Source organism: Actinomadura sp. GTD37 (assembly GCF_041951365.1).
Taxonomy (GTDB): domain Bacteria; phylum Actinomycetota; class Actinomycetes; order Streptosporangiales; family Streptosporangiaceae; genus Spirillospora.
In genome coordinates this window covers 1-115,343 of the sequence record NZ_JBGNUS010000001.1, presented here as the reverse complement: position 1 = coordinate 115,343, position 115,343 = coordinate 1, and the positions used below count along the sequence as shown (strand labels likewise).

Below are 115,343 nucleotides of genomic sequence, written 5' to 3'. Positions count from 1 at the left end.
GGGATGCCGTCGGCGTCGGTGTCGAAGACGTCGGTCGGGCACACCTCGACGCAGCGGTCGCAGGAGATGCAGCGCTCCGCGCTGACGACCTCGATCACGACGCCATCACCGCGAACGGGCGGACCGGCTCCGGCGCCACCCAGATCTCGTCCAGCCCGCCGGTCAGCAGCCGGTGGTGCTGGGCCGGGTCGAGCTTCGGGAAGTCCTCCCGCTTGTGCATCCCGCGCGTCTCGGTGCGGGCGAGCGCCGAGGAGTACATCCAGCGGGCGAACGCCGTCATCGCCGCCGCCTCCCGCGCCCGGCGCGCCTCCGCGCCCGGCGCCGCCAGGGACGAGCGCAGCTCCGCCCAGCCGTCGTCGAGGGCGCCGAGCGACGCCGTCATGCGCGCCCCGGTGCGGAACCAGTTCTTCTCGTACGGCAGCGCCTCGCCCTGGACCAGCTCGATGACCTCCTTGTACTGCTCCGGGGAGCCCTGCGCGCCGGTCGGGCGCAGCCCGGCCTCGCCCGTCGCGTGGACGGCCCGCCGGCCCGCGTCCCCGCCGATCGCGCGGGCGTGCCGCGCGGCGCCGCGTCCCGCCCACGTCCCGGACGAGACGGCCCACGCCGCGTTGTGCGACCCGCCCCCGGTGAAGCCCCCGCAGACCAGCTCGCGGGTGGCCGAGTCGCCCGCCGCGTACAGGCCGGGGACGGACGTGGCGCAGTCGTCGCCGACGATCCGCACCCCGCCGGTGCCCCGCACGCTGCCCTCCAGCAGGCACGTCACCGGGAACCTCTGCGTGAACGGGTCGATGCCCCGCCGGTCGAACGGCAGGAAGAAGTTCGGCTGCGCGTTGCGCATGAACCGCTGCGTCGCCTCGTCCACCCAGTGGAGCTGGCAGAACACCTTCTCCTTCAGCAGCGTCCGCCCGATGACCGAACGGCCGCGGGTGCTGCCCGCGCCCTCCAGGACGGTGCCGTCCTCGTGGAAGAACGTGGACTGCGAGAAGAACCGGCCCTTGGTGACCGACGCGAACTCCGCGGCGATCGAGTAGTGGTTGGAGAACTCCATGCCGGACAGCTCGGCGCCCACCTCGGCCGCGAAGAGCGCGCCGTCCCCGGTGACGACGTTCGTGCCGAGCGCCCGGCTCAGGAACGCGCAGCCGCCGGCGGCGAGGACGACCGCGCCCGCGCGCACCCGCCACGTCACGTCCTCCTGGCGGCGGTGCCCGGCGGCGCCCGCGACCGCGCCGTCCGCGTCGACGAGCAGTTCGAGCGCCGGGCTGTGGTCGAGGACGCGCACCCCCGCCTGCTGGACGCGGATCCGCTGCCGCCGCATGTACTCGGGGCCGTGGACGCCGCGCCGCACGATCCGGCCGTCCGGCGCGGACGGCCACGGGTAGCGGCCCCGCTCGCCCAGCTCGATCATGCTCCGGTACGTCTGGTCGAGGACGCGGTGCGCCCAGCGGCGGTCGTGCAGGTGGCCGCCGAGCGCCTCGCGGTGCGCGACGGCCTTCTCCCGCGCCTCGGGATCCGGCGGCACGAACCACACGCCGGTGCCGGACGACGCGGTCGGGCCGCTCGTCCCGCAGTAGCCCTTGTCGGCGAGGACGACGCGGGCGCCGTCCTCCGCCGCCTTCAGCGCGGCCCACGTCCCCGCCGGGCCGCCGCCGATCACCAGGACGTCGGCGGAGAGGTCCAGGTCGGCGGGCGGCGCGACCGCGCGGCGTCGCACGCGGTGCCTCTCGATGGGAACGGGCCGGTTCCCGTCGAGGGGCGCGGCCCCGTCGACGGACACGGGCTTGGCCTCGATACCGGCCGGGTCGTTCATGCGTCCTCCTGTGCAGTGGTGGTGGCCGGGCCGGGCTCGGCGCCCAGGCCGCGGAGAATTTCGTGCCGGTGCGCGCGGAATCGGGGATGGTCGATCGACCGGGGCCGCGGGACGTCCACGGGGATCTCCCGCACGATCCGCCCGTGGCCGAGCATCAGGATCCGGTCGGCGAGTTGCAGCGCCTCGTCCACGTCGTGGGTGACCAGCAGCACGGCCGGGCGCCGCCGCGCGCACAGCTCCGCGACGAGCGACTGGGCCTTGAGGCGGGTCAGGGCGTCCAGCGCCCCGAACGGCTCGTCGAGCAGCAGCAGCTCCGGGTCCCGGACGAGGGACCGCGCCAGCGCGACGCGCTGCGCCTCGCCGCCGGACAGGGTGCCCGGCCAGGCGTCGGCCCGGTCGCGGAGCCCGACCTCCGACAGCGCCCGGACGGCGCGCTCGCGCAGCTTCCGGGCGGGACCGCCGCCGAGCCCCAGCGCCACGTTCCGCCAGACCCGCTCCCACGGCAGCAGCCGGTGCTCCTGGAACACGATCGACCGGGACGCGGGCACCCGGAACTCGCCCTCCGCGCCCGAGTCGAGCCCGCCGATCGCCTTCAGCAGCGTGCTCTTCCCGCATCCGGAGGGGCCGAGCAGCGCGACGAACTCGCCGGCGGCGATCTCCACGTCCACGCCGTCGAGGACGGTCCGGCCGTCGAAGACGCGCCGCACCCCGCGGGCTCCCGCGCCCGCCGTCCGCGCCTCGCCGCTCATGTGTCGGTGAAGGCGCGCCGCCACCGCAGCGTCCGCCGTTCGAGGAACCGGATCAGCGCGTCGGTGCCGAGGCCGAGCAGCGCGTAGACGACGAGGACGACGAAGATGTCGTCCATCCGCATGAACTCGCGGGCGTCGTTCAGCATGAACCCGAGGCCGCGGTAGGTGGCGGTCTGCTCGGCGACGACCAGGGACAGCCAGGCCGAGCCGAGCGCGAGCCGCAGCCCGACGAAGATCTGCGGCAGCGCCCCGGGCAGCACGACCCGGCGGACCATCTCCCAGCGGCTCGCCCCGCACGACCGCGCGGACTCCACGAGCCGCGCGTCCACGCCGCGCAGCCCGTGGAACACGTTCAGGTACAGCGGGAAGATCGGACCGCTGGCGATCAGCGCGGTCTTGTACGACTCGTCCACCCCGAACCAGATGATGAACACCGGCGCGAGCGCCAGGTGGGGCAGCAGCCGGACGGCCTGGATCGGCGCGTCGACGAGGTCCTCGGCGAGCCGGGTGCCGCCCGCGAGCAGCCCGAGGACGAGCCCGGCGGGCAGCGCGATGGCGAGCCCGCGGCCGACGCGCTCCAGCGACGCGAGCAGGTTGCCGGGCAGCTCACCGGAGGCGATCAGCCCGCCCGCCGCCGCGGCGATCCCGAGCGGCGCGGGCACCGTCCGGCCGAGCAGGCCGACCGCGTCCAGGGCCTGCCAGCCGGCCACGATCAGCACGATCCCGCTCCACCGGCGGAGCCCGGCCAGCCGCCGCAGCAGCAGGGCCGCGGGCGGCCGGTCGGGGGCACGGGGGTCTCCGCGTGCGGGCAGTGCGGCGATCTTGTCCGGACGGGTGACGGTGACCGTCATGGTCTCTCCTACGGGAAGGCGGCCCCCGCGGCGACGCGCGAGCGGGCATGGCGAAACAGCCCGGAACGTGAACAGGCGGCCGGGACGGGCGGAAGTGGGGAAGGCGCTCCCGGGCCGGGCGGCCCGCGGTCCGGCGCTCACGGCCGGTGATCACGGGGCGGTCCGTGTGCATCGCGGCTCGGGTCGTGGACCGATGTCAGGGACAGGTGGCGCTGCAGGTGCGCTTGAAGTCGACGTGACGGCGAACCGTCAGCCCTGACCTACTTTCCATACCAAAATAATAGGAAATAGCGGTGCCGCCGTCAACCCGCAGGTCTCAGGCAGTTCGGACGGCTTGGTCGGCGGCGGGCGCCGGGGCGGCGGAGGCGCGGCGCATCAGCAGCGGGACGCACAGGAAGACGAACGTGCCCATGACGAGGAAGTACGGCGCCGTCCCGGCGTCCAGCAGGAGGCCGCCGGTGAAGGGGCCGAGGAAGAAGCCGAGCTGCCGCACCTCCGACAGGCCGAAGTACGCGCCCTTGTGCTCGTCGGACGCCATCTCGTGGACGGCCATGTCGGGCATCGGCAGCAGGATGCCCTCGCCGATCGTCCAGAAGACGATCCCGGCGTACAGCCAGGCCAGGCCGGACGGGCTCGCCCAGAAGCACGCGAACGCGAGCGTGAAGTTCGCCGCGCCGAGCACGATCATCGCGGTGCGGCCGATCCGTCCCGACACCCGGTCGATCGGGAGCTGCAGCGCCAGGGCGAGGACGGCGTTGGTGATGAACAGGGCCGCGAAGTAGCCCTCCGTCCGGTCGCCGTACTGCTCCTTCATGTAGAGCGGGATCATCGACTCCAGCTGGGAGAAGACGAAGAAGACCACGATGCCGCCGGTGACGATCGCGAGGAGCCGCCGGTCGCGCAGCGTGGCCGCGACCGAGGAGCGCGCGGACGGCGCGGCTCCCCCGCCGCGCGGCGGCTGCAACGCCACCAGGTCGCGGTTCCGCACGAGCACGAGGACCAGGTAGGACGCGTAGAAGAACGCGGGCACGGCGAAGAACGCCACCGGATCGACGTGGTAGAGCGCGCCGCCGATCGCGGGCCCGCCGATGGCCCCCGCGCACAGCGTCATGTACCGCACGCGGAACACGCGGCCCTCCGCATGCTCGGGGGACTCGTCGGCCGCGTGCGACAGCAGCTTCTTCGCGCCCGGCTCCACCATCAGCCGCGCCCCGCCGAGCAGCAGGAACAGCACCACGATCGCCGGCGCCTCGCGGACGGAGGCCAGCAGCCCGTACACGGCGACGTAGCAGACCAGCCCGGCCCGCATCAGCGGCACCGCGCCGAGCCGGTCGACGATCATGCCGCCGAGCAGCCCGCCGAACGCGGCGATGAGCGCGACCGCCCCGACGACCGCGCCCACGGCGGGCTTGCCGAGACCCGTGTGCTCGCTCAGGTACAGCGGCGCGAACGGCATCGCCGCGAAGAACGCGAGCGAGTTCAGCAGCGCCCCGCCCTCCAGCAGCCGCTGCGCCGGAGTGAGCCGCCATAACGGCGTCCGGCGCGCGGTCTCCGGCTCCCCGGCGCGCGGCTCTCCGGTCTCCGGCATGCGGCCTCCCCGACGGTCGGACGGCCCGAGCGTACGACCCGGCACCGACAGAACCCGCGCACCGACAGAACCCGCGCATCGACCCGGCGGGCCGGGTATAGGTGAGGCTGGGAGGAAGCATGGACGTCAAGCTGCGCAGGGTGTACGACCCGGTCTCGTCCGACGACGGGAAGCGGGTGCTGGTCGACCGCGTGTGGCCGCGCGGCCTGTCCAAGGACAAGGCCCACCTCGACGAGTGGGCCAAGGACGTCGCCCCGTCGACCGAGCTGCGCAAGTGGTACGGCCACGACGTGGACAAGTTCGGCGAGTTCACCGACCGCTACGACGCCGAACTGCGCGACCCCGACCGCGCCGCCGCCCTCGACCGGCTCCGCGAACTCGCCGCAGGCGGCACGATCACCCTCCTCACCGCGACCAAGGACATCGACCACAGCCAGGCCGCCGTCCTCGCCACCCGCCTCCGCGCCCGCTCCACCTGACCGGCCTCCGCGACGGTCGTCCGCGCGGGATTTCTCCGCGGCCCAGGGCTCTTCCGGGATGCTTGTCAGCCGTGGACGGGTTCCGACCTGCGGTCACCCCGTCTCAGGCGGTGAAACGCAGGTTTTAGAGTGGAGGGGACTGAAGGAAGGAACCTCACCATGCCACTGGCCCCCCGTCTGCCGGCGCCACCCGAGACACTGGCCGCCCTGGAAGAGTCCTACGACAGGGTTCTCAGGCGGGACCCGGGCGAGCCGGAGTTCCACCAGGCCGTCCACGAGGTACTCGAGTCCCTCGGCCCGGTGCTGGCGGCGCGGCCGGGGCTGGCCACCGCCAAGCTGGTCGAGCGGGTGATCGAGCCGGAGCGGCAGATCATGTTCCGGGTGCCCTGGCAGGACGACAAGGGTGAGATCCACGTCAACCGCGGCTTCCGCGTCGAGTTCAACGGGGCGCTCGGGCCGTACAAGGGCGGGCTCCGCTTTCATCCGACGGTGAACCTCGGCATCGTCAAGTTCCTCGGCTTCGAGCAGATCTTCAAGAACGCGCTCACCGGGCTCGGCATCGGCGGCGGCAAGGGCGGCAGCGACTTCGACCCGCACGGCCGCTCCGACGAGGAGGTCATGCGGTTCTGCCAGTCGTTCATGACCGAGCTGTACCGGCACGTCGGCGAGCACACCGACGTCCCGGCCGGGGACATCGGCGTCGGCAGCCGCGAGGTCGGCTACCTGTTCGGCCAGTACCGCCGCGTCACGAACCGCTGGGAGGCGGGGATGCTGACCGGCAAGGGCGCGCTGTGGGGCGGCTCCGCCTGCCGGACGGAGGCGACCGGGTACGGCAACGTCATGTTCACGTCCGAGATGCTCCGCCGCCGCGACGAGGACCTGGACGGCCAGCAGATCGTCGTGTCCGGCTCCGGGAACGTCGCGATCTACACGATCGAGAAGGCCCAGCAGCTCGGCGCCAACGTGATCACCGTGTCCGACTCCGGCGGCTACGTGGTGGACGAGAAGGGCATCGACCTCGACCTGCTCAAGCACGTCAAGGAGGTCGACCGGGGCCGCGTCTCCGACTACGCCGAGCTGCGCGGGGCGTCCGCCCGGTTCGTCCCCGGCGGCCGCGTGTGGGACGTCCCGGCCGACATCGCGCTGCCGTCCGCGACGCAGAACGAACTGGACGCGGAGGCGGCGCGCGTCCTCGTCCGCAACGGCGTCAAGGCGGTGTCCGAGGGCGCCAACATGCCGACCACGCCGGAGGCCGTGCACATCTTCCAGGACGCGGGCGTCGCGTTCGGCCCCGGCAAGGCCGCCAACGCGGGCGGCGTCGCCGTCAGCGCGCTGGAGATGCGGCAGAACGCGAGCCGCGCCGCCTGGTCCTTCTCCCGCGTGGAGGAGGAGCTGCACTCGATCATGACGAACATCCACGAGACCTGCTACGAGACGGCCGAACGCTACGGCGCCCCCGGCGACTACGTGGTCGGCGCCAACATCGCGGGCTTCGAACGCGTCGCCGAGGCCATGCTCGCCCAGGGCCTCATCTAGCAGGGCCTCATCTAGCCGGGCCTCCGCTAGGTCGGACGGACGCCGGTCGCGAGCAGATGCGGGCCGATCCCGAGCAGTCCGGGGACGCGCTCGATCGCCCGCGCCGTCTCCAGGACGACCGTCCGGCCGAGCGGGTCGGCCATCCGCTCGGCGACGTCCTGTAGCAGGTAGGCGGGCCCTTCGACGCTGCCGAGGTCGGCGACCCGCAGGCCCGCCGACCGCAGTTCGGCGCGGAGCTGCGCGGGCCGGTGGCGGTCGGCGGCCTCGCGCAGCCGCTGGACGTGCGGCGGCATCAGGTCGCGGTGCTCGACGCGGTGGCCCCGTCCGGCCGGGCACGGCGCATAGGGTCCGGCGCGGCCGGCAGGTGCCGCAGCACGATCTCTTAGGTGCGCTCAAACTCGATCTCTCCGCGCGCGGTCGTGAGCCGCTCGCGCTCGCCGCCCTGGGCGGAGCACCTCGTCACCAGATCGCTCATACACCGACGTAAGACGTCATCTCGCGATGCGACCCGTCAACCGCACCCCGGTAGACCCTTGACTGGTGGCTTTCTTTTATAAGATAGTCCCTACCAGTGCCGGATGTGTGCTGGGAGGCGCGGATGCGGGTGGCCGAGGCGGTGGCGGGAACGCTCGCCGAGCACGGGGTGTCATGCCTGTTCGGGGTGCTCGGGGACGGGAACCTCCCGATCCTGGACGTGCTGGTCCGCGAGCACGGCGCGGACTACGTGGCGGCGGCCCGCGAGGACGGCGCCGTGCTCATGGCCGACGGGTACGCGCGGGCCGGCGGACGGCTCGGGGTCGCGACCGTCACGCACGGGCCGGCGCTCACCAACGCGGTGACCGCGCTCACCGAGGCCGCACGGGCCGGGACGCCGATGCTGCTCATCGCCGCCGACACGCCGCCGGGCGACCGGCGCAACCCGCAGGCGATCGACCAAGAGGACGTGGTCCGGCCGACCGGCGCGGGCTTCCAGCAGGTGCATTCGGCGGAGTCGGCGGTCGCGGACGTGGTGCGCGCGGTCCGGCGGGCGTTCACCGAGCGGCGGCCGATCGTCCTGAACGTCCCGACGCCGCTGCTGGGCCTGGCGGCAGGGGACGGGCCTGGAACGTTCCGCGAGGATCGGACGCCGGCGCCGGCGCCGCGGCCCGAAGAGGTCGCGAAGGTCGCGGCGGCGCTCGGGAAGGCGGAGCGGCCCGTGATCGTCGCGGGGCGCGGCGCCGCCCGCGCGCGGGACGAGCTGGTGGCGCTGGCCGGGCGGACGGGCGCGCTGCTGGCCACCACGCTGAAGGCCAAGGGCTTCTTCGCCGGTGAGCCGTTCGACGTCGGCGTGTGCGGTGGGTTCGCGACCGGGGTCGGGCGGGAGCTGATCAGGCGGTCCGATCTGCTGCTGGCGGTGGGCGCCTCGCTCAACTCGTTCACGGTGGACGGCGGCCGGATGCTCGCCGGGAACCCCGTGATCGTGCACAACGACGTCCGGCCCGAGGTCTTCGGCGAGTGGACGCCCGCCGACCACCGGATCCTCGGCGACGCGCGGGCGTTCGCCGCGATGCTCGCCGAAGCGGCCGCGGCGAAGCCCGGATGGCGGACGGACGAGACCGCCCGCCGCCTGGCCGAGTACGACTACGAGGCCGAGTACCCGGACGGCAGCGACGAGACCGGGCTCGATCCGCACACCGTGGTGGCGGCGCTGGAGCGGATGGTTCCGCGCGAGCGGACGCTGGTGGTCGAGGGCGGGCACGCGGCGCTGTCGGAGCCGTGCCGGGGCCTGTCGGTGCCCGATCCGTCCGGGTTCGTGTTCCCGGTGAACTTCGGCTCGATCGGCCTCGGGCTGGCGTCGGCGATCGGCGCGGCGACCGCCCGGCCCGAGCGGGTGACGCTCGCCGTCACCGGGGACGGCGCGCTGATGATGAACCTCGCCGAACTGGACACGGCGGTGCGGCGCGGGCTCCGGCTCGTGGTCGTCGTCATGAACGACGGCGCGTTCGGCTACGAGTACCACAACATGCTGCACCGGGGCATGGACGTCGGGCTGTCGCTGATCCCGCGGCCCGACTTCGCGGCGGTGGCCCGCGCGTTCGGCGCGCGGGCGGTGACCGTCCGGACGCCCGGTGAGCTCGACGACCTCAAGGAACTGATCGCCGATCCGTCCGGCCCGGTGCTCGTCGACGCCCGGCTCACCCGGGCGGTGCGGACGCGCTGGTTCGCCGAGCACGAGAACGGGCTCGACCCCGCGGATCCGGACTTCCGGCCGCGCTACCGGTAAGGAGGCACATGTTCACCCGAATGGACCAGGGCACCCGCGAGGAGTGGCTGTACATCCGCGGCGAGACCCTCAAGACGCAGGAGGACGCGCCCGGACGGGTGCTGCCGATGCTGTCGGCGCTGTCGGCGTTCAGCGACGGCTTCGCGGTGGACCAGTTGCGGCATTCGCTGCAGACGGCCGCGCACGCGGAGGCGGCGGGCGCGGACGACGAGATGGTCGTCGCGGCGCTCTGCCACGACATGGGCAAGGTGATCTCGACGGCGAACCACGCGGCGGTCGCGGCGGAGATCCTGCGGCCGTACGTGTGCGAGGAGGTCTACCAGGTCATCCACGCGCACCAGACGTTCGAGGCGGCGCACTACGGCCACCATTTCGGCTGGGATCCGGCCGAGCGGGAGATGTTCGAGGACGAGCCCTGGTACGCCGACGCGATCCGGTTCGCGGACGAATGGGACCAGGTCGCCTTCGACCCCGGTTTCGACACGCCGCCGCTGGAGCATTTCGCGCCCCGCGTCCGCCGGGTGTTCGGCGGCGTCCGGACCATCACCAAATGAGGCGGGCCGCCGGATGAGAAGGGCCGCCGAATGAGGACGGCGGGGACGGCCCGCGCCGTGCTCCAGCGCGCTCCGCGCAACCTCGACGTCGTGGAGCTGCCGCTCCCGGACGTCGGCCCCGACGACGCGCTGCTCGCCGTCGAGGCGTGCGGCATCTGCGGCACGGACGTGGAGCAGTACAGCGGTGCGCTGTTCGACTCCATCGGCCCCACCTCGCCGTTCGTCCCGGGGCACGAGCCCGTGGGACGGATCGCGGCGATCGGCGGCAGGGCGGCCCGGCGCTGGGGCCTCGCCGAGGGCGACCGGGTCGCGGTGGAGCCGGCGCTTCCGTGCGGCGCGTGCCGCGAGTGCCGGACGGGCCGGTACACGCTGTGCGCCGGATGGGACCACTATCCGATGAGCTACGGGTTCATCCCCGCGAAGATCCCGCCCGCGCTGTGGGGCGGGTTCGCCGACCGCATGTACCTGCACCCGAACAGCGTCGTCCACCGGCTGTCGGACGCCGTGGACCCGACGACCGCCGCGACGTTCAACGCGCTCGCGGCGGGCGTCGAGTGGGCGGTCGAGGTGCCCGGCACCCGCGCGGGCGACTGCGTGGTCGTCCTCGGCGCGGGGCAGCGCGGCCTGGCCTGCGTGCTGGCGGCGCGGGCGGCCGGCGCCGCCCAGGTGATCGTCACCGGGCTGGCGTCCGACCGGCACAAGCTCGACCTCGCGCTGGAACTGGGCGCGACGGCGACCGTGGAGGCCGATGGGGGCGGCGTCCCGGAGAAGGTCCTCGCGGCGGCCGGGGGAGTCCCGGCCGACGTGGTGATCGACGTCGCGTCCTACGACACCACGACCGTGCTGGACGCGATGGCGATCGCCCGGCGCGGCGGGACGGTCGTGCTCGCCGGGCTCAAGGGCGGCAGACCCGTGCCCGGCTGGGTCAGCGACGACGTGGTCGTGAAGGGGCTGCGCGTCCAGGGCGTCCGGGCGGTCGGGCACACGTCGTTCCGCCGGGCCGTCGCGCTGATCGAGGCGGGCGACCGGCCGCTGCACCGCCTCGTCACCCACACGTTCGCGCTCCCGGACGCGGCCGAGGCCGTCGAGACCCTCGCCGGGGACCGGCCCGGCGCCAGACCGGTGAGCGTCGTGATCACCCCCGATCCCGTCCCCCCGCCTCCAACCCACCCCTAGGAGGGCCCCCATGGCAGGAATCTTCCCGAGGCAGCGCGGTAGAGCGGGCAAGGCCGTCGCGCTGGCGGCGGCGGCGCTGCCCGCCCTCGCGCTGACCGCGTGCGCGTCCGGGTCCGGCTCCGTCAAGGCCGACGACGGCACGATCGTCATCGGCATGGACCAGGACCTGTCCGGCGGCGCCGCCGCGTACGCCTCGATCGTCGGCAAGACGATCAAGGACGCGGTCGCCGAGGTCAACGACGGCGGCGGCATCGGCGGCAAGAAGCTGAAACTGATCGTCAAGAGCGACGACAACGACGCGACGAAGGCGCCGACCGTCGTCCGGCAGCTGCTCAGCCAGGGCGCGCAGGCGCTCATCATGAACTCCGGCGGGCAGTCCGTCCTCCAGGTGCAGGCGCTGCTCAAGCAGCAGAAGGTGCCCGCGATCGCGCCGGTGAACATCACGCCCGGCATCGGCGACGGCCCGAACTCGGCGTACACGTACTCGCTCGCGAACCCGACCGCCGACTTCGGCAGGGTCTACGCGGAGGCGTTCAAGAAGGCCGGGTACAAGCGGCTCGCCCTGTTCAAGGACGACAGCGCGTCCATCGCCGGGATGGAGAAGGCGCTGATGACCCCGATCAAGGACGCCGGGATCGAGATCGTCGCGACGGAGACGGCGCCGGTGGACGCCAGCGACGTCACCGCGCAGGTCACCCGGATCAAGCGGGCGAAGCCGGACGCGATGCTCGTCGCGGCGCTGGGCGGGCAGATGGAGGTGCTCGTCCACAACACCACGCACCAGCTCATCCCGGACGCGGACCGCTTCTCGCTCGCGTCCATCGGCAACCAGCCGGACCTGTGGAACCAGGCGAAGCCGGGCGCGCTCGACAAGCTCGTCTTCGTCGGGTCCATCACGAAGGACAACGAGAAGACGGCCGCGCTGGAGAAGTTCCTGTCCGGCAAGCGCGGCGGGACGGCGAGCGCGACCGCCTACGACGCGCAGGCGTACGACGCGGTCGGGATGCTCGCGAAGGCCATCGAGAAGGCCGGGACGAAGGTGGACGGCGAGTCCATCAACAAGGGCCTTGAGCAGGTGTCGGGCTACCCGTCGTCCTTCGGGCAGAAGGGCTACACCCTGTCGTTCAAGCCGGGCAAGCACAGCGGCACCGACGGGCTCTGCGGCCTGATCCTCATGCAGTTCGAGAACAGCAAGCCGGGTCGGCAGTGGCCGGTGTACCAGCCGGCGTGCGGCTGACAGATGGGAGGAACCGTGACATTGGATGTCGGGCCTCGGTCCGCGCCGGCGCCGGTCGCCGGGGGCGCCGCCGAATGGACGCCCCGGGTGATGCCGCCGATCGGCAGGGACCTCGACGACCGGCAGAAGCTGGCGTGCGCGTTCCGGATCCTCGGGCGGACCGGGTTCAGCGAGAACATCGCGGGCCACATCACCGTCCGGGTGGACGGCGCCGAGGACCTGCTGATCAACCCGTGGGGCCTGTGGTGGGAGGAGATCACCGCGTCCGACATCTGCCGGGTGTCGCCCGACGCCGAGGTCGTGGACGGCAAGTGGGACGTCACCCCGGCCATCCACATCCACACCGAGTTGCACCGCCGCCGCCCCGACGTGGGGGCCGTGGTGCACAACCACCCGTACTACGCGACGGTGCTCGCGGCGCTCGGCGTGCTGCCGGAGTTCCTGCACCAGACCGGGTCGATGTTCGACGGCGACCTCGCCTTCGTGGACGAGTACACCGGCGAGGTCGCCACCGCCGACCTCGGCGCCGACCTCGCCGACCGGATCGGCGACAAGTCGGTGGTGCTGCTCGCCAACCACGGCGTGATCGTGACCGGCCCGTCGGTGGAGGAGGCGACGTACCGGGCCGCGACCCTCGACCGGCAGTGCCGCCTCATGTACGACGTCCTGGTCTCCGGACGGGACCACACCCTCGTGGCGCCTAGCCTGCGACGGAGCATGAAGGCGTCGCTCCTCGAACGCGGAACCGACTTCTTCTGGAACGGCGCGGTGCGCGCGCTGCTCCGCGACCACCCGGAGGTGGTGGACCCATGAGCATCAACATCGACGACCTCGCGTCCAACACGAGCTTCACCACCGGCGGCAAGGGCGCCGAGGGCCCCACCTGGCTGCCGGAGCCCGAGCGCCAGGACCGCAAGTACACGGTGATCTCCGTGGACGACCACATCGTGGAGCCGCCCGACACGTTCGAGGGGCGGCTGCCGGCGAAGTTCGCCGACCGCGCCCCGAAGGTCGTGGAGCGCGACGACGGCGCCGAGGTGTGGGTGTACGACGGCCAGGAGTTCCCGAACGTCGGGTTCAACGCCGTCGTCGGACGTCCCGTGTCGGAGTACAGCTTCGAGCCGTCCCGGTTCGACGAGATGCGGCGCGGCGCGTGGGACATCCACCACCGGATCAAGGACATGGACCTCGCCGGGATCTACGCGTCGCTGAACTTCCCGTCGTTCCTGCCGGGGTTCGCGGGGCAGCGGCTCCAGCTCACGACGTCCGACACCGATCTGGCGCTCGCGTCCGTGCGGGCGTGGAACGACTGGCATCTGGAGGAGTGGGCCGGTTCGTACCCGGACCGGATCATCCCCTGCCAGATCCCGTGGCTGCTCGACCCGGAACTCGGCGCGCAGGAGATCCGCCGCAACGCCGAGCGCGGGTTCAAGGCGGTGACGTTCTCGGAGGCGCCGCAGAAGCTCGGGCTGCCGTCCCTGCACACCGGGTACTGGGACCCGATCATGCGGGCCTGCGCGGAGACGGGCACGGTCGTCAACCTGCACATCGGGTCGTCCGGGACGTCCCCGGCGACCGCCGACGACGCCCCGCCGGACACGGTCGGCGTGCTGTTCTTCGGGTACGCGATGTTCGCCGCCGTCGACTGGCTGTACTCGCTGCTGCCCGTCCGCTACCCGGACCTGAAGATCTGCCTGAGCGAGGGCGGCATCGGCTGGGTCGCCGGGCTGATGGACCGGCTCGACCACATGCTCAGCTACCACGACATGTACGGGACGTGGACGAAGGACATCGGCCTCACCCCGGCCGAGGTCCTCAAGCGCAACTTCTGGTTCTGCGCCGTGGAGGACCAGTCGTCGTTCGTGCTCCGCGACCGCATCGGCGTGGAGAACATCCTGCTGGAGAGCGACTACCCGCACTGCGACTCGACATGGCCGAACACGCAGGCGGTCATCGAGTCGGAGATCGGCGGGCTGCCCGAGGCGGACGTGCGCCGCTTCACCTGGCAGAACGCGGCGGAGCTGTACCGGTTCCCGGTCCCGGCCGAAGTCCAGGCCGACCCGAACGCGTTCTGATGACGATCATGCGTTCGTCGGGTTCCGGCGCCTCCGGGGAGTACGACCCGTTCTCCCCGGAGGTGCTGGAGGCCCCGGCCGCCGCGCACCGCGCGCTGCGGGATAAGTGCCCGGTGCATTACCACGCGGGGTTCGGCGACAACGGGTTCTACACGCTGTCGCGGCACGCCGACGTCACCGCGTTCTTCGACGACTGGGGCCTCTGGTCGTCGGAGTGGGGCCAGGGCCCGATCTACCTGCGGGAGGGCGGGCTGAAGTCCGACCCGCCGGAGCACACCGTCTACCGGAAGCTGGTGACGTCGGCGTTCACGGCCCGCCGCACCGCCGCGCTGGAGGACTGGATCACCGCGACGGCCGGCGGGCTGATCGACGGTTTCGCCGCGGACGGCCGCGCCGACCTGTGCGAGGCGTTCGCGATCCCGCTGCCCGTCCAGGTGATCGCGAAGATCCTGGGCGTGCCGTCCTCCGACCAGGCCGACTTCAAGGAGTGGTCGGACCAGTTCATGGCCGGGCAGAACGCGGCCGACCCGGCGGTGCAGGGCGCGGCCCGAGCCAAGATCGACGGCTACTTCGCCGGGATCCTGGCGCGGCGCCGCGAGGTGCTGGCCGCCGACGGCGCGGAGGCGCTGCCGGACGACCTGCTCACCGCCCTCCTCACCGCCGACAACGACGGCCGCCCGTTCACCGACGACGAACTGCTGCCGCTGATCCTGCTGATTCTGGTCGGCGGCAACGAGACCACGACGTCCCTCATCGCCAACGCGGTGTGGCGTCTCCTGGACCTCGGCCTCTGGGAGGACGTCACTTCGCGGCCCGAACTGGTGGACGTGGCGGTGGAAGAGAGCCTCCGCTACGACCCGCCCGTCCTCGGCCTGTACCGCACCAACACCCGTCCGGTCGTCCTGCACGGCGTCGAGATCCCGGAGAACTCCAAGGTGCAGGGGCTTTACGCGTCCGCCAACCGGGACCCGGAGGCATGGGACGACCCCGACACGTTCCGGCTGGACCGAGATTTGAACGACCTGCGCCGCCGGCACCTGTCGTTCGGCGTGGGCCAGTACTTCTGCCCCGGCGCGGCCCTGGCCCGGCTGGAGGCGCGGATCGCCCTGCGCCTCCTGGGCGAACGACTCCCCGACCTGCACCTGGACGGCGACCCGCGCCGAGCCGACTCGTTCATGATGTGGGGCCCGTCCGCTCTACCGCTCACCTGGTCGGCGCCACCCCAGTCCCCCCGTTGACCTGCGGCGTGTTGTTGTTATGGCACGGCCGATAACAACAACACGCCGCAGGTCAACGCAAGCGGGGACGAGCGGGCTAGTTGAGGACGTGGCACTGGGCGGCGGTCAGGTGGCGCCGCGCGGCGCGTTCGGCGCCCGCGGCGTCACCGGCCGCGATCAGCTTGATCAGCCGGTGGTGCGCCCGCACGCCGTCCGAGCGCTGGTCGAGGCCGGGGAACTCGCCGCGGCCGGCGGCGGCGCCCGCCCATTCCTGCTCGGCGGTGGTCCAGAGCCGTTCGAGCGCGCCGACGGCCACCGCCATCGCGGCGTTGCCGCAGCCGAACACGAGCTGGGCGTGGAACTCGCGGGCGGTGCGCACGAAGCCGATCAGATCGTCCAGGTTGGCCTCGACGTCCCTTTGCGCCGCCTCCAGCGCGGGAATGACGCTGCTCGCCCGGTCGGGACGTTCGGCGCACAGCCCGGCGCACACCGGTTCGAGCCGCACCAGCGCGACCGCGATGTCGTCGGGCGCCGACTGCTGGGACCGCAGCACCAGGTCGATGGCCTGCGCTGCCGTCTCCGTGCGCGGGACGTGCACGACGGCGCCGCCCTTGTTGCCGCGCAGCACGGTGATGAGCCCCTCGGACTCCAGGATGCGCAGCGCCTCCCGCATGGACGGCTTGCTGACGCCGAACTCGGCGAGCAGGTCGTCCTGCGGGCCGATGAGCTCCCCGTCGGCCAGCTCGCCGCTGACGATCCGCTCGCGCAGGACGGAGGCGACCATGTCGGCGAGGCGGGGCTGGCGAATGCGCGCGGGGCGCGTACCCTCCACCGATCCCCCGTCATGAGTGCGATGGGCCGGACGGCCCTTAACATCTAAATCTTAGCATCTGCAAGAGGAGCGACATTGCCGGACGAGCCAGTGCACAGTGTGACGTTCCGCCTGTCGTACGGCGACTGCGATCCCGCCGGGATCGTCTACTACGCCAACTACCAGCGCTGGATGGAACGCACCCACACCGAATGGTGGTTCCTGCACGGCCTCCGCTTCGACGACCTCCCGTCCAGCCTGGGCGTGGCGGTCGTCACCCGCGCGGCGACGGCCGAATACGAGCGCACCATCACCCTCTTCGACCAGGTCGAATGCCGCCTCTACGCGACCCGCGTAGGCCGCACCAGCTTCGAAATGCGCGCCGACTTCATCCGCGAGGACGCCACCCGAGCCAGCACCGCCACCCTGACCCTCGTCTGCGTAGACCCGTCCACCCCGGAAAAGGCAGTCCCCGTCCCCGCCCCCATGCGCGACCTCCTCACGGAGGGCGGTGCGCAACTCAGCGGGTAAGGGCCGACCCGTCGGATTCCACCACGAACGCGAGCAACTGATCCGCGCCAGCGGCATACCGGCCACGCTCCTGCGGGCATCGCCGCGGTCGCCGCCCTCACCCGAGGTCCGGACGGCGGCGACCCCGGCCGAGGCGGTCCGCTTCCGCTACCGCGGCAGCGCTACCAAGATGTGACGTTGCGGCAGCTCCCACTCGTTTACGATCTTGGCCCGGTATGCACTGTTTCGGAGAGGGCGGGATCGTGAATCGTTTAGGAAGATGGAGGGTGGCCCTGGTCGCGCTGGCGGCCGTCATGCTCGGATTCTCGGGCCTGGCATCACCGGCCGTCGCCGACGTGGCGCCCACTGTTTGCGGCCCCTGGCTCAAAGCGCTCGACCTGCCGAGCGAGAAGATCCATTCGGGGGGAGAGGCGCAAGGCGTCGTGAGGGTGAGCTGCCCGTCGCCGGTTCCGCTCGTCGTGGCGATGACGTCCGCGGACACGTCCTGGGTGAGCGTGCCGGACAGCGTCGTGGTGCCCGCCGGAGCGACCGAGGCGCCCTTCCCGATCCGGACGCACCAGCCGGACTACATGAACGGTGACCTCACCGTCGAGCTGACGGCGAAGCTGCGCGGCGGGACGTTGACGCAGCCGGTCACCCTGCAACCCGGGCTGAGGTTCCTCGCCTTCGGCGGCTCTCCGTCGGCCTACAGCGGCGACAGCGTATTCCTCGATATCGGTCTCAACGGCACGGCGCCCAAGGGCGGGATGGTCATCTCGATGGAGAGCGACAACCCGGCCCTGAAGTTGCCGGCCAGCATCACGATTCCCAGCGGCACTCTCGGTATAGCCGGGTCGCTGGCGCAGAGCACGCGCATTCCCGCGGATGCGGACGTCACCGTGACCGCCAAGCTCCCAGGCCAGAGTCTCAGTGCCACCATCAAACTTCTGGCCTGGAATTATGACCCAGGCGACTGGGGCTTCACCGGACCTCCCGAGACGTTCGGCGGGACCTACTACAACATGAGTCTGAACCTGCCGAACCCCGTGCCGCACGGTGGAATCACGGTCACTTTCAGTTCGGATAACCCGAAACTCCAGTCCCCGCCCAGTCCTCGGCAATACATGGAAGGCGACGCCGGAACATCTCAGGTCCAGGTCTCGATGCCGTCCGATATCGACGGCGACGTCACCATCACGGCGAACATCGAGGGAGTGGGAACGCGGAGCCACACCGTCCGGGTGCACCCCGGGCTCGTCGGGTTCGACGTTGAGCCGTGGCTTGTCACCGGCGGGCAGCCGTTCGTGGCCACGGTCCGCCTCGGGACGGCCACGAGCGTGCCGATCACGGTGCAGCTCGAAAGCAGCGACCCGGTCGTTCAGCTCCCCGCAGAGGTGACCATCCCGGCGGGCCAGTCCGAGGCGACCTTCCAGGGAACAACCTCAGAGGTGAGCGACTTCGCGGCCCCCACCCTCACGGCGCGACTCCCGGACGGCAGCATCTGGGAGACCACCATGTTCCTAGATGTCGCGTCCTGACCGTTCCCCGGCCCTCGGGCCTCCCGCCAGTCCAGGAGGCCCGAGGGCCGGACACGCCGAACGCATCGCGTACGACCTCCGAGGCCGTCACCAGATCCTCCTGGTGGGCGGCGGGGCGTTCACCATCGCGGAGCGGGCCGGGATCGTGGCCGCGGTGATCGGCCGTGCCATCGAGGTCCGGACGGCGGCCAGACCGGCCGGAGGCGTCAGCGCTTCAAGGTCGCGCCGAGGGGATGCGAACTTCACGATGCGCGCCGACTTCATCCGCGCGGACGACACCCGAGCCAGCACCGCGACCTGACCCTGGTCTGCGGGACCCGTCCACCCAGGAGAAGGCGATCACAGTCCCGGCTCCCACGCGCGACCTTCTCGTGGAAGGCGGCGTCCTCCGCTGTCAACACCTTCACGTCTGAGCCGGTGCCGGGCCAGATAGCTGCGCAGAGCGGCATCGCCGGGCGGTCGTGCCGGCCTTAGGTCCCTCGCCGGGGCATCTGCACGAGTCCCCGAACAGCCCTTCCCGCCGGCGGCCATCGCGCAGCGGGTCGGGTACGCGTTCGCCAACGCGTTCAAGCGCCTGCCGTCCTACGCAGTCATCGGCGACCCGATCCCCGTGATGGGCCGCTGGCGCCACGCAGGACAACGTCCGCACCTCAGCCGAGCACGCGGTAGCGCAGGTGCGTGACCCCCGGGGCGTCGATGACGCGGACGAGGTCGAGCCGATGGGGTGAGCCCAGCGCGCCGAAGAGCGACCGGCCGCCCCCGAGTAGGACGGGGACCTGGTGGATCTCAAGCTCGTCCAACATCCCGGCCCGCAGCGCCAACTGCGCGGTCGTCGCGCCGTGGACCATCACGTCGCGCTCGCCTGCGGCCTCCTTGGCCCGCGCCATGGCCGCCGCTATTCCGTCGGTGGCGTAGTGGACGTTGGGGGCCTGCACGGCGTCGTCGCCGGGCTCGGAGCGGGTGAACACCTCGATGTGGACGCCGTCGTGGTGGTCGCCGCCCCAGCCGCCGGCCGCCTCGAACGTGCGCCGTCCCGTCAGCACGGCGCCGGTGGCCAGCATCTCCTCGATCACCGGAACGCTGTCCGCGTGGGTCCGAAGGGCCGGTAGGCCGACTCCACCGCGGGCTTCGTGGTCGCCGTCGAACAGCCACGCGTGCAGCCGCTCGCCGCCGGTGCCGAGGCCGTTCTCCGGCCCGTCGCCGGGACCGGTGATGAAGCCGTCGAGCGACATGGACATGTAGAGCACGGAGCGCGACACGATCGGAACCTCCTGCTGCGACGGGGTGCGGCTTGCTGCTCCTCTTACCGACCGCCCACGTGCCCCGAACTCATCGCGAGGTCACCCTTCAAATCGTGTCCACCGACTGCGCGACGGAGAACGCGAGTCCGGGGCCTCGATGCCGGGCGGGGCGCGTCAACGCTTCAGGGCTGCCACCAGCGCCGCGAAGTCGTCACGTCCCATCAGCGGCGTTGCTCCGTCCGGGTCCTTCGAGTCGCGGACGCCTACCGCGTCACCGAGGTCGGCCAACTCGACGCAGTGGCCGCCGTCGTTGCCGGAATGGCTGGACTTCCGCCAGACGATCATGCCTGCTTTCACGTCGTCGCCTCCGAGCTGAGCAGCGTTGCCGTTGGGGTGTCAGCGCTTCAGGCTTGCCACCATGGCTGCGAACTCGTCGCGGCTGATCAGCAGCTTCGGCCCGTTCGGGGCCTCGGAGTCGCGGACGGCGATGACACCGGGAGCCACGAACGTCGGCCGGGTCGTTCCTGCGTTGACCTGCGGCGTGTTGTTGTTATGGGCCTTGCCAAAGCAACAACACGCCGCAGCTGAACTTGGTGTGCTGGCGGGGCGGTATCCGAGTGATCGGGTGCCGCCCCGTTGACGTGCGGGGATGCGGGTTGACCTGCGGTTTCGGGTGCGGGCGTTGATCTTGTCTCACTGGTGCGCGCTGGTTGCCGCTGGTGCTGGCTGTTCACGGGCCATATGCGGGCCATGGCCCGTAACGGTTGTCGCTGGTTACGGGCCGTCTAGGGCGTGGTCTATGGCCTTGTTGGCGCGGGTCTCGCTGAGCTGGCGTTCTAGGGGGTTGGTGCCCCAGTCGTTGACGGCGATGAGGACGGTGCCGTTTTGGTCGGTGTCGCAGCGTGGATGCCGGGCGGTGGTGTCGAACGTACGGACGGGGCGTTCTAGTAGTCGTCCGGCTCGGCGTCCGGCGGCGCGTAGGCGGTCGCGCTCGTCGGGCGAGTGGTAGAGGGTGCGGGTCTGCCCGGATCGCCTGAGCTGTTCGGCGATGACGGCGGCCAAGTCTTCGCTCATCGGGTCGTCCCTCCTGGCGCTCTGGTCCAGGATGGCGCGGTGCGGGGGCGGGTGCCAAGGCGATGGGAGCGGGCCGGCGGCGGCCTGTCGTGCGGGGCGGTAGGTGCACGTGGCGGTAGCGGCTGCCGGTCAGCGGCAGGGGTGCGGGGGGCATGCCGCGCGGGGTTCATTCCGTGCGCTGGCCCTGTGCTGTCGTGGGGAGCCGGATATCGGCCGGGGGTGGCCCGCCGGAGGGTCCCCGCCCAAGCCCGCGCCCGGCGACCCTGCACCGACCTTGGCCCTGTGGGGGTCTGCGTGGGTGCGCACGCCGCCGGGCGGCTGGACTGGTCCAGGGCGGTGATCGACAGCTCGCACGTCAGCGCGCTCAAGGGCGGCCCGAAACCGGGCCGAGCCCGGTCGACCGCGGCCGGCCGGGCTCCAAGCACGTCCCCGCCGCCGGCCCGAGCGGCTGCTGGCCGACCGCGGCTACGACCACGACGAGTACCGCCGCCTGGTCTGGAGCAAGGGCATCGAACCGGTCATCGCCCGCCGCGGCAGCCCGCACGGATCGGGACTGGGCGTCCACCGCTACGTCGTCGAGCGCACCATCGCCCTGCTGCACTGGTTCCGCCGCCTGCGCATCCGCTGGGAGATCCGCGACGACATCCACGAAGCCTTCATGACCCTCGCCGCAGCCATCATCTGCTGGCGACGCCTCGTCCGCTGATTCTGTTACGACCTCTTAGCCCGCAACCTCTACGTAGGCCGCACCCGAACCTGTTGATCACTTGCCGCGACGACGACGGGTCTCGTCCGTCCAGGACAAATCCCCTCCACCGTGCCCTTGCGAGCCCCGGTCCCAAGCACGCATGTCGCGACGGTTCTCACGCATCTCCCGCCTCAACGCCGCACCGCTTTGAAACCGTCGCCCTCGCCGACGGAGACGGTAATCGAAGATCAACGCGAACCCGAACAGCACGACGAAGAACCCAAGCACAAACCACCACATGCACCCACCCTCGCCCGCCCAGCCGGGCCTAACAATGGAGCCTTACACAAACCCCGAGCAGAGTTCCTGCCCCAGCCTCCCGGCGGCCCTGCCGCCGAAATCCAGTCAGATCCTCCTCGCGGGCCGACGCAGGGCGGGTCGGCGGATCGAGCCGGTGCGCCTGGCGCGAGGGGGTATTCCCTCAGGGGTGGGGGTCGGGGTTGGTTGGGAAACGAAGTAGCCGGACCTTGTGCGCCTGCCGGGGCGTTGAGCGGACGGGATGTACTGGGCGCGGATCGACCGCTCATGTCAGATGGTGAGAGTTCTTGGTGAAGACGACGCCGGACCGTTGAGAATCGCGGCTCATCGTGGCCGATGGTCCTTGCACAACAAGAGAGCGGCCACGGCGGACAGGGCCGTGAGGGCGGTGCACGCGTGCAGAGTGGCGGACAGTCCGAGGAAGGTGTGGGCGGGGCCGGCCAGCGCGGCGGCGGGAACAGCGGCGTTGGACCCAAGGGCATCGATGGCGTACAGGTGGGGCAGGTCACGGGCGGGGATGTGGTGCTGGACTGTGATGTTCCAGTTGATGATGAACATTTCATAGCCGACCCCGGCGAGGAAGGCGGCGGCCAAGAGCACCGCAAGTGAGGTGCTGCTTGCGAGGAGGCTGAACAGGGGAGCTAAGAACAGGGTGACGGCCAGTCCGCTTTGGACGGGACGGGCGGGGCGGTGGCGCGCAGCCAAGAGCCCACCGGCGAGGAACCCGGCTCCCTGCACAGCGATGATCTGTCCCCAAGGGGTGACGCCGTCCAAGCGCTGATCGGCGAGGACGGGGCCGAGGGCCTCCACTCCCACAGCCAGGGCGGCGTTTATCAGAGAAGCGTGCAGGATGCACACCCATAGCCAGCGTTGTCCGGCGGCCAGACGGAAACCCTGGGCGGCTGCCGGGATGAACCGTGGTGGTGCGGATTTCGAGTCTGGATCGGTGAGGCGCACGCGGGTGTAGGCAACGGCCGCTAGCAGGAAGGACAGTGCGTCGGCGGCTAGGACTCCTTGCGCACTCAAGAGAGCAACCAGTGCGCCGCTGGCGGCGGCCGCGCCGATGGCGGCGAGGTTGACGCCCAGTCGTATTACCACATTGGCCGGGCGCAAGAGGTTCTTCGGGATGGTGCGGGGCAGTGCGCTGCTCGCGGCGGGGAAGAACACTGCTGCGGTCGCACCGCCGACCAGTTGCACGGCGATCACTGCCCATAACGGACCGCCTCGCCATAGCAGCAGGTATGTGGCGCTCTGGGCCGCAGCGGCGACCAGGGCGGTGCTGACCAGGACCTTGCGAAGCGCGAACCGCTCGATGATCGCGCCCGCGATCAACAGGAAGGTCAGAACCGCCACTGCCCGACTGCCCAGAGCGGCACCTACGGCCCCAGGTCCATGACCGTGTTCCAGCAACGCGAAAGCCAGCGCGAGCGGGGCGGTGGCGCTACCTGCGGCGGAGATGAGTCGCGCGCAGGCCAGCCAGGCGAAAGCCCGGTGGCGCAGAGGTGCCACCAGAGAATAGGAAGTAGGAGACACATCACAAGAAGGCACCCGGAAGAAAACTAGCCCCTGCTGTCAACCCCGGCTGAGGCAGTCGGCGCGGGTGGAAATCTTGCGGCCGCATCAGTCGAAGCTTGATCAGGGACGCAAACACGGCTGCCGGTCGCGGAACCCTCGCCGTTGGTCACCGCTGGGAGCGGACCGTGCTGGGGGCTTGACTTGTGTAGGGAAAATCCTCACACGCTTCGCACTACTGAGGAGGCGTGAACTCAATAGCGCGTCCGCCATTCCAGAGTGCAGCGGCGTGGTAGGCGAAGCGGTCGTAAAGTCCGTCCTCCTGCTGCCGCTGGACGTGAAGCATCGGGGAGTCGTGTCCCACGAGATTTGCTAGATGCGGAGTGACCAGCATCTCGTCATCAAAGATGAAGAGGCTCATAGCGATGTGGTCGTCGCCGTAGCGGGCTTCGACACCGGGAACCGTGATGATCTTGGAGAGTTCGTCGAGCGTGATCCTGATCCGGGTGCCAACGGTGAGCGGCACGCCTTCGAGTTCCTCACGGTGCCGCGTGACCTCGCTATCAGGGTCTCCGACCAGGAACCGTACTCGGCAGCCACGTTCGGCCTTGCGTCGCAGCACGTCCCGAAGGTTGGGTATCTCCAGCCACAGGAAGTAGTTCGTATAGCCGGCGAAGGTCAGTTCCTTGTTCGCCTCACTGATGAGGCGACGCCACACCGACTTAGGGCAGGCGGAACGATAGGGGTAAACCGCGATTACTTCGCGGTCAGGTCCGGTCTTCATGTTCTTGCGAACGGCTTCAGGCCACAACATGCCCTCATCAACTCCCAATGCGCCCGAGGCTGCCCAGCGGTGACGCGGGTGGGGTCGGCGATCTTCCTCGGCTACCCACCGAGCGACGGTCTTAACGTCCACTCGACACGCTTCGGCGAGGTCTTGCTCTGTCAGTCTCGCACTCGTCATGGCGTGTCGTAGTGCGTCGTTCGCCACAGCTGCATCGCTCTCGTCAGGACGGATGGGACGTTCTCGACGGTAACTCAAGAACGTCCTAGACGTCCCAGAAACGCTGTACAGGTGTCCGCGCAGAAGGAGGAGCGTCGTTGCTCCAACACAAGTCGGGCCCGGACGCAGCGATTGCCCCGCTGGCCGAGCCCTTGACCGGAAGGTGGTTCCGGCCCATGGCGGATCTTAAGGGCAAACCGCTTGAGATCTTGAGAGCGGCTCTGTTGGAGCGGCGTTGCCGGGCGAAGGTGCACGGGGAGACGCTGTCGGCTCACCCGCCCGCGTCAGTGCGGGGTGAGCAGGTGATCGCCTGCGATGGGGAGTTGTTCCGGTGGGGCGGTGAGGGCGGGCGGGTCTTCGGCTCGGTCTCGGACGTGGGTGCGGCGGCCGACGCGGCCGTGAAGGTGCTCAAGCGGATTGCGCGGTGGTCGTGATGAGCGGCTACGCGGCGCGGGGCTGTGTCAGCACGGCCGGCGCGTTCGACGTGGAGTTCCTGGCGGCGCGGACGGCCGTGGGGCAGGTTCGGACGCTGGTGGGCCTGCGGCTGGCGTCGTGGGGGCTGTCGCGGTCGTGCGATGACGTGAAGCTGATCGCCAGCGAGTTGGTGACCAACGCGGTCGTGCACCCCGATGAGGGTGAGGGCGGGCAGATCCGGGTGCGGTTCACGCGTGAGGCGTGCGGGGTCCTGCTGGAGGTGTGGGACTCCTCGGACTCGATGCCGGTCCGCAAGGAGGACGCCGAGGGGCCGGGTGGCCGTGGGCTGGCGATCGTGGAGGCGATGGCCTCCGAGTGCGGCGTCTGGCGGACCGAGCCGCACGGGAAATGGGTGTGGGCGAGATACCGGGTCGTGTGACGGGCGCGCGTCGGGACGGGCGGCGAACCAGATCAGGGACAGGCGAGTCAAGGACGGAAGGGGCGCGTGTGGTGGTGCGGAACCTGGTTCGGGCGGTGGGCCGGTGGGGGCCGGTCCTGGAGGTTCGGACGCTGGGGAGCCATGAGGCGGCGAAGTGGCGTCTGGAGGGTGAAGCACCGCATGTTCGCCCTCCGGGAGTGGGCCTGAGCAGGGGGACGGGAGTGCTCTTACGGGTCTACGGACCATGGCTGGATTCCGATGTGCTCGGAGTCCCGGGTCAGGTTGTGAAGCGGGTGCGGATGTCTTCGCGGAGCGTGCCCTTGGCGACCTTGCCGCCGGACGAGCGGGGTAGCTCGTCCAGGACGATCAGGTGCTCGGGGTGCCATTCGCGGGAGACGCCTCGGGCGGTGAGGTGCGCGGTCAGGGCGTCCAGGGTGAGTTCGGCTCCGTCGTGCAGCTCGGCGTAGACGCAGACGCGTTCGCCGAAGATCTCGTCCGGCATCGCGACCGCTGCGGCCAGGGCGACCGATGGGTGGGTGCCGACCTCCTCCTCGACGGCGGCGGCGCTGATGTTCTTGCCGCCTCGGATGATCAGGTCGGTGAGCCGGCCGACGACGCGGAGGTAGCCGTCGGCGTCGATCTCGACGATGTCGGCCATGAGCATCCAGCCGTCTGGGGTGTAGAGCGCCTTGTTCGCTTCGGGGTCGTCGTAGTAGCCGGGGCAGGTCGCGGGGCCGCGGCAGCCGGGCTGGCCGGGGCGGCCGGAACCGGTGATGTCGGAGCCGTCGGACGGGTCGAACAGCCGCACCTCCATCTCCGGGATGATCCGGCCGGCGGTGCGGAGGCGATGCTCGCGGGTGTCGTCCAGGCTGGTGTGGCTGAGGGCGCCTGTTTCGTTCGAGCCGTAGAACTGGAGGACCTTCGCGCCCGTCGCCTCCTCGAACCGGGCCGCGCGGTCGTAGGGGACGGCTTCGCCGCCGGTGAACATGCAGCGCAGCGACGACAGGTCGCGTTCGCGCTCGGCCTGCGCGTTGAGCAGCATGATGAACTGCGTGCTCACGCAGTGCAGGACGGTCACCCGGTGCCGTTCGATCAGGTCGAGCGCGGCGTGCGCGTCGAACCGCTCCATCAGGACGGTCGGGACGCCGAGCGCGGCGGGGGAGAAGTGCGCCGTCCACAGCCCGAACCCGAACGGGGACGGGACGGCTCCCATGAACACGTCGGACGGGTTCAGCGCCCCCGCGCGGCGGGCCAGCTCGTGGAAGTAGAACCAGCGGTTCTGCGTGTGGGACACGCACTTCGGCAGCCCGGTCGTGCCGGACGTCGAGTTCAGCATGGAGAAGTCGTCCGGGCCGAGGGCGCGGCCGGTGATGTCGGCGTCGCGCGGGTCGTCCGGGACGCCGAGGCGGTCGACGACGACGTGGTGGGTGAGGTCGAGGTCGTCCGCGCGGAGTTCGTCCACCAGGGCGGCGGAGGGGGCGCCGCGGTGCTCGGCGAGCGTGATGAGCGCGCGTGAGCCGGTGCGTCCGAGCAGGAACCGCAGCTCGCGGCGGCCCGCCCGCGCGCCCACGCCGACCAGGACCAGCCCGGCCTTCTCGGCGGCCACGGCCGCGACGTGCCAGGCGGGGCCGTCCGGCAGGAGCGTCGCGACGCGGTCGCCGGGGGCGAGGCCGAGCGCGGCGAGATGGCGGGCGAGGACGGTCGAGCCCTCCTCGTAGCCCGCCCACGTGAGCGTCTCGTCCGGGGTCGTGTAGGCGGTGCCGCCGGGGCGCTCCGCCGCGTGCCGCCGGACGTGGTCGGCCACGGTCTCGGCGCCCCACCATCCGGCGCTCCGGTACTCCGCGACGGTCGTCGCGTCGAAAGGACTGGTCACAGCTGCCTCCCCGGTCTCCCAACCTGCCCCGAAGTTAGCATTGTCATAGCTTTCTTTTAAACATAAGATCCCACAGAAGCAGCTCAGAAGGAGCGAGATGTCTGCGCAACTGTGGGTCTCGGTCGTCCAGATCGGGTGCTTCTTCGGACTGGTGGCCCTCGGGTACTACCTGGTCCTCGAAGGAGCCGACTTCTTCAACTTCGCACTCGGTCCGTTCGCGATGTTCTCGGGCCTGACGGCGTCCTGGCTGATGGCCGAGCAGGGCTGGCCGCTGGGGTTCGCCGCCGTGCTCGGCATCGCGATCGCCGCGGCCCTCGCGGTCGTCACCGAGATCGCGATCGTCCGGCCGGTCGACGCGCGGTCGAGCGGGGGCGAACTGCCCTCCCTCATCGCGGTCGTCGCGGTGCTGTTCGCGGTCGAGCAGCTCGCCGGCACCCTGTTCGGACGGCAGCTCATGCCGGGCCGGTCATGGCTGCCGGGCGTGTCCCTCGACCTCGGCTTCGTCACCGTGGACGGGCAGACGATCGCGCTCGTCGTGTGCACGCTCGTCTCGTTCACGGGCGTGTGGCTGTGGATGCGGAAGTCCAAGTACGGCCGCATCCTCCGCGCCGTCGGCAGCAACCGGGAGGCGGCGCGCATCCTCGGGATGCCGGTCGGACGCGTCCGGCTGGTCGCGTTCACGCTCGCCGGGCTCGTCGTCGGGCTCGCCGGGCAGCTGTTCTCCGCGAAGGCGGGCGTCAGCTTCCAGTCCGGGTTCGGGTGGGCGCTGTCGGGTTTCCTCGCCCTGGTCATCGGCGGGACGGGCTCGGTGTGGGCGCCGCTGGCAGGCGGGCTGCTGCTCGCGCTCGCCCAGACGTTCGTCCCCTACTACCTGGGCAGCGCCTCGCTGGACTACGCCGTCCTGGCCGTCGCAATTTTGTTCTTCGCGCTGCGACCCAGCGGCCTGTTCACCAGGAAGGTCCGAGTATGAGCGCGGCGAACCGGGGGGCGCGGGGGGTCGTCCCCCCGCAGGAGGAGAGAGCATGAGCGCGGTATCGGTGCAGAAGGAGCCGTCGGCGGGGTCGCTCGGGTGGGTCAGGTCGGCGGAGACGGCGCGGGTCCTCGGCACGCTCGCCCTGACGCTGGGCGTGGTCGCGTGGGCGGGCGGCGACCTGTTCCGGCAGGACCTGGCGCTGCTCGGCGCCACCTACGCGCTGCTCGCGCTCGGCATGTATTTGCCGTTCAACCTCGCGGGCGCGCTGTCGCTCGCCTACAGCGCCTACGTCGCGATCGGCGGGTACGCGGTCGGGCTCGTCGCGACGAAGACCGGCTGGCCGCTGCCCGCCGCCTACCTGCTGGGCGCGCTGGCGTCCGCCGCGCTGGCGGTCGTGCTCGGCTTCGCGACGCGGCGGCTGTCCGGCTTCTACCTGGCGGCGGTGACGCTGCTGTTCGGGATGGCGTTCCAGAGCTTCCTGCTGGACGCCAAGGAGATCACCGGCGGGGCGCTCGGCATCGGCTCCATCCGCCCGCTGACCTTCTTCGGGACGGAACTCGACCGGCGTTCGTTCATCGTGCTCACCCTGCTGATCGTGTGGATCACGGCGGTGGCCGTCGACCGGATCCGCAGGTCCCCGTTCGGGGTGGCGCTGCAGAGCTCGCGGGACGTCCCGGCGGCGGTGGAGGCGGCCGGCATCGGCGTCCCGGCGCTGCGGCTGACCGTCCTCGGCGCGGGCGCGGCCATCGCGTCCGTCGGCGGCGGCCTGTTCACCACCGCCAACCAGACGATCGGGCCGGACACGTTCACGCTCCACCTGGTCATGCTGGCGATCTTCATGCCGCTGCTCGGCGGGCAGGGGTCGGCGTGGGGCGCGGTGCTCGGCGCGGTCCTGGTCGTCGAACTGACCTTCAACCTGCAGATCTTCGAGCGCGCCGGGTCGCTGATCTTCGGGATCGCGGTGCTGGCCGTCCTGCTGGTCGCGCCGCGCGGCATCCTCGGCTACGCCGGGCAGGGCGCCCGGTGGGTGCGCGGCCGCCTCACGCGCACGGGAGGGACGCGATGACCGAGACGTTTCTGCTGGAGGGCGACGGGCTCGGCAAGAGCTACGGCGGCGTCCACGCGGTCGACGGCGTTTCGCTGCGCCTGTCGGCCGGGGAGGTCCTCGGGCTGATCGGCCCGAACGGCGCGGGGAAGACGACGCTGGTCGACCTGCTCGACGGCGCCCAGCCCGCCGACCGGGGGACGCTCGCGATCCGGGGCCGCAAGCTGTCCGGCCCGCCGTCGCGGCGGGCCCGCGCGGGGCTCGCCCGGACGTTCCAGCACCCGCACCTCGCGCACGACCTGACCGTCCGGGAGAACATCCTGCTCGGCGCCGCCGCGCGGAAGCTCGCCGGGGTCGGCGGGCTCATCGCGGGGCTGGCCGCGGGCGCGTTCCGGCCCGCCGGGGCCCGCTTCGAGGGGACGCTGCGCCGCGTCGCCGAGTCGCTCGAACTCGGCGACCTGAGCCGCCGCTGCGGCGACCTCACGCTCGGCGAGCAGCGGCTCGTCGAGGTCGCCCGCGCGCTCGCGCAGGAGCCGTCGGTGCTGCTGCTGGACGAGCCGTTCGCGGGCGCCGACTCGATCGGCATCGCGGCGATCTCCGCGGCGGTCCGGGCCGTCCGCGCCCAGGGCTGCGGGATCATCCTCGTCGACCACAACGTGGACATCGTCGCGTCCCTGGTCGACCGGATCATGCTGCTGCGCTCCGGCACGGTGGTGTTCGACGGGGACCCGGCCGAGTGCCTGGCCAGTCCCGAGATGCAGGACGTCTACTTCGGAACGGGCGGTGAGAGCGTTGCCACATGAGCGCAGCGAACCGAAGGGTGTGGGAGGTCGGCCCTCCGCAGGAAACACGCATGAGCTGGTTCTGAGCGGGGTTTCGGTCCGGTACGGCGAGTCGGTCGCCGTCGCGGGGGCGTCCCTCACCTTCACCGGCGGGGCCGTCACCGGCCTCGTCGGGCCGAACGGCGCCGGGAAGTCGAGCCTGCTCCTCGCCGCGTACGGGTCCGTGGCCGCGACCGGCCGCGTCACCCTCGACGGGGAGGACATCAGCGGGCTGAGCGCCGCGCGGCGGGCCGGGCGCGGGCTCGCGCTCGTCCCGCAGGGGCGGCAGATCTTCCCGCGGCTGACCGTCCGGGAGAACCTCCAGGTCATGGCCGACACGCTCGGCCTGCCCGGCAAGGAGGTCGAGACGGGGCTCGACCGCTTCCCGGTGCTGCGGGACCGCGCCCGCGCGCTCGCCGGGGTGCTCAGCGGCGGCGAGCAGCAGATGCTCGCCGTGTCCCGCGCCCTGATGGGGTCGCCGAAGGCGCTGCTGCTGGACGAGATGTCCACCGGCCTCGCCCCGCTCATCGTCGCGGAGCTGATGGACACCGCCCGCCGGCTCGCGGAGGAGGGCACCGTCGTGGTGGTCGTGGAGCCGTCGATCGGCGCGATCCGCGACCGGCTCGACCGCGGTTACGTGCTGCTTCGCGGCGAGGCGTCCGGACCCGTGGACGGCGGCCGGGAGCTGGACGCCGCCTACCAGCGCGCGATGGGCGTCACCGTCACCGGAACAACCGCCGGAACAACCGCGGAAACGGCCGCGGGAACGGCCGCGGGAACAACCGCGGACGCGGTGCCGCACGCGGTTTCGCCGCCGGGTGGAAGATGAGATACACGTGATGGCCGAAGCCACGACAGCCGAGAGGACACCGACACGGTGGAGGACACCGGTACCCCGGAGCCGCGCGCGCAGATGCGTCAGCCGCGGGTCGCGGACCTGCTCGCCGACACCCTGCGGGCCCGCATCCTGCGCGGCGAGCTGCCCGACGGCAGCCTGCTGCCCAAGCAGTCGGACCTGCTGGAGGAGTTCGGGGTCAGCAAGCTCGCCGCCCGCGAGGCGCTGCGCATCCTGGAGACGGAGGGGCTGATCACGGTCCGGCGCGGCAACACCGGCGGGTCGGTCGTGCACGCGCCCAAACGCGACAGCGTCGCCTACATGCTGGCGCTCGTCCTGGAGTCGCGGCAGGCCGCGCTGCCGGACGTCGGGTTCGCGCTCCAGCAGATCGAGCCGTTCTGCGCCGCGCTGTGCGCGCAGCGGCCGGACCGGCGCACGGCGGTCGTCCCCGAGCTGCGGCGCGCGCACGAGAGCCTGGTGCACGCCGTCGAGACGGGCGACGAGAAGCGCGCGACGCCCGCGTCCCGCGAGTTCCACGAGGCGATCGTCCGGCTCTGCGGCAACGAGACGCTGTTCGTCGTGGCGGGCGCGCTGGAGACGCTGTGGACGGCGCAGGAGCGCGACTGGTCCGAGCACGCGACCCGCGCCGGGTTCTTCCCCGAGCCCGCGCTGCGCCGCCAGGCGCTGGACGAGCACGCCAAGGCGCTCGACCTCATCGAGGACGGCGACGCCGAGGGGGTGGCGAGGCTGCTGCGCGGCCATCTGCGGACCGCGCAGAAGTACCCGATGACGGGTGTCGGCGACGACCAGCGCGTCCAGGCGACCCTGCTGCGCCCTCTGGTCCAGCCCGCCGACCACGCGTGACACTCATTCCTGCTGCGGGGACGGCCGGTCGCTGACATCGTGCGGGTCCAGGGCATCGACCAGCTGGACGAGAACCCGAGGAGTCACATGACCCAGTCGGAGCCGGTATCCGTCGAGGGGCTGACGCTGGAGGAGAAGGCGTCGCTCACGTCCGGGAGCAGCACGTGGCGCACGACCGCCGTCCGCGACGTGGTGCCCGCCGTCACCGTCGCGGACGGGCCGCACGGCGTCCGCCGGCAGGTCAAGGGCTCGGGGGGCGCGCTGGGGCTCACCGACAGCGTCCCCGCCACCTGCTTCCCGCCGGCGGTCGCGCTCGGCTCGTCCTGGGACGCGGCGCTGGCGCGGCGGGTGGGCGCGGCGCTGGCCCGGGAGGCGTCCGCGCTCGGCGTCGACGTGGTGCTCGGGCCGGGGATCAACATCAAGCGGTCCCCGCTGTGCGGCCGGAACTTCGAGTACTTCTCCGAGGACCCGCACGTGGCGGGCGTGCTGGGCGCCGCTCTCGTCGCGGGGATCCAGTCGCGCGGGATCGGCGCCTGCGTCAAGCACTTCGCGGTCAACAACCAGGAGACCGACCGGATGCGGATCAGCGCCGACGTGGACGAGCGGACGCTCCGCGAGATCTACCTGGCCGCGTTCGAGCACATCGTGCGGGAGGCCGCGCCGCATGCGGTCATGTCGTCCTACAACAAGATCAACGGCGTGTCCGCGAGCGAGAACCACTGGCTGCTCACGCGGGTGCTGCGCGACGAGTGGGGCTTCGACGGGCTCGTGGTGTCGGACTGGGGCGCCGTCGACGACCGGGTCGCCGCGCTCGCCGCGGGGCTCGACCTGGAGATGCCGCCTACCCGCACCGACCAGGAGATCGTGGACGCCGTCCGGGCCGGACGCCTGGACGAGGCGGCCGTCACCCGCTCCGCCGCGCGGGTAGCGGAGCTGGCGCGACGCGCCGCGGGGGCGGAACGGTTCGCGGACTGGGACGCCGGCGCTCACCACGACCTCGCCCGGGAGGCCGCGCGCGGGTCGGCCGTCCTGCTGAAGAACGAGCACGGCGTCCTGCCGCTGTCGCCGTCCGCGCGCGTCGCGGTGCTCGGCGAGCCGGCGCGGACGCCGCGCTACCAGGGCTTCGGCAGCTCGCACGTCGTCCCGACACGGCTCGACTCGGCGTGGGACGCGCTGAAGGACGCCGGTCCGGGTTTCGGGTTCGCCGCCGGGTACCGGCTGGACGGCGCGGTGGACGAGCCGCTGGAGCGGGAGGCCGTCGAACTCGCCGCCGGAGCCGACGTCGCGGTGCTGTTCCTCGGGCTGCCGGGCGAAGCGGAGTCGGAGGGCTTCGACCGGACGTCCATCGACCTGCCCGGGACGCAGGTCGCGTTGCTGCGCGCGGTCGCGCGGGTGTGCCCGCGGGTCGTAGTGGTGCTCGCCAACGGCGGTGTCGTGTCGGTCGCGGAATGGGAGTCCGACGCGGACGCGGTCCTGGAGGCGTGGCTGCCGGGCCAGGCGGGCGGCTCGGCGATCGCGGACCTGCTGCTCGGCGTGTGCAGCCCGTCCGGGCGGCTGACCGAGACGATCCCGAAGCGGCTCGCGGACGTCCCGTCCCACCTGCACTTCCCGGGCGGGGACGGCCACGTCGCGTACGGCGAGGGCCGGTACGTCGGCTACCGGTACTACGACACGCTCGACGTGGACGTCGCCTACCCGTTCGGCCACGGCCTGACGTACTCCCGGTTCGAGTACTCCGATCTCGCCGTCACCGAGACGGGCACGAACGAGTGGGCCGTCGAGTGCACCGTGACGAACGCCGGCGAGCGGGCGGCCGCCGAGGTCGTCCAGCTCTACGCGGCCTTCGACGAGGAGCACCCGACCCGGCCCCGGCACGAGCTGCGCGGTTTCGCGAAGGTCGAGCTGGAGCCCGGCGCCGGGACGCGGGTGGCGTTCACGCTGACCGGACGCGACATCGCCTGGTGGTCGGTGTCGCGCGGCGCCTGGCGGATCGACGCGGGCCCTTTCGCGGTCGAGGTGGGCGCCTCGTCCCGCGACATCCGGCTGCGCGCCGGGCTGACCGCCGCCGGGGACGGGTTCGCCGACGCGCTGAGCCGGATGTCCACGCTCGGCGAGTGGCTGGACCACCCGGTCGGCGGGCCGGCGCTCAGAGAGCGGACCGGGACACGGCTGGCGGACCTGCCGCCCGCGCTGTCCGCCCTGGTCCGGGGCATCCCGCTGGCGAAGTTCGGCGCCTTCGGCATCGGGCTGACCCCGGACGTCGTGGACGAACTCGTCGCCGCCGTCTCCGGCTAGCGGGCGGGCCCGGCCGGGGCCCCGCCGGCTGAACCGACCCCATCATTGAACGTGTTCAATTCTCGGTTAGGCTCGGTCGCACACGGCGAAGGGTGCGAGCGATGCGGATCGTCATTCCCGGCGGGACGGGGCAGGTGGGCGCGGTTCTGGACCGCGCCCTGACGGCGGCGGGCCACGAGGTCGCGGTCCTGACCAGGAGCCCGGCGGGCGAGCACCAGGTCGCCTGGGACGGCCGGACGCTCGGCCCGTGGGCGCGGGAGATCGACGGCGCCGACGCCGTGATCAACCTGGCCGGGCGCAGCGTCAGCTGCCGCTACACGCCCGCCAACCTGCGCGAGATGATGGACTCGCGCGTCCACTCCGCCGAGGTCGTGGGCGAGGCGATCGCCGCCGCCGCGCGACCGCCGCGGGTCTGGCTGCAGATGAGCACGGCCACCGTCTACGCCCACCGGTTCGACGCGCCCAACGACGAGGCGACCGGAGTGATCGGCGGCGCCGAGCCGGACGTCCCGAAGTACTGGGCCTACAGCGTCAGGATCGCGCGGAACTGGGAGCGGGCGCAGGAGCGGGCCGCGACGCCGTCCACCCGCAAGGTCGCGCTGCGCTCCGCCATGGTGATGAGCCCCGACCGGGGCGGCGTGTTCGACGTCCTGTCCCGGCTGGCGCGGCTCGGGCTCGGCGGGCCGGTGGCGGGCGGCGCGCAGTACGTGTCGTGGATCCACGACCGCGACTTCGTCCGCGCCGTCGAGCTGCTGATCGAGCGGGACGACCTGTCCGGGCCGGTGAACCTCGCCGCCCCCGAGCCGCTGCCGCAGCGGGAGTTCATGCGCGCGCTGCGCTCGGCGTGGCGGGTCCCGGCGGGCCTGCCCGCGACCGCGTGGATGGCGGAGATCGGGGCGCTCGCGATCCGCTCGGACACCGAGCTGCTGCTGAAGAGCCGCCGCGTCGTCCCCGGCCGCCTCCTCGGCGCGGGCTTCGCCTTCGAGCACGCCCGGTGGCCGGCGGCGGCCCGCGATCTGGTGCGGAGGGCGCGGTCCCGGGCATGAAGGCGGGGTGGACGGCCGCTCGCGGCGGGGACGCCGCAGGCTCGCGCTCCGGACGGTGCTGCGTTCGGGGCTGACCACCGCCTGCCTGCTGGGCGCCTACGCCGTGGTTCCGCTGGACGAGCCGTTCACGGTCGCGAGCGGCCTGGTGCTGATCGGCGCGCTGGTCGCCGTCGCCGTGGTCGTCGCGTGGCAGGCCCGCGCGATCGTGCGGGACCCCGCCCCCCGGCTGCGCGCCGTCGAGGCGCTGGCGACGTCCGCCGTGCTGTTCCTGGTCGCCTTCTCCGCGAGCTACTGCCTGATGGGCAACGGGACGCCGGCCGGGTTCTCCGAGCCCCTCACGCACGTCGACGCCCTGTACTACACGATGACGGTCTTCTCGTCGGTCGGCTTCGGCGACATCGTGCCCGTCTCCCGGGCGGCGCGGGTGCTGACGACCGTGCAGATGGCGGGCGACCTGGTCTTCCTCGGCCTCGCCGCGAGGATCTTCCTGGAGGCGATGCGCAGGGGCGTCGAACGCCGGGGAGAAGGGTGAGACCGTGCGGACGGGCCGGGTTTCCGGAGGCGTCCCATGGGCACGTGTTGACCGTTGTCATGAGGCGTCGTTCGACGACCGGGGGGTTCCGAGATGACCGCGGGGTGGCAGGGGTCCGGGGGCATGGATCCGTTCGAGGAGATGCTCGCCCGCTTCTTCGGCGCGCGGGCGCAGCGCCGGCCGCAGGAGCGGATCAGCATCGCGCGGCTGATGAGCGAGCCCGCGCGGGAGCTGGTCCGGGACGCGGCGGCGCAGGCGGCGCAGTGGGGCAGCGTCGACCTGGACACCGACCACCTGCTGTGGGCGGCGACGCGGCAGCAGGGGACGCGGCACTGGATCGCGCGGGCCGGGGCCGACCCGGACAAGATCAAGGACGAGATCGAGAGCCACGGCAGGCGGGGTGAGCCGCGGGACGTCCCGCCGGAGCTGACGCCGTCCGCCAAGCGCGCCCTGCTGGACTCCCACCAGGTGTCGCGGGCGCTCGGGTCGTCCTACATCGGGCCCGAGCACCTCCTCTTCGCGCTGGCGCTCGATCGCGGGTCGAGCGCCGGGCGCATCCTCGACCACGAGCATGTGACGCCCGACTCTTTGCAGCAGGCCGCGGCGGGCGGCGGTCCCGGGCAGCCGCCGCCGGGCGGGGGCGGCGGGCAGCCGTCCAGCACCCCGACGCTGGACGAGTTCGGCCGCGACCTGACCGCGCTCGCGCGCGAAGGCCGGATCGACCCGGTCATCGGACGGCACGAGGAGATCGAGGAGACCGTCGAGGTGCTGTCGCGGCGCACCAAGAACAACCCGGTCCTCATCGGCGACCCGGGGGTCGGGAAGACCGCGATCGCCGAGGGCCTCGCGCAGCGGATCGTCGACGACGACGTGCCGGAGACGCTGCGGGGGAAGCGGATCGTCCAGCTGGACCTGGGCGGCGTCGTCGCCGGCACCCGGTACCGGGGCGACTTCGAGGAGCGGCTGAAGAAGCTCGTGGACGAGATCCGCGAGCACGGCGACGAGCTTGTCGTGTTCATCGACGAGATCCACACGATCGTGGGCGTGGGCAGCGCCGAGGGCGCGATGTCGGCGGGCAACATGCTGAAGCCCGCGCTCGCGCGCGGCGAACTGCACGTCGTGGGCGCGACGACCATCGACGAGTACCGCCGCAACATCGAGAAGGACGCGGCGCTGGAGCGCCGGTTCCAGCCCATCCTGATCTCGGAGCCGAGCGGCGACGACAGCATCGAGATCCTGCGGGGCCTGCGCGACCGGTACGAGGCCCACCACCAGGTCCGGTACAACGACGAGGCGCTGGTCGCGGCCGTGGACCTGTCCAGCCGCTACCTGACCGACCGGTTCCTGCCGGACAAGGCGATCGACCTCATCGACCAGGCGGGCGCCCGCGTCCGGCTGCGCTCGGGGACGCGGGACGGCTCCCGCCGGGAGCTGGAGCAGCGGCTCGACCGGCGGCGCCGGGAGAAGGACCAGGCCGTCGCCGACGAGGACTACGAGAAGGCGTCCGAGCTGCGGGACGAGATCGGCCGGCTGGAGAAGGACCTCGCGACGGCGCGCGACGACGACGCGCCCGCGATCGTCCCGGAGGTGGCCGCGGAGGACATCGCCGAGGTCGTCTCCCGCATCTCCGGCGTGCCCGTCACGCAGCTCACGCAGGTCGAGCGCGAGCGGCTGAGCCGGCTGGAGGAGCACCTGCACGAGCGGGTGATCGGGCAGGAGGACGCGGTGGCGGCGGTGGCGCGGGCCGTCCGGCGGTCCCGCGCGGGGATGGGCGACCCCGACCGCCCGATCGGCGGGTTCCTGTTCCTCGGCCCGACCGGCGTCGGCAAGACCGAGCTGGCGAAGGCGCTGGCGGAGGCGCTGTTCGGCACCCGGGACCGGATGATCCGGTTCGACATGAGCGAGTTCCAGGAGCGGCACACCGTCAGCCGGCTGATGGGCGCCCCGCCCGGCTACGTCGGGTACGAGGAGGCGGGGCAGCTCACCGACGCGGTCCGCCGGCAGCCGTACTCGGTGATCCTGCTGGACGAGATCGAGAAGGCGCACCAGGACGTGTTCAACGTCCTGCTCCAGCTCCTGGACGACGGCCGGCTGACCGACGCGCAGGGCCGCACGGTCGACTTCCGCAACACCGTGGTGATCATGACGAGCAACCTCGGCTCGGAGCTGATCACGGGCACGACCGAGATCGGCTTCGGCGGGCGCGGCGGCGAGGGCAGCGAGCTCAGCGACCGGATCATGCGGCGGCTGCGCGAGTCGTTCCGGCCCGAGTTCCTCAACCGGATCGACGAGATCATCGTGTTCCGGCGGCTGGAGGCGGGCCAGCTCCGGCAGATCACCGACCTGCTGCTGGACGAGACGCGCCGCCGCCTCCGCGCCCAGGACGTCGGCGTCGACTTCACCGCCGAGGCCGTCGACTGGCTCGCCGAGCGCGGCTACCAGCCGGAGTTCGGCGCCCGGCCGCTGCGCCGCACGATCCAGCGGGAGGTCGACGACCAGCTGTCGGACCTGCTGCTGGCCGGCGACCTGGAGCACGGCACGCATGTGGAGGTCTCCGCCGTCGACGGCGGCCTCCAGTTCGACGTCAGCACCACGTAATGTTTATAATCCTCCTGTAACCCTTACAGGAGGATCTGTGCTGATTCCGATCGCCGACTACGCGCCGGGCGTCGAGGTCGCCAACGGCCTGGTCGGCACCGCGCCGGCCGTGCGGGGCGCCGAGGCGCTCGCCGGGCCGGGCGACCTGGCCGATCTGCTCTCCGGGCACGGCTTCCGGGAGCCCGGCGCCGGGGACGTCGAGTCGGTCCGCCTGCTCCGCGGCGAAGTGCGCGCCGTCATGGAGGCCGGGACCGAGGACGAGTCGGTGGAGCGCGCGGCGCTGCTCGCCGGGCACGCCGGGCTCTCGCCCGTGCTGCGCCGTGACCCGTCCGGCGGCCGGTGGCAGTGGTACGTCCCGACCGCCCGGGACGCGTCCCTCGTCGGCGAACTGGCCGCCGTCGCCGGCGTCGCGCTGCTCGGGCTCGTCCGGGCGCTCGGCCACGGCCGCTTCCGCGCGTGCGCCGCGCCGGGCTGCGCCGGCGTGTTCGCCGACGCCAGCCGCGCCGGGCGCCGCCGCTACTGCGTGCCCGAGCTGTGCGGCAACCGCCTGAACGTCGCCAACCACCGCGCGCGCCGCCGGGCGGTGGCCCCGTGACCGCCGCCCCGCTCACCGGCGCGATCCGGCTGCCGGACGGCGGCTGGATCCGGGGGCGCGGCCTCCGCCGCCCGCTCCCGGACGGCCCGCCGCCCGACGTCGGCCTCTACCTGGGGTCCGCGAGGCTCCGCCGCCGCCACGAGCCCGACCTGCGCTGGGACGCGGCATGGCTCGACTGGCCCGACTTCCTGCTGCCCCGCGACCCGGACGAGGCCGTCCGGCGGATCCGCGCCCTGCACGAACGGGCGAGGTCGGGCGCGGCGGCGGAGGTCGCCTGCGGGGGCGGCGTCGGACGCACCGGCACCGTCATCGCCTGCCTCGCCGTCCTGTCCGGCGTGGACCCGTCCGGCGCGGTCGCCTGGGCGCGCGAGCACCACCACCCGCGCGCCGCCGAGACGCCCTGGCAACGCCGCTGGGTCGCCCACTTCCCGCCCGGCTAGAGCATCCCTCCGTTGACCTGCGGCGTGTTGTTGTTATCCGGCCTGCCATAACAACAACACGCCGCAGGTCAACGGGGCGGGTGGGTGGTTAGTCGCCGAGGATGAGGGTTGCGGCGTGTTCGCCGATCATCATGCTCGGCGCGTTGGTGTTGCCGCCGATGATGCTCGGCATGATCGAGGCGTCCGCGACGCGGAGCCCCTCGATGCCGCGCACCCGCAGCGCCGGGTCGACGACGGCGCGCTCGTCCGCGCCCATCCGGCAGCTGCCGACGGGGTGGTAGACGGTCGTCGCGCGGTTCGGCAGCTCCCGCGCCAGCGCGGCGCGGTCCGGGAAGTCGGGGCCGGGGGACAGCTCGGCCTTGACGTCCCCGGCGACGATCTTGCTGGCCATCGTCTCGCGGACGAGTTCGATGCCGTCCAGCAGCAGCCGGGTGTCGTCGGGGTCGGTCAGGTAGCCGGGGTCGATGACCGGCGCGGCGGCCGGGTCGGCGGACGCCAGCCGGACCGTGCCGCGGCTCTTCGGGTAGATCAGCGTCGGCATGATCGTCAGCGCGGGGCGCTTGTCGACCTTGTGCCGCACCGGGGCGTCCTGGTTGGGGAACGGGTACGACCACGGCAGCGCGTGGATCTGCAGGTCGGGGATCTCGCCGGCCTGCCCGCTGCGGACGAACCCGACCGCCTCGAACACGGTGCGGGCCACCCACGTCCCGCCCTTCGTCCACTCCTTCGCGACGCCCTTGGCGAAGTAGGGCGCGGTGCCCTTGTTCCGGGCGGTGTCGGTGACGAACGTCATCGGGACGAACATGTGGTCGTGCAGGTTGTCCCCGACGGGCAGGTCGGCGTGCACCTCGATGCCGTGCTCGCGCAGGTGCGCGGCCGGGCCGACGCCGGACAGCATCAGCAGATGCGGCGAACCGAACGCCCCCGCCGCGAGGACGACCTCCTTGGACGCCCGGATCGTCCCGGGGCCCTTCTTGGTGGTGATCTCGACGCCCGTGGCGCGGCCCTTGTCGATCAGCACCTTGCCGACCGTCGCGCCCGTCACGACCGTGAGGTTCGCGAGCCCGTGGTCGTCCAGGTAGCCGACGGACGAGCTGTAGCGCAGCCCCTTGTCGACGCTCTGCTGGAAGACGCCCGCGCCCTCCTGCTCCTCGCCGTTGTAGTCGTCGTTGCGCTTCACCCCGGCCGTCTCGATCAGCGCCTCGATGAACGCCTCCGAGGCCGGCGTGAGGTCGCGCTGCCGGGTCACCTGGATCGGCCCGCCCCCGCCGCGCAGCTCGGTGGCGCCGTCCTCCCAGTTCTCCAGCCGCTTGTAGCTGGGCAGGACGTCCTCGAAGCCCCAGCCGGTGCAGCCGTCGGCGGCCCAGTCGTCGTAGTTCTTGCGGTGCCCCCGCACGTACAGCATCCCGTTGATCGACCCGGAGCCGCCGAGGACCTTGCCCCGCACCTGCGGGATCCTCCGGTCGAGCGCGTTCTTCTGCGGCGTGCTGTAGAAGCCCCAGTCCAGCTTCTTCTTCAGCTGCGGGACGTTGTGGAAGACGGCGATCAGGCCCGGCTTGCGGACGAGCGGCGTCCGGTCCGGTCCGCCCGCCTCCAGCAGGACGACGCTCGCCCCGGAATCGGCCAGTCGCCGCGCCAGCACGCACCCCGCGCTCCCGGCGCCCACCACGACGTAGTCAGCGGTCTGGTCCATCTCTTCCTCTCAGCGGCCCCGCGCGCACACGGACGACCCCAGTCGAGGGCCCGCGCCTGGCCCGGTCGGCGCCGCCGCGAGGCGACTACTTGGGTGCGCCGATCGTAGGAGGGCCGGAACCCGCCGCCAACCCGTGTCCCGATGACCGGAACCCGCCTTCGGGTTTGCCCCACCCCGGCTCGGGGTGATCACACCAGTGCGCCGGCGGACGCGCCCGCTTAGCGTCCGGGTACATGACCAGACTGCACCGGATCATCGTGCTGCTGCTGGGGGCCGCCGCCGCGGTGGCCGCCACGGCGGCGGCGCCGGCGCGTGCCGACGGGACGCGCTGCGGGGACCATGACGACCTGCGAACGGCCGTGGAACGCATGACCCGCGTCCACGGCCTGACGGGCGCGGCGGTGCGGGTCGACGACCCGCGCTGCGGGACGTGGACGCACGCGAGCGGCGTCGCCGACCGGCGGACGGGCCGCCCGATGAGCGCCGGGCTGCGCGGGCGGATCGCCAGCATCACCAAGACGTTCACGGCGGTCACCGTCCTCGCGCTCGCGGCGGAGGGCCGCGTCGCGCTGGACGCCCCCGTCGACCGCTACCTCCCCGGCCTGCTCGACCGCGACGGCCGCGACGGCCGGAAGATCACCGTGCGGAGCCTGCTGCGGCACACCAGCGGCCTGCCCGACCACATGGACACGTTCGACAGCACCGACGACTTCCGCTTCCGGCACTTCGAGCCGGAGGAACTGGTGGAGCGTGCGCTGACGCTGCCGGCCCCCGCGCCCGGCTGGCACTACTCGACCACCAACTACGTCGTCGCCGGGCTCATCGTGGAGAAGGCGACCGGGCACACGGTGGAGGACGAGGTCGGGAAGCGGATCATCAGGCCGCTGCGGCTCCGCGACACCTACTGGCCCGGCGACGAGACGCGGATGCGGGGCCCGCACCCGCGCGGCTACGTCCGCGAGGAGGACGGCTCCCGCACCGACTACACCGAGATGAACACGTCGGCCGCGTGGGCCGGCGGCGCGCTCGTCTCCAGCCCGCGCGACGTCGGCGCGTTCTTCGGGGCCCTGCTGGGCGGGCGGCTGCTGCCCCCGGCGATGCTCGCGGAGATGAAGCGGACCGTCCCCGCCGACCCCGATCGCGTGTGGGAGGACGCCGCCTACGGCCTCGGCCTGATCGGGACGCCGCTGCGCTGCGGCGGAACCTGGTGGGGGCACGCGGGCGACATCGACGGCTTCACCTCGGTCTCCGGCGCGGCGCCGTCCGGACGCCGCGTCGCGGTCGCCTTCAACGAGAACCCGTCCACGAAAGAGGCGTTCGACGGCGAGCTGGACCTCGTCCAGACCGCCCTGTGCGAGGAGCGAGCATGAGAACGATCCGATGGGCGGCGGCGCTGACCGGCGCGGCCGCCGCGCTGGCGCTGCTGACCCCGGCCGCCTCGGCGGCCCCGGCGGCGGGGCGCGACGACGGCCTCGGCCGCTTCCACCACCAGCGCCTCGCCTGGAAGGCGTGCACGCTCGGACCGGACGACGAGGTCGGCGCCGAACTCGACAAGGCGGGCGCCCGGTGCGCCGACGTGACCGTCCCGCTCGACTACGCCCGCCCGGACGGCCGCACGATGACCGTCGCGATCTCCCGGCTCAAGGCGTCCGGCGGCGGGCCCCGGATCGGGACGATGATCCTCAACGGGGGCGGCCCGGGACCGGCCCTCGACCTGCCGCCCTACATGCGCGATCTGATGGGCCCGGCCGGACCGCGGTACGACCTCGTCGGCCTGGACCCGCGCTCCCTCGGCCGCAGCGGCGGGGTCGACTGCGGCTGGCCCAGCGGCACCTGGATCAAGGGCGCGGGCGCGACGCGCCGGTCGTTCGACCGCTCCGTCGCCTTCGCGCGGGACCTGGCGCAGCGGTGCGCCCGGACGAACGGCGACGTGCTCCCGTACATCAGCACCCGCAACATCGCCCGTGACATGGACGTCGTCCGACGCGTCCTCGGTGAGCGGAAGGTGTCGTACAACGGCGGGTCCTACGGCACCTACCTCGGCCAGGTCTACGCGGCGATGTTCCCGGGCCGCCTCGACCGGGTCGTCCTGGACAGTTCGCAGGACGCGCCCTCCTGGGGGCCGCGCCTCATCGCCGGCACCAAGCGGGAGAACGGCCGCGCCCTCGGCGACTGGGCGGCGTGGGCGGCGGAGCGGCACGCGACGTACGGGCTCGGGAAGACCCGCGGCGAGGTCACGGCGACCGTCCAGCGGATCTACGCGGCGTCCGCCCGCGCGCCGCTCGCCGTGGGCCGGTACCGCCTGGACGACACGATGCTGCCGGTGGTGCTGTTCGACAACCTCGGCACGGACGAGGACGCCGCGAGGGCGAGCCTCGCCGCGTCGATGCGGGTGCTGGCGGACGCCGCCGCGGGACGGCCCGCGCAGCCCACCCCCGACCTCGACTCGGAACTCGCCTTCCTGCTGACCGGGGCGGACTCCCGGTACGGCAGCGGGCAGAGCGCCATCATCTGCGGGGACGTGGCCGCGCCGCGCGACCCCGAGGTGTACTGGCGCGACGTCCAGCGGCAGCGGGAGGGCAGCCCGCTGTTCGGGCCGCTGGGCGAAGGCATCAGCCCGTGCGCGTTCTGGCCGGTGCGCCCCGCCGAGCCGCCGGTCCTCAGCGGCAGCCCGCTGCCCGCGCTGATGGTGGCGGCGACCGGCGACACCCGCACCACCTACGCCCGCAACGTGGCCACGCACCGGATGCTGCCCGGCAGCCGGATGATCACGCTGCCCGCGAACGTCCACGCCCCGTACCAGCGCGGCTACCCGAACACGTGCGTCCGGGACCGGGTGAACGACTACCTCGCGACCGGCCGCCTGCCCGCCCGCGACCTGGTCTGCGCCCCCGAGTGACCAGCGGGCGCGGGCTCGGCGGTCAGGCGTCGTAGTCGACGGTGAGCCGCGGGGTGGACGGGGTCGACTGGCAGGTCAGGATGTAGCCGGCGTCGACCTCGGCCGGGTCGAGGGCGAAGTTGCGGTGCATCTCGGCCTCGCCCTCGACGACCCTGGCCCGGCAGGTGCCGCAGACGCCGCCCTTGCAGGCGAACGGCAGGTCGGGGCGGACGCGCTGGGCCGAGTCCAGGACCCGCGCGTCGGCGGGCTGGGTCAGGGTCGTCGAGCGGCCGTCCAGGATGACCGTGACCTCGCAGGCCGGGCCGGTGGGCGCGGGCCGCCTCCGGTTCGGCTCGGGCGGGGCCTCGTCCACGTAGAACAGCTCCTGGTGGACGCGGTCGCGGGGCACCCCGAAGCCCTGGAGGACGTCGCGGGCGCCGGTGACCATGCCGAGCGGGCCGCACAGCCACCAGTGGCCGACGTCGGCGACGGGGACGAGGAGGGGGAGGAGCGCGCGGAGCCGGTCCGCGTCCAGGCGGCCGCTGAGCAGCTCGGCCTCGCGGGGCTCCTGGGAGAGGACGTGCACCAGCTCGAAGCGGTCGGGGTGGGCGTCCTTCAGGTCGGCGAGATCGTCGGCGAACATGACCGTGCCGCTCGTCCGGTTGCCGTACAGGACGGTGACGCGGGCGCCCGGGTCGGCCAGGGCGGACGCGGCGATCGACAGCACCGGCGTGATGCCCGAACCGGCGGCGATCAGCACGTGGTGCGCGGCCCCGGCCTCCAGGACGAACGTGCCGGCGGGCGGCAGGACCTCGACGACGTCGCCGGGGCGCACCTCGTGCACGAGCCAGGAGGAGAACAGGCCGTCCGGGATCTCGCGGACGCCGATGCGCGGCGCCGCCCCGGCGGGCGCGCAGATCGAGTAGGAGCGCCGCTCCGCCCCGCGGCGCAGGGTGAGGAACTGGCCCGGCCGGAACGCGTACGCGTCCGCCAGGCCGGGCGGCACGTCGAAGGTGACCGCGACCGCGTCGTCGCACAGCCGCTCGACGCCCGCGACGCGCAGCGCGTGGAAGCCGGCGCGGCGAGGGGCGGCCTCGGTGAGCGTCACTCAGATCTCCTTGAAGTGCTCGAACGGCTCGCGGCAGGCGTCGCAGCGGCGCAGCGACTTGCAGGCGGTCGCGCCGAACCGGGACAGCTCGACCGTGTCGGCGGAGCCGCAGCGCGGGCAGCGGACGCGCCGCGTCGGGCCCAGCGTGAGGGGGACCGGGCCCGCGGGGCGCCGGGGCGCCGGGCCGGGCGGGGCGATCCCCGCCGCCCGCAGCTTGCGGCGCCCGGCCTCGCTGATCCAGTCGGTCGTCCAGGGCGGGTCGAGGACGGTCCGGACCCGGACGTCGGCGTATCCGGCGTCGGCCAGCCGGCCGCGCAGGTCGGCGCGCATCGCGTCCAGGGCCGGGCAGCCGGTGTACGTCGGCGTGATCACCACCTCGACGCGGCCGGTCTCCTCCGTGACGCCGCGCAGGACGCCGAGCTCGGCGAGCGTGAGCATCGGCAGCTCGGGGTCGGTGACCGTCTCGGCGATCGCGCGGGCGCTCACCATGCCGCCCCCGGGTGCTCGCGGGCCAGGCTCTGCATCCCGGCGAGCAGCCGGGTGAGCGCCTCGGAGTGCGCGCCGTCCCGTCCGGCCAGGTAGGGCGGCACGGTCTCGGGACGCCGGAGGGTGGCCCTCGCCAGCACCTCGTCCATGACCGCGTCGAACTCCTCGCGGACGTCGGACGGGTCGACGCCCGCTCCGGCGTCGGCCATCCGGCGCTCGACCTCGTGCGCGGTGAACAGCTCGCCGGCCTGCGGCCAGAGGCCGTCCAGCGCGGCCTGCGCGCGCTCGTGGGAGAGGTCGGTGCCGTCGCCGAGCCTGATCGTCCACATCGCGGCGTGGTCGCGGTGGTAGGCGACCTCCTTGACGCTCTTCGCGGCGATCGCGGCGAGGACGGGGTCGCCGGACGCGGTGAGCCGGTCCAGCAGCGCGAGCCGCCACGTCGCGAACATCAGCAGCCGGACGGTCGAGCACGCGAAGTCGCCGTTCTCCGCCTCGGCCAGGCCGACGTTGCGGAAGTCGGACGCGTCGCGGAAGTAGGCGAAGTCGTCCTCGCCGCGGCCCTTGTCCTCGGCGACGCCGGCGCGCGCGAGCAGCAGCCGGGCCTGGCCGAGGAGGTCGAGCGCGATGTTGGCGAGCGCGACCTCCTCCTCCAGTTCGGGCGCGTGCGTGCACCATTCCTGGAGGCGGTGCGACATGACGAGCGCGTCGTCGCCCAGCATCAGGCAGTACGCGGCCAGCGCGGCGCGGTCGAGGCCCTCGGGGACGGCTGGGTCGATCCCGGCGAGCGGGTCGTCGAACCCGGTGCCGAACGCCCAGCGGGCGTCGCCGTCGTCCTGGGTGAGTGCGTCGAACGCGTTGTCGAACGACATCGGGACCTCACATGTGGGGGACGTTCTCGGGAATGTCGTAGAACGTCGGGTGCCGGTAGACCTTGTCGCCGCTGGGGGCGAAGAACGGGTCCTTCTCGTCCGGGCTGGACGCGGTGACGTCCGCCGACCGCACCACCCAGATGCTGACGCCCTCGTTGCGCCGCGTGTACAGGTCGCGGGCGCTGTGCAGGGCCATCTCGGCGTCGGCGGCGCGCAGCGAGCCGACGTGCACGTGGTTCAGGCCGCGCTTGCCCCGGACGAACACCTCGTACAGCGGCCAGTCCTCCTCCATCACGCCACCTCCCTCCGGGAACGCTTCGCGGCGTGCGCGGCGGCGGCCTCCCGCACCCAGGCGCCGTCCTCGTGCGCCGCGCGGCGCCGCTCGACGCGCTCGGCGTTGCACGGGCCGTCGCCGCTGATCACGCGCTTCAGCTCCGACCAGTCGATCTCGCCGAAGTCGTACCGGCCGCGCTCCTCGTTCCACTTCAGGTCCGGGTCGGGGAGCGTGACGCCGAGCGCCTCGGCCTGCGGGACGGTCATGTCCACGAACCGCTGCCGCAGCTCGTCGTTCGTGTGCCGCTTGATCTTCCAGGCCATGGACTGCGCGGTGTGCGTCGAGTCGGCGTCCGGCGGGCCGAACATCATCAGCGACGGCCACCACCAGCGGTTCACGGAGTCCCGCACCATCTCGCGCTGCGCCTCCGTGCCGCGCATGAGGGTCATCAGCAGCTCGTAGCCCTGCCGCTGGTGGAACGACTCCTCCTTGCAGATGCGGATCATCGCCCGCGCGTACGGGCCGTAGGAGCTGCGGCACAGCGGCACCTGGTTGCAGATCGCGGCGCCGTCCACCAGCCAGCCGATCACGCCGACGTCCGCGAACGTCGGCGTCGGGTAGTTGAAGATCGACGAGTACTTCTGCCCGCCGGAGATCAGCTTGGCGGTGAGGTCGGACCGGTCGGCGCCGAGCGTCTCCGCCGCCGAGTACAGGTACAGGCCGTGGCCCGCCTCGTCCTGCACCTTGGCGAGCAGGATCGCCTTGCGGCGCAGCGACGGCGCGCGGGTGATCCAGGCGCCCTCCGGCTGCATCCCGATGATCTCGGAGTGCGCGTGCTGCGCGATCTGCCGCACCATCGTCGCCCGGTACTTGTCCGGCATCCAGTCGCGCGGCTCGATCCGCTGGTCGCGCTCGATCGTCCGCTCGAAGTGCTCCCGCGTCTCCTGCGTCATGACGCCTCCCGCTTGGCCACCAGGGTCAGGACGTCGTACTGCGCGACCGAGGCGCCCTCCTGGTTGGTGACGTCGGTGTTCCAGCGGACCTCGCCGTAGCCGGCTCCCTCGCGCGGGCTGATCTGCTCGGCGGTGAGGGTGACGGTCAGCTCGTCGCCCGGCTTGACCGGCGTGAGGAAGCGCAGGTTCTCCAGCCCGTAGTTCGCGAGGACGGGGCCGGGCTCGGGCGACACGAACAGGCCCGCCGCGAACGACACCACCAGGTATCCGTGCGCGACCCGGCCGCCGAAGAACGGGTTCGCCTTCGCGGCCTCCTCGTCCATGTGCGCGTAGAACGTGTCGCCGGTGAACTCGGCGAAGTGCTCGATGTCCGCAAGCGTGACGGCCCGGGGCCCGGCGACGACCGTGTCGCCGACCCGCAGCTCTTCGAGGTGCTTGCGGAACGGGTGGACGCCGGTCTCGGCGCGGGGCGCGCCGGGCGTCCAGCGCCCGGTGATCGCGGACAGCATCGACGGCCCGGCCTGCACGGCGGTGCGCTGCATGTGGTGCAGGACGCCGCGCACGCCGCCCATCTCCTCGCCGCCGCCCGCGCGTCCCGGGCCGCCGTGCACGAGGCCCGGCATCGGCGAGCCGTGCCCGGTGGACTCCTTCGCGTCCTCCTCGTTGAGGACGAGCAGCCGCCCGTGCCACGGCGCGGCGCCCAGCACGACGCGGCGCGCGAAGCCGGGGTCGGCGGTGACGACGGAGCCGACGAGGCTGCCGAGGCCGCGCGCCGCCAGCGCGACGGCCTGCTCGGCGCCGTCGTAGGGGAGCAGGGTGCTGACCGGCCCGAACGCCTCCACCTCGTGCGGCTCGGCGCGGCCGGAGTCGTCCGCGCGCAGCAGGATCGGGGACATGAACGCGCCGCGCTCGGCGTCCGCGCCGGCGACCTCGACGCTGTCGGGGTCGCCGAACACGATCCGGCCCGCGTCCAGGAGCTTCTTCAGCCGCCGGCGGACTTCCTCGCGCTGTTCGAGGGTGGCGAGCGCGCCCATCCGGACGTCCGGGTCGGACGGGTCGCCGATCCGCACCCGCGCGAGCCGCTCGCTCGCGGCCCGCGCGACGTCGTCCATCAGGTCGGACGGCACCAGCGCGCGCCGGATGGCCGTGCACTTCTGGCCCGCCTTCACCGTCATCTCGGTGACGAGCTGCTTGACGAACAGGTCGAACTCGGCCGTCCCGGGACGGGCGTCCGGGCCGAGGATCGAGCAGTTCAGCGAGTCGGCCTCGGCGTTGAACCGCACCGACCGCCCGGTGACGACCGGGTGCGCGCGCAGCAGCCGGCCCGTCGCGGCGGACCCGGTGAACGCCAGGACGTCCTGCTCGGTGAGGTGGTCGAGCAGGTCGCGCGGCTCGCCGCAGACGAGCTGGAGCGTCCCCTCCGGAAGGATGCCCGACTCGACGACCAGCTCGACCAGCCGCGCGGACAGGTACGCCGTCTGCGGCGCGGGCTTGACCAAACTCGGCATCCCGGCGAGGAACGCGGGCGCGAGCTTCTCCAGCGGGCCCCACACCGGGAAGTTGAACGCGTTGACCTGCACGGCGACGCCCAGGAGCGGCGTGCAGATGTGCCGTCCGGCGAACGTGCCGCCCTTGCTCAGCGGCTCCACGTCCCCGTCGACCAGGACGGTGTCGTTCGGCAGCTCGCGCTTGCCCTTGCTCGCGTACGCCAGCAGGACGCCGATGCCGCCGTCGATGTCGATCTTCGAGTCGGCGAGGGTCGCGCCGGTGCGGGCCGACAGCGCGTACAGCTCGTCGCGGTGTTCGCGCAGGTGAAGCCCGAGCTTCTTCAGCAGCGCGGCGCGCTGGTGGAAGGTCAGCTCGCGCAGGGCGGGGCCGCCCGTCCGGCGCCCGTACTCCAGCGCCGCGCCGAGGTCGATGCCGGCCGAGGAGATGCGGGCCACCTCCGCGCCGGTCACGGCGTCGGCGAGCGGGGCGCCCCCGTCCGGCGGGGCATGCCAGGCGCCGGACACGTAACTGGGCAGCGGACCCATCTGGCCTCCTCGAATAACCGACCGTCCGTTCAGTCAGATATTAACCCGGCGACGGGGTCCGGGAGAAGAGGTGCGCGGCCCCGGGCGCTGCGATAATGACCGCCGTGAGCAACGTGGGCGGCGGGCGGCCGAACCGGCGGGGACGGCCCGGCTACGACAAGGAGTCCCTGCTGCGCGTCGCCGTCAAGGTGTTCAACGAGCGCGGCTACGACGGCACCAGCATGGACGAGCTGTCCAAGCGGCTCGGCATCAGCAAGTCCGCGATCTACCACCACGTCGCCGGCAAGGACGAGCTGCTGCGACTCGCCGTCGACCGGGCGCTCGACGGGCTGTTCGCCGCCGCCGCCGAGACCGCGGCCGTGGAGGGGCGCGCGATCGACCGGCTGGAGCACCTCGTCCGCGCCAGCGTCGCCGTCCTCGTCGAGCAGCAGCCGTTCGTCACCCTGCTGCTGCGGGTGCGCGGCAACACCGCCGTCGAGAAGCGGGCGCTGGCCCGCCGCCGCGAGTTCGACCACCTGGTGTCCGGGCTGGTCGCGCAGGCCGAGGCGGACGGCGACATCCGCCCCGACATCGACCCCGCGATCGCGGCCCGGCTGCTGTTCGGCCTGGTCAACTCGCTGATCGAGTGGTACCGGCCGCGCGGCGGCGCGAGCGGGGAGCAGATCGCCGACGCGCTCTGCAAGGTCGCGTTCGACGGCCTGCGCCGCCGCGCGCCGGCTAGCGGCGAGTGACCAGCGCTTCCGGGCGCTCCACGCAGTCGGCGACGAACCGCAGGAAACCGCCGGCGACGCCGCCGTCGCAGACCCGGTGGTCGAAGGTGAACGACAGCTGCGCCACCTTGCGCAGCCTGACCTCCCCCTTGTGCGCCCACGGCTTGTCCGCGATCCGGCCGACGCCGAGCATGGCCGCCTCGGGATGGTTGATGATCGGGGTGGAGCCGTCCACGCCGAACACGCCGTAGTTGTTGAGCGTGAACGTGCCGCCGGTGAGGTCGGCGGGCGGCAGCCGTCCCTCGCGGGCCGCCTCGGTGCGCTCCCGCAGGGCGGCGGCGAGCTCGGCCAGCGTCAGCAGATGCGCGTCGCGGACGACCGGCACGACGAGGCCCCGCTCGGTCTGCGCGGCGAACCCGAGGTGGACGCGCGGCACCTGGACGATCTCCTGCCGTCCGGTGTCCACGTAGGCGTTGAGCTCGGGGAAGCGGCGGAGACCGGCCACGCAGATCCCGGCGAACAGGGCGAGCATCCCGACGCCCGCCTCCGGATCGGCCCGTCCGATCCGCTTCTTGAGCTTGACCAGGCGGGTCGCGTCGACGTCGACCCACGTGGTCGCGTCCGGGATCTCGCGGCGGCTGCGGGACAGCTTCTCGGCCATCGTCCGCCGGACGCCCCGGAGCGGGACCCGCACCTCCTCGGCGCCGTCCCGGCGCTCCCCGGGGAGCCGGAGGTCGCTGATCGCCTTCTCGACGTCCCGGCGCAGGACGACGCCGCCGGGGCCGGTCGCGGCGAGCGCCGCGACGTCGACGCCGTTGTCCTTCGCCAGGCGCCGCACGACCGGCGAGATGACGCGCGGCGCCTCGTCGCGGGACGTGGGCGGTGGGGACGCCGGGGGCGGCGGGGCCTGTGCGGGGGCCGCCCGCTTCGCGGCGCGGCGGCGGGAACGGCCCGTCCCGGCCGTCCCGTAGCCGACGAGGACGTTGCCGGAACCCGCCCGCTCCTCTTCCCGGTGCCGCTCGGCCCCCGCGTTCCGCGGGCTGATCGAGATGAGGGGCGAGCCCACGTCCACGACCGTCCCCGCCTCGGCGAACAGCTCGGTGACGGTGCCCGCGACGGGGACGGGGACGTCGACCGCCGCCTTCGCCGTCTCGACCGCGACGATGATCTGGTCGGTCGCCACGGTGTCGCCGACGGCGACCTTCCACTCCAGGATCTCCGCCTCGGTGAGCCCCTCGCCGAGATCGGGCAGCTTGAAGACGGTCATGCCGCGCCGCCCAGGTGGCGGGTGTCGGGCCGGTCGTCGCGCTGGAGGCGGTCGAGCGCGTCCAGGACGCGGTCGACGCTCGGCAGGTGGTGGTGCTCCAGCATGGGCGGCGGATACGGGATGTCGAACCCGGCGACCCGCAGCACCGGCGCCTCCAGGCTGTGGAAGCAGCGCTCCTGGACGCGGGCGGCGATCTCCGCGCCCACGCCCGCGAACCCGGCGGCCTCGCCGACCACGACGCAGCGGCCCGTCTTCCGCACGGACGCGGCCACGGTCGCGTCGTCGAACGGGACGATCGTCCGCAGGTCGACGACCTCCAGGTCCCAGCCCTCGGCCCTGGCCGCGTCCGCCGCCTCCAGCGCGACCGGCACGCTCGGCCCGTACGCGACGACGGTCGCGTCCCGGCCGGGGCGGCGGACGGCGGCGCGGCCGAACGGCTCCGCCCGGTCCAGCCGCTCGATGTCCGACTTCGACCAGTACAGCTTCTTCGGCTCCATGAACACGACCGGGTCGGGGTCGTCGATCGCCTCCCGCAGCAGGGAGTAGGCGTCCTCGACCGTCGACGGCGTGACGACCTTCAGGCCCGGCGTGTGCGCGTAGTACGCCTCGCTGGAATCGCAGTGGTGCTCGACGCCGCCGATCCCGCCCGCGTAGGGGATGCGGATGACGAGCGGCAGCCGGACCCGGCCGCGCGTGCGGTTCCGCATCTTCGCCACATGGGACGCGATCTGCTCGAAGGCCGGATAGGCGAACGCGTCGAACTGCATCTCGACCACGGGCCGGAAACCGCCCATCGCCATTCCGACGGCGAACCCGACGATGCCCGCCTCGGCGAGCGGCGTGTCGAAGCAGCGGTCGTCGCCGAACTTGGCGGCCAGCCCGTCGGTGATGCGGAAGACGCCGCCGAGCGCGCCGACGTCCTCGCCGAACACCAGGACCCGCTCGTCGCCGTCCATCGCCTCCTGGAGCGCGGTGTTGAGCGCCTGCGCCATGGTGATCACGACTGCGCCTCCTCGGCCTCGATCTCGGTCCGCAGCTGGGCCCGCTGCTCGTCCAGTTGCGGGGTCGGGGTGCCGTAGACGTGCTCGAACAGCCCCAGCGGGACGAGTTCGGGGTCGGCGTTCATCCGGTCCCGCAGGCGTGCGGCGAACTCCTCCGCCTCGGCGGACGCGGCCGCGGCGTCCGCGTCCGACAGGTGCCCGCGCCGCCGCAGGTAGCGCTCCAGCCGGACGACCGGGTCGCGTCCGCGCCACTCGTCGGCCTCGGCGTCGGGGCGGTACCGGGACGCGTCGTCGGCGTTCGTGTGCGGTTCGAGCCGGTAGGTGTGCGCCTCGACGAGGAACGGTCCATTCCCCGACCGGGCGTGCTCGACGGCCGCCGCGAGAACGGCCAGCACCGCGACCGGGTCGTTGCCGTCCACCCGTTCGGAGCGCACCCCGTACCCGATGCCCTTGTAGGCGAGGGAGGGCGCCGCGGTCTGCCGTTCCAGCGGCACCGAGATGGCGTACTGGTTGTTCTGGACGAGGAACACGACGGGCGCCTTGAACACGGCGGCGAAGTTGAGCGCCTCGTGGAAGTCGCCCTCGCTGGTCGCGCCGTCGCCCACGCAGGCGAGCGCGACCCGTCCCGTCCCCTTGCGGCGCTCGGCGTACGCGAGGCCGGCCGCGTGGACGGTCTGCGTCGCGAGCGGCGTGCACTGCGGCGCCGTGTGGTGGAGCCCCGGGTCGTATCCGCAGTGCGCGTCGCCGCGGAGCAGCGACAGCACCTCGACGGGGTCGATGCCGCGCGTCACCAGGGCCATCGACTCCCGGTAGGTGGGGAAGAACCAGTCGCCGTCCTCCAGGACGAGCACGGAGCCGACCTGGCACGCCTCCTGCCCGTGGCTGGACGGGTACACGGCCAGCCGGCCCTGCTTGGTCAGCGCGGTCGCCTGCGCGTCGAACCGCCGTCCGACGACCATCGCCCGGTGCGCCCGGCGCAGCAGCTCCGGATCCGGCAGCGCGTACCGCTGTTTGCCGCGTACCGCCGCGCCGCCGTCGGTCAGGAACCGCACGGGCTCCGCCGAGGGGAGCAGCGCCTCAACCAGGCCCGTCGTCATACGCCGCCACCTCCGCATTCGATCGGTGCTAGGAATATGAACCAGATCGGCCATAGGTCTCAATAGACAGCCTAAATCCGGGACGATCGGCTATCCAACGGAGCGAACATGGACCAACTGTCTCCAGAGCCCCCGCCGCCTCCGGGCCCGGACGGACGTTCGGCGGCCCCGCTCGACGACCTCGACCACGCGATCATCCGCGAGCTGCGCGCGGACGGGCGCCTGTCCATGCGGGCCCTCGCCGAACGGGTCAGCGTCTCCCGGTCCAACGCCTACGCGCGGGTGGAGCGCCTCGTCGCCGAGGGCGTCATCACCGGCTTCACCGCGCGGGTGGACCCCGTCCGCGCGGGCCTCGGCACCGCCGCCTACGTGCTGGTCAACATCGAGCAGAACTCGTGGCGCAAGGTGTCGGCGCAGCTCCGGAAGATGGCGCACATCGAGCACCTCGCCTTCGTCGGCGGCGACGTCGACCTGGTCATGCTGGTCCGCACTCCCGACAACGCCTCGCTGCGCGACGTGGTGCTGGCCCGCATCCACGCGGTCGAGGGCGTCCGCGCCACCCGCACCTGGCTCATCTTCGACGAGACCCCGCCGGAGGAGCTCCGGCATGAGGAACGTTCATGATCGCGTAATCTGAGGGGGGCCGGGGCCGGCGCCCGCGGCTGTGAGGAGAAATGGTGGCAGGTGTGCGGCCGCAGCCGAGCGGATTCGATCCGAACGTCCCGAACATCGCGCGAATGTACGATTACTATCTCGGCGGCAAGGACCATTACGCGGCCGACCGCGCACGCGCCGACGAGGCGATCGGGGCCGACCCGACGCTGGTCACGCTGATCAGGGAGAACCGCGCCTTTCTCGGCCGCGCGGTGCGGTACCTGGCCGAGCAGGGAATCGACCAGTTCCTCGACATCGGCACCGGGCTGCCCACGCAGCAGAACGTCCACCAGATCGCGCAGGCGGTGAACCCGGACGCGCGGGTCGCCTACGTCGACTACGACGGGCAGGTCGTCGCGCACGGGCGGGCGCTGCTCGCCGACTCCCCGGGCACCCGGATGGTCGAGGCCGACGTCCGCGACCCCCGCGCGATCCTCGGCAACACCGAGATACGGCGGCTGCTCGACTTCGACCGGCCGGTCGCGCTGCTGCTCGTCGCGACCCTGCACTTCATCCCGGACGCGGACGACCCGCAGGGCATCATGGCCGAGCTGCGCGACGCGCTGCCCCCGGGCAGCCACCTGGTGCTGACGCACGCCTCGGCCGACGGCGTCCCCGACGTGGTCGCCAAGGTCGTGGAGGTCTACAAGCGGACGAACGCGCCCGGCACCCCGCGCACCCGGGAGCAGGTGACGGCCCTGTTCGGCGACTTCGAACTGCTCGAACCCGGTCTCGTGTGGGCGCCGCTGTGGCGGCCGGAACGGTCCATCACCCTCGACGAGGCCCTCCCGATCTGGTTCTACGCCGGCGTCGGCCGCAAGCCCTGAGGTATTGGCAGAACACCCCCGATACGTGATCGTTGAGGCGGGACGGGGCAAACGGAGGCGCACATGCGGGCGAGGACGGTCGGGGCGGCGCTGGCGGACGCGGCGGCGGGCGGCGGGGCGTTCCTGCACGACGGCGGCGGCACCATCGCGTTCACCGGGTTCGACGAGCTGACCGACCGGGTCGCGGCCGGGCTGCTGGCGCGCGGGATCCGGCGCGGCGACCGGATCGGCCTGCTCGGCCTCAACACGCCGCAATGGCTCGCCGCCTTCTTCGGCGCCGCGCGGATAGGCGCCGTCATCGTCCCGCTCAACGTCCGCTACCGGGAGCGGGAACTGTCCTACATGCTGGGGCAGAGCGGCGCGCGAATGGTCATCAGCGTCGACGCCGTTCCGGATTTCGACTTCGCCGGATTCTTCGAGGAGTTCCGGCCGCGGGTTCCCGGTGTGACCGATCTCCTGTTCTTCGGCGCGGGATTCGACGAGCTGGCCGCCGCGCCCGCCGACCGGGCCGGGCTGGAGGCCGCGCGCGCCGCCGTCGACCCGGACGACCCGCTGATGATCCTCTACACCTCGGGGACGACCGGCCGCCCCAAGGGCGCAGTGATCACGCACGGGAGCATCCTGGCCTCGGCCCGCGCGCAGGCGGACCACTTCTCGATCACCGGCGCCGACGTCCTGCTCGGGCACCTGCCGTTCAACCACGTCGGCGGCATCACCTGCACGATCATGGCGGCGCTGGTCGGCGGCGCGTCGGTGGCGCTGCTGCCCGCCTTCTCCCCGGACGGCGCGCTGACCGCGATCGAACGTCACCGGGTGACGTTCCTCGGCGCCGTCCCCACGATGTACGTGCTGATGCTCGGCCGCCCGGACTTCGCCGCGCACGACGTCTCGTCCGTGCGGCTGTGCATGGCGGGCGGCTCCAACGTGGAGCCGGCGCTGGCCGAGTCGATCCGCCGCGGCTTCCCCGGCGCCCCGCTCTACGGCCTGTACGGCCTGTCGGAGTCCTCGGGCGCCTGCGTGCTGTCGCCGGTGGACGACGCCCCGGAGACCGTCGCCCGCACCCTCGGCGCGATCATCGGCGACTTCGAGGCCCGGGTGACGGGCCCGGACGGCGCGGTCCTCCCGCCCGGCGAGGCCGGCGAGCTCCAGATCCGCGGCGGCTGCGTGGCCGCCGGCTACTGGGACATGCCCGCCGAGACCGCCGAGGTGTTCCTGCCGGACGGCTGGCTCGCCACGGGCGACATGGTGGAGATGGAGCCCGACGGGCACCTCGTCCTGCGCGGCCGCAAGAAGGAGATGTACATCCAGGGCGGCTTCAACGTGTACCCGGTCGAGATCGAGAACGTCCTGACCGCCCACCCCAAGGTCGCGATGGCCGCCGGGATCGGCGTCCCCGACGAGGTCCTCGGCGAGGTCGGCCGCTTCTACGTCGTCCCCCGCCCCGGCGCCGAGCCGCCCACGGCGGAGGAGCTCACCGCCTACTGCCGGGACCGCCTGGCCGACTACAAGGTCCCCCGCCAATTCGCGATCACCGCCGAAGTCCCCCTCACCCCCGTCGGCAAGATCCACAAGGCCCGGTTGCGGTCCGAGTATCTGGCGGGCCCCCAGGGCGGCCGGTAGGCGCGGCCCGTCAGTGGCCGCGCGGGGCGTACATGATGACGGCCATGCCGGCGAGGCAGATCAGGGCGCCGGCGACGTCGAAGCGGTCCGGGCGGTAGCCGTCGGCGACCGCGCCCCACAGGATCGACCCGGCGACGAAGACGCCGCCGTAGGCGGCCAGGACGCGGCCGAAGTCGGCGTCCGGCTGGAGCGTGGCGACGAAGCCGTACAGGCCGAGCGCGATGACGCCCGCGCCGATCCAGACCCATCCCCGGTGCTCGCGCACGCCCTGCCAGACCAGCCACGCGCCGCCGATCTCCAGCACGGCGGCGGCGGCGAACAGCGCGATGGAGCGGGCGATCAGCACGGCGGCGTCCTCCTGTGCCCCGCTCAGGGGCCGAACAATTCGGTGACCAGGCCCGCGGCGTCGGCCGGAGCCCGCACCTCCAACTCGATCACCGCGCCGGCGAAGCGGAGCCGGAAGTCGAAGAACGGGCAGCACCGCTGCTCGGCCGCGGCCAGCTCGGCGACGGCCGCGGCGCTGCCCACCGGCAGCGTAATCCGCACCCCGCCCGCGATCTCCACCGGCCTCGCACCCTGCACGACCGCCCGCCATTCGGCGGCCCGCTCGGCCATGCCCGCCCCGGTGAGCGAGCAGGCGATCGCGCCGGACGGGGCGGCGGCCGCCGGGTCCCCGGCGTCGGGCGGCCCGTCCGGGAAGCCGCATTCGGCGTCGCAGGGGCCGGTCCGGTCGGGCAGGGCGTCCAGGCGGTGGAGGACGTCGTGCAGGGTGCGGGTGAACGCCGCCAGCTCGGCGAGGCGGTGCTCGCCCTCGGCCAGGCGGGCGGCGACCCGGGGACGCAGGTCGGCCTGCACGTCCGCGCACGCGCCCGACTCCCACACGGTGAGCAGTTCTCCGATCTCCTCCAGCGGGAGGCCCAGGTGCTTGGCGGACCCGATGAACGCGAGCCGCGTGACCGCGTCCTCCCCGTACATCCGGTAGCCGGACGGGGCGCGGTCCGCCGTCAGCAGGCCGGCGCCCTCGTAGAACCGCAGCGTCGTCGCGGGGACGCCGCTGCGCTCGGCCAGCTGGGAGATCCGCATCGTCGTCATACCGGCGACGGTAATCCTTCGACCCGGCTCGAAGGTCAAGCCTCCAGCAGCGCCCGCCGTGCCCCCTGGAGGTTCAATAAACTAACTACTGCGCGGGGGACGTAAAGTCGGGTCGGCGCGGTGGGAGACGGACAGGGGACGCGGTTGAGCGGCGGGACGGGCACGACGGAGGACGGGGCGGCGCGCGACGTCGCGGCCGAGGCGGCGCGGCGCCGGACGTTCGCGATGATCAGCCATCCGGACGCGGGGAAGTCGACGCTGACCGAGGCCCTCGCGCTGCACGCGGCGGCGATCGAGCAGGCGGGCGCGGTGCACGGCAAGGCCGGGCGCGGCGGCGTCCGGTCGGACTGGATGGACATCGAGCGCTCGCGCGGCATCTCGATCACCTCCTCGGTGCTGCGGTTCGAGTTCGGCGGCGCGCTGCTGAACCTGCTCGACACCCCCGGCCACGCCGACTTCTCCGAGGACACCTACCGAGTGCTGGCCGCCGTGGACGGCGCGGTCATGCTGCTCGACTCGGCCAAGGGCCTGGAGGCCCAGACGCTGAAGCTGTTCGACGTGTGCCGGCACCGCCGCATCCCGGTGATCACGTTCGTCAACAAGTGGGACCGTCCCGGGCGCGAGCCGCTGGAGCTGCTGGACGAGGTCGAGCAGCGCATCGGGCTGCGTCCGGCCCCGCTGACCTGGCCGGTCGGCGCGGCGGGCGACTTCCGCGGGCTGATCGACCGCGCCGACGGCTCGTTCACCCGGTTCCGCCGCACGCCCGGCGGCGCGAAGCGCGCGATCGAGGAGCGGATGCCCGCCGAGCAGGCGGCCCGCGAGGAGGGCGACGCCTGGCGGGCCGCGGTCGAGGAGCTGGAGCTGCTGGACGAGATCGGCGCCGTCCTCGACCTGGACGCGTTCCGCGCCGGGGTCTGCACGCCGGTCCTGTTCGGGGCGGCGCTGCCGAACTTCGGCGTCGGCGCGCTGCTGGAGACGGTGCGGCGGCTGGCCCCGGCCCCCGCGCCGCGCGCCGACGCGGGCGGGACGGAGCGTCCGGTGTCGGCGCCGTTCTCCGGCCAGGTCTTCAAGGTGCAGGCGGGGATGGACAAGGCGCACCGCGACCGGCTCGCGTTCATCCGGGTGTGCTCCGGCCGGTTCGAGCGCGGCATGACGATCACGCACGCCTCGACGGGGCGTCCGCTGGCCACCAAGTACGCGCAGACGATGTTCGGCCGCGACCGCTCCACGCTGGACGCCGCCTACCCGGGCGACGTGATCGGGCTGCCCAACGCGTCCGGCCTGACCGTCGGCGACACCCTCTACAGCAGGAACCCGGTGGAGTTCCCGCCGATCCCGGCGTTCGCGCCGGAGCACTTCATGGTGATCCGGGCCAAGGACAACGGGCGCGCCAAGCAGTTCCGCCGCGGCATCGAGCAGCTCGGCGGCGAGGGCGTCGTGCAGGTGCTGCGCAGCGACCTGCGCGGCGACCAGGCGCCGGTGCTCGCCGCGGTCGGGCCGCTCCAGTTCGAGGTGGTCACCGCCCGGATGGCGGACGAGTTCGGCGCCCCCGCCGAGCTGACCCGGCTCGACTACTCGACCGCGCGGATCACCGACAAGGAGTCGGCCGAGACGCTGACCGGGCGGCGCGGCGTCGAGATCCTGGAGCGGGCGCTGGACGGCTCCCTGGTCGCGGTGTTCACCGACAAGTGGCGGCTGCGCGCCCTCCACCGCGAACACCCCGAGCTGACCCTCACCCCGATGCTCGCCGCCGGAGTCGACGGCGACACCGGCCACTAGCCCGCGCGGGCCTGGGCAGACAGTGCCGACCACCGGCCCGGACGCCGCGAGATTCTGACGAATCTCCGGACCGGGCGAGCTGGTTCGGCTCCCGGCCTGGGGTGGTCATGCGGCGGCGTGACCGGTGGTGCGTCCGGAGCCTTGAACGCGGTCGGACGGCGGGTTACCGTGCAGCCATCAATAGGAAAGTTTCCTATCTGATGGAGCCCGCATGCCCCGCTCTCCTCCATCGCCGGGTGGCAGCGACGACCCCCAGTCCACCCCGCTCACGCAAGGACCCCCCGCCATGAAGAAACCAGGACGCAGGTTCGCCGCGGTCGCGGCGGGCCTCGGAGCAGCCCCCCTCGTCGCCGTCGTCCTGCCGGCGACCGCCGCCCTCGCCCACGGCTACGTCTCCGCGCCCATGAGCCGGCAGGCCCAGTGCGCGGCGCACGTCGTCGAATGCGGTTCCATCCAGTGGGAGCCGCAGAGCGTCGAAGGCCCGAAGGGCCTGCAGAGCTGCAGCGGCGGCAACACCAGGTTCCGCGAACTCGACGACGACGGCCTGCCCTGGCAGGCCGCGTCCGTCGGCAACACGGTGACCTTCACCTGGACGTTCACCGCCCGGCACCGCACCCTCGACTACGAGTACTACCTCGGCGGCCGGCGCATCGCGGTCGTCGACGGCAACGACCAGCAGCCGCCGTCCACGGTGTCCCACACCGTCGACCTCGGCGGCGTGACCGGACGCCAGAAGGTGCTCGCGGTCTGGAACATCGCCGACACCGCGAACGCCTTCTACGCCTGCATCGACCTACAGGTGCAGTGACACGGGGCGCCCCGGACGGGACGGCCCGCGCCCGGCAACCCGGACGCGGGCCGTCCCACTTCCGTCACGTCAGCGGCAGTGACCGGCGGGCCTCGGCGTGCGCGCGGTCGTACAGTTCCAGCGCGGGGCCGAGCGCGGCGTCCACGTCCGCGAGTGCGCGTTCGGCCAGGTCGAGGGCGTCGCGGGCGCGCTGCAACCCGGACAGCTTCACCAGCGAGCCCCGCGCGAGCCCCTCGACGAGGGCCTGGTCCGCCTGCCGGTACAGGCGGAGCGCGGGAAGCCGCAGCTCGGAGTCCGCGCGCAGCGCGGCGAACCCCGCCTCGGCGGTCCGCAGCTCGGCGTCGAGCGCCTCCAGGCGGGCGTGCTCCCCGTCGAGGCGCCGCCTGGTCTCGGTCAGCTCCGCGTCGCCGGCGGCGGCCTCCGCGGCGGCCCGCCGGACCTCCTCGCGCACGTCCTCCAGCCGGCCCGCGACGAGCCCCAGCAGGTCGCCGGCCGCCGCTGCGAGCGCGTCCTCGGCGTCGCGCGCGGTGGACAGCTCGCGTCGCCGGTCCTCGAACGCGGCGGTCCGCGCGCGGAGTTCGTCCAGCTCACCGGCCAGGTTCTGGAGGCGCCGCAGCTCGGCCAGCTCCGCGGCGACGGCGGCGTGCTCGGCGGCGGCGGTCCGCAGGCCGTCGAGGACGGGCCGCAGCCGCGCCAGCGCCGCCGAGTCGTCCCGCAGCCGTTCGCGGAGCCGGGCGAGTCCGGCGGACCGCTCGGTGAAGTGCGATACCAGGTCCGGGCCGAGGTCGGCGCTCGCGAGCAGGCCCGGCATGGCCGCGAGCAGCGCGGGCAGGTCGGCGAGCGCCTCGTCCAGGCCGGTGACGAACCGCATCGCGGCGATGTCGTCGTCCGGTTCGATGGCGCCGGCCTCGGCCAGCGCCTCGGCGAGCGCGGCGCGGAGCGCGGCGAGCGCGGCGGTCATGACGCGGGCCCTTCCAGCGGGACGCGGACGGCGGGTGCGCGCGGGTCGGGCGGGAACAGCGCCACGGCGGGGCCGCGGGTCGACGCCCGGAGCCCGATCCGGTACGCGCCGGGCGGCAGCGCCCCCGTCCGGCAGGACGCCGGCCGGCCGCCGACCTCGACCGGCAGCGTCCCGCCGTCGAGCGTCATGGCGCTGTCGAGGGGCACGGCCCGGTCGTCGAAGGCCCCCGCGTACTGGTGGCAGAGCAGCAGTTCGCGGCCGTTCATCGAGGCGAACCGGCCGGGCTCGCCGGGCAGCCGGACGCGGGCCTGCTGCGGCCTGCCGCCCGCCAGCCGGTGCACCGGCAGCGTGGTCTCGGGCAGCGGCGCCTCCCGGAACAGCCCCGCCGCGAGCCGCGCGGCCCCGTGCACGGCGGCGTGCGGGCCGAGCCGGTCGGCGTCCGGCAGCGCGTCCGCGACCGCCGGGAACTCGGCGAAGCCGCCGGTCAGCACGGTGCGCGGGGACGCGCCCGGCCGCCGGGCCGCCGCCCCGGCCAGTTCTGCCAGCATGCCGGTGAGCAGCGCCGCGACGGGGGCGAACGCGTCCAGCAGCGACCCGGCGGTGAGCTCGGTCCCGGAGAAGGCCAGCACGCGGGCCGCGCGGTAGCGCGGATTGCCCCGCGCCATCGCCATCAGCTCGCGGACGCGGTCGGCGCGCGCTGCGGCGGCCTCGGCGAACGGGGCTCCCCGGCCGGGCGCGACGGCCTCCGCGAACGCGGCGCCGCCGGCCGCGGGCTCGTAGCGCGCGTCGACGAGCCGGATCGACTCGCCCGCCACCTCGCACAGCCCGGCCCCGGCGCCCGCCGCGCCCGCGTCGCAGACCAGGTACGCGCCGGGGCCGTGCCGCATCGCGGCCTCGGCGGCGACGGCGGCGAACCGGCCGACGAGGGCCGCGCTGCCCAGCCGCTGGAGGGTGCCGTGGAGCCGCTCCTGCCTGGCCAGGCCCTCGCCGTCGTCCCGCCAGTGGTCGGGCACGGCGCAGACCACCGGGCCGCGCGCGGCGAGGGCCCCCGCCAGGGCGGCGATCAGCTCGTCCGGCGGCGGCGTCGGGAACACCGTGCGGGACGACCCGGACAGGATCCGCGTCGTGGCCGACCCGACGTCCAGGGCCGCGGTCATGATTTCCGCATCCGGCCGAGCATGCCCCGGCCGGAGGGCTTGGCGAGCTGCTGGGCCCAGTCGGCGATGTCCCGCAGCCGGGCGCGGGAGTCCTCGGCCAGCAGGATCTCCCCGTCCGAGTCGGCGGTCACCCCGATCATGCTCAGCCAGTGCTCGATCTCCGCCGCGGCGGTGACCGCGGTGCGCTCGCGCAGCGTCCGCCGCACGTCCGGGTCGCCCACCCGCATCAGGGACGCCGTGAACTCCACCGTCCCCCTGCCGGGATCGGCCGAGCCGAACTCCGACAGCCAGTACCGGGTCTCGTGCAGGATTTTGACGAGCGTGTTCCCGTCCAGCCGCAGGCGGCTCCGCAGGAGGACGGCCGCGACGTGGTCCCCGGGGACGCCGCGCGCCAGCTCACCTGCGCACAGCCGCCCGACCTGGTCCGGTGACGCGTCGGGCGCGAGTTCGGCCAGCACGGTCATGGTCGTCTCCTCGTCGAGTTTCGGGCACGTCTCGGCGGCCCACCGCCGCCAGTCGCGGTACGGCCGCAGGTGCTCCAGGCCGGGGGCGTGCGCGCGGGCGGCGATCAGCGCGCGGGCCAGGCCGTAGCCCTCGCCGGGCAGGCCGGCGGTGAGCTCCCGGACCAGGAGCAGGACCGGCAGGGCGCTCTCCTCGGAGCCGGCCCAGGCTGCCTGCCGCACCCAGCTCGCGAGCGTCTCGCCGCGCCGGTCGGTGCGGCCTTCGGGCATCGCCCGCCGCCACAGCGGCAGGAACCCCGCCAGGTACTCGGGCAGGCCGGCGCTCCCGGGCAGGTGGTGCGGCGGGAGCCCGAGCCACAGCAGCAACCCGTCCAGCTCGCCCGCGTTGCGCGGGGAGACCGGCCGCAGCCGGGTGAGCCGATCCCCGAGCGCGGTCCGCGGCCGGAAGGCCAACCGGTCCTGCGCGGTCAGCCACGCGGCCAGGCCCGGCAGGACGAGGCCGGGCCTGCCCGCCCGGTACGCGGCGGTGAGCAGCGCCGGGACGCACGCCGGGTCGTGCGCGGCCAGCTCCCCGAACCGCTCCGCCGCGACGGGCCGGCCCGAGTCCCCGAGGACGCCCGCGAACGGGCCGAGGAGCGCGGCGGGCTGGTGGCGGGCCAGGACCGCGAGCCACGACCGCCGCCGGGACAGCCCCGCGACGCAGGTCAGCAGCGCGCAGGTCACCGCCGGGCTCGTGCCGAGCACGTCGAGCGTCGCGGGCCAGTCCGGACGGTCCGGATCGACCAGGCTGAGGACCAACCGCCCCGCCCGCTCCGCGCCGTCGTCGTGCTCGCCCCGCCGGATCGCGGCGGCGAGGACCGCGAGGAGCTCGTCGGCCCGGCCGTGGTCGCCGGCCAGCTCGACGTAGCGGTCCAGCTCGGCGACGGCGTCCTCGCCCCACAGCAGGCGGCGGACGGTCGAGCGCAGTTCGCGCCACGGGGTCGCCGCCGTCCCGGCGGCCCCGGCCCAGCACGCGCGGAGCAGCGGAACGTCGTCGGTGACCCCGGCACGGATCAGCGCGCCCAGCACTTTGCGGCGGCCGTCCGGCGGCAGCTCCCGGAACCGCCCGCCGCGCAGCAGTTCCCGCACCTCGTCCAGGTCGGGCTCGCCGCGCTCGACGCCGTGCAGGACGGTGACCGGCCAGTCCAGCGTGCCGAGGACCCGCACGGCGTCGGCGGGCGCCGCCGACGCGCAGGACTCCGACTGCCGCGCCAGATGGGCGACGACCTCAGCGGGCGACCGCCCCCGCGCTCCGAACAGCTCGGAGAGCATCTCGGCGTACCGCGCCCCCTCCGTCCCGGGGGGCGGCAGCCGCGGTTCCCGCCAGTCCAGCTCTGTCGTGCGCGGACGGACCTGGCGTGCGAACGCCAGCGACACGTTGCGGTTTCCGCTCTGGTCCCAGGTCGCCATGCTGAGCCGGGTCCGCCACCCGAAGGGGAGCAGCGCCGCGACGGCGTCCAGGAACTCCAGCCGCTGCGCGACCGACAGATCCAGCGCGCCGGTCACGGTGACGGGGCCGTCCAGCAGCAGCGCCGCGGCCGCCGCCACGCGACCCGGGCCGATCCTGCTCACCGCCGCCGCGTGCCGGCCGACGTCGAACGGCGGCGCCTCCAGCACCAGCTCCCCGGCGTCCGGGACCGGCTCCAGCGCGCTCAGCCGGTGGCACAGGTCGGTGTAGGACGTCGGCGCCCTGCTCAGCTGCTCGTAGGGAACGCACAGGTAGCGCGTCTCCGCGACGGGACGGCCCGCCGCGTCGGAATGGCCCGTCCAGTCCTCGATCGCGAGCCCGATCCGGGCGGCGCCGTCCGGGCCGCGCACCTCGCTGACCGTGATCCACGGCAGCGCGGCCGGGCCCGTCCGCTCCGGCGGCGGGGTGCCGAGCGCGTAGTGCCGCAGCACGTCCGCGTAGTCGGCGGCGGTGAAGTCCGCGCCGCCGTGCCCGATGATCTCGTAGTCGTGGTAGCTCCCGGGCGGTTTGCCGCGGACGGCCCACCCGGCGCGCAGCCTCATCGCGCGCCCACCCGGTCGAGCAGCCACAGGACGGGCTCCAGCACGTTGATGGGGCAGACGTCGCCGCGGATGAGGTCGCCGGTCTCGCCGTCCGCGTCCTGGTGGGCGATGACGTTGAGGTAGTCCTCGGGCATGAACCGCCGCTCCCGCGGGTCGCGGTAGAACCCGACGGCCGAGGTCACGAAGTAGCCCGTGCGCCGCTCGTGGAAGTGCGTCGTGATGCTGTTCAGCAGGGCGTCCACCGTCTCGTGCGTGTGCGTTCCCCGGTACAGCTCCTTGAGGAACGGCAGCGCCTGCGTCTCGGTGACGCGCGGCATGCCGAAGATGTCCGGCGGGGGAGTGGCGTAGCCGTGCTTGACGGCCTTCTCGTAGACCTCGGGATGGTCGAACTTGGTGACGCAGACGGCCAGGTGCTGCGGCAGCTGGTGATCGGTGCGGCTGCGCGCGGCCCGCTGCGAGATCTCCAGCACGGTGCGCTGGAAGTAGTCGTAGGCGTCGTTCATCTCCCGCTCGCGCGTCGGGTCGAACAGGAACAGCAGCCCGTCGCAGGACGCGAGGTGCTCGACGAGGCGCGCCTCGTCCGACACCGGGGCGCCGCCCGCCGCCGCCTCCTCGGCCTGCGGCTCGGCGGCGCTGCTGAACCGCACCCTGCTCGGGCCCGGCGCGGACTGCTCCGCGCGGCGGCCGCCGTACATGCCGCCGGGGGCGTCGAGCACGTCCAGCCGCACCGTGTAGGGGACGTCGTCCGGCCAGCGGAACGGCAGCCCGGCGAAGCGCCGCCGCGTCCACTCCCGCCGCATGCCGAGCAGCTCCCAGGCCAGGTTCGGCGGCAGCGTCGACGTCGCGGGCAGGAACCGGTGGTCGACCTTCAGCCGCTGGGTGGCGTCGGCGAGGAAGGCGGTCGAGTTGTCGTTGAGGCCGGTCAGCCGCACCCTGTGGGCGCCGTCCTCCACGGCGATCCGCAGCGCCGCGAGGAAGGTGGTCTTCCCGCATCCCGGCGCGCCCCACAGGCCGATCCGCCGGGGCCCGCCGCGGCCCCGCGGCGCGCCCGGCGCCGCCGCGGCCTGGTCTTCTTCTCGTGCGGGGGTCGGAGCGTTCATGGCGCCTCTCAACGAGCCATCGGGAAGGGCAGCGGGGCCGGGGCCCCGCCCGCGGGGGCGGCGAGGGCCTTGGCCAGGGCGGCGGTGTCCGCGGTGGACAGCTCGGCGCGGTAGCACTCGCCGAGCAGCCGCCAGACGGCCTCGCCCGCTCCGTCGGCGGGGCCGCCGCCGGAGCCGGTCACCGCGACGAGCCGGACCCCGCCGTCCGCCAGCCGGCCGGCCGAACGCCGCCAGCTGAGCCGGCGCGGGCACGGCACCACGGGGCGGAGGTCGTCGCCGTGGCCGCGGCACGGATGCGGAGCCCGGTCGGCGACCGTCAGCACCGCGCGGTCCGCGCCGTCCCCGAGGCGGGGGCCGAGCAGCGACACCACCTCGGCGAGGGAGTCCTCCAGCGGCGCGGCGCGCCGGTCGACCGGGCCGGGCGGCGCGGCCGGCAGCGCGTCCAGCGTGCGGGCCGCCTCCGCGGCCGTCTGCAGCGGCCCGCCGAACACGACGTCGTCGTCCTTGCGCCGGGCGAGGACCGGATGGTCCAGGTATCCGACGACGGCGACCCGCAGCCCGTCGCCGTACTCCTCGCCGAGCAGCCCGAGCAGGTCCGCGACGAGCCGCCTGCGCCGGTCCGCGGCCTCGGGCGGGCCGCCGAGTTCCAGCACGCACACCAGTTCGGCGGGGAGCGCGGCGGACGGCAGCCGGCCCGGGACGTCCGCGAGCAGCGCCGGCCACGGGCGCGGCTCCTCCGCCACGTCGGCGGGCTCCAGGAACCGCGGCGCGCCCGGCCCGTCGAACGCCACGCGCACCCGGCCGGACGTGCCGCGCGGCAGCCGCGCCGACACGATCCGCACCGGCTCGGGGGCCGCCCCGTCGGTGGTGACGACGGCGAGCGCGACGCGGTCCTCCATCCGGCCCGGGAGGTGCACCTCCAGCTCGGCCTCGTCCCCGCTGCACGTGCCGGGGGCGAACAGCGGCAGCGCGACGACCTCCGCGGCGCCGTCGCCGGGCCGTGCCCGCAGCACCGCCAGCCCGTACGGGCGGGTCAGCGGCCGCTCGGCGACGAGCCGCGCGAGCAGCGCGGCGGTGTCGCCGTCGCCCGCCACGACGCGGGGGTCCAGCAGGGCGTCGGCGAACAGCCGGACGGCCGTCTCCGGGACGGGCAGTCCGGGCAGCCCGCACACCACCGCGGTGGCGACCGGGGAGCCGAGCGGCGTGCAGTGCCGCCGGACGAGTTCGCCGATCGCCGGGGCGAGCGCCGCCTCCAGCCGCGCCCGCGCGATCCCGGCCGGGCCGCCCGCCAGCTGGAACCGGCGGTGCACCGGGTCCGCCGCGAGCTCGGGCAGCAGGTCGGTCCAGGGCAGCGCCTCGACCAGCCGGAAGCCGCGCGGGCCGGCCGCCGGGCCGCCGCCCGTCGCGAACACCGCCAGGCCGGCCTCCTCGACGGCCGCCACCATCAGCGGCCGGTGCGGCCCGCAGCCGTCCAGCACCGTGGCGAGGGGCGGCCTCCCCGCCGGGACGTGCGCGGCCGCCTTCCGCCGCGCGTCCCGCCAGCCCGCCTCGGTCGGCGCGCCCCGCAGCAGGTGCGCGTACGGAGCCCAGTCGTCCCCGAGCCGGGCCGCCGCGAGCATGTCGCAGGCCAGCCGGGCCCGCGCCAGCCCGGCCTCGAACGCGGCGAGGTCGACCCGGCCGGCCCGCCACGGCGTGCTGAGCGTCCACCCGCAGCCGGCGCAGGCGGGGTCCGTGCCGCCGGGCGCGGGCAGGTCGCAGACGGGGCAGCGGTCGTCAGGCCGGCTCATCGGGCACGTCCTCGGGAAGCAGCAGGCTCAGCGTCCGGTCGTCGGCGTCCGGCAGGTCCACCACCCGCTCGGCCAGCCGCGCCTCCATGCGCTCCAGCAGCCCGCGGACGGTCCGGGCGTTGCCGAAGCCGGGCGCGCGGGCGGCGGCGGCCAGCCACCCGGACGCGGCGGCGACCGTCGCGGGGTCCAGCTCGAAGTCCTGCCCGGCCGCCTTGAGGCACAGGATCTCGCACAGTTCGGGCACGGTGTAGGCGGGGAACTCGACGGTCTCGCCGAACCGGGAGGCGAGGCCGTCGTTGGCGGCGAGGAACCGGCGCATCGGCTCCGGGTAGCCCGCCGCGATCACCGCCAGCCGCCCGCGGTGCCGGTCCATCTCCTCCACCAGCGTATCGATCGCCTCCCGGCCGAAGTCGCGGTCGCCGCCCCCGGCCAGCGCGTACGCCTCGTCGATGAACAGCACGCCGCCCATCGCCCGCTCGACGGCCCTGGCGGTGAGCGGCGCCGTCTGCCCGATGTAGGGCGCGACCAGCGTGGACCGGCCCACGGCGTGGACGTGCCCGCGCTCCAGCAGCCCGAGGTCGCGCAGGATCCGGCCGAAGTGCCCGGCGACCGTGGTCTTCCCGGTGCCCGGCGGGCCGGTGAACAGCAGGTGCGGCGCCACCACGTCCCCGCGTCCGCGCCGCTGCTGCAACCGCAGCCGCTTGACCAGCGAGTCGACGCTGCGCTTCACCGGGGTGAGGCCCACCATGCGGTGCAGGTCGCCGAGCAGCTCGGCGGTCGGGGGCGGCGCGGGACGGGCGTGGGGGCGCAGCCGGTCCGGGACGTCCCGCGGCAGCAGCGGCGCCGTCCGGTCGTCGCGGACCCGCTCCGCCCACGCCGCGGCGATCTCGTGGGTGAGGGCGCGCATGTCGCGCGCGTTGCCGAAGTCCGGCCGCCGCGTGCGGTGCAGTTCCCGGACGGCCTCGGCGAGCGCGTCCGCGAAGCCGTCGCCCCAGGCCAGCTCCATCGACCTCAGCTGCCCGGCGGCGATGGCCGTCAGCTCGCCGGGGCCGTAGTCGGGGAACTCGATGACGTTGCCCGCGGGGAAGCGGCTGCGCAGCCCCGGATTGCCGGACAGGAACTCGCGCATCTTGTCCGGGTAGCCCGCCACGATCACCACCAGTTCGGCGCGGTCGTTCTCCATCCGCACCAGCAGCTCGTTGACCGCCTCCCGGCCGAACCCGTCGCTCTGCTCGCCCAGCTCGTACGCCTCGTCGATGAACAGCACCCCGCCGAGCGCGCCGTCGACGACCGCGCCGGTCTTCTCGGCCGTCTGCCCCACGTAGCCCGCGACGAGATCGGCGGCGCGGACGGCGCGGACCCGGCCGTGCCGCAGGATGCCGAGCTCCCGGTACAGGTCCCCGACGAGGCCCGCGACCGTGGTCTTGCCGGTGCCCGGATTGCCGGTGAACACCAGATGGTGCGAGACCGGCTCGGACCCGGCGGGCGGCCGGTGGCGCAGCCCCGCCAGGTGCCGCTTGACGGGCTCCAGGCCGGTCAGCTCGTCCAGGCGGCGCATGACGTCGCCGTCCGCGACGACGGAGTCGATCCACCGGTAGCGCTGGAGCCCGGCCTGGTCGAGCGGCGTCCCCTCCGCCGCCATCCGGCGGCCGAGGCGCCGCTCCCACGTCTCCAGCCGGACGTCCTGCGCCGCCATCGCGCGCACGGTCCCGGCGAGCCTCGTCCAGTCGGCGACGCGCAGCCCGCGCTCGATCCGCAGCCGGTGCACCAGCCGGGTCAGCTCCGCCTCACCGGGCGGCGGGAGCAGCCCGGGGCGGGCGGGCCGCCGCTCCTCGTCGCGCACCACCCGCGCGAGCCCCGGCAGGTCGCGGCTGGCCTCGGCGAACCGGCGGACGTCGCCGAGCGTGTCCCGGTCGAAGACCAGCAGGCAGACGCCGCGGCCGCCCGGCCGGTACTCCAGCCAGCGCTCCAGCGCGGCGGCGAACGGGGCGCCCGCCTCCTGCCAGCGCTCCAGCACCTCCAGCTGCTCCACGACGACGGCGGTCGGCGTCGACTCGTCCCGCATGAGGCCCTTGAGCATCCGCACCGCGAACGGATCGGTCATCGCGCGGGCCCCGTCGTGCCCGGCCGCCCGCGGCGCGGGGACGGGCGGCGGGGCGGCCCCGTCCGCCGCCGCTTGGGCGGCCGCACCGGGGCGCGGCAGCCTGCGGCGTCCGAGCGGGCCGCTGAACCCCGGCCGCATCCGCGTCCCCGCCGCGTCCGGCCCGCCGGGCGCGGGCCCGTCCGGGCCGGGCGGCGTCCACCGCGACGCCGGATCCCGGACGGTCAGCATCGCGTCCCGCGAGAAGTAGACGACGCGCTCGTAACCGGCGCTGTGCATCGCCTCCCAGATCGCGCTGCCGAGGTCGTGCTGCCGGTAGTCCTCGTCCACGAACGCGTCCTTGACGCCCGGCCCGTACAGCGGCAGCACCGATTCGCCCTCCAGCGCGGCGTCGCGCAGCGGACGCAGCCGTTCGGGCACCGGGTCCACCACCTCAGCGACCATCGGCTCCCTCGGCCCGGGAGGGCGCGCCGGTCACGGCGTCCGCACCGGTCACGGCGTCCGGGCGGGACAGCGCGTCCAGGTCGCGCAGCCGCGGATCGGGCGCGCCCGCCTCCTCGGCCGGATCGCCCACCTGGAGGCCCTCCGCGCGGAGCGCCCGGCTCACCGCCCGCGACCGCTCCCGCCGGGCGGAGTCGTCCGGGTCGTCCTCGTAGGACAGGATCCGCAGGGTCAGCCCCGCGTCGCCGTCCGGTGCGACCTCCACCACGACCTCCCCGCCGTCGGCCAGGTGCCGCAGCTTGCTGAAGAACTCGCGGCGCTCGTCGCCGCCCGCGTAGGCGTTGCCCGTCCACCCGAACCCCTGCGCCTCCAGCACGGCGACGACCTGCTCGGCGACGTTCACCCGGAGCTGCGAGCCGACCATCCGGTCGGCGGCGCTCTCCAGCAGCGCCGCGAGCCGCGCCTCGTAGCCGGGCGCCGCCTCGGCGGCCAGCGCGCGGAGCTCGGCGGCGGTGAGCGGGCAGCCGGGCCCGGAGATCCCGCCGATCCGCGCGGCGACCTCGGCGCGCAGCTCCGCGAGGGCGCCGCCGGTCCAGTGGTCGACGTCCATGACCGTGCCGGGGTCGGCGTCCTCGACGGGCCGCTCGGCGTTCCCGGCGATCACCGCTTCGGCGCCGCGCAGCGCGGCCAGCGCCTCGGCCCGCGCCTCCGCCCAGTCCAGCGCGAGCGATTCGACCTCGACGCGCAACTCGCTCAGATCGAGGTAGAGGTCCTGGGCCTGGCTGAGGGTGTAGGCGGCCGCGTGCGCCTCCAGATTGCCCTCCGCCGTGCGCAGCCGGGCGTCGAGCCGCGCCAGCCGGCCGGGCGCGAACCGCTCGTGCGGCAGCTCGGCGCGGATCGTGTCGTGCATGATCCGGGCGTCGGCCGCGAGCCGCCGCGCGGCGGCCGCCGCGTCGTCGCGGCCGGCGCGCAGCTCGTCCACCCGGGAGCCGAGGGCGGCCAGCCCGGCCCGCCGCTCCTCCCGCTCGCGGGCGATCTCGGCGTCCAGCCGCGCCTCCCGCGCGGCCGCCTCGCGGCGGTGCCGCTCGTCGGACTCGTGCAGCCGCTCGGCCTGCTCCCGCAGCCGCCGCCCCGTCTCCTCCTCCAGCCGCCGCGTCTGCGCGCTGAGCCCGGCCAGCCCCCGGTCGGTCGCGTCCTGCCGCGCCGCCGTCTCGCCGCGCGTCCGGCGGAGCTCGTCCTCCACGCCCTGGCGGACCTGCGCGACGAGGCGCGGCATGTCCCGCCGCACCTGCGCGAGCCTGCGGGCCGACTGCTGCGCCGACCGCCACGCCGCCGCGTCCACGCTGATCATCTTCGCGCCGCTCATGCCGTCTCCTTCGCCAGTGCGCCGAGGCCGTCGGCGAGCGCCCTCGGCGGGACGCCGACGAGCAGCGCCGTCCCGTCCCCGCGCATCCGCAGCTCGGCCCCGCGCGGCCCGGCCTCCAGCGCGGCGGCGGACCCCGCCAGCCGGCCGGTGAGGTGGTGGACGCGCTGGTTGTCGCTGCCGCGCAGCCCCCGGTCGTCGTCGCGGGACCGCACGTAGCGGCCGTCGATCAGGACGTCCAGCTCGGCGAGCAGCCCGGCCGCGCCGGGGCGGCCGCTCAGCTCCGCCAGCCGGTGGCCGGTGAAGCAGATGACCGACAGTTCGCGCTCCGCCCGCGCGGCCCGCACCATCGCCGCGAGCCCGCTCGCCTGCTCCATGGGTTCGCCGCCGGACAGGGTGAGGCCGGTGACGCGCGGGTCGGCGAGCAGTTCGGCGGCCAGCGCGGCGGGCTCGACCCGCCGGGCGGGACGGAACGGGATCCACTGCGGGGCGATGCACCCCCGGCAGTGGAACGGGCAGCCCTGCACCCAGACGACCGAGCGCAGCCCGTCGCCGAGCGCGCGGGTGCCGACGCACGTCTCCGCCACGTTGATCATCGCGGCCTCCGGAAGGGGCGCGTGAACGACGCCCATCGTGCTCTGAGGCCGCTCCTGCGTTCCGCGGCGTTGGCCGGCCCTGGTAGGCGCTGGTCGCGCTCATAGCCGAACCCGTTGCCGTCGAACCCGTTGCCGGGGCGGCCGTTGGTCGTCGGCGGCGGGATCGGGTTCCCCACCGGCCGCACGTTGCTCAGAGGGACGGGACCCTGCGGAACGGGACCCTGCGGAACGGGGCCGCGATGCGGGACGTGGCCACCGGGCGGGCCCGGGGCGCCGGCCGGGGCCACCATGTAGTCCACCCCCGGCTCGGTGCGGACGTAGCGGTCCAGGTCGTCCGGGATGCGGCTCCGCTCGCGCCTCTCCCACTCCTCCAGCGCCGCCTCGCCGACGCGCCGCTCGGCCTCCGCCGTCCGGCCGGCCAGGTCCTCCAGCGCGGCCCGGCGGGCGTCGTAGACGAGACCGGCGTACTTGACGTCGTCGGCGGCGCGGATGCGCCGCACGTTCGCCCGCTGCGCGGCGACCTCCCGGCCGGTGTCGCGCGCGTGCTCCTCCTGGGCGCGCAGGATCGTGTCGTAGACCGTCGGCGGCCCCAGCAGCTGGATCGTCTTGACCAGCACGGGCAGCAGCTCGATCGCGATGAACAGCAGGGACACGAACAGGTGCGCGGTGCCGACCGCGCCGTTCCGGTCCGACAGCCGGTCGAGTGCCTGCAACCGCTGCGCCATGCCGTCGGACTGCTGGACCTCCGTGTTGTGCTCCGCCGCCAGGGCGGCCTGCTGCTTCTTCAGCCGGGCCAGTTCGGCGACCACGCCCTCGGCGCCGCCCTGCCCGCGCAGTTCCGCCTGCGCGTCCTGGACGCCGTGGGTGCGCAGCCCCTGGAGGTAGGAGTTCAGCTGCCGGTCCGCGGTCTCGAAGTCGCGTGTGACGTCGTTGTAGTCGGCGATGCGCTTCCTGGCCTCGGGGCCGAGGCCGGGCCTGCGGGTGCCGCAGTCGCCGGTCTGCTCGCACGTCAGCTTCTTCCGGCGCTCCAGCATCTCCTTCTGCAGCGCGTCGCGCTTGTCCTGGAGGTTCTTCAGCGTGGGGTCGGCGTCCGGGGTGGCGGGCAGGCCGCCCGCGGCGATCTGCCGGTCCAGCTGCTGCTTGCGCGACTCCAGCTCGCTGATCCGCTTGCCGACCGCGTCGTTGGACGTGCTGGCCTGGAAGCGCGCCTCCGCCTCCGCGTGCATGACCTTGACCTCCTGCGAGATCTCCGGCTCGAAGATCTGCAGGACGACCGGCATCGACAGCACGACGCCGAACAGCAGCGCGAGGCCCACCCGGGGGAGCGCGAGCAGCACCGTCCAGTACCACCTGCTGCTGCCCTGCATGGAGGCGACCAGCCAGCGGTCCAGGGACAGGATGCCGAGGAACCAGCCCAGGGTCAGGACCACGATGACCGGCCACGGGGCCTTCAGCGCGATGTGCAGCGCGGCCGCCATGGACACGCCGGCCAGCGTGGCGGTGAACAGCACCACGCTGCCGAGGCCCTGGAACTTCGCCTGGTCCGTCGGGCTCTGCCGGAGGATGTCCCGGTTGACGCCGGACGCCCAGAGCAGCGGGGAGACGCGGCCGGGGTTCGGGGACGGGCTGTGCTCTTCGGTCATGTCCACGGCTCCCGCTGAGCGGTCGTTCGGGCGGATGCGGTACAGGTACGGCGGGTCGAGGGGGGCCGTCACGGCCCGGCGGCGTCCGGGCGCCCGGCGGCGCAGCACCGCGCCGCGCAGCGGCTCGGCGCGCCGGTCGATCTCCTCGACCGGCTCCGGCGGCGCGGCGGCGTCCGGCCGGACGGCCGGCGGCGTGGCACGGGCGCGCGGCACGCTGACGCGCCGCGCCGGCGTGCCCGGCGCGGCGCCGCGATCGCCCGCGTCCTCCCCCGCCATCCAGCCTCCGCCCGTGTCACCCGGTCACCGCAGGAAAGGACGACGTCTCCCTCGGCGTCACTCCTGGCGTTCGGCGGCCGTCGGCGCGCGACCGGCGTGGCGAGGGCCCGGCCGTTCGGCGCGCTGCGGATCAGAGTGCAGTGCCCGGCCGCGCACAGGGAACTTCTGACTCGAATGAGACAGAAGCGGCGCGTGCCTTCAACCCCGGCCGAGTGCGTCCAAGCGGGGCATGTCCACGATCACGATCTCCCGGTTCCGGGTCCGCACGATGCCGCCGTCCCGCAGCTCGCGCAGCAGCCGGCTCATCGTCGCCCGGCTGCTCACCGCCGCCAGCGCGCCGAGCTCCTGCTGGTTGAGCGTCAGGTTCAGGACGTGCACGCGGCCGCCGCGCGCCTCGTGCGTCTGCCCGTACCGGTCGTTCAGCGTGATCAGGACGCGGGCGAGCCGCGCGATCGGCGGCAGCGTCGTCACCTCCGACCCCCGCTGCGTCGCGTCCCGCAGCTTCGCGGAGACGGCGCTGAGCAGCGCGTCCCTGATCCCCGGCCGGCTCCGGGTCCGCTCCTGGAACGACTCGGCCGTGAGCCGCACGGTCAGGCACCCCTTGGGCGTGGCGGTGACGGTCGCGCTGCGCGGCCCGTTGTCCAGCATGGACAGCTCGCCGACCACGTCGCCGCTGCCGCGGATCGCCACGAGCGTGGACGGCCCGGCGTCGCTCCCGCCCGGCCGCGCCGTCGTGGTCACCTTCACCACGGCGGACAGCAGCAGGAACACCGAGCCCGGCGGCTCGCCCTCGCGGACGAGCGGGCGTCCCCTTTCGAAGGACACCAGCTCCCCGCCGGTCAGCAGCGTCCGCAGATCGGCGGGGTCCAGCCAGGCCAGGAACGTGCCGGGCCGCCACCCGCGCGCGTGCTCCCGCACGATGCGGTCGGCTGCCTGCGTGTCGACGATCTCCATGGGCCGTCCTGCTCGCGGTGACGTGGAAGACCCACATCCTTCCCGAGCGTCGTGGCGGAGGAGTCACCGCCCAGCCGAAAGACACCTGTCCTTAATGGGCCACGTTCATATGGCCTGGCCAGACGGCGCCGGCCGTCCGTGACCCGGACGACGGCCGGTGCCGCGGCCCGCGCCGCACCGGCCGGAGCGGCCCGCCGGGTCAGTACTTGATCATGCCGCGGATGTTGTTGCCGTCCCGCATGTCCTGGTAGCCCTTGTTGACCTCGTCGAGGGTGTAGGTGTTGGTGACCAGCTCGTCCAGCTTGAGCTTGCCCTCGTCGTAGAGGCGCAGCAGGCGCGGGATGTCCCGGCGCGGGTTGGCGTTGCCGAAGATGCAGCCGACCAGCTCCTTGCGCTGCATCGCCAGGTCGAACAGGTTGAGCTTGACGTCCTCCTGGGCGACGGGCGCGACGGCGGTGACGACGCCGCGGCCGCCCTTGCCGACCATGCCCATCATCGGGGCGATGAGGTCGCCGGTCGCGACGCCGGTGGTGAGGATGACCTTGTCCGCGTTGGCGCCCCAGGTGAGCTCGGCGAGCTGGGCCGCCGCCTCCTCCATGGACGCGGCGGTGTGGGTCGCGCCGAAGACGGCCGCCTTCTCCCGCTTCCACTCGACCGGGTCGACGGCGAAGATGTGCCGCGCGCCCGACATCGCGGCGCCCTGCACCGCGTTCATGCCGAGGCCGCCGACGCCGATCACCACGACGGTCTCGCCGGGCTGGACGTCGGCGACGTTGACGGCCGCGCCCCACCCGGTGGTGACGCCGCAGCCGACGAGCGCGGCCTTGTCCAGCGGGATCCAGTCGTCGATCTTGATGGCGGACGCCTCGTTGACGACGGTGTAGGGGGAGAAGGTCCCGGTGCAGCACATGATGCCCAGGTCCTTGCCGCTCTTGGAGTGGTGCCGGGCCGTCATGTCGCCGATCTGCTTCCCGGCGAGCAGCACCGCGCCCAGGTCGCAGATGTGCTGGCGGCCCATCGCGCAGGACGGGCAGCGGCCGCACGCGGGGATGAACGACAGGACGACGTGGTCGCCCTCCTGCAGCGTGGTCACGCCCGGACCGACCGCGACCACTTCGCCCGCGCCCTCGTGCCCGCCGATGGTCGGGAACTGCTCCCAGCCCATCAGGGTGGCGATCTCCGGGTCGAGGACCATGTCCCCGGTGACGAGGTGCTCGTCGGAATGGCACAGCCCCGAAGCCGCCAGTTTGACCTTGATCTCACCGGCCTTCGGATCGTCGAGCTCGATGTCCTCGACGCTCCAGTCGGTGTGCGGTTCCCAGAGAATCGCCGCTCGTGTCTGCACTGGTGCCTCCTCGTTGGGACATGGCAGCCGTTGGTGCCTCTTGAATACTAGAACTCGGTTCGGGACACCAGATGCCAGCGCATGTTGATCAAGTTTTCGCGTCCCGCGGAACCCGGTCCCGGCCCTGGCCGGGGCGGAGCCGCTCCAGCGCCGCGGCGGTGAGCGCCGGTGTCGGTGGCGGTCATGGGTCCTTCTCCTTCCGTGGGCGGCGCCGGGTCCTGCTCCGGACGGTCCGCAGCGCGGTGGACGGCTCCAGCGGCAGGCCGACCGGGAGCTGCCAGCCCCGGCGGTGGGCGATCATGCGCAGGACCAGTCCCAGCGGGATCCCGAGGACGATGCCGAGCGTCGGCGCGTCCAGGGACGAGCAGAGGACGAACACGCCCGCCACGGCCACGGCCACGGTCGCGTACAGCGCGTTGCCGCCGAGGACGGCGGGGACGCGGCCGCGCAGCAGGTCGCGGACCGCGCTGCCGCCGACCGCGGTGATGGTGCCCAGCAGCAGCGCGGGCAGCCAGCCGAGCCCGGCGGCGAGGGTCTTCTGCGCGCCGGTCACCGCCCAGAAGCTGATGACGGCCGCGTCCAGCGGCGTGAACAGCCGGTCCCACTGCTCCTCGCTCAGGCTGATCAGGAAGGCGAGGAGGGCGCCGGCGAACGCGGTCGGCAGGTAGGCGGCGTCCGTCAGGGCCACCGGGGTGCCGTGCTGGAGCAGCGTGTCGCGGATGATGCCGCCGCCGAGCCCGGAGATGGTGCCGACCACGAGGTAGCCGAAGAGGTCCAGGCCCTCCGCCCGCGCGACGACGCCGCCCAGCAGCCCGCACGTGAACACGCCCGCCAGGTCGAGGTAGCGGGTGACCGTGGTGATCGTGTCCGGAGACAGCCATTCGGCCACCCCTGCCCTCCCGCCCCCGGGCGAGGTGCGCGCCGCCCGGCCCTGGTGTGCGTCCCCGATCTTCCGCCAGTCCATCATGGCGTGCCCGGAAACGCGCCGGTCAAGGCCGCCGCCCGCACGCGTCCTGGCCCACCGCCTCGTGTGGCGCGGGGTCAGCGTCCCTTGGGCGGCAGCACGCGGAGCAACTCAACGGCGGCGTTCTTCGCCTTGGCGGCGGCGTCCGTCCCCTTGCCGGGCACGCGGTAGGTGACCTGCGTGACGAGCAGGCCGTCGCGCACGACGACGTGGGCCTCCTCGTACCCGGTCCCGTGCCGGACGCTGACGGTGCTCACGTCGCCGATCCCGGCGTGCTCGCCCTCGGCGGAGGGGGCCCGGCTGTAGAAGTCCCGCACCTCGGCGGACTCCTTCTCGGTGGTCAGCGCCCCGGAAGGACGGTAGGCGCTCAAGCTCAACCGGGTGCGCTCGTCGGCGCTGACCCAGTCGCACTGCATCTCTCCGTAGAAGATGGCCTGCGACTGGGGGGCGCGCGGCTCGGGCACCAGCCGTACGACCTCGGGACGCGGGAACCAGATGCACAGGTCGACCAGCGGCGTCCGCTGCGGGACGAGTTCGTCGTCGTCCGATCCGAGGGCCGTCTTGATCGTCAGGAACGGCGCCCACAGGAACGCCGACAGCAGCAGCATGCCCAGGAGCAGGCCGCTCTCGCGTCTGTTCAGCCTCATGCCAGCCCCTCCGTCACGGCGCGCAGGACGTCGCCGGCCTGCCGCTCGGCCTCGCCCGCGGAGCCCGCCCGCCGGCTGTGGAGCGCGACCATCACCAGGTACCCCTTCACGTGCGCTCTTCCTTGAGCGGTGAAGCCCCAGCCGTCCTGCCAGGCCACGGTGTAGGCGTCGCCGTCCCGCAGCAGGTTCGGCGCACGCCCGGCGGCCCGCATCGCCTTCAAGGTCTCCCGGTAGGACCTCTCGGACTCGGAGGGCGTCCGGGAGGCGATGTGGAAGTCGATCCAAGTGCCGCTCTTCCACGTCGGATCGTCGCTCCACCGGCACGCCGCCCGGTTGTCGTAGCCGTGGACGCTCCCCTCCGGCAGCACCCGTGCGGCGACGTCCCGGGGGATCCGGTCGCAGGCGACGGCATCGGCCGGGGACCGCATCCCTCCGGCCGCCGAGGTCATCCACGTCACCAGCCCGACCACGCTGACGGCGGGGAGCGCGACCGCCGTCACCGGCACCCAGCGCCGCAACCGGCGCCAGGGGAGCGGGACCCGGTCGACCGCCGGGAGCGTCCCGCCGCAGGCGGCCAGGTGCAGGCGCTGCATGAGCGCGACCGCCTCGGGCGCCTGCCGGCCGGCGGGGTGCTGGAGGACCATCCGGCCGCCGTCCGTCAGGTGGAGCACGGCGAACGTCCGGCGTCCCCGCTTGCGGACGCCGACGCGCGCGATCGCCGTCCACGGCACGAACATCCGGCGCAACTGGACCGAGAACGCCGTGTGGCAGTGGACGCCGTCCGGGCCCACCACGGTCGGCGGACGCGTCCGCACGGCGATCCCGCCGACCACGTACGGGACGACCGGGGACGCCGACACCAGCACGATCAGGAGGAAGTCCGGCACGAGCAGGGCGTAGGCCACCACGCCTCCGGCCAGCAGCACGGCGGCGACCGCCCACGACCAGCGCTGCGCCGTCCCCGGACCGAACTCGGCACGCTCCGGCCCGGCCACCACTCCGCTCGCATGCATGACCGGCATTATCGGCCTACCGCCGGGGCGTCAGGTCACGAGACCCCGGCGGTAGGCGTAGACGACGGCCTGCACGCGGTCGCGGAGGTCGAGCTTGGTGAGGATGCGCGACACGTAGGTCTTGACGGTCTCCTGGCTGATCACCAGGGTCGCGGCGATCTCGCTGTTGGACAGGCCGTTGGCGATGAGGCGCAGCACCTCCAGCTCGCGCGGCGTCAGCGCGGTGTCGGTCTTCGTCCCCTCGGCGGGCCGGATCCGCGCCGCGAACCGGCCGACGAGCCGCCGCGTCACCTCGGGCGCCAGCAGCGCGGCGCCGGACGCCACGGTGCGGATGCCCTGCAGCAGCTGCGCCGGCGGCGCGTCCTTGAGCAGGAAGCCGCTCGCGCCCGCGCGCAGCGCCTCGTACACGTACTCGTCCAGGTTGAACGTCGTCACGACGAGCACCTTGACGGGGTCGGGCACCCCGGCGCCGGCCAGCAGCCGGGTCGCCTCGATGCCGTCGAGGACGGGCATCCGGACGTCCATCACCACCATGTCCGGCTTCAGCTCGCGGGCGAGGCCGACCGCGGCGCGCCCGTCGCCGCACTCGCCCACCACCGCCAGGTCGGGCTGCGCGTCGATGATCGTCGCGAACCCGGTGCGGATCAGCGCCTGGTCGTCGCAGACCAGCACCCGGACCGGCGCGGTCACGACGGCGTCCCCGCGGGGATGCGCGCCCGCACGACGAAGCCGCCGCCCGTCCGCGGGTCGGCGCTGAACTCGCCGCCGAGGGCGTCCACCCGTTCGCGGAGCCCGGCGAGGCCGCGTCCGCTGCCGCCGGGGGACCCGGCCCGCGAGCCGGAGCCGTCGGTGCACACCTCCACGGTGATCTCTCTTTCGCCATAGCGGACGTCGACGGCGGTGCGGCTGCCGTGCGCGTACTTGAGGGCGTTCGTCAGCGCCTCCTGGACGACCCGGTAGGTCACCAGCTCGGCGCTGCCCGACGACTCCGCCGTCCGGCCCTCCGCGGTGAACCGGACCGGCTGCCCGGCCTGGCGCGTCTGCTCCACGAGCGTGCGGAGGTCGCCCGCGGACGGCGTCCTGGCGTCGGCGTCGTGGTCGGGGTTGAGGAGGTCGAGCAGGTGCCGCAGGTCGCCGATGGCCCGGCGGCCCGTGTCGGTGATGGTGGTCAAGGTCCCGTCCAGGCGATCGGGTGCGGCGGTCAGGTAGCGGGCCGCCTCCGCCTGGACGACCATCGCCGTCACGTGGTGGGTCACGACGTCGTGGAGCTCGCGGGCGATGCGGGTGCGCTCGGTGGTCCGGGTGTCCTCGGCGACGCGGCGGCGGCGCTCGGCCTCGGCGATCCGGGTGGAGCGCAGCCAGCTCCCGATGCCCCAGGCGAGGACCAGCGCCAGGTAGAACAGCAGGTAGCCCCCGGGCCCCTCCGTCGCGCCGAGCCGGTCCAGCGCGACGGCGAACGGCGGGAACGCCGCGGAGAGCAGGACGGCGGCGACCCGCCGGTGGCGTTCCAGGTGCGCGGCCGCGCTCATCAGCGCGATGGGCAGCGCGGGGCCCGCCATCGCGTGGTAGCCGTAGAGCTGGTCGAGGGCGAAGCCGAGCGACACCAGGGCGACGGAAGCGGCCGGCCACCTCCGGCGCGCGGCGAGCGGCAGGCATTCGAGGACGACGACCGCGACGGCCAGTGCGTCGAAGGGGCGGGTCGGCATGCCGTCGAACTGCGTCCCGTGGCCCTGGAACGCCGGCAGGAACGACACGGCGGCCAGCAGCAGCGCGAGCGGGAGGTCCCGGACCGTGACGTCGCACCGCCGCCACAGGTCCGGGACCCGCCCAAAGCTGATCACCGAAAGAGCGTAGCGGTCGCCGCGGGCCGGTCGGCGCGCGGCGCTCGGTCCGCCGCACCACCCAGAAGTACGTCAGGAGCGCCAGCACGGCGCTGACGAGGCCGCCCGCGAGGGTGAGGACCACCGCGCGGTGGACATTCGCCTGTAGCTCGTACGGGGGACGCTGACCGAATCGGGGCAGGATGTGGATAAGTTGACATTGCCACTAAATACTGGCAATGAATTCCCGCCGACCGAGGAGCCACCGTGACCCGATCCGCGCCGAACCCCCTCCCGTCCCGCCGCGCCTTCACCCTCGGCGCCGCCGCACTGCTCGGCGCCGCCGCCGTCCCGGCGCTGCCGGGCGCCGCGCGCGCCGCCGGACCCGGCGGCTGGACGACGCAGCCGATCCCCGGCGCGCAGCAGCCCGACCTCGCGATCAACGCGATCGCCGCACCGGCGCGGCGGAGCGCGTTCGCGGTCGGCGTCGAGAGCGGGCCCGCCGGGCAGGCGCCCGTCGCCCTGCGGTGGGACGGCGGGGCGTGGCAGCGCGTGCCCGTCCCCGCCGGGATGGCGCCGAACCTGGTGGACGTCGCCGCGCGCACGCCCGCGCGCGCCTGGGCGATCGCCCAGTCCACGTCCTCGGCGGGCGCCCCGCTGGTGATGCGCTGGGACGGCCTCGCCTGGCAGGCCGTCGACGCTCCCGTCGGCGAGTGGGTCGCGCTGGACCTCGACGGGTCCGGCCGCCCCTGGATGGTCGGCGGCGAGGTCGACGACCACCTCGGCCCGCTCACCTCGGTCTACCGGCGGGACCAGACGGGGTGGACCCGGCTGCTCCACGAACCGCTCCAGTCCACGTTCACCGCCATCTCGGTGCGGACGGCGTCCGACGTGTGGCTCGGCGGCTACGGAAACCTCCGCCACTTCGACGGGACGACCTGGACCGACCACACCATCAAGGACTCGACGGGGTACCCGCACTGGGTCCTCCAGATCGAGCAGGTCTCCGCCCAGGAGGTCTGGTTCCTCACCGTGTCGACCCACCCGCTGGACATGGCCGCGCGCCTGATGCGCTGGGACGGGACCGGCTTCACCGAGCACCGCCTGCCCGGCCCGTCCAGCGAGGTCGGAACCCGGTCGGCGATCGGCTTCCTCGGCTCGCTCGCCGCGGACGGGCACGGCGGCCTGTGGGTCGGGGACGGCATGTACCGGACGCTGCGCCACTTCGACGGGACGACCTGGACCGTCGCCGACGTCCCGATGCAGGGGTCCAACCAGATCCAGGCGCTCGCGCGCGTCCCGCACGGCCGGACGGTCTGGGCCGGCGGCCGCCTCCCCTACACCCTGCGGTTCGCCTGACGCGGTGACCGGCTCCCCGTCCCTTCGGCTTTAGCGGGGCTTCAGCCGGGGAGCCGAGGATGGCGGCCATCGCCCGGCGGGAGCGCACGAAGGGACGAGCATGGCCGATACGGCTGTCCGCATCATGTCCGTAGGGACGGCTCTGCCCGGGCCACCCGTGAGCAACGCGATGCTGACCAAGGCCCTGGGAATGAGCCCGGTGGTCGAGCAGTGGATTGACGCCTTCATCGGGACCCGGACCCGGCATCTGGCCGTGGACCTGGCGACGGGGCAGGTGAACGAGACGCTGACCGGTCTCGGCGCGGAGGCCGGCGAGCGGGCGCTGGCCGCCGCGGGGATCGGGCCCGGCGACATCGACCTCGTGGTCATGGGCGTGTCGATGCCGGACGCGCTGATGCCCGCGACCGTCAACATGATCGCCGACCGGCTCCGGATCGACGGCGTCCCGACCTACCAGCTCCAGTCGGGCTGCACGGGCGCGATGCAGGCGCTCGACGTGGCCCGGCAGATGCTGCTGGGCGGACGGGCCCGGACGGCGCTGGTGATCGGCGGCGACGTCTGCGCCAAGCACGTCGACCTGACCATCGACTACGCGTCGCTGCCGCCCTCGGAGATGGTCAACACGGTGCTCTTCGGGGACGGCGCGGGCGCGGCGGTGCTGACGACCGTGCCGGGGGCCGGCGCGGTCCGGCTGCACCCCGTCCTCGTGCGGCTGACCGGGCTGGGCGTCCCGCCCGGCCAGACCGTGGAGTGGTTCGGCCTCGGCGACCGGCGCGCGGAGGTGGCGGCCGTGCGGGAGGACTACGCGGCGATCGCGTCCCGGGTGCCGGTCATGGCCGCCGAGACCTTCCGCGAGATCCTCGACGCCCGGGGCTGGGCGCCGCCCGATCTCGGCTTCGTCCTGCCGCCGCAGCTCTCCGTCAAGATGACCCAGAAGATCATGGAGGGCCTGGGCGCGGTCGGCGCGGAGGAGATCAGCTGCGTCGGCGACATCGGCAACACCGGCAACGCGCTGCCGTTCTTCCAGCTCGAACTGCTGCTGCCGCGGATGCGCGGCGGCGACCGGGCGGTGGCGGTGTCGATCGAGTCCAGCAAGTGGATCAAGGCCGGGTTCAGCCTGGAGAAGACGGCATGACGGGCCGCGAGACGCCGATCGCGCCGGTCGCCCGCGAGCGCCGGCACACGCTGCACTTCCTCGACCACGCCCGCACGATGGCGCCGGTGTTCCTGGACACCGAGGTCGACATGACGGCCGTCCGCGAGCACCGGGACCAGGTCCGGGCCGGCGGCGGCCGGCTGTCCTGGGTGACCTACCTGCTGCACGCCGCGGGGCGGGTGCTCGCCGCGCACCCGGAGGCGAACGCCGCGATCACCGGGCGCGTCCGGCCGCGGGTCGCGCGGCCGGGCTTCGTGGACGCCAAGGTCACCCTCGACCGGACCCTGGCCGGGCAGCGGATCGTCCTACCCGCCCTGATCCGCGACGTGGAGGCGGCGACGCTGGAGGAGATCCAGGCGCAGCTCGACCACTACCGCGACGGCGACCCGGCGGTCATGCCCGAGTACGCGCGGATCCGGATGTCGCACCGGATGCCCTGGCCCGTCCGGCGGACGGCGGTCGGCCTGACGATGCGGTCGCTGCGCAAACGGATCGACATGATGGGGACCCTGGCGGTCACGTCCCTCGGCCACAGCGCGGTCGACTCCTTCCACTCGGTCGGCGGCACCACGATCACCCTCGGCGTCGGCCGGGTCGCCGAACGCCCGGTCGCGCGGGCCGGCGAGCTGCGGATCGCGCCGGTGATGCGGCTCAGCCTCGCCTTCGACCACCGGGTCATCGACGGCGCGGAGGCCGCCGACGTCCTCACCGACCTGAAGAACGGGCTGGAGTTCGGCGGCTGGGCGAGCCCGGTGCCGGGCGAGCCCGCGGGGGAGGCGGCGTCCGATGAATGACCTCGCCGAGCTGAAGGAGTTCGTGGGCGCCCACGCGAAGGCGCAGCGGATCGGCCGCTACCAGGAGATCCTCGACCGCGTCCGGACGGACGAGGGCGACGGCGCCGGGACGTGGGCCGGGGAGTGGTCGGCCGCCGCCGAACGCCTCGCGGCGGCCGGGCGTCCGCTGGAGGCCGCCGGGCACTACAACATGGCCCGGTTCCCCTACGTGGACGGCCCGGCCCGGCAGAAGGCGATGGACTCCTGCGTCGGCGCCTTCGAGGAGTGGGCCGCGGGACGCGACCTGCACCGGGTCGACCTCGACCTGCCGGGCGGACGGGTCCGCTGCTGGAGCGCCGGGCTGTCGGACGCCGCGCCCCGCCCGCTCGTCCTCATCTGCGGCGGCATCGTCAGCATCAAGGAGCAGTGGGCGCCCGCCCTCTCGCTCATCGGGCGCCTCGGCATGGCGGGCGTCGTCACCGAGATGCCGGGCGTAGGGGAGAACACGCTCCGCTACGACGCCGGCTCCCACGCGATGTTCCCCGCGATCCTGGACGCCGTGGCCGGGCGCGCCGACGTCGACCGGACCTACGCGCTCGCCCTCAGCTTCAGCGGCCACCTGGCGCTGCGGGCCGCGACCGAGGACCGGCGGATCCGGGGGATCATCACCGGCGGCGCCCCGATCAGCGCGTTCTTCACCGACGCCGCCTGGCAGGCGCAAGTCCCGCGGATCACCATGGACACGATCGCCCACCTGGCGGGGGTGCCGCCCGAGCGGCTGGCCGAGACGCTGCGGCCCTGGGCGCTGGACCCCGCAGCGCTCGCCGCGCTCGACGTCCCGGTGGCCTGCACGGCGAGCCTCCGCGACGAGATCATCCCGGCGGAGGACGTCCGGCTGATGCGGACCCACCTGCGGCGGCTGGACCTGGTCGAGAACGACGACGTGCACGGGTCCCCGCGCTACATCGCGGCCACCCGGGTCTGGGGCGCGCTGTCGGTGCTGCGGATGCACGGCGCCCGCAACCCGCAGCGCCTGGTCCTCGGCACCCTGCTGCGGCTGCTGCGGGCCCGGCAGGCCCTCGCGGGCGGACGGAGCGGCCGATGAGCCGGGTCGTCGTGGTGGGCGCCGGCCCGACCGGGCTCATGCTCGCCGTCGAGCTGCGCCTGGCGGGCGTCGAGACGGTGGTCGTCGAACGGCTGGAGCAGCCGAGCGGCCAGTCGCGGGCGCTGGCGCTCCACGCGCGCTCGGTGGAACTGCTCGCGCAGCGGGGCATCCTCGGCCCCTTCCTGGAGGAGGGGACCAAGGGGGAGCACGTCCACTACGCCGGGGTCCCGCTGGAGATGGCGCGGATCGACGGGCGGCACCGCTACTCCCTGCACATCCACCAATCGCGGGTCGAACGGCTGCTGGAGGACGCGGCGGTGCGGCTCGGGGCCGACGTCCGGCGGGGCCACGAATTGGCGGGGCTCCTCCAGGACGACGACGGCGTCGAGGCGGCCGTCCGCACCTCGTCCGGGACCGTCCGGCTGCGCTGCGACTACCTGGTCGGCTGCGACGGCGGCGGCAGCCTCGTCCGCAAGCTCGCCGGGATCGGGTTCCCCGGCACGGCCTCGGAGCTGTGGGGCATCCTCGGCGACGTCGGCTCGTTCGACGCCTCGGTCGACCTGCGCCGGCCGCTGGCGTACCCGCACGGGATGGTCGGGGTGTCGCCGCTGGGCGACGGGCTGTACCGGGTGATGTGCGTGGAGTCCGGCGCCCCGCCGCCGGGGGACGCCCCCGTCACCGCCGCCGAGCTGCGCGCCACGATCCGCCGGATCACCGGCGCCGACCTGGCGTTCGGCGAGCCGCGCTGGCTGTCGCGGTTCGGGGACGCGACCCGGCAGGCGGACCGCTACCGCTCCGGGCGCGTCCTGCTCGCGGGGGACGCCGCGCACATCCACTTCCCGCTCGGCGCGCAGGGGATGAACCTGGGCATGCAGGACGCCGCCAACCTCGGCTGGAAGCTCGCGGCGGAGATCGGCGGGTGGGCGCCGCCCGGCCTGCTGGACACCTACGAGAGCGAGCGCCGCCCGGTCGGGGCCCGCGTGTGCGCCGACTCCCGCGCGCAGATCGCGCTGACCTTCCCCGCCGAGCGGTCCGCGCCCGCGCGCGACCTGCTGGCGGAACTGCTCCGCTTCGACGACGTGCACCGCCACATGGTCGAGACGGTCGCCGGGGTCGCCACCCGGTACCCCGTCGACGGCGACCCGGAGCTGGGGCGGCGCGTCCCGGACGTCTCCCTCGCGACCCCCGGCGGGGACGTGAACCTCTTCCACCTGCTGCGCCGGGCGCGCGGCGTGCTCCTCGACCTGTCCGACGGCGCCCTGTCGGACGGAGGTACGCCGCCCCTGCCGGACGGCTGGTCCGGCCGCGTGGACGCCGTCACCGCCAAGCCGGTCACCGGCCTGCCGCCCGCCCTGCTCATCAGGCCGGACGGCCATGCGGTCTGGGCCGGCGACGCGGGCCGCCTCCCGGCGGCGCTGCGGTCGTGGTTCGGGGAGCCGGGCCCGCGATGACGTCGGAGGCGGCCGCGATCCCGGCCACCGCTCCGGACGAGCGGCGCCGCTGGTCGATCGTCACGATCCTGTCGGTCTGCGTGCTGACCCCGTTCATGGACGTCACCATGATCAGCGTCGGCCTGGCCGAGATCGCCCGGGACCTGCACGCCGGCCTCGGCGAGCTCCAGTGGGTCATCGTCGCCTACATGGCGACCAGCGCGTGCCTCATGCCCGCGATGTCGGCGGTCGGCGGCCGGTGGGGGCACCGCCGCACCCTGCTGGCCGGGCTCGCCCTGTTCGGCGGCGCGTCCGTCGCGGCGGCGTGGGCGCCCGGCATGGGCGCGCTGATCGCCGCCCGCGTGGTGATGGGCGTGGGCGCGGCGGTCGTGCTGCCGATGCGCGTGGCGATCACCTCCGGGCTGTTCCCGCCCGCCGAGCGGCGGCGCGCGTTCGGGTTCGGCACGGCGATGGTCGCGGTCGCGATGCCGTTCGGCCCGATCCTGGGCGGCGCGCTGCTGGAGGGCTTCTGGTGGGGATCGCTGTTCCTGATCAACGCCGGGCTCGTCGCGGTGGTGCTGCCGCTCATCGTCTGGCTGGTGCCCGAGTCCCGCTCCGCGCACGCCGCGCCCGCCGGCGGCGGGCTGGCCGCCGCGGCGGCGGCCGGGGTCCGCAGCCCGACGTTCGCGTGGGCGCAGCTGACGATCTCGTCGGCGAACCTGGCCTGGACGGGCGCGATGTTCGTCCTGCCGATCTATCTGCAGGTGGTGCTCGGCCTCACCCCCCTGGAGGTCGGGCTGCTGCTGGTCCCGTTCGCCGGGCTGGTCGCCGTGGGGTCGCTCGTCTCCGACCGCCTGTCGGGCCGGCTCGGCCCGCGGCGGGTCGTCGTGCTGGGGCTGCTGCTGCTCGCCGCCGGGATCGGGCTGCTGTCCCGGGTCACCCCGGACACCGGGTACGCGCTGATCGCCGCCGCGATGGCGCTGGGCGGGCTCGGCGGGGGCGTCCCGCAGGCTCCGGCGCTGGCCGCCGCCATGTCGGTGATGCCCCCGGCGGCGGCGGGCGGCGGCGGGCTCATCAACGCGCTGCGGCATCTCGGCGGGGCCGCCGGCGTGCTGGCGGTGGGGCTGATCGTGTCGTCGGTGTACGCGTCCCGCCTGCCGTCGCTGGGGGCGCTGCCGCCGGACTCGGCGGGCGCCGCCCGCGACTCGGTGGTGAACGTCCCGGCGGTGATCGGGGACCCGGCCCTGCGGGACGCGGCGTACACGGCGTTCTCGGACGGGGTCGGCCGCGCCATGCTCTGCGCGGCGCTGCTGCTCGTGGCGGTGGCCGTGCTCGCCGCGGCGCTGCCCGAGCGGCCGCGCCGCGTCGCGGAGGACGCGCGGTGACCGCCCGGGGACGCGTGACGTCCGGACGCGTGCCGTCAGGGAGCGTGCCGTCAGGGGGCGGCGGCCGGGTCCGGGGACAGGGTGCGCAGCGCGGCCCCGAGGAGTTCGCCGCGCTCGGCCGTCGACAGCGTGCCGCCGTTGGCGGTGAGCACCGCGAACGTGCCCTGCTTCGCGACCGTGTAGGCCGCGTGCGCCCGCGCGAGCGCGCCCGCGGACGGGCCGGGCCCGGCCAGCGCCGCGATGATCGTCTCGGTCTGCTCCTGGAAGTGGTGCGCCTGCCGGAGGGCCCGCGCGACGGACGGGTCGTTGCCGAAGACGTTCAGCACGATCTCCGCGTCGGCCGTCATGTCGATCAGCGCGCCGAGGATCTCAGCGGCCGCCGCGCCGGACTCGGCGCGGGCCGCGAGCGCGGCGTACCGGGCGATCGGCTCGGCGAGCAGCTCGCTGAGGATCTCCTCCTTGGACTTGAAGTGGTAGTACAGCGCGGCCTTGCTGGTGCCGAGCTCCTTGGCGATGTCGGCGATCGAGGTGCCGGCGTAGCCCTGCTCGGTGAACAGCTGGCGCGCCACGGTGAAGATGCGGCCCCGCGTCCCGTCGCCGCGCGTCCCGGCGCGCGCTTCGGTCCCTGCCTCGGTCATGGCGTCGTCCCCTCCCAGCCCTGGCGACTTCCCAATCTACTTGACGATCGGTCGGTAAGGTTGGAAGCATGATTCTACCGATCGTTCAGTAATCAGGGAGTGGGAAGCGATGACCAGCGCCCCGAAGGAACAGCGGACGAAACCGTCCCCGCCGGACGCCACGTTCGTCTGGACGTCCCGCCACGTGATCGTGCTGACCGTGCTGTGCCTCGGCCACATCCTCGAGACGATCGACATGACCGTCGTCAACGTGGCGCTGCCCCGCATCAAGTCCGACCTGGCGTTCTCCGAGGGCGACCTGTCCTGGGTGGTCAACGCCTACACCGTGACGTTCGGCGGCTTCCTGCTGCTGTGCGGGCGGGCCGGCGACCTGCTCGGCCGCCGCCGCGTGTTCATCGGCGGACTGGTGCTCTTCACGGTGGCCTCGCTGCTCGCGGGCCTCGCGGGGAACGCCGGGACGCTCGTCGGCGCGCGCGCGTTGCAGGGGCTGGCCGCCGCGTTCATCGGGCCGATGACGCTGGCCATGCTGACCTCGACCTTCCCCGAAGGGCCGCCGCGGAACAAGGCGATCGGGCTCTGGGGGATGCTGAGCGGCGTCAGCGCCGCCGTCGGCCTGCTCGTCGGCGGCGTGTTCGTCGACGGTCCCGGCTGGGAGTGGATCTTCTGGCTGAACATCCCGCTCGGCGTCGTGCTCGTCCTCGCGACGCTGCGCTACCTGGACGCCGACCGCCCGGCGCGCCGCTTCCACCGGTTCGACCTGCCCGGCGCGGTCACCGTCACGGGGGGCATCGGCCTGCTCGCCTACGCGATCGTGCAGACCCACGACCACGGCTGGGGCTCGGGCCGCACGATCGGCCTGTTCGCCGCCGCGCTCGTCCTGATCGGCTACTTCACGGTGCACGAGGCGCGCGTCGCCAAGGAGCCGCTGATGGACCTGTCGCTGCTCAAGATCCGCTCGGTGAGCAGCGCGAACGTCGTGCAGGCGCTGACCAACAGCGGCATGTTCGTCATGTTCTACCTCGCGACGCTCTACCAGCAGAACGTCCTGCACTACTCGCCGATCAAGACCGGCCTGGCCTACGTGCCGATGACGCTGCTGCTGGTCGCGTTCGCCCGGGTCGGGCCGATGCTCATGCCCAAGTTCGGCGTCCGCAACATCGTGTTCGCCGGCGCGATGATCAGCGCGATCGGGCTGCTGCTGTTCAGCCGCGTCTCGCCGGACGGCTCGTTCCTCGTCGACGTCCTGGTGCCGTCGCTGTTCCTCGGCGTGGGCGTGGCGCTCACCTTCATCCCCACCACGGTCGCCGCCGTGTCCGGCGTCCCGAAGACCCAGGCCGGCCTCGTTTCAGGGCTGGTGAACGTGTCCCGGACGGTCGGCGGCGCGCTCGGGCTGGCCGTCGTGTCGACGCTCGCCGCGAACCACAGCGCCGGCCTGCTGAAGTCCGGGGCGGTGAAGGCCGACGCCCTCACCGAGGGATTCCAGCTCGGCTTCCTCATCAGCGCCGGCCTGCTCGCCTTCGCGGGCATCACCGCGCTGGCGCTCTTCCCCAAGCCCGGCGCGAGCGCCGGACCGGGGGCCGCACGCCACTGACCGACAGCAGAAGGAGCAGCGATGACGGAACCGGAACCCACTCCGCCGGCCGCGGGCGGCGGCCCCGCCGCGGCGGAGGACCCGCCCGCCTTCCCGATGCGCCGCTCCGGGTGCCCCTACGATCCGCCGCCGGAGTACGCGGAGCTCCGCGAGCACGCCCCGGTCTCCCGGGCGGCGCTCGCGGACGGACGCCGGGTGTGGCTGATCGCCCGGCACGCCGACGCGGTCGCCGCCCTCAGCGACGCCCGGATCAGCGGCGACCTGCGCAGCCCCGGCTTCCCGCTGCCGGGCGGCGCGGTCGCGCTGCCGCCGGGGGTCCGGCCGTCCTTCGCGCGGATGGACCCGCCCGACCACGCGGTGTTCCGGCGGCTGCTGCTGCCGGACTTCACCGTCCGCAAGGTGCGCGAGCTGCGGCCCCGGATCGAGCGGATCGTCGGCTCCGTGCTGGACGACCTGGCCGGCCGCGGCCGCCCCGCCGACCTGGTCGAGGCGGTCGCGCTGCCGATCCCGTCCCTCGTCGTCTGCGAGCTGCTGGGCATCCCGTACGCCGACCACGAGTTCTTCCAGTCCCTGGCGCTCGTCCTCCTGGACCGTTCGAGCACGCCCGAGCAGCTCAAGGACACCCTGGGGCAGCTCCGCTCGTACATGCACGGCCTCCTGGCGGCCAAGCGGGACGATCCGGGCGACGACATCCTCACCAAGCTCGCGCGGGCGGGCGCCGGAGACGGCGCCGGGCACGAGCTGAGCGACGACGACCTTGCCATCACGGCCCAGACGGTGCTCAGCGCCGGGCACGAGACGACCGCCAACATGATCGCGCTGGGGACGCTCGTCCTGCTGGAGAACCCGGCCGCCCTGGACGACCTGCGCGCCGACCCGGCCCTGTGGCCCGGCGCGGTCGAGGAACTGCTGCGCTACCTCAGCATCAGCGACCTCGTGTCCCCCCGCGCCGCCAGGGAGGACCTGAAGATCGGCGACGCCGCGATCTCCGCGGGCGAGGGGATGTTCGTGCTGACCGGCTCGGCCAACCGCGACCCGGCCGCCTTCACCGACCCCGACGTCCTGGACGTGCGCCGGTCGGCCCGCGGCCATCTCGCCTTCGGGTCGGGGGTCCACCAGTGCCTCGGGCAGAACCTCGCGCGCGCCGAGCTGGAGATCACCTACGAGGCGCTGTTCCGCCGCTTCCCCGGCCTGAGCCTCGCCGTCCCCCTGGAGGACCTCCCGTTCAAGCACCGGGCCGCGCTGTTCGGCCTGAACGCGATGCCGGTCACCTGGTGATGCCGGTGCGGGTCGTGGCGGACCGCCGCGTGTGCGTGGGCGCCGGCCAGTGCGCCCTGTTCGCCCCCGCCCTGTTCACCCAGGACGAGGAAGAGGGGCTGGTGGAGGTACTGAACGAGCTGCCGGTCTCCCGCGCGGACCGCGACGCGGCCGCGTCCGCCGTCCGGTACTGCCCGTCCGGCGCGCTCACGATCGACGAAGGCTGAGCGGCGGCCCGTCCGCCGCGATCGGCACGGCCCGGCTCCCCGCCCTTCCCGATGCCGGGGCGGGGGCCGGGCCGCCGCTATCCGAGCAGGCGGGCCCGCAGGTGGGCGGTCAGGGCCGCTGGCGTCGGCTCCTCGTAGACGGCCGTCGGCTCCACCTGCGCACCGGTCTCCTCGTAGAGGCGGTTGCACAGCTCAAGCGCGGTGAACGAGGAGAACCCGAGTTCGAGGAAACCCGCCTCGGCGTCCACCGCGCCGGGGTCGCTGCCCAGGACGGCGCTCGCGTGGGTGACCACGAGGTCCAGCAGGATGCGCAGCTGCTCTTCCTCGTCCTGGCCCGCGAGTCGCCGCCGCAGCCGTTCGGGGGCCGAGCCGTCCGCCTCCGACGCGGCCGGTTCCCGCCGGGCGTGCGGCAGCGCGGCGAACAGCGAGGACGGGACGGTCGTCCGCGCCGCGAAGGCGTCCCAGTCGACGTCCGCGACCGCGATGGCGGCGTTGCCCGTCCACGGCAGCGACGGGAGGTGGAGGCCGGGCGCCTGCGCGGCGGAGTCTCCGGCGGACGGGCCGTCCGCCCACGCCACCGTCAGCGCGGGCAGGCCGAGCGCGCGCCGGTGGCCGGCGAGCGACTCCGCGAACGCGTGCGCGAGGGCGGCGGCCGGCCGGCCGGGGTCGCCGAGCGCGCCGTCGAGGGACGTGAACACGGCGAAGGCCGAGACGCCCGCCTCGACGCCGAGGTCGTGCAGGGCGAGCAGCGTCCCGGCGGTGTCCGGGCCGGGCTCCGCCGTGTGCACGATCGCCGAGAGCGGCTCGCCGCGCGGCGGGCCGTCCGCGACGGTCACCGCCGCGCCCAGTTCCGCGAGCTCGGCGCGCACGGCCGGGTCGGTGTCGGTGGTGATGACCCGTTCGACCCCGGCGCGGGCCAGCCAGCGGGCCACGGCGCCGGCCGGGCCGTGCACGTAGGCGGTGCCGCCCGGCCGCCACGCGGCGGCGGCGCCGCGCGCGGGGAGCAGGCGGCGGGCGAGGAGACCGCTCGGGCGCAGCGCGAGTTCGCGTTCGCCCGCCGCCCCGGCCGCCGCGAGCGCGGAGACCAGCCGTTCGGCCGTCTTCGCGTCGGGCTCGGGCGGCAGGTCGATCAGGCCGCCCCAGCGCCGTCCCGCCGACCGCGCCAGCACCCGGCCGAGCCCCCACAGCGGGGCGTCCGCGAGGCCGGGCACGGCGTCGGAGTCCCCGGCCGCGACGGCGCCGCGCGTCACCGCCCAGACGGGTGCGGGTATCCCGGCGCCGGCCAGGTCCGCCATGAGACGCTCGACGGCCGCTACGCCGCGCACGTCGTCCGGGGCGCCGGGGCTGAGGGCGAGCAGGGACAGGACGCCGGCGGGCCTGCGTCCGCGCAGCTCGTCCACGGCGGTGATCTCGATGGGGTCGGCGCCGCGCCGGGACAGTTCCGCGACGAGCCGGGGGACGAACCCGGCGGCGTCCGGGGCGGGCGGCACCAGCACGGCCCAGGGGGGCTTCGGCGCCGCGGGCGGCGGCTCGTCCACCGGGACCCAGCCGAAGCGGTGGCGGCTGCGGTCGCGGCGCCGCCACGCGGAGAGCGCCGGGAGCAGCGCGCCGAGGGAGGAGCGCTGCTCGCCGCCGATGTCCAGCGCGGCGGCGAGGGCGTCGACGTCGGCGTCCTCGACGGCGTCCCAGAACCGTGTCTCGGGTGATTCCGCCGGCTCCGGCGTGCCGGCGTCCAGCCAGAACCGCTCCCGCTCGAACGGGTAGGTGGGCGGGACGGCGCGCGGCGCAGGCGGCGGGCCGCCGGTGGCCGGGGCGAGCGCGTCGACGTGCCCGCGGACGTGCAGCCGGGCGAGGGCCGCGTCGACGGCCTGCCCGTCGTCGTGCCGCCGGTCGAGCGTGGTGATCACCACCGGCCGGGCGTCCGGACCCAGGTTGGGCGGGACGAGGGACGCGAGAGTGGGCTGGGGGCCGACCTCCAGGTAGGTGGCGGTGCCGGCCTCGTCGAGCGTCCGGACCATGTCGGCGAACCGCACGGTGTGCCGCAGGTGCCGGGTCCAGTAGCCGGCGTCGATCGTCGTCCCGGCGGCCGGTCCGCCGGTGAGGTTGGTGACGAGCGGGATGCGCGGCGGGTGGTGGGGGATGTCCCGGACGGTCCGGTGGAACCGCTCCAGCAGGTCCGGGGTGAGGTGCGGGGAATGGTAGGCGTGGTCGACGCCCAGCCGCCGCACCCTGGCGCCGTGCGTCGTGGCCACGGCGCTCGCGACCTTCTCCACGTCCGCGGGCTCGCCGGAGACGGTGAGGTCGTTCGGGGTGTTGACGGCGGCGATGTCCACGTCGGGACGGTCGGCGAGGAGCGGCCGGACGTCGTCCGGGGAGGCGTGGACGGCGAACATCGCACCCGGCGGGAGGGACTCCAGCAGATCGGCGCGGGCGATGATGAGCGTGACGGCGTCGTCGAGGGTCAGGATCCCGGCGACGTGCGCGGCGGTGATCTCCCCGAGGCTGTGCCCGGCCAGGTGGTCCGGGGCCAGGCCGCGTGCTTCGAGGACCCGGTACAGCGCGGTCTGGAGGGCGAAGAGGCCCGTCTGCGTGTAGCGGGTGCGTCCGAGGAGCGGATGGTCGTCGGCGAAGACGACGGACTTGAGCGGATGCTCCAGATGCGGGTCGACGCGGTCGCAGACCTCGTCGAAGGCCGCGGCGAACACCGGATCGTCTGCGTGCAGCCGGCGGCCCATGCCGGGACGCTGGCTCCCCTGCCCGGGGAAGAGCACGGCGAGCCCGCCGGTGGTCGCGCGGCCGGTGTGCAGGTGCGGGTGGGACGCGCCCTCGGCCAGCGCCGCCAGCGCGTCGCGGTGGTCGCCCGTGATGACCGCGCGGTGCGCGAAGACCGTCCGCCGTGCCAGGGCGTGGCCGGTGGCCGCGTGCTCGGCCTCGCCCGCGTGCGGGAGGAGCCGGACGGCCTGCCGGCGCAGCGCCTCCGAGGTCTTCGCGGAGATCTGCCAGGGGATCGGCGCGAGGTCCGGCGCGGGCGGCGCCTGCGCCGGCTGCTCGATGATGAGGTGGGCGTTGGTGCCGCTGATGCCGAAGGACGAGACGGCGGCGCGCCGGGGACGGTCGGCGTCCGGCCAGGGCTCGTCTTCCGCGAGCAGGCGGACGGACCCCGCGTCCCATTCGACGTGCGGTGTGGGCTCGTCGAGGTGGAGCGTCTTGGGCAGGCGGCCGTGCTGGAGGGCGAGGATCATCTTGATGACGCCCGCGGCGCCTGCGGCGGCCTGCGTGTGGCCGATGTTGGACTTGATGGAGCCGAGCCAGAGAGGCGTCTCGCGGTCTTGCCCGTAGGTGGCGAGCAGGGCTTGGGCTTCGATGGGGTCGCCGAGGGTGGTTCCGGTGCCGTGGGCTTCGACGGCGTCGATGTCGGCGGGGGTGAGCCGGGCGTTGGCCAGAGCTTGCCGGATGACCTTCTGCTGGGCCGGGCCGTTGGGCGCGGTGAGCCCGTTGCTCGCGCCGTCCTGGTTGATCGCCGACCCCCGGATGACGGCGAGGACGGGATGGCCGTGGCGTTCGGCGTCGGAGAGGCGTTCCAGCAGGAAGAGGCCGGTTCCTTCGGAGAAGGACGTGCCGTCGGCGGCGGCCGCGAACGGTTTGCAGCGTCCGTCGGGGGCGAGGCCGCGCTGCCGGCTGAACTCCACGAACACCTGCGGGGTCGCCATCGTCGTGGCCCCGCCAGCGAGGGCGAGCGTGCATTCGCCGTTGCGGAGCGCTTGGGCGGCCAGGTGCATCGCGACCAGGGAGGACGAGCAGGCGGTGTCGACCGTGACCGCCGGGCCCTCGAACCCGAAGCTGTAGGACACCCGTCCGGTGGCGACGCTCGCGGTCGTCCCCATCGCCAGATGCCCGTCGATCTCGTCCGGTCGATGCTGGAGCCGTGATCCGTAATCGTTGTAGATGACTCCGGCGAAGACGCCGGTCTGGGTACCGCGCAGGGCGGTGGGGTCGATCCCGGCGCGTTCGATGGTCTCCCAGGCGGTTTCGAGGAGGAGGCGTTGCTGGGGGTCGGTGGCGAGGGCTTCGCGGGGGCTCATCCCGAAGAACGCCGGGTCGAAGTGGTCGGCGTCGTAGAGGAATCCGCCGTGCCGGGAGTAGGTCGTCCCGGCGTGGTCGGGATCGGGGTCGTAGATGTCCTCGGTGTTCCAGCCCCGGTCGGCCGGGAAGTCCCCGATCGCGTCGGTGCCGCTGATCAGCAGGTCCCAGAGGTCTTCCGGGGTGCGGACGCCGCCGGGGAAGCGGCAGCCCATGGAGACGATCGCGATCGGCTCGTCCGCCGCCCCGCGCGTCGCCGTCGCGGACGCGGACACGGTGCCGGTGCCGCCGAGGGCCTGGTCGCGCAGGAACGAGACCAGGGCTTCGGGGGTGGGGTGGTCGAAGATGAGGGTGGCGGGCAGGCGCAGTCCGGTGGCGGTGCCGAGGCGGTTGCGCAGTTCGACGGCGGTGAGGGAGTCGAACCCCAGTTCCTTGAACGAGCGGTCGGGGGCGATCGCGTCCGGCTCGTGTCCGAGGACGGTCGACGCGGTGCCGCGGACGAGGTCGAGCAGCAGCCCGGCCTGCTCCTCCGGGCCGAGGTCCGCGAGCCGCGACGCCAGGGCGCCCGGCGTGGCGGACGCGGAGCGCCTGCCGCGGCCGCGGATCAGGCCGCGCAGGATCGCGGGCGGCTGTTCGCTCACCGCGCGGAGGTTGAGCTCCGCCAGCACCTGCGTCGCCTCCGGTGACGCGAGTGCGGCGTCGAAGAGGGCGAGTGCTTGGTCGGCGGGCATGGGGGTGAGGCCGGTGCGGGTCATGCGGGCTTGGTCGGTGGTGGTGAGGGTGCCGGTCATGGTGCTGGTGTCGGCCCAGAGTCCCCAGGCGAGTGAGGTGGCGGGCAGCCCGCTGGCTTGGCGGTGGTGGGCGAGGGCGTCCAGGAAGGTGTTGGCGGCGGCGTAGTTGGCCTGTCCGGGGGAGCCGAGGGTTCCAGCCAGGGAGGAGAACAGGACGAACGCGGTGAGGTCGTGGTCGTGGGTGAGTTCGTGCAGGTTCCAGGCGGCGTCGACCTTGGGTCGCAGGACGGTGTGCAGCCGGTCGGGGGTGAGGTTCGTGAGGGTGGCGTCGTCCAGGACGGCGGCGGAATGGACGACGGCCGTGAGCGACACCCCGGTGAGGAGTTCGGCGAGCGCGTCCCGGTCGGCGGTGTCGCAGGCCGCGATGACGACGTCGGCGCCCAGCTCGGTCAGTTCGGCTTGCAGTTCGGCCGCGCCGGGGGCGCCCGGTCCCTGCCTGCTGGTGAGCAGGAGCTTGCGGGCGCCGTGGCGCGTGACCAGGTGGCGGGCGAGGTGGGCGCCGATGGTGCCCGTGCCGCCGGTGACGAGGACGGTGCCGTCGAGGTCGAGAGACTGGGGCTGGGCGGTGCTGCGGGCGATGCGGGGCGCGGTGAGCTGACCGTCGCGAAGGTGCAGTTCGGGTTCGCCGGTGGCCAGGGCGGCCCGGATGTGCTGCTCGGCCGGCTGCTCGGGCAGATCGACGTGAAGCAGGGCGATGCGGTCGGGATGCTCGCTCTGAGCGGTGCGGACGAGTCCGTGCACGACCGCCTGCCGGAGGGTGTCGTCGGTGAGGACGACCAGGTGGTCTTCTTCCCCGAGGTACTGCTGGAGCTTGAGCAGAGCGTGCTCGGCGGCGATATGCGCGGACTGGACGGTGCCGTCGTCATGGTCGCCGTCCGCGTCCGACCTCAGGTCGATGAGCCGCCACAGATCGGGGACCGGGCCGTTCCCCGCAGGCACCGCGACCCGGTCGACGTGGAACAGTCCGGTGGGGCGCCCGCCCGTGAGGGCGCTGGTCGGCACCGGCCGCACGGCCAGCCGCTCCACGGTGGCCACCGGATCGCCCGAGAGGTCGCTCAGCTCGATCCGGATCTCGTCGCGTCCCTGCGGGGCGACGTGCACGCGCAGGCCGGTGGCCCCGGCGGCGTGCAGGGTGACCCCGCTCCACGAGAACGGCAGCCGGACCTCGCCCGCCCGCTGGTCGCCGGCGTTGGCGGCGAGGACGTGGAGCCCGGCGTCCAGCAGCGCGGGGTGCACGCCGAACCCGGTGGCCTCGGCCTCGTCCGCGTCGAGCTTCACCTCGGCGTAGAGGTCGTCGCCGTGCCGCCATGCCGCCCGCAGGTTCTGGAAGGCCGGACCGTACTCGTAGCCGAGCGCGGCCAGCCGGTCGTAGACCTCGGCGGGCAGCCGGGTCGCCCCCGGGGGCGGCCAGGCGCCGGACGTCTCCGGGACCGGCCCCGGCGCCTCCCCGAGAACGCCGGCCGCGTGCCTCGTCCACGGCTCGTCGCCTTCCGCCGGACGGGAATGGACGGTCACCTGACGGCCGCCGTCCACCAGGGGACCGATCGCGGCCTGGACGGTGACGGCGCCCGCCTCCGGCAGGAACAGCGGAGTTTCGAGGGTCAGTTCCTCGACGCGGTCGCAGCCGAGATGTCGGCCGGCGTGGAGGGCCAGTTCGACGAGGGCCGCGCCCGGCAGCAGGACGGTGCCCGCGACGCCGTGGTCGGCCAGCCACGGGTGGGCCGCGGCCGACAGCCGGCCGGTGAGCACGAGCCCGTCGTCGCCGGCGAGTTCGACGGCCGCGCCGAGCAGCGGGTGGCCGGACGGGCGCAGCCCCGCGGACGCGACGTCCCCCGGAGCGGCGGACGCGGCGGGCCGGCACCGCTCGCGCTGGAACGGGTAGGTGGGCAGGTCGACGCGCCGCGCGTCCGCCCCGCACACGCGAGTCCAGTCGACCGGGAGGCCGCGGACGTGCGCCTCGGCGAGCGACTGCAGCACGCGACGCGGCCCGCCGTCGTCGCGGCGAAGCGTCCCGACCGGGACCGCGTCGGCGCCGTGCGCCTCCGCCGTCGCGAGCACGCTCGTGGTGAGGACGGGGTGGGGGCCGACCTCGATGAAGAAGCGGTGGTGGTCGGTGAGGAGCGCGTCCACGGCGCCCTTGAAGTTCACCGGCCTGCGGGCGTTGCGGAACCAGTACTCCGCGTCCAGTTCGGCATGGTCGAGGCGGCCCGCGGTGACCGTCGAGTAGAACGGCACCTCTCCGGACCGGGGCTCGACGGCGCCGATCAGCGCGAAGAAGCGCTCCCGCAGCGGCTCCAGCTGGGGGGAGTGGGAGGCGACGGTGGCCCGCACGACGCGGGCGCGGATGCCGTCCGCCTCGCATCCGGCGACGAATTCGTGGAGTGCGGCGTCCGGTCCGGCGACGGCGGTCAGGCCGGGGCTGTTGATCCCCGCGATGGACAGCCCGCCGCCGTGCCCGGTGATGCGGGCGGCCACCGCCTCGGCGGGCGCCTCCACCGAGGCGATCGCTCCGTGGCCGACGAGGGTCTCGGCGAAGAATCCGCTGCGCAGGGCGACGAGGCGGGCCGCGTCCTCCAGCGTGAGCGCGCCCGCGACGTACGCGGCGGCGATCTCGCCCTGGCTGTGCCCGATCACCGCCGAGGGCTCGACCCCGTGGGAACGCCACAGCTCGGCCAGCGACACCATGACGGCGAACAGCGCGGGCTGGAGGACCTCGATGCGCTCCATGGACGGCGCGTCCGGGACGCCGCGCAGCACGTCGGTCACGGACCAGCCGGTCCACGTCGCGAGCGCCTTGTCGCACGCGGCGATCGACTCCGCGAAGACCGCGGAGTCGTCGAGCAGGTCACGGCCCATGCCGATCCACTGCGTCCCCTGGCCGGGGAAGACGAACACGGCGCGGGTGCCTTCGGCGCTCTCGCCCGTCACCAGGGCCGGGTGCTGCTCTCCCCGGGCCAGCGCGTCCAGGACCTGCCGGGCGTCGTCCCCGTCCCCTTCGTCGTCGGCGAGCACGACGGCGCGGTGCTCGAAGTCCGTCCGGCTGGTGGCGAGGGAGAAGGCGATGTCGGACGGGCGGAGGCCCGGGTGGTGGTCGAGATGTGTCAGCAGCCGGCGGGCCTGCTCTTGCAGAGCGGCGGGGGTCTTCGCCGACAGCGGCCAGGCGTGCGGCCCCTTCTGCGCGTCGGGTTCGGCTTCGGGTTCGGCCTGCGGCGGCTGTTCGATGATGACGTGGGCGTTGGTGCCGCTGATGCCGAAGGACGACACGGCTGCGCGGCGCGGCCGGTCGGCGCTGGGCCAGGGCCGGGGTTGTGCGAGCAACTGGACGGCGTCGCCGGACCAGTCGACATGGTCCGTGGGACGGTCGACGTGGAGAGTCTTGGGCAACTGGCCGTGCCGCATGGCGAGGATCATCTTGATGACCCCGGCCGCGCCTGCGGCGGCCTGCGTGTGGCCGATGTTGGATTTGATGGAGCCCAGCCAGAGGGGCGATTCCCGGTCTTGCCCGTAGGTGGCGAGCAGGGCTTGGGCTTCGATGGGGTCGCCGAGAGTCGTGCCGGTGCCGTGCGCTTCGACGGCGTCCACGTCGGCCGGGCCGAGCTGAGCATTGGCCAGCGCCTGCCGGATGACCTTCTGCTGGGAGGGACCGTTGGGCGCGGTGAGCCCGTTGCTCGCGCCGTCCTGGTTGACGGCCGACCCCCGGATGACGGCGAGGATCGTGTGGCCGTTGCGTTCGGCGTCGGAGAGGCGTTCCAGCAGGAGGAGCCCGGTTCCTTCGGAGAAGGACGTGCCGTCGGCGGCGGCCGCGAACGGCTTGCAGCGTCCGTCGGGGGCCAGGCCGCGCTGCCGGCTGAACTCGACGAACACCTGCGGGCCCGCGATCACGGTGGACCCTCCGGCCAGGGCCAGCGTGCACTCGCCGTTGCGCAGCGCCTGCGCGGCCAGGTGCATCGCCACGAGCGACGACGAGCACGCGGTGTCGACCGTCACGGCCGGCCCCTCCAGCCCGAGGACGTAGGCGATCCGTCCCGAGGCGACGCTGGTGGCGTTGCCGGTCAGCCGGTAGCCCTCGCTCGCCGCGTCCGTCCGGGAGCCGTACTCGTTGTAGATCACTCCGGCGAAGACGCCGGTCCGGGTGCCGCGCAAAGCGGTGGGGTCGATGCCGGCGCGTTCGACGGTCTCCCACGCGGTTTCGAGGAGGAGGCGCTGCTGCGGGTCGGTCGCCTGCGCCTCGCGGGGGCTCATCCCGAAGAAGACCGGGTCGAAGTCGTCGGCGTCGTAGACGAAGCCGCCACGCCGCACGTACGTCCTCCCCGGACGCTCCGGGTCGGGGTCGTAGATGTCGTCGGTGTTCCAGTCCCGGTCGGCGGGGAACTCGCCAATGGCGTCGGCGCCGTCCGCGAGCAGCCGCCAGAGGTCCTCCGGCGAGGCGACCCCGCCGGGGAGGCGGCAGCCCATCCCGATGACCGCGATGGGCTCCTGCCCGGCCGACCGCAGCTCCGTCAGCTCCTGCTGCGTCCGGTGCAGCTCGGCCGTCACCCACTTCAGGTAGTCGACGACCTTGGCGTCGTTGTCCGTCATGTTCGTCTCCCCTTGGAGGTGTCGGTCCGCTGGAGGTGTCAGTCCGCCGTCCGGCCGAGCTGCCGATCGATGAAGTCGAAGATCTCGTCGGTGCTGGCCGCCTGGATGCGGTCGCCGACCCGGGCCCCGTCCCCGTCCTCTGCTCCGTCCTCTTCGGCGGCCCACCGCGTCAGCAGTGCGCGGAGCCGGACGGTGATCCCGGCGCGCTCCTCGGGGCCGCCGTCGAAGGCGACGAGGGCCTTCTCCAGCCCGTCCAGCTCGGCCTCCGCCTGCCCGGTCGCGGCCGGGCGCGGGGACGGCGGCGCGGCGGCCGCGGGCGCGATGACGTCCAGGAGGTGCGCGACGAGCGCGGCCGGGGTCGGGTGGTCGAAGACCAGCGAGGTGGGCAGCCGCAGGCCGGCGGCGGCGTTGATCCGGTTGCGGAGCTCGACCGCGGTCAGCGAGTCGAAGCCCAGCTCCTTGAACGGGCGGTCGGCGTCGATGGCGGCCGGGTCGGGGTGCGCGAGGACGGTGGCGGCGTTCTCCCGGACGAAGGCGAGCAGCGCCGGCTCCCGGTCCCGCTCCGCGAGCCCGGCGAGCCGCTGCGCGAGGGTCGCGCCGCCCGCCCGTCCGGCGGCCGTGCCGCGCCGCGCCGCGGACCGGAACAGCCCGCGCAGCATGGGCGGCGCGTTCTCCGGCGCCGTCCGGGTGTTGAGCCGGACGGGCACCGGAACGGCGTGGGGCAGCGTGATCGCGTCGTCGAAGAGCGCCAGGCCCTGCTCCGCGGTGAGCGGGGCCACGCCGGACCGCGCGATGCGGGTCCGGTCGGTTCCGGCCAGCTCGCCGGTCATGGTGCTGGTGTCGGCCCAGAGTCCCCAGGCGAGCGAGGCGGCGGGCAGCCCCCGGGTGCGGCGGTGGTGGGCCAGGGCGTCGAGGAAGGCGTTGGCGGCGGCGTAGTTGGCCTGGCCCGGCCCGCCGAGTGTCCCGGCGAGGGACGAGAACAGCACGAACGCGTTCAGGTTCAGGTGCGCGGTGAGTTCGTGCAGGTTCCAGGCGGCGTCCACCTTGGGCCGCAGCGCCGCGTCCAGTTTTTCGGGGGTGAGGGCGTCGATCGTGGCGTCGTCCAGCGCCCCGGCCGCGTGGACGACGGCGGTCAGCGGCACCCCGGACAGCACGCCGGCGAGCGCCTCGCGGTCGGCGGCGTCGCAGGCGGCGATGGTGACGCGGGCGCCCAGCCCGGTGAGCTCGGCCTCCAGTTCGGCCGCCCCGGCGGCGCCGGGGCCCTTCCTGCTCGTGAGCAGCAGGTCGCGGACGCCGTGCTCGGTGACCAGATGCCGGGCCAGCAGCGCGCCGAGCGTGCCGGTGCCGCCGGTGATCAGCACGGTGCCGCCGCCCGCGACGTCCGGCGGCGGGAAGGTCAGCACCAGCTTGCCGGTGTTGCGGGCGTTGCCGAGGTAGCGGAACGCGTCCCGCGCGTGCCGGACGTCCCACGCCGTGACCGGCAGCGGCCGCAGGTCGCCGCTCTCGAACAGCCGGTGCAGGTCGGCGAGCATCTCCTGGATCCGGTCCGCGCCGGCGTCGGCCATGTCGAACGCCGTGTAGCGGACGCCGGGGCGGGCGGCCGCGACCGCGTCGGCGTCCCGGATGTCGGTCTTGCCCATCTCCAGGAAGCGGCCGCCGGGGGAGAGCAGGCCCAGTGAGGCGTCCACGAACTCGCCGGTGAGGGCGTTGAGGACGACGTCGACGCCGCGCCCGCCCGTGGCGTCGCGGAACTGGTCGGCGAACTCCAGCGTCCGGGACGAGGCGATGCGGTCGCCGGGGTAGCCGAGCGCGCGCAGCGTGTCCTGCTTGGCGGTGCTCGCCGTCCCGTAGGTCTCCGCCCCCCACAGCCGCGCGAGCTGCCCGGCCGCCATGCCGACGCCGCCCGCCGCGGCGTGCACGAGCAGCCGCTCGCCGCGCCGTATCCCGGCCAGGTCCGCGAGCCCGTAGTAGGCCGTGAGGAAGACGACGGGGATCGCGGCGGCCTGCGCGAACGTCCATCCGGCCGGCACCCGGGTCAGCAGCCGGTGATCGGTGACGGCGGTCGGCGCCATGCCGCCGCGGAACAGGCCCAGCACCGCGTCGCCCGGTGCCAGCCCGGTGACGTCGGGCGCGACCTCCAGCACGGTGCCGGCCGCCTCACTGCCGATCATCGGCACGTCGCCGGGGAACATGTCGAGCGCGATGAGGACGTCGCGGAAGTTCAGGCCGGCGGCGCGGACGGCGACCCGCACCTCTCCAGGCTCCAGGGCGCCGGTCTCCGGCAGGGGGACGAGGTCGAGGCTGTCCAGGGTGCCCTTCGCCGTCGCGTCGACCCGCCAGGCGGGCGAGTCCGGCGGCACCAGCGCCGCCGAGGCGTCCGCCCTGGCCAGGCGCGCCGCCAGCACGGCCGTGCCCCGGACCGCCGCCTGCGGTTCACCGGCCGCCAGCGCCGCGCGAATGCCGTGGTCGGTGGCGGCCTCGTCCAGGTCCAGCAGGACCAGCCGGCCGGGATGCTCGGTCTGCGCGCTGCGCAGCAGCCCCCACGCCGGGGCGGCGGCCAGGTCGGTGAGGTCGTGTCCGGTGCCGGTGGTGACGGCGCCCCGGGTCACCACGGCGAGGCGCGCGTCGCCGAACCGGTCGTCGGCGAGCCACGCCTGCACGTCCGCCAGCAGGCGGCGCAGCCCCGCGTGGACGGCGGACGGCACGTCCTCGCCGTCCGCTCCCGGATACGGCAGGAGCACCACGTCCGGAGCGGGGAGCCCCGTCGCCAGAGCCGCGCCCAGCGACGCGACATCGGCGAAGGCGGGCGCTCCCGACAGCCCCGGGACGTCGCCGCCGACCACCGCGCAGGTGAGGCCGGGGGCGGGCGCCGCGTCGACGTCCTCCCAGGAGAGGGCGAACAGCGACCGCCTGCCGCCGCGCCCCGCCGCGGCGAGCCGCCCCGGCGAGATCGGCCGCAGGAACAGCGAGTCGACGGTCAGCACGGGCGCGCCGGCGACATCGGTCGCGGCGATCGACAGCTCGTCCGGCGAGGACGGCGCGAGCCGCACCCGCAGCTCGGTCGCGCCGGACGCGTGGAGGGTGACGCCGCTCCACGAGAACGGCAGCCGCAGCGTGCCGCCATCGGCGTTCTCCAGCGCGAGCGCGTGCAGGGCGGCGTCCAGCAGCGCCGGGTGCACGATGAACCCGTCGGCGCCGGCTCCGGGGCTGTCCGGCAGCGCGACCTCCGCATACACGTCGTCGCCGGACCGCCACGCCGCCCGCAAGCCCTGGAACGTCCGGCCGTAGCGGTAGCCCCGGGACGCCAGCCGCTCGTACGCGTCGTCGAGCGGGATCGGCTCGGCCCCCGGGGGCGGCCACGCCTGCGGGAAGGGGGCGGACGCGCCGGGCGCGTCCGGGGACAGGAACCCGGTGGCGTGCGTCGTCCACGCGTCGTCGTCGCGCCGCGAGTGCACGGTCACCGCGCGGTGCCCGGACTCGTCCTCGGCTCCGGCGACGACCTGCAGCGCGACCGTGCGCTCGGCCGGCAGCGCGAGCGGCTCCTCGATCGTCAGCTCCGCCAGATGCGGGCATCCCACCTGGTCGCCCGCGTGCACGGCGAGTTCGACGAGCGCGGCGCCGGGCAGCAGCACCGTCCCGTGGGCCGCGTGGTCGGCCAGCCAGGGTTGCGCACCCGCCGACAGCCGCCCGGTCAGCACCAGCCGCCCGTCGTCGGCGGACTCAACGGCGGCCGCCAGCAGCGGGTGGCCCGCGCCCGCCAGTCCCGCGCTCACCAGGTCGGCGCCCGCCGCCGACGCGGCCAGCCGGTACCTCTCGCGCTCGAAGGCGTAGGTCGGCAGATCGACCCGCCGCGCGGACGGCCCGGACGCGGGCCGCCAGTCCACCGGCGCCCCGCACGCGTACGCCCCGGCGAGGGACAGCAGGACGCGGCGCATGCCGCCCTCCCCGCGCCGGAGCGTGCCCGTCGCGACGACGTCGAGCCCGGCCCGCTCCGCCGTCTGCTCCACCCCCATGGTGAGGACGGGATGCGGGCTGACCTCGATGAACGCCCGGTGGCCCGCGTCGAGCAGCGCCTCGACGGCGCCGGTGAGGCGCACCGGTTCGCGCGCGTTGGAGTACCAGTACGGCGTGCCCAGCTCCGGCGCGTCCACGAACCCGGCGGTGACGGTCGAGCAGAACGCGACGCCGGCCGGCTCGGCGCGCACGTCGCCCAGCTCCGCGAGCAGCCGCCGTTCCAGCGGATCCACCTGCGCGGAGTGCGAGGCGACGGTCGAGGCGAGCACCTTGGCGCCGATCCCGTCGTCCTCGCATCCGGTCACGAACTCCGCCAGCGCCTCCAGGTCGCCGGCGACGGTCGTCATCGCGGGGCCGTTGAACCCGGCGAGGCAGAGCCGTCCGTTCCAGGGCGCCAGCCGGTCCCGGACCTGCTCGGCGGGCAGCGGCACCGACGCGACCGCGCCCTTGCCGACCAGGGTCTCGGCGAACAGCCGGCTGCGGACGGCTATCACCTTCGCCGCGTCCTCCAGCGACAGGATGCCCGCGACGTGCGCGGCGGCGACCTCGCCCTGGCTGCTGCCGACGACGGCGGCCGGCCGCACCCCGTGCGACCGCCAGACCTCGGCGAGCGCGACCATCACGGTGAACAGCGCGGGCTGGAGCACCTCGATCCGCTCCAGCGACGGCGTGCCGGGCTTCCCCAGCAGGACGTCCGTCAGCGACCAGTCCAGGTAGGGCGCGAAGGCGCCGGCGCAGGCCGCGACCCGTTCCCGGAAGACCGGCGACGACTCCAGGAGCTCCGCCGCCATCCCCGGCCACTGCGCGCCCTGACCGGGGAAGACGAACACCACGCCGGCCGGCTCGGCGTCCGTTCCGGTCGCGGTGCCTGGCGCGGGCTCCCCGCCGGCCAGGGCCGCGAGACTCTCCCGCAGGCCGGCGCGGTCGTCGCCGACGATCACGGCACGGTGCGGAAGCGCGGCGCGCGTGGTGGCGAGGGAGAAGGCGATGTCGGACGCGTGGAGCCCTGGGTGGTCGTCGATGTGCGCGAGGAGCCGGCGTGCCTGCGCCTGGAGCGCGGTGGGCGTCTTCGCGGACAGCGGCCAAGCATGCGGCCCCGCCTGCGGTTCCGGTTCGGCTTCGGGTTCGGCTTCGGGTTCGGCCTGCGGGGGCTCTTCGAGGACGAGGTGGGCGTTGGTGCCGCTGATCCCGAACGAGGAGACGGCGGCGCGGCGCGGGTGGTCGGTGTCCGGCCAGGGCTGGGGCTGGGTGAGCAGGCTGATGGCTGCTGTGTCCCAGTCGACGTGGGGTGTGGGCTGGTCGATGTGGAGGGTTCTGGGCAGCCGTCCGTGCCGCATGGCGAGGATCATCTTGATGACGCCTGCGGCGCCTGCGGCGGCTTGCGTGTGGCCGATGTTGGATTTGATGGAGCCGAGGTGCAGGGGGGTTTCGCGGTCTTGCCCGTAGGTGGCCTGGAGTGCTTGGGCTTCGATGGGGTCGCCGAGGGTGGTTCCGGTGCCGTGCGCCTCGACGGCGTCGACGTCGGACGGGACGAGACCGGCACTGGCGAGGGCCTGCCGGATGACCTTCTGCTGGGCGGGCCCGTTGGGCGCGGTGAGCCCGTTGCTGGCGCCGTCCTGGTTGACCGCCGACCCCCGGATGACCGCCAGGACGGGATGGCCGTTGCGCTCCGCGTCCGACAGCCGCTCCAGCAGGAGCAGCCCGGCCCCCTCGGAGAAACCCGTGCCGTCGGCGGCGGCGGCGAAGGACCGGCACCGGCCGTCCGGCGCGAGCGCGCGCTGCCGGCTCAGCTCGACGAAGACCTGCGGCGACGCGATCAGCGTCACGCCCCCGGCGAGGGCGAGCGAGCATTCGCCGTTGCGCAGCGCCTGGGCGGCCAGATGCATCGCGACCAGGGAGGACGAGCACGCGGTGTCGACGGTCACCGCGGGGCCTTCGAGCCCGAGCGTGTAGGCGACCCGCCCGGAGGCGACGCTGCCCGCGCTGCCGTTGCCCACGTACCCCTCGAACTCCGGCGGGACGGGGCGGACGTGCGAGCCGTAGTCGCCGTACATGACCCCGGCGAAGACGCCGGTCTGCGTACCGCGCAGGGCGGTGGGGTCGATGCCGGCGCGTTCGACGGCCTCCCAGGCGGTTTCGAGGAGGAGGCGCTGCTGCGGGTCGGTCGCCTGCGCCTCGCGGGGGCTCATCCCGAAGAACGCCGGGTCGAAGTCGTCGGCGTCGTAGACGAAGCCGCCCCGCCGCACGTACGTCTTCCCCGGAAGCTCCGGGTCGGGGTCGTAGATGTCGTCGGTGTTCCAGCCGCGGTCGGCCGGGAAGTCCCCGATGGCGTCGGTGTCGCCGGCGAGCAGCTCCCAGAGGTCCTCGGGGGTGTGCACGCCGCCCGGGAACCGGCAGCTCATCGAGACGACCGCGACGGGCTCGTGCGTCCCCGACTCCAACTGCTCCAGACGCCGCCGGGCGCTGTGCAGATCGGCCGTCACCCGCTTCAGGTACGCCCGGAGCTTTTCCTCGTTCGCCATGGTTGCAGACCCTTCAGAGCTCGTTGTCGATGAACGAGAAGATCTCGTCGTCGGAGGCGGAGTCGATGCGGTCGGTCACCGTCTCGGCGCCGTCCCGGTCGGCGGGCCGGCCGCTCAGCCGGGCCAGCACCCGCTCCAGGCGCGCGACCAGCAGCGGCCGCGTCTCCCCGTCCTCCGGAAGGCCGGCCAGCACGGACTCCAGCCGGTCGAGTTCGGACACGATCGGATGCCCGTCCGCGTCGCCGCCGACGCCGAGGGCGTCCCGGATGTGGCCGGCGAGGCTGCGCGGCGTCGGGTGGTCGAAGACGAGGGTGGCGGGCAGGCGCAGCCCGGTGGCGGTGCCGAGGCGGTTGCGCAACTCGACGGCGGTGAGGGAGTCGAACCCGAGTTCCTTGAACGCCTGACCGGGCGGGATGGAGGCCGCCGAGCCGTGCGCCAGCACCCCGGCGACGGCGCCGCGGACGACCTCCAGCAGGATGCGGTCCTGCTCGTCCCGCGAGGCCCGGGTGAGCCGGCGGAGCAGGCCCGGCGCGTCGCCCGCCGGCGTGCGCCGCACGGCGGGACGGATCACCTCCCGCAGGATCGCCGGGACCGTGCCGGGTCGCGCGGCGTTCGCGAACCGCGCCGCGACCGCGACCGGACGGTCGTGCGCCAGCGCGGCGGTGAACAGCGCCCGCCCCTGTTCGGCGGTGAGCGGGACGACGCCCGTTCTCGTGATCCGGGCGTGGTCGGTGGTGGTGAGGGTGCCGGTCATGGTGCTGGTGTCGGCCCACAGTCCCCAGGCGAGTGAAGTGGCCGGGAGGTTGTGGGTGCGGCGGTGGTGGGCGAGGGCGTCGAGGAAGGTGTTGGCGGCGGCGTAGTTGGCTTGTCCGGGCGAACCGAGCGTCCCGGCCAGGGAGGAGAACAGGACGAACGCGGTGAGGTCGTGGTCGTGGGTGAGTTCGTGCAGGTTCCAGGCGGCGTCGACCTTGGGCCGTAGGACGGCGTGGAGCCGCTCGGGGGTGAGTGTGTCGAGGACGGTGTCGTCCAGGACGCCGGCCGCGTGCACGACTGCGGTCAGTTGCATGTCGCTGAGGAGGTGGGCGAGCGCGTTGCGGTCGGCGGTGTCGCAGGCGGCGATGGTGACGTTGGCGCCCAGTTCGGTGAGTTCGGTTTCCAGTTCGGCCGCGCCGGGGGCGTCCGGTCCTTGCCGGCTGGTGAGCAGCAGGTTGCGGGCGCCGTGGTGGGCGACCAGGTGCCGGGCGATGTGGGCGCCGATGGTGCCTGTGCCGCCGGTGATGAGGACGGTGCCGTCCGGGTCGAGATCGTGCAGGCGGGGGTCGGGGGCGTCGTGGCGGGTGATGCGGGGTGCGGTGAGCCGGCCGTCGTGGAGGCGGAGTTCGGGTTCGCCGGTGGCCAGGACGTCCCGGATGTGCTCCTCGTTCGGCACTTCCGGGTGGTCGGTGTGGAGCAGGGTGATGCGGTCGGGATGCTCGGATTGGGCGGTGCGGACGAGTCCGTGCGCAACCGCTTGCCGAAGCGTGTCGTCGGTGAGGATGACCAAGTGGGCCTCTTGGTCGAGGTGCTGCTGGAGCTGATGGAGAGCGTGCTCGGCGACGGCGTGCGCAGACCGGACGACGTCGTCGTCCTCCTCGTCGGTTCTCAGATCGAGGACCTGCCAGTGGCCGGGAGGTGCACTGTCGCGTGTCTCGACCGGCGTCCACTGGACGTCGAACAGCGGAAGGCTGTCCGGCGCGGACAGCGCCGCCGTGTCGAGAGGACGCAGGACGAGCCGGTCCACGGTGGCGACGGGCTCTCCGGTGTCCCCGGTCAGGGTGAGGGCGATGCTGTCCGAGCCGGTCCGCGCGATGCGGGCGCGCAGGACGGTGCCGGGCCGGGCGTGCAGCGTGACCCCGTTCCAGGAGAAGGGGACGTGCACTCCCTCGTCGTGGTCGAGTGCCAGCACGTGCAGCGCGGCGTCGAGCAGGGCCGGGTGGAGGCAGAAGGCGTCGCCGCCGGTGCCCTCGGGGAGCTCCACTTCGGCGTACAGGTCGTCGCCGTGCCGCCAGGCCGCCCGCAGGCCCTGGAACGCCGGCCCGTAGTCGTATCCGCGTTCGGCCAGTTCGTCGCGGACGTCCGCGACGTCGACCGGGGACGACTCGGGGGGCGGCCACGCGGCCGGTCCCTCGGCGGGGCCGCCGCCCTCCGGGGTGAGCACCCCGGACGCGAACCGGACCCAGGCGGCCCCTTCGGCGCGCTCCGCTTCGGTCATGGCGTGGACGCCGAACGCCCGGTGGCCGGAGCCGTCCGCGCCCTCGACGGCCACCTGCAGGTGGACGCCGCCGGATTCGGGGACGGCCAGCGGCCGTTCGAGGTGCAGTTCCGCGACGCCACCGCACCCGACCTGCTCGGCCGCGTGCAGCGCCAGTTCGACGACCCCGGCCCCGGGGAGCAGGGCCGACCCGGCGATCGCGTGGTCGGCGAGCCACGGCTGGGCGTCCCGGGAGAGGCGTCCGCTGAGGATCACGCGGTCGCTGCCGGCCAGCGTCGTCGCGGCGCCGAGCATCGGGTGGACGCCGTCCGCCGTCTCCGCCCGGTTCGGGGCGGCGAGCCAGTAGCGGCGGCGCTGGAACGGATACGTGGGCAGGTCGACACGCCGGGGCCTGAGCGGCGCGAAGTAGGCGTCCCAGTCGACGACCGTGCCGAGCGCGGCGCCCGGGCCCGTGACGGGGACGAACGCGGCCTCGTCGAGCACTTCCCGGGCGAGGGTGGTGAGGGTGCCGCGCGGTCCGAGTTCCAGGTAGGTGGTGACGCCCAGGTCGTCCAGGGTGGTGAGGGCGTCGTGGAAACGGACGGCCTCGCGGGCGTGCCGCACCCAGTAGCCGGCGCTGTACTCCTCGACCGTGGCGCCGGTGAGGTCGGAGATGATCGTGATCGCGGGCGCCCGGTAGGTGAGCCGTTCGGCGACCTCCCGGAAGCCGTCGAGCATCGCGTCCATGTGCGGCGAGTGGAACGCGTGGCTGACCCGGAGCCGCCGGTGCCTCCACCGCTCGGCGATCCGCAGGGCGGGCGCCTCGTCACCGGAGATGACCACGGAGGCGGGGCCGTTGACGGCCGCGATGGCGACCCCGCCGGTGAGGTGGGGAAGGACCTCCTCCTCGGTGGCTTCGAGGGCGATCATGGCGCCGCCGGCGGGCAGGTCCTGCATGAGGGTGGCGCGGGCGGTCACCAGCGCGGCCGCGTCGGGGAGCGAGAGGACGCCCGCGACATGGGCGGCGGTGAGCTCGCCGATCGAGTGCCCGAGCAGGACGTCGGGGGTGACGCCCCAGTGCCGCAGGAGGCGGAACAGCGCGGTCTCGAAGGCGAACAGGGCCGGCTGGGTGTAGCGAGTCTGATGGATCTCTTCGCCGTCGCCGTCGTCGCCGAGCAGCATCCCGCGGAGGGCGGGGTCGAGGTGCTCGCAGACCTCGTCCAGGGCCTCGGCGAAGACGGGGAAGGCGTCGTACAGTTCCCCGGCCATGCCGGGACGCTGGCTGCCCTGACCGGTGAAGAGGAAGGCCGTCCTGCCCGTGCGGACCTGCTGGACGGTGAGGGACTCCAGGGCCGCGAGGAGTTCGTCGCGCGTACCGCCGGTGGCGACGGCGCGGTACTCGTGGTCGGAGCGGCCGGTGGCCAGCGAGTAGGCGACGTCCGCGATGTCGAGTTCGGGATGCGCCCGGACATGCTCGCCGAGCCGGTGTGCCTGTTCTTGCACGGCCTGCGGCGTCTTGGCGGAGATGACCCAGGGCACCAGAGCGGCGGCGGGCGTCTCGTCCCGTTCCGGGACGGGCGGGGCCTGTTCGAGGACGAGGTGGGCGTTGGTGCCGCTGATCCCGAAGGACGACACGGCGGCGCGGCGGGGGTGGTCGGCGTCCGGCCAGGGTTGGGGCTGGGTGAGCAGGTTGATGGCTGCCGTGTCCCAGTCGACGTGCGGCGTCGGCTCGTCGATGTGAAGGGTCTGGGGGAGGTGCCCGTGCCGCATGGCGAGGATCATTTTGATGATTCCGGCGGCGCCCGCGGCGGCTTGGGTGTGGCCGATGTTGGATTTGATGGAGCCGAGGTGGAGGGGTGTGTCGCGGTCTTGGCCGTAGGTGGCGAGCAGGGCTTGGGCTTCGATGGGGTCGCCGAGGGTGGTTCCGGTGCCGTGGGCTTCGACGGCGTCGATGTCGGCTGGTCCGAGGTGGGCGTTGGCCAGGGCCTGGCGGATGACTCTCTGCTGGGCGGGCCCGTTGGGTGCGGTGAGTCCGTTGCTGGCGCCGTCCTGGTTGATCGCTGATCCTCGGATGACGGCGAGGACGGGGTGGCCGTTGCGTTCGGCGTCGGAGAGTTTTTCGAGCATGAGGAGTCCGGCGCCTTCGGACCAGGTGGCGCCGTTGGCGGTGGCGGCGAAGGGTTTGCAGTGTCCGTCGGGGGCGAGGCCGCGTTGGCGGCTGAATTCGATGAAGACTTGTGGGGTGGCCATGACGGTGACGCCGCCGGCGAGGGCGAGGGTGCATTCGCCGTTGCGGAGTGCTTGGGCGGCCAGGTGCATCGCGACTAGGGAGGACGAGCAGGCGGTGTCGACCGTGACTGCGGGGCCCTCGAACCCGAAGGTGAAAGCGACCCGTCCGGAGGCGACACTTCCCGCGCTCCCGCTGGAGATATAGCCCTCGAAATCCGCGGGCACGTGATGGATGCGCGATCCGTAGTCGTTGTACATGACGCCGGTGAAGACGCCGGTTTGGGTGCCGTGCAGGGTGGTGGGGTCGATTCCGGCGCGTTCGATGGTTTCCCAGGCGGTTTCGAGGAGGAGGCGTTGCTGGGGGTCGGTGGCGAGGGCTTCGCGGGGGCTCATTCCGAAGAATGCGGGGTCGAAGTGGTCGGCGTCGTGGAGGAATCCGCCGTGGCGGACGTAGGTGGTTCCGTGGTTGTCGGGGTCGGGGTTGTAGAGCTTTTCGGTGTCCCAGCCTCGGTTGGTGGGGAAGTCGGTGATGGCGTCGGTGCCGTTGTTCAGGAGTGTCCAGAGGTCTTCGGGGGTGCGGACGCCGCCGGGGAACCGGCAGCCCATCCCGATCACGGCGATCGGCTCGTCAGTGGCGGAGCGGGCCGGGCCGGTGGCGGCCGGAACCGGAGCCGTCTCGCCGAGCAACTGACCGCGCAGGTAGTCGGCGAGGGCTTCGGGGGTGGGATGGTCGAAGATGAGGGTGGCGGGTAGGCGCAGTCCGGTGGCGGTGCCGAGGCGGTTGCGTAGTTCGACGGCGGTGAGGGAGTCGAACCCCAGTTCCTTGAACGAGCGGTCGGAGGCGATCGCGTCGGTGGAGTCGTGGGCCAGGACGGCGGCAACGGCACCCTGGACGATCTCCACGAGAACCTGGCTCTGCTCTACGGAGGGCTTTCCGGCCAGTTGCCGGGCGAGCGGCGTCCCCGGGGACGCCGTCCCCGCTGCGGCCGTACGCCTTACCGGTGCACGGACCAGAGCACGGAAGAGCGGCGGTGGCTGCTCCCGCAGCGCACGGAGATCGAATTCCGCGAGGACTTGCGTCGCCTCCGGTGAGGCGAGCGCGGCGTCGAAGAGCGCCAGCGCGTCGGACGTCGACATGGGGGCGACGCCTGTTCTGGTGATCCGGGCGCGATCCGTCCCGTGGAGGTGAGCGGTGAGCCCGGTGCCGTCGGCCCACAGTCCCCAGGCGAGTGAAGTGGCCGGGAGGTTGTGGGTGCGGCGGTGGTGGGCGAGGGCGTCGAGGAAGGTGTTGGCGGCGGCGTAGTTGGCTTGTCCGGGCGAACCGAGCGTCCCGGCCAGGGAGGAGAACAGGACGAACGCGGTGAGGTCGTGGTCGTGGGTGAGTTCGTGCAGGTTCCAGGCGGCGTCGACCTTGGGCCGTAGGACGGTGTGGAGTTGGTCGGGGGTGAGTGTGTCGAGGACGGTGTCGTCCAGGACGCCGGCCGCGTGCACGACTGCGGTCAGTTGCATGTCGCTGAGGAGGTGGGCGAGCGCGTCGCGGTCGGCGGTGTCGCAGGCGGCGATGGTGACGTTGGCGCCCAGTTCGGTGAGTTCGGTTTCCAGTTCGGCCGCGCCGGGGGCGTCCGGTCCTTGCCGGCTGGTGAGCAGCAGGTTGCGGGCGCCGTGGTGGGCGACCAGGTGCCGGGCGATGTGGGCGCCGATGGTGCCTGTGCCGCCGGTGACGAGGACGGTGCGGTCGGGGTCGAACGGTGGGGCTTGCTCGGGCGGTGCAGTGTCGCGGCTGATGCGGGGTGCGGTGAGTCGGCCGTCGTGGAGGCGGAGTTCGGGTTCGCCGGTGGCCAGGGCGTCCCGGATGTGCTCCTCGGTGGGCGGCTCGTGGCCGTCCGAGTGGAGCAGCGTGATGCGGTCGGGATGCTCGATCTGGGCGGTACGGACGAGTCCGTGCACCGACGCCTGCTGGAGCGTGTCGTCGGTGAGGACGATCAGGTGCTCCTCTTCCCCGAGGTGTTGCTGGAGCCGATGTAGGGCCTGCTCGGCAACGGTGTGTGCAGAGAGGACGACGTCGTCCTCCTCCTCGGTCCTGAGATCGAGGATCTGCCACTGCTCGGGGGCTGAGCTGTCGCGTGCCTCGACCGGCGTCCACTGCACGTGGTGCAGGGGCCGGTTGCTCTTGAGGGCGTCCGGCGAGAGGGGACGCACGCCGAGCCGGTCGATCGTGGCGACGGGCCGGCCTTCGGGGTCCGCGAGGGTGACCCGGACGCTGTCGGGCCCGGTGGGCGTCAGCCGGACCCGCAGCATGGACGCCCGGGTCGCGTGGAGTTCCACGCCGGTCCACGAGAACGGCAGGCGCTGCGGGCCGTCCTCCATGGCGAAGGGGTGGAGGGCGGCGTCGAGAAGTGCTGGGTGGATGCCGAATCCGGTGATGTCGGCGTCCTCGGGAAGGCGGACCTCCGCGTACAGGACGTCGCCCTGCCGCCAGGCCGCTCCGAGACCTTGGAAGGCGGGACCGTAGTGGTATCCGCGCTCGGCCAGCCTGTCGTAAGCGTCCTCGATATCGATCGCGGTCGCCCCAGGTGGCGGCCAGGCCGCGTTGAGTTCCACCGGCTGCGGATCGGCCGGACTGAGCGAGCCCGTGGCGTGCCGTGTCCAGGGCCGATCGGGCGAGTCGTCCGGGCGTGAGTGGAAGGCGATCGTGCGGACGCCGCCGCCGTCCGCGTCCGGCGGGCCGACATGCACTTGGAGGTGGACGCCTCCCTGCTCGGGGATGACGAGCGGCGTCTCGATGAGCAGCTCGTCCACCCGGTTCGCCCCCACCTGGTCGCCGATGTGGAGAGCGAGATCGAGATAGGCGGCCGCGGGGAACAGCGTCGTGGCGCCAACGGCGTGATCGGCGAGCCAGGGATGGGCGCCGATGCTGAGGTGCGCGGCCTGCACCAGGCCGTCCTGCTCGGGGAGATCGAGGGCGACGTTGAGAAGCGGGTGCGAGGTGGCCGTGAAGCCGAGGTCTCTGGCGTTCGGCCTTGGAGTCAGCCAGTAGCGGTGGTGTTGGAAGGGGTAGGTGGGGAGGTTGGTGGGGGTTTGTTGGGTGTGGGTGGTGGTGGGTTTCCAGGGTGTTCCGTGGGTGTGTGCTTGGGCGGCGTTGTGGAGGTAGTGG

The 115,343-nt window shown here is 73.7% G+C and carries 87 protein-coding genes and 1 pseudogene (1 of these 88 running past the window's edge); 42 read left to right on the top strand and 46 right to left on the bottom strand.

The features are described 5' to 3' along the window. The 5 genes from ACA511_RS00440 to ACA511_RS00420 form a co-directional block, all read right to left on the bottom strand. Positions 1-98, bottom strand: the 5' portion of a protein-coding gene (locus ACA511_RS00440; protein WP_375021978.1) for a 4Fe-4S binding protein. It extends 313 nt beyond the left edge of the window; the window shows 98 of its 411 coding nt (coding positions 1-98); its start codon is at positions 96-98; the stop codon falls past the left edge of the window. Then, positions 95-1,807, bottom strand: a complete 1,713-nt coding sequence (locus ACA511_RS00435) for an FAD-dependent oxidoreductase (RefSeq protein WP_375021977.1) — start codon at positions 1,805-1,807, stop codon at positions 95-97. The genes ACA511_RS00440 and ACA511_RS00435 overlap by 4 nt, the downstream gene beginning before the upstream one ends. Then, on the bottom strand, positions 1,804-2,556 hold the full coding sequence (locus ACA511_RS00430) for an ABC transporter ATP-binding protein (protein WP_375021976.1): 753 nt from the start codon (positions 2,554-2,556) through the stop codon (positions 1,804-1,806). The genes ACA511_RS00435 and ACA511_RS00430 overlap by 4 nt, the downstream gene beginning before the upstream one ends. Next, positions 2,553-3,407 carry an ABC transporter permease gene (locus tag ACA511_RS00425; protein ID WP_375021975.1) on the bottom strand — a complete coding sequence of 285 codons (855 nt, stop codon included), beginning with the start codon at positions 3,405-3,407 and terminating at the stop codon, positions 2,553-2,555. Before ACA511_RS00425 ends, ACA511_RS00430 begins: the two co-directional genes overlap by 4 nt. Before the next feature lie 316 nt (positions 3,408-3,723). Next, positions 3,724-4,995 (bottom strand): MFS transporter, encoded by a 1,272-nt coding sequence (locus tag ACA511_RS00420; RefSeq protein WP_375021974.1) that lies wholly within the window; start codon positions 4,993-4,995, stop codon positions 3,724-3,726. Positions 4,996-5,114: 119 nt separating this feature from the next. Between ACA511_RS00420 and ACA511_RS00415 the strand changes: the two genes are divergently transcribed. After that, entirely contained in the window at positions 5,115-5,474 is a 360-nt protein-coding gene (locus ACA511_RS00415) for a DUF488 domain-containing protein (RefSeq protein WP_375021973.1), read from the top strand. 159 nt (positions 5,475-5,633) lie between these two features. Beyond that, entirely contained in the window at positions 5,634-7,010 is a 1,377-nt protein-coding gene (gene gdhA / locus ACA511_RS00410; RefSeq protein WP_375021972.1) for an NADP-specific glutamate dehydrogenase, read from the top strand. Between the two features lie 26 nt (positions 7,011-7,036). On the opposite strand, the gene ACA511_RS00405 is transcribed toward gdhA, so the two are convergent. Beyond that, positions 7,037-7,303, bottom strand: coding sequence for a hypothetical protein (locus tag ACA511_RS00405; protein WP_375021971.1), 267 nt, complete (start codon positions 7,301-7,303; stop codon positions 7,037-7,039). A 278-nt stretch (positions 7,304-7,581) separates the two neighbouring features. Between ACA511_RS00405 and ACA511_RS00400 the strand changes: the two genes are divergently transcribed. The 7 genes from ACA511_RS00400 to ACA511_RS00370 are packed head-to-tail and all read left to right on the top strand — an operon-like array spanning position 7,582 to position 15,553. Next, positions 7,582-9,273 carry a thiamine pyrophosphate-binding protein gene (locus ACA511_RS00400; protein ID WP_375021970.1) on the top strand — a complete coding sequence of 564 codons (1,692 nt, stop codon included), beginning with the start codon at positions 7,582-7,584 and terminating at the stop codon, positions 9,271-9,273. 8 nt (positions 9,274-9,281) lie between these two features. Then, on the top strand, positions 9,282-9,827 hold the full coding sequence (locus tag ACA511_RS00395; protein WP_375021969.1) for an HD domain-containing protein: 546 nt from the start codon (positions 9,282-9,284) through the stop codon (positions 9,825-9,827). Between the two features lie 30 nt (positions 9,828-9,857). Then, entirely contained in the window at positions 9,858-11,003 is a 1,146-nt protein-coding gene (locus ACA511_RS00390; RefSeq protein ID WP_375021968.1) for a zinc-binding dehydrogenase, read from the top strand. Between the two features lie 10 nt (positions 11,004-11,013). Continuing rightward, positions 11,014-12,240, top strand: a complete 1,227-nt coding sequence (locus tag ACA511_RS00385) for an ABC transporter substrate-binding protein (protein WP_375021967.1) — start codon at positions 11,014-11,016, stop codon at positions 12,238-12,240. A gap of 15 nt (positions 12,241-12,255) precedes the next feature. Continuing rightward, positions 12,256-13,053, top strand: coding sequence for a class II aldolase/adducin family protein (locus tag ACA511_RS00380; protein WP_375021966.1), 798 nt, complete (start codon positions 12,256-12,258; stop codon positions 13,051-13,053). Beyond that, a complete protein-coding gene (locus ACA511_RS00375) occupies positions 13,050-14,315 on the top strand; it encodes an amidohydrolase family protein (RefSeq protein WP_375021965.1) in 1,266 nt (421 codons plus the stop codon). The genes ACA511_RS00380 and ACA511_RS00375 overlap by 4 nt, the downstream gene beginning before the upstream one ends. Before the next feature lie 8 nt (positions 14,316-14,323). Beyond that, positions 14,324-15,553 carry a cytochrome P450 gene (locus tag ACA511_RS00370; protein ID WP_375021964.1) on the top strand — a complete coding sequence of 410 codons (1,230 nt, stop codon included), beginning with the start codon at positions 14,324-14,326 and terminating at the stop codon, positions 15,551-15,553. A 76-nt stretch (positions 15,554-15,629) separates the two neighbouring features. Here ACA511_RS00370 and ACA511_RS00365 read toward each other — a convergent pair whose 3' ends face one another. Further along, a complete protein-coding gene (locus tag ACA511_RS00365; protein ID WP_375021963.1) occupies positions 15,630-16,364 on the bottom strand; it encodes a FadR/GntR family transcriptional regulator in 735 nt (244 codons plus the stop codon). Positions 16,365-16,439: 75 nt separating this feature from the next. On the opposite strand from ACA511_RS00365, the gene ACA511_RS00360 reads away from it, so the two are divergent. Together ACA511_RS00360 and ACA511_RS00355 are read left to right on the top strand one after the other, a co-directional pair. Continuing rightward, positions 16,440-16,874: an acyl-CoA thioesterase gene (locus ACA511_RS00360; protein ID WP_375021962.1), complete on the top strand. Its 435-nt coding sequence runs from the start codon at positions 16,440-16,442 to the stop codon at positions 16,872-16,874. A gap of 266 nt (positions 16,875-17,140) precedes the next feature. Next, on the top strand, positions 17,141-18,391 hold the full coding sequence (locus ACA511_RS00355; RefSeq protein ID WP_375021961.1) for a hypothetical protein: 1,251 nt from the start codon (positions 17,141-17,143) through the stop codon (positions 18,389-18,391). Positions 18,392-19,041: 650 nt separating this feature from the next. On the opposite strand, the gene ACA511_RS00350 is transcribed toward ACA511_RS00355, so the two are convergent. From ACA511_RS00350 to ACA511_RS00335, 4 genes are all read right to left on the bottom strand, one after another. Continuing rightward, positions 19,042-19,650 carry a dihydrofolate reductase family protein gene (locus ACA511_RS00350; RefSeq protein ID WP_375021960.1) on the bottom strand — a complete coding sequence of 203 codons (609 nt, stop codon included), beginning with the start codon at positions 19,648-19,650 and terminating at the stop codon, positions 19,042-19,044. A gap of 156 nt (positions 19,651-19,806) precedes the next feature. Further along, positions 19,807-19,989, bottom strand: a complete 183-nt coding sequence (locus tag ACA511_RS00345) for a DUF397 domain-containing protein (RefSeq protein ID WP_375021959.1) — start codon at positions 19,987-19,989, stop codon at positions 19,807-19,809. A gap of 39 nt (positions 19,990-20,028) precedes the next feature. Then, positions 20,029-20,136 carry a DUF397 domain-containing protein gene (locus tag ACA511_RS00340; protein ID WP_375021958.1) on the bottom strand — a complete coding sequence of 36 codons (108 nt, stop codon included), beginning with the start codon at positions 20,134-20,136 and terminating at the stop codon, positions 20,029-20,031. Between the two features lie 270 nt (positions 20,137-20,406). Then, entirely contained in the window at positions 20,407-20,706 is a 300-nt protein-coding gene (locus ACA511_RS00335) for a hypothetical protein (protein WP_375021957.1), read from the bottom strand. Positions 20,707-21,012: 306 nt separating this feature from the next. On the opposite strand from ACA511_RS00335, the pseudogene ACA511_RS00330 reads away from it, so the two are divergent. Further along, positions 21,013-21,412 (top strand): annotated as a pseudogene (locus ACA511_RS00330) (IS5/IS1182 family transposase); the annotation flags it as partial. A 624-nt stretch (positions 21,413-22,036) separates the two neighbouring features. Here ACA511_RS00330 and ACA511_RS00325 read toward each other — a convergent pair. Next, complete coding sequence (locus tag ACA511_RS00325; RefSeq protein WP_375021956.1) at positions 22,037-23,221, bottom strand: MFS transporter; 1,185 nt, start codon at positions 23,219-23,221, stop codon at positions 22,037-22,039. 238 nt (positions 23,222-23,459) lie between these two features. Then, positions 23,460-24,056 (bottom strand): XRE family transcriptional regulator, encoded by a 597-nt coding sequence (locus ACA511_RS00320; protein ID WP_375021955.1) that lies wholly within the window; start codon positions 24,054-24,056, stop codon positions 23,460-23,462. Between the two features lie 347 nt (positions 24,057-24,403). Between ACA511_RS00320 and ACA511_RS00315 the strand changes: the two genes are divergently transcribed. Both ACA511_RS00315 and ACA511_RS00310 read left to right on the top strand, forming a co-directional pair. Beyond that, entirely contained in the window at positions 24,404-24,661 is a 258-nt protein-coding gene (locus ACA511_RS00315; RefSeq protein ID WP_375021954.1) for a hypothetical protein, read from the top strand. Continuing rightward, complete coding sequence (locus tag ACA511_RS00310) at positions 24,661-25,080, top strand: ATP-binding protein (RefSeq protein ID WP_375021953.1); 420 nt, start codon at positions 24,661-24,663, stop codon at positions 25,078-25,080. The genes ACA511_RS00315 and ACA511_RS00310 overlap by 1 nt, the downstream gene beginning before the upstream one ends. Positions 25,081-25,357: 277 nt before the next feature. Here the strand turns inward: ACA511_RS00310 and ACA511_RS00305 are convergent, their stop codons facing one another. Further along, positions 25,358-26,953 carry a class I adenylate-forming enzyme family protein gene (locus tag ACA511_RS00305; RefSeq protein ID WP_375021952.1) on the bottom strand — a complete coding sequence of 532 codons (1,596 nt, stop codon included), beginning with the start codon at positions 26,951-26,953 and terminating at the stop codon, positions 25,358-25,360. Between the two features lie 97 nt (positions 26,954-27,050). Between ACA511_RS00305 and ACA511_RS00300 the strand changes: the two genes are divergently transcribed. The 11 genes from ACA511_RS00300 to ACA511_RS00250 all read left to right on the top strand — a co-directional run bounded on the left by ACA511_RS00300 (position 27,051) and on the right by ACA511_RS00250 (position 38,997). Beyond that, entirely contained in the window at positions 27,051-27,923 is an 873-nt protein-coding gene (locus ACA511_RS00300; RefSeq protein ID WP_375021951.1) for a branched-chain amino acid ABC transporter permease, read from the top strand. Positions 27,924-27,975: 52 nt separating this feature from the next. Further along, a complete protein-coding gene (locus ACA511_RS00295) occupies positions 27,976-28,992 on the top strand; it encodes a branched-chain amino acid ABC transporter permease (protein ID WP_375021950.1) in 1,017 nt (338 codons plus the stop codon). After that, positions 28,989-29,774, top strand: a complete 786-nt coding sequence (locus ACA511_RS00290; RefSeq protein WP_375021949.1) for an ABC transporter ATP-binding protein — start codon at positions 28,989-28,991, stop codon at positions 29,772-29,774. The genes ACA511_RS00295 and ACA511_RS00290 overlap by 4 nt, the downstream gene beginning before the upstream one ends. A 19-nt stretch (positions 29,775-29,793) precedes the next feature. Then, the gene (locus ACA511_RS00285) at positions 29,794-30,621 is read left to right on the top strand and encodes an ABC transporter ATP-binding protein (RefSeq protein ID WP_375021948.1); all 828 of its coding nucleotides are present in this window, start codon (positions 29,794-29,796) and stop codon (positions 30,619-30,621) included. A 48-nt stretch (positions 30,622-30,669) separates the two neighbouring features. Beyond that, a complete protein-coding gene (locus tag ACA511_RS00280) occupies positions 30,670-31,491 on the top strand; it encodes a FadR/GntR family transcriptional regulator (protein ID WP_375021947.1) in 822 nt (273 codons plus the stop codon). An 87-nt stretch (positions 31,492-31,578) separates the two neighbouring features. Next, positions 31,579-33,786 carry a glycoside hydrolase family 3 C-terminal domain-containing protein gene (locus tag ACA511_RS00275; protein WP_375021946.1) on the top strand — a complete coding sequence of 736 codons (2,208 nt, stop codon included), beginning with the start codon at positions 31,579-31,581 and terminating at the stop codon, positions 33,784-33,786. Between the two features lie 101 nt (positions 33,787-33,887). Beyond that, positions 33,888-34,832: a TIGR01777 family oxidoreductase gene (locus ACA511_RS00270; RefSeq protein WP_375021945.1), complete on the top strand. Its 945-nt coding sequence runs from the start codon at positions 33,888-33,890 to the stop codon at positions 34,830-34,832. A gap of 7 nt (positions 34,833-34,839) precedes the next feature. Further along, positions 34,840-35,364, top strand: a complete 525-nt coding sequence (locus ACA511_RS00265) for a potassium channel family protein (RefSeq protein WP_375021944.1) — start codon at positions 34,840-34,842, stop codon at positions 35,362-35,364. 93 nt (positions 35,365-35,457) lie between these two features. Then, complete coding sequence (locus tag ACA511_RS00260; RefSeq protein WP_375021943.1) at positions 35,458-37,962, top strand: ATP-dependent Clp protease ATP-binding subunit; 2,505 nt, start codon at positions 35,458-35,460, stop codon at positions 37,960-37,962. Positions 37,963-37,999: 37 nt separating this feature from the next. Beyond that, positions 38,000-38,557 (top strand): CGNR zinc finger domain-containing protein, encoded by a 558-nt coding sequence (locus ACA511_RS00255; protein WP_375021942.1) that lies wholly within the window; start codon positions 38,000-38,002, stop codon positions 38,555-38,557. Next, complete coding sequence (locus tag ACA511_RS00250; RefSeq protein ID WP_375021941.1) at positions 38,554-38,997, top strand: protein-tyrosine phosphatase family protein; 444 nt, start codon at positions 38,554-38,556, stop codon at positions 38,995-38,997. The genes ACA511_RS00255 and ACA511_RS00250 overlap by 4 nt, the downstream gene beginning before the upstream one ends. Before the next feature lie 88 nt (positions 38,998-39,085). Here the strand turns inward: ACA511_RS00250 and ACA511_RS00245 are convergent, their stop codons facing one another. Continuing rightward, positions 39,086-40,690: a GMC family oxidoreductase gene (locus tag ACA511_RS00245; protein ID WP_375021940.1), complete on the bottom strand. Its 1,605-nt coding sequence runs from the start codon at positions 40,688-40,690 to the stop codon at positions 39,086-39,088. A gap of 233 nt (positions 40,691-40,923) precedes the next feature. On the opposite strand from ACA511_RS00245, the gene ACA511_RS00240 reads away from it, so the two are divergent. After that, positions 40,924-42,060 (top strand): serine hydrolase domain-containing protein, encoded by a 1,137-nt coding sequence (locus tag ACA511_RS00240; protein WP_375021939.1) that lies wholly within the window; start codon positions 40,924-40,926, stop codon positions 42,058-42,060. Continuing rightward, positions 42,057-43,589: an alpha/beta hydrolase gene (locus ACA511_RS00235; RefSeq protein ID WP_375021938.1), complete on the top strand. Its 1,533-nt coding sequence runs from the start codon at positions 42,057-42,059 to the stop codon at positions 43,587-43,589. The genes ACA511_RS00240 and ACA511_RS00235 overlap by 4 nt, the downstream gene beginning before the upstream one ends. A 22-nt stretch (positions 43,590-43,611) precedes the next feature. Here ACA511_RS00235 and paaE read toward each other — a convergent pair whose 3' ends face one another. The 6 genes from paaE to paaZ are packed head-to-tail and all read right to left on the bottom strand — an operon-like array spanning position 43,612 to position 49,291. Continuing rightward, on the bottom strand, positions 43,612-44,676 hold the full coding sequence (gene paaE, locus ACA511_RS00230) for a 1,2-phenylacetyl-CoA epoxidase subunit PaaE (protein WP_375021937.1): 1,065 nt from the start codon (positions 44,674-44,676) through the stop codon (positions 43,612-43,614). After that, on the bottom strand, positions 44,677-45,165 hold the full coding sequence (gene paaD / locus ACA511_RS00225; RefSeq protein WP_375021936.1) for a 1,2-phenylacetyl-CoA epoxidase subunit PaaD: 489 nt from the start codon (positions 45,163-45,165) through the stop codon (positions 44,677-44,679). Beyond that, positions 45,159-46,031 (bottom strand): 1,2-phenylacetyl-CoA epoxidase subunit PaaC, encoded by an 873-nt coding sequence (gene paaC, locus ACA511_RS00220; RefSeq protein WP_375021935.1) that lies wholly within the window; start codon positions 46,029-46,031, stop codon positions 45,159-45,161. Before paaC ends, paaD begins: the two co-directional genes overlap by 7 nt. Before the next feature lie 7 nt (positions 46,032-46,038). Further along, entirely contained in the window at positions 46,039-46,323 is a 285-nt protein-coding gene (gene paaB, locus ACA511_RS00215; RefSeq protein ID WP_375021934.1) for a 1,2-phenylacetyl-CoA epoxidase subunit PaaB, read from the bottom strand. Continuing rightward, positions 46,323-47,258, bottom strand: a complete 936-nt coding sequence (gene paaA / locus ACA511_RS00210; protein WP_375021933.1) for a 1,2-phenylacetyl-CoA epoxidase subunit PaaA — start codon at positions 47,256-47,258, stop codon at positions 46,323-46,325. Before paaA ends, paaB begins: the two co-directional genes overlap by 1 nt. Then, the gene (paaZ, locus tag ACA511_RS00205; protein ID WP_375021932.1) at positions 47,255-49,291 is read right to left on the bottom strand and encodes a phenylacetic acid degradation bifunctional protein PaaZ; all 2,037 of its coding nucleotides are present in this window, start codon (positions 49,289-49,291) and stop codon (positions 47,255-47,257) included. Before paaZ ends, paaA begins: the two co-directional genes overlap by 4 nt. A 95-nt stretch (positions 49,292-49,386) precedes the next feature. Here paaZ and ACA511_RS00200 point away from each other — a divergent pair, with 95 nt between their 5' ends. Continuing rightward, a complete protein-coding gene (locus ACA511_RS00200) occupies positions 49,387-50,022 on the top strand; it encodes a TetR/AcrR family transcriptional regulator (protein WP_375021931.1) in 636 nt (211 codons plus the stop codon). Here the strand turns inward: ACA511_RS00200 and ACA511_RS00195 are convergent. The 3 genes from ACA511_RS00195 to pdhA are packed head-to-tail and all read right to left on the bottom strand — an operon-like array spanning position 50,009 to position 53,366. Then, positions 50,009-51,268, bottom strand: coding sequence for a dihydrolipoamide acetyltransferase family protein (locus ACA511_RS00195; RefSeq protein ID WP_375021930.1), 1,260 nt, complete (start codon positions 51,266-51,268; stop codon positions 50,009-50,011). The genes ACA511_RS00200 and ACA511_RS00195 overlap by 14 nt on opposite strands. Further along, positions 51,265-52,260, bottom strand: coding sequence for an alpha-ketoacid dehydrogenase subunit beta (locus ACA511_RS00190; RefSeq protein ID WP_375024658.1), 996 nt, complete (start codon positions 52,258-52,260; stop codon positions 51,265-51,267). Before ACA511_RS00190 ends, ACA511_RS00195 begins: the two co-directional genes overlap by 4 nt. Before the next feature lie 5 nt (positions 52,261-52,265). Further along, complete coding sequence (pdhA, locus tag ACA511_RS00185; protein ID WP_375021929.1) at positions 52,266-53,366, bottom strand: pyruvate dehydrogenase (acetyl-transferring) E1 component subunit alpha; 1,101 nt, start codon at positions 53,364-53,366, stop codon at positions 52,266-52,268. A 108-nt stretch (positions 53,367-53,474) separates the two neighbouring features. Between pdhA and ACA511_RS00180 the strand changes: the two genes are divergently transcribed. The 3 genes from ACA511_RS00180 (at position 53,475) to ACA511_RS00170 (ending at position 56,467) form a co-directional block, all read left to right on the top strand. Then, entirely contained in the window at positions 53,475-53,990 is a 516-nt protein-coding gene (locus ACA511_RS00180; RefSeq protein WP_375021928.1) for an Lrp/AsnC family transcriptional regulator, read from the top strand. 50 nt (positions 53,991-54,040) lie between these two features. After that, positions 54,041-54,847: an SAM-dependent methyltransferase gene (locus tag ACA511_RS00175; protein WP_375021927.1), complete on the top strand. Its 807-nt coding sequence runs from the start codon at positions 54,041-54,043 to the stop codon at positions 54,845-54,847. A gap of 63 nt (positions 54,848-54,910) precedes the next feature. Continuing rightward, positions 54,911-56,467: a class I adenylate-forming enzyme family protein gene (locus ACA511_RS00170; RefSeq protein ID WP_375021926.1), complete on the top strand. Its 1,557-nt coding sequence runs from the start codon at positions 54,911-54,913 to the stop codon at positions 56,465-56,467. A gap of 10 nt (positions 56,468-56,477) precedes the next feature. Here ACA511_RS00170 and ACA511_RS00165 read toward each other — a convergent pair whose 3' ends face one another. After that, on the bottom strand, positions 56,478-56,813 hold the full coding sequence (locus ACA511_RS00165; protein ID WP_375021925.1) for a YnfA family protein: 336 nt from the start codon (positions 56,811-56,813) through the stop codon (positions 56,478-56,480). A gap of 23 nt (positions 56,814-56,836) precedes the next feature. Next, complete coding sequence (locus tag ACA511_RS00160) at positions 56,837-57,559, bottom strand: MerR family transcriptional regulator (protein WP_375021924.1); 723 nt, start codon at positions 57,557-57,559, stop codon at positions 56,837-56,839. Between the two features lie 144 nt (positions 57,560-57,703). Between ACA511_RS00160 and ACA511_RS00155 the strand changes: the two genes are divergently transcribed. Further along, positions 57,704-59,338, top strand: coding sequence for a peptide chain release factor 3 (locus tag ACA511_RS00155; RefSeq protein WP_375024657.1), 1,635 nt, complete (start codon positions 57,704-57,706; stop codon positions 59,336-59,338). 286 nt (positions 59,339-59,624) lie between these two features. After that, positions 59,625-60,146 carry a lytic polysaccharide monooxygenase auxiliary activity family 9 protein gene (locus tag ACA511_RS00150; RefSeq protein WP_375021923.1) on the top strand — a complete coding sequence of 174 codons (522 nt, stop codon included), beginning with the start codon at positions 59,625-59,627 and terminating at the stop codon, positions 60,144-60,146. 64 nt (positions 60,147-60,210) lie between these two features. Here the strand turns inward: ACA511_RS00150 and ACA511_RS00145 are convergent, their stop codons facing one another. The 16 genes from ACA511_RS00145 to ACA511_RS00070 all read right to left on the bottom strand — a co-directional run bounded on the left by ACA511_RS00145 (position 60,211) and on the right by ACA511_RS00070 (position 80,845). Then, entirely contained in the window at positions 60,211-61,107 is an 897-nt protein-coding gene (locus tag ACA511_RS00145; RefSeq protein ID WP_375021922.1) for a hypothetical protein, read from the bottom strand. After that, positions 61,104-62,264: a hypothetical protein gene (locus ACA511_RS00140; RefSeq protein ID WP_375021921.1), complete on the bottom strand. Its 1,161-nt coding sequence runs from the start codon at positions 62,262-62,264 to the stop codon at positions 61,104-61,106. Before ACA511_RS00140 ends, ACA511_RS00145 begins: the two co-directional genes overlap by 4 nt. Continuing rightward, a complete protein-coding gene (locus tag ACA511_RS00135) occupies positions 62,261-64,774 on the bottom strand; it encodes a hypothetical protein (RefSeq protein ID WP_375021920.1) in 2,514 nt (837 codons plus the stop codon). The genes ACA511_RS00140 and ACA511_RS00135 overlap by 4 nt, the downstream gene beginning before the upstream one ends. Then, positions 64,771-65,874 (bottom strand): hypothetical protein, encoded by a 1,104-nt coding sequence (locus tag ACA511_RS00130; RefSeq protein ID WP_375021919.1) that lies wholly within the window; start codon positions 65,872-65,874, stop codon positions 64,771-64,773. The genes ACA511_RS00135 and ACA511_RS00130 overlap by 4 nt, the downstream gene beginning before the upstream one ends. A gap of 8 nt (positions 65,875-65,882) precedes the next feature. Next, positions 65,883-67,661 carry a hypothetical protein gene (locus ACA511_RS00125; RefSeq protein ID WP_375021918.1) on the bottom strand — a complete coding sequence of 593 codons (1,779 nt, stop codon included), beginning with the start codon at positions 67,659-67,661 and terminating at the stop codon, positions 65,883-65,885. Next, on the bottom strand, positions 67,648-70,206 hold the full coding sequence (locus ACA511_RS00120; RefSeq protein ID WP_375021917.1) for an AAA family ATPase: 2,559 nt from the start codon (positions 70,204-70,206) through the stop codon (positions 67,648-67,650). The genes ACA511_RS00125 and ACA511_RS00120 overlap by 14 nt, the downstream gene beginning before the upstream one ends. Continuing rightward, complete coding sequence (locus ACA511_RS00115; RefSeq protein ID WP_375021916.1) at positions 70,196-71,569, bottom strand: hypothetical protein; 1,374 nt, start codon at positions 71,567-71,569, stop codon at positions 70,196-70,198. Before ACA511_RS00115 ends, ACA511_RS00120 begins: the two co-directional genes overlap by 11 nt. After that, a complete protein-coding gene (locus ACA511_RS00110; RefSeq protein WP_375021915.1) occupies positions 71,566-72,162 on the bottom strand; it encodes a 4Fe-4S single cluster domain-containing protein in 597 nt (198 codons plus the stop codon). Before ACA511_RS00110 ends, ACA511_RS00115 begins: the two co-directional genes overlap by 4 nt. Continuing rightward, positions 72,159-74,081 carry a DUF4407 domain-containing protein gene (locus ACA511_RS00105; protein WP_375021914.1) on the bottom strand — a complete coding sequence of 641 codons (1,923 nt, stop codon included), beginning with the start codon at positions 74,079-74,081 and terminating at the stop codon, positions 72,159-72,161. The genes ACA511_RS00110 and ACA511_RS00105 overlap by 4 nt, the downstream gene beginning before the upstream one ends. 198 nt (positions 74,082-74,279) lie before the next feature. Further along, positions 74,280-75,035, bottom strand: a complete 756-nt coding sequence (locus ACA511_RS00100; RefSeq protein ID WP_375021913.1) for a Crp/Fnr family transcriptional regulator — start codon at positions 75,033-75,035, stop codon at positions 74,280-74,282. Positions 75,036-75,234: 199 nt separating this feature from the next. Continuing rightward, positions 75,235-76,380, bottom strand: coding sequence for an NDMA-dependent alcohol dehydrogenase (locus ACA511_RS00095; RefSeq protein WP_375021912.1), 1,146 nt, complete (start codon positions 76,378-76,380; stop codon positions 75,235-75,237). Positions 76,381-76,561: 181 nt separating this feature from the next. Next, complete coding sequence (locus ACA511_RS00090) at positions 76,562-77,269, bottom strand: trimeric intracellular cation channel family protein (RefSeq protein WP_375021911.1); 708 nt, start codon at positions 77,267-77,269, stop codon at positions 76,562-76,564. Positions 77,270-77,421: 152 nt separating this feature from the next. Further along, entirely contained in the window at positions 77,422-77,991 is a 570-nt protein-coding gene (locus ACA511_RS00085) for a hypothetical protein (RefSeq protein ID WP_375021910.1), read from the bottom strand. Beyond that, positions 77,988-79,004 (bottom strand): hypothetical protein, encoded by a 1,017-nt coding sequence (locus tag ACA511_RS00080; protein ID WP_375021909.1) that lies wholly within the window; start codon positions 79,002-79,004, stop codon positions 77,988-77,990. The genes ACA511_RS00085 and ACA511_RS00080 overlap by 4 nt, the downstream gene beginning before the upstream one ends. A gap of 30 nt (positions 79,005-79,034) precedes the next feature. After that, positions 79,035-79,694 (bottom strand): response regulator, encoded by a 660-nt coding sequence (locus ACA511_RS00075; protein WP_375021908.1) that lies wholly within the window; start codon positions 79,692-79,694, stop codon positions 79,035-79,037. Continuing rightward, positions 79,691-80,845: a histidine kinase gene (locus ACA511_RS00070; protein WP_375021907.1), complete on the bottom strand. Its 1,155-nt coding sequence runs from the start codon at positions 80,843-80,845 to the stop codon at positions 79,691-79,693. Before ACA511_RS00070 ends, ACA511_RS00075 begins: the two co-directional genes overlap by 4 nt. A 246-nt stretch (positions 80,846-81,091) precedes the next feature. Here ACA511_RS00070 and ACA511_RS00065 point away from each other — a divergent pair, with 246 nt between their 5' ends. The 6 genes from ACA511_RS00065 (at position 81,092) to ACA511_RS00040 (ending at position 88,032) form a co-directional block, all read left to right on the top strand. Then, complete coding sequence (locus ACA511_RS00065; RefSeq protein WP_375021906.1) at positions 81,092-82,183, top strand: hypothetical protein; 1,092 nt, start codon at positions 81,092-81,094, stop codon at positions 82,181-82,183. Positions 82,184-82,340: 157 nt separating this feature from the next. Continuing rightward, entirely contained in the window at positions 82,341-83,318 is a 978-nt protein-coding gene (locus ACA511_RS00060; protein ID WP_375021905.1) for a 3-oxoacyl-ACP synthase III family protein, read from the top strand. Further along, entirely contained in the window at positions 83,315-84,133 is an 819-nt protein-coding gene (locus tag ACA511_RS00055) for a 2-oxo acid dehydrogenase subunit E2 (RefSeq protein ID WP_375021904.1), read from the top strand. Before ACA511_RS00060 ends, ACA511_RS00055 begins: the two co-directional genes overlap by 4 nt. Then, positions 84,126-85,217, top strand: coding sequence for an alpha/beta hydrolase (locus ACA511_RS00050; protein WP_375021903.1), 1,092 nt, complete (start codon positions 84,126-84,128; stop codon positions 85,215-85,217). Before ACA511_RS00055 ends, ACA511_RS00050 begins: the two co-directional genes overlap by 8 nt. Further along, positions 85,214-86,668, top strand: coding sequence for an FAD-dependent monooxygenase (locus ACA511_RS00045; protein ID WP_375021902.1), 1,455 nt, complete (start codon positions 85,214-85,216; stop codon positions 86,666-86,668). Before ACA511_RS00050 ends, ACA511_RS00045 begins: the two co-directional genes overlap by 4 nt. Then, complete coding sequence (locus ACA511_RS00040; RefSeq protein ID WP_375021901.1) at positions 86,665-88,032, top strand: MFS transporter; 1,368 nt, start codon at positions 86,665-86,667, stop codon at positions 88,030-88,032. Before ACA511_RS00045 ends, ACA511_RS00040 begins: the two co-directional genes overlap by 4 nt. Positions 88,033-88,082: 50 nt before the next feature. Here ACA511_RS00040 and ACA511_RS00035 read toward each other — a convergent pair whose 3' ends face one another. Next, positions 88,083-88,670 (bottom strand): TetR/AcrR family transcriptional regulator, encoded by a 588-nt coding sequence (locus ACA511_RS00035; protein ID WP_375021900.1) that lies wholly within the window; start codon positions 88,668-88,670, stop codon positions 88,083-88,085. A gap of 109 nt (positions 88,671-88,779) precedes the next feature. On the opposite strand from ACA511_RS00035, the gene ACA511_RS00030 reads away from it, so the two are divergent. The 3 genes from ACA511_RS00030 to ACA511_RS00020 are packed head-to-tail and all read left to right on the top strand — an operon-like array spanning position 88,780 to position 91,745. Then, entirely contained in the window at positions 88,780-90,261 is a 1,482-nt protein-coding gene (locus ACA511_RS00030; protein WP_375021899.1) for an MFS transporter, read from the top strand. Positions 90,262-90,282: 21 nt separating this feature from the next. Further along, the gene (locus ACA511_RS00025) at positions 90,283-91,539 is read left to right on the top strand and encodes a cytochrome P450 (protein WP_375021898.1); all 1,257 of its coding nucleotides are present in this window, start codon (positions 90,283-90,285) and stop codon (positions 91,537-91,539) included. A gap of 5 nt (positions 91,540-91,544) precedes the next feature. After that, positions 91,545-91,745 (top strand): ferredoxin, encoded by a 201-nt coding sequence (locus ACA511_RS00020; RefSeq protein ID WP_375021897.1) that lies wholly within the window; start codon positions 91,545-91,547, stop codon positions 91,743-91,745. A 77-nt stretch (positions 91,746-91,822) separates the two neighbouring features. On the opposite strand, the gene ACA511_RS00015 is transcribed toward ACA511_RS00020, so the two are convergent. The 3 genes from ACA511_RS00015 to ACA511_RS00005 are packed head-to-tail and all read right to left on the bottom strand — an operon-like array spanning position 91,823 to position 115,219. After that, the gene (locus tag ACA511_RS00015; RefSeq protein WP_375021896.1) at positions 91,823-101,194 is read right to left on the bottom strand and encodes an SDR family NAD(P)-dependent oxidoreductase; all 9,372 of its coding nucleotides are present in this window, start codon (positions 101,192-101,194) and stop codon (positions 91,823-91,825) included. A 38-nt stretch (positions 101,195-101,232) separates the two neighbouring features. Further along, positions 101,233-107,730, bottom strand: a complete 6,498-nt coding sequence (locus tag ACA511_RS00010) for an SDR family NAD(P)-dependent oxidoreductase (protein ID WP_375021895.1) — start codon at positions 107,728-107,730, stop codon at positions 101,233-101,235. Positions 107,731-107,743: 13 nt separating this feature from the next. Further along, entirely contained in the window at positions 107,744-115,219 is a 7,476-nt protein-coding gene (locus ACA511_RS00005) for an SDR family NAD(P)-dependent oxidoreductase (protein ID WP_375024656.1), read from the bottom strand. Positions 115,220-115,343 lie beyond the last annotated feature (124 nt).

Bases quoted from the DNA above. Each gene is read 5' to 3' on its own strand.
- ACA511_RS00080 (WP_375021909.1), bottom strand. From the start codon at position 79,004: ATGCATGCGAGCGGAGTGGTGGCCGGGCCGGAGCGTGCCGAGTTCGGT.
- ACA511_RS00385 (WP_375021967.1), top strand. From the start codon at position 11,014: ATGGCAGGAATCTTCCCGAGGCAGCGCGGTAGAGCGGGCAAGGCCGTC.
- ACA511_RS00315 (WP_375021954.1), top strand. From the start codon at position 24,404: ATGGCGGATCTTAAGGGCAAACCGCTTGAGATCTTGAGAGCGGCTCTG.
- ACA511_RS00395 (WP_375021969.1), top strand. From the start codon at position 9,282: ATGTTCACCCGAATGGACCAGGGCACCCGCGAGGAGTGGCTGTACATC.
- ACA511_RS00160 (WP_375021924.1), bottom strand. From the start codon at position 57,559: ATGACGACGATGCGGATCTCCCAGCTGGCCGAGCGCAGCGGCGTCCCC.
- ACA511_RS00170 (WP_375021926.1), top strand. From the start codon at position 54,911: ATGCGGGCGAGGACGGTCGGGGCGGCGCTGGCGGACGCGGCGGCGGGC.
- ACA511_RS00040 (WP_375021901.1), top strand. From the start codon at position 86,665: ATGACGTCGGAGGCGGCCGCGATCCCGGCCACCGCTCCGGACGAGCGG.
- ACA511_RS00100 (WP_375021913.1), bottom strand. From the start codon at position 75,035: ATGGAGATCGTCGACACGCAGGCAGCCGACCGCATCGTGCGGGAGCAC.
- ACA511_RS00300 (WP_375021951.1), top strand. From the start codon at position 27,051: ATGTCTGCGCAACTGTGGGTCTCGGTCGTCCAGATCGGGTGCTTCTTC.
- ACA511_RS00420 (WP_375021974.1), bottom strand. From the start codon at position 4,995: ATGCCGGAGACCGGAGAGCCGCGCGCCGGGGAGCCGGAGACCGCGCGC.
- ACA511_RS00085 (WP_375021910.1), bottom strand. From the start codon at position 77,991: ATGAGGCTGAACAGACGCGAGAGCGGCCTGCTCCTGGGCATGCTGCTG.
- ACA511_RS00180 (WP_375021928.1), top strand. From the start codon at position 53,475: ATGGACCAACTGTCTCCAGAGCCCCCGCCGCCTCCGGGCCCGGACGGA.
- ACA511_RS00375 (WP_375021965.1), top strand. From the start codon at position 13,050: ATGAGCATCAACATCGACGACCTCGCGTCCAACACGAGCTTCACCACC.
- ACA511_RS00125 (WP_375021918.1), bottom strand. From the start codon at position 67,661: ATGAGCCGGCCTGACGACCGCTGCCCCGTCTGCGACCTGCCCGCGCCC.
- ACA511_RS00425 (WP_375021975.1), bottom strand. From the start codon at position 3,407: ATGACGGTCACCGTCACCCGTCCGGACAAGATCGCCGCACTGCCCGCA.
- paaA (WP_375021933.1), bottom strand. From the start codon at position 47,258: ATGACGCAGGAGACGCGGGAGCACTTCGAGCGGACGATCGAGCGCGAC.
- ACA511_RS00430 (WP_375021976.1), bottom strand. From the start codon at position 2,556: ATGAGCGGCGAGGCGCGGACGGCGGGCGCGGGAGCCCGCGGGGTGCGG.
- ACA511_RS00025 (WP_375021898.1), top strand. From the start codon at position 90,283: ATGACGGAACCGGAACCCACTCCGCCGGCCGCGGGCGGCGGCCCCGCC.
- ACA511_RS00390 (WP_375021968.1), top strand. From the start codon at position 9,858: ATGAGGACGGCGGGGACGGCCCGCGCCGTGCTCCAGCGCGCTCCGCGC.
- ACA511_RS00405 (WP_375021971.1), bottom strand. From the start codon at position 7,303: ATGCCGCCGCACGTCCAGCGGCTGCGCGAGGCCGCCGACCGCCACCGG.
- ACA511_RS00295 (WP_375021950.1), top strand. From the start codon at position 27,976: ATGAGCGCGGTATCGGTGCAGAAGGAGCCGTCGGCGGGGTCGCTCGGG.
- paaZ (WP_375021932.1), bottom strand. From the start codon at position 49,291: ATGGGTCCGCTGCCCAGTTACGTGTCCGGCGCCTGGCATGCCCCGCCG.
- ACA511_RS00115 (WP_375021916.1), bottom strand. From the start codon at position 71,569: ATGAGCGGCGCGAAGATGATCAGCGTGGACGCGGCGGCGTGGCGGTCG.
- ACA511_RS00175 (WP_375021927.1), top strand. From the start codon at position 54,041: ATGGTGGCAGGTGTGCGGCCGCAGCCGAGCGGATTCGATCCGAACGTC.
- ACA511_RS00055 (WP_375021904.1), top strand. From the start codon at position 83,315: ATGACGGGCCGCGAGACGCCGATCGCGCCGGTCGCCCGCGAGCGCCGG.
- ACA511_RS00310 (WP_375021953.1), top strand. From the start codon at position 24,661: ATGAGCGGCTACGCGGCGCGGGGCTGTGTCAGCACGGCCGGCGCGTTC.
- ACA511_RS00260 (WP_375021943.1), top strand. From the start codon at position 35,458: ATGACCGCGGGGTGGCAGGGGTCCGGGGGCATGGATCCGTTCGAGGAG.
- ACA511_RS00130 (WP_375021919.1), bottom strand. From the start codon at position 65,874: ATGAACGCTCCGACCCCCGCACGAGAAGAAGACCAGGCCGCGGCGGCG.
- ACA511_RS00045 (WP_375021902.1), top strand. From the start codon at position 85,214: ATGAGCCGGGTCGTCGTGGTGGGCGCCGGCCCGACCGGGCTCATGCTC.
- pdhA (WP_375021929.1), bottom strand. From the start codon at position 53,366: ATGACGACGGGCCTGGTTGAGGCGCTGCTCCCCTCGGCGGAGCCCGTG.
- paaB (WP_375021934.1), bottom strand. From the start codon at position 46,323: ATGGAGGAGGACTGGCCGCTGTACGAGGTGTTCGTCCGGGGCAAGCGC.
- ACA511_RS00105 (WP_375021914.1), bottom strand. From the start codon at position 74,081: ATGGCGGGGGAGGACGCGGGCGATCGCGGCGCCGCGCCGGGCACGCCG.
- paaC (WP_375021935.1), bottom strand. From the start codon at position 46,031: ATGTCGTTCGACAACGCGTTCGACGCACTCACCCAGGACGACGGCGAC.
- ACA511_RS00135 (WP_375021920.1), bottom strand. From the start codon at position 64,774: ATGAGGCTGCGCGCCGGGTGGGCCGTCCGCGGCAAACCGCCCGGGAGC.
- ACA511_RS00035 (WP_375021900.1), bottom strand. From the start codon at position 88,670: ATGACCGAGGCAGGGACCGAAGCGCGCGCCGGGACGCGCGGCGACGGG.
- ACA511_RS00200 (WP_375021931.1), top strand. From the start codon at position 49,387: ATGACCGCCGTGAGCAACGTGGGCGGCGGGCGGCCGAACCGGCGGGGA.
- ACA511_RS00120 (WP_375021917.1), bottom strand. From the start codon at position 70,206: ATGGTCGCTGAGGTGGTGGACCCGGTGCCCGAACGGCTGCGTCCGCTG.
- ACA511_RS00010 (WP_375021895.1), bottom strand. From the start codon at position 107,730: ATGGCGAACGAGGAAAAGCTCCGGGCGTACCTGAAGCGGGTGACGGCC.
- ACA511_RS00435 (WP_375021977.1), bottom strand. From the start codon at position 1,807: ATGAACGACCCGGCCGGTATCGAGGCCAAGCCCGTGTCCGTCGACGGG.
- paaD (WP_375021936.1), bottom strand. From the start codon at position 45,165: ATGGTGAGCGCCCGCGCGATCGCCGAGACGGTCACCGACCCCGAGCTG.
- ACA511_RS00190 (WP_375024658.1), bottom strand. From the start codon at position 52,260: ATGGCGCAGGCGCTCAACACCGCGCTCCAGGAGGCGATGGACGGCGAC.
- ACA511_RS00335 (WP_375021957.1), bottom strand. From the start codon at position 20,706: ATGAGCGAAGACTTGGCCGCCGTCATCGCCGAACAGCTCAGGCGATCC.
- ACA511_RS00270 (WP_375021945.1), top strand. From the start codon at position 33,888: ATGCGGATCGTCATTCCCGGCGGGACGGGGCAGGTGGGCGCGGTTCTG.
- ACA511_RS00370 (WP_375021964.1), top strand. From the start codon at position 14,324: ATGCGTTCGTCGGGTTCCGGCGCCTCCGGGGAGTACGACCCGTTCTCC.
- ACA511_RS00030 (WP_375021899.1), top strand. From the start codon at position 88,780: ATGACCAGCGCCCCGAAGGAACAGCGGACGAAACCGTCCCCGCCGGAC.
- ACA511_RS00110 (WP_375021915.1), bottom strand. From the start codon at position 72,162: ATGATCAACGTGGCGGAGACGTGCGTCGGCACCCGCGCGCTCGGCGAC.
- ACA511_RS00415 (WP_375021973.1), top strand. From the start codon at position 5,115: ATGGACGTCAAGCTGCGCAGGGTGTACGACCCGGTCTCGTCCGACGAC.
- ACA511_RS00240 (WP_375021939.1), top strand. From the start codon at position 40,924: ATGACCAGACTGCACCGGATCATCGTGCTGCTGCTGGGGGCCGCCGCC.
- gdhA (WP_375021972.1), top strand. From the start codon at position 5,634: ATGCCACTGGCCCCCCGTCTGCCGGCGCCACCCGAGACACTGGCCGCC.
- ACA511_RS00150 (WP_375021923.1), top strand. From the start codon at position 59,625: ATGAAGAAACCAGGACGCAGGTTCGCCGCGGTCGCGGCGGGCCTCGGA.
- ACA511_RS00275 (WP_375021946.1), top strand. From the start codon at position 31,579: ATGACCCAGTCGGAGCCGGTATCCGTCGAGGGGCTGACGCTGGAGGAG.
- ACA511_RS00050 (WP_375021903.1), top strand. From the start codon at position 84,126: ATGAATGACCTCGCCGAGCTGAAGGAGTTCGTGGGCGCCCACGCGAAG.
- ACA511_RS00245 (WP_375021940.1), bottom strand. From the start codon at position 40,690: ATGGACCAGACCGCTGACTACGTCGTGGTGGGCGCCGGGAGCGCGGGG.
- ACA511_RS00140 (WP_375021921.1), bottom strand. From the start codon at position 62,264: ATGACCGCGGCCCTGGACGTCGGGTCGGCCACGACGCGGATCCTGTCC.
- ACA511_RS00195 (WP_375021930.1), bottom strand. From the start codon at position 51,268: ATGACCGTCTTCAAGCTGCCCGATCTCGGCGAGGGGCTCACCGAGGCG.
- ACA511_RS00015 (WP_375021896.1), bottom strand. From the start codon at position 101,194: ATGACGGACAACGACGCCAAGGTCGTCGACTACCTGAAGTGGGTGACG.
- ACA511_RS00235 (WP_375021938.1), top strand. From the start codon at position 42,057: ATGAGAACGATCCGATGGGCGGCGGCGCTGACCGGCGCGGCCGCCGCG.
- ACA511_RS00290 (WP_375021949.1), top strand. From the start codon at position 28,989: ATGACCGAGACGTTTCTGCTGGAGGGCGACGGGCTCGGCAAGAGCTAC.
- ACA511_RS00145 (WP_375021922.1), bottom strand. From the start codon at position 61,107: ATGACCGCCGCGCTCGCCGCGCTCCGCGCCGCGCTCGCCGAGGCGCTG.